Consider the following 92,248-nt stretch of genomic DNA (forward strand, 5'->3'; position numbering starts at 1 on the left):
CGGCATGGATTCTATGGTCTGCGCGCGTCGCTTCGCTCCTTGCTCCGCCATAGAATGACGAGGTTGGGGCGGCTTCAGTCCCCGGCGTTTGCGCTGATCTCACGCAAATGAACGGAAATCTTGCACCAAGACAAACCGAAACCTTTCAAAAATCCCTTTGTCAGGGTGCTAACTGCCGCACTGCCGAATCTGCGCGGCGTAATCGCGCGCCATCTGATCGGTGGCGCGTGCGTAGCCTTGAACGCCGGCGTCGCCCCGGTTGCCGCGGCCGTAGGCGGTCCAGCCGAGATAATAGGCCAGGTAGAGATTGTAGGTGTCGTTGCGGGCGACGCCGAACGTATCGGCCGTTTTTGAGTGATACCAGCCGACGAAATCGATGGCGTCGGCAAAGCGCGTGCGGCGCGCTGTCCAGTTTCCGGTCTCGCTTTGATATTGCGACCATGTACCGTCGAGCGCCTGCGAGTAGCCGGTGGCGCTCGAGACATGCGTCCACGGGATGAAGCCGAGCAGCTTGGTGCGCGGCGGGCGGGCATCGCTCTTGAAGCCGGATTCCTTGCGCACCGTCGCCATCAGCACGGGGACGGGAACGCCGTATTTCTGCTCGGTCCGTTCGGCGGCGGACTGCCAGTTGTCGAACCAGCCGTCATTCTGGTCGAAGACAGCGCAGACATTGTTGATGTGACTGGGCGCCGTCGCGCAGGCCGAAAGCGCCAGCAGCACGGAGACAGCGACAATTTTACTAAAACTCGACCTACGCATTGGAAGACGAATAGGCCGAAATCATAAAGGGAGTGTTGCGCGGTTCCTTAACGCGGGCGCGGGAAGCGCGAGGAACCGAGTATCGCTATTGCGACCATTTGTGACGCTATTCTTTTCATCGATTTTGAAAAATGCCGCCTTGGCTAAAATCACGCCGGCAAATGGCGAATTCCTGACAGCCCGCATGCGATGCCGGCGCTCTGATGCGGGCATGAGCGAACCAAGACGCAAGCGCGGCGCCGAGCGCACCAGCAACCGGGGACCAGCCGCCATCCCGCAACTGCCGGCGCGGCGGGTGGAGAATCCCTATCCGCCCATGGCGCTGCTGTCGGCCGACCAGATCGAAGCCATCCACCAGGCATCGATGCACATACTGGAGAATTTCGGCATCGAAGTGATGAGCGCACGCGCCCTGTCGCTGTTCGAGCGCGCCGGCGCTAAGGTCGACCACGGCTCGATGAACGTGCGCGTCGATCGCGGCATGGTCGAGGAGGCGCTGAAGTCGACGCGCTCGGCCTATACGCTGACGCCCCGAAGACCAGACCACGCCATTCATCTTGGCGGCAGCACCATCAACTTTACGCTCGTCGCCGGCCCGCCCAATGTGCACGACATGGAGCGCGGCCGTCGCGCCGGCAATCTTGCGGATTATTCAGACCTTGTGCGGCTGGCGCAGCATTTCAACTGCATCCACATGCTGGGCAACCAGGTCTGCGCGCCGATCGAGCTGCCGGCGAATACCAGGCATATGGACACCTATTTCGCCAATCTGACGCTGACCGACAAATGTTTCCACGTCTCGGCGATCGGGCGGGGCAGGGCGCTCGACGGCATCGAGATGATGGCGATCGCGCGCGGGCTGACGCTTGAGCAGATGGGAGAGGATCCCGGCGTCACCACCATCATTTCGGTCAACTCGCCGCGCCGCTTCGACGAGATGATGGCCGAAGGGCTGATGACCATGGCCGAATACGGGCAGTCGGTGGCGGTGACGCCGTTCACGCTGATGGGCGCGATGAGCCCGGTGACGCTGGCCGGTGCGCTGGCGCAGCAGAACGCCGAGGCGCTGTTCGGCATCGTGCTGACGCAGCTGGTGCGTCCGGGCGCACCGGTGATGTATGGCGCCTTCACCTCCAATGTCGACATGAAGTCGGGCGCGCCGGCCTTCGGCACGCCGGAAAACACCAAAGCCAACATCGCTTCGGGACAGCTGGCGCGGCGCTACAGATTGCCTTATCGCACGACGCCGGGCTCCGCCTCCAATGCCGCCGATGCGCAGGGCGCCTACGAGACGCTGATGGCTCTGTGGGGCGCCGTGCTCGGCCACGGCAATCTCGTCTACCACGCCGCCGGCTGGCAGGAGGGCGGGCTGACGGCGTCGTTCGAAAAGCTCATCATCGATGTCGAAATGATCCAGCACATGATGGAGTTCCTGCGGCCGATCGTGGTCGACGAGGCGGAGCTTGCGGTCGAGGCGCTTGGCGCGGTGCCGACCGGCGGCCATTTCTTCGGCGAACCGCACACGCTGGAGCGCTACGCCACCGCCTTCTACCAGCCGATGCTTTCCAACTGGCAGAATTACGAGGCATGGCAGGAGGCGGGCGCGCTCGACGCAACGGCGCGCGCGACGCGGCTGTGGAAGAAAGCGCTGGAGGAGTATGTCCAGCCGGCGATGGATCCCGCTGTGCGCGAAGCGCTCGAAGCCTATATGGCGCGCCGCAAGGAAGCGATCGGACAGGGCGAGCCGTGACTTTGACGTCAGCGCGAGGCACCCCCCTTTGCCCTGCCGGGCATCTCCCCCTCAAGGGGGGAGATTGGCCGTCACATCTGCCTTCGCCAATCGCCGACCTGGATCAATCGGCGGCGAGGTCCCCACTGCTGATCTCCCCCCTTGAGGGGGAGATGGCCGGCAGGCCAGAGGGGGGTGCCTCGCGCTGCCTTTCTGATTCAGTTCATCTCCCCAACTCCCTGATGTCAGAGAAAAACCCATGAAGTCGCATGCAAAGGTCGTGGTCATCGGCGGCGGTGTTGTCGGATGCTCGGTGCTGTTCCATCTTGCCCGCCATGGCTGGACAGATGTCGTGCTTTTGGAGCGCGACGAGCTGACTTCCGGTTCGACCTGGCATGCGGCCGGCGGCATGCACACCATCAACGGCGACCCCAACGTTGCCAAGCTGCAGAAATACACGATCTCGCTCTACAAGGAGATCGAGGAACTGTCGGGGCAGGCCACCGGCGTGCACCTCACGGGCGGCGTGCTACTAGCGGCGACCGAAGCGCGGCTCGACTGGCTGCGCGGCGTGGTGTCCAAGGGCCGCTATCTCGGCATCGACCTCGAAGTGATCTCGGCCAAGGAAGCGGCGGAATTGATGCCGCTCATCGATCCCAGCCAGTTTGTCGGCGCCGTGCGCAACAAGGAGGACGGTCACCTCGACCCGTCCGGCGTGACGCATGCCTATGCCAAGGCGGCGCGGAAACTGGGGGCCGAGGTGGAGCGCTTCACCAAGGTCGAGGACATCGTGCGCCGTCCGGACGGCTTATGGCGCGTCATCACCAACAAGGGCGATATCATTGCCGAGCACGTCGTCAATGCCGGCGGTCTGTGGGCGCGCGAGGTCGGCCGCATGGTCGGCCTGGAGCTGCCGGTGCTGGCCATGGAGCACATGTACCTGATCACCGAGGACATGCCGGAGGTTGCAGACTGGAACAACAAGACCGGCACCGAGATCATCCACGCGGTCGACTTCGACGGCGAGCTCTATCTGCGCCAAGAGCGCGGCGGCATGCTGATGGGCACTTACGAGAAGGCCAACAAGGTCTGGTCGGAATTTTCCACACCCTGGAATTTCGGCCATGAGCTTTTGGAGCCGGACATCGACCGCATCGCGACGTCGCTCGAAGTCGGCTTCCGCCATTTCCCGGCCTTCCAGAAGACCGGCATCAAGCAGATCATCAACGGCCCCTTCACCTTCGCCCCCGACGGCAATCCGCTGGTCGGTCCGGTGCGCGGCCTGCCCGGCTTCTGGGTCGCCTGCGGTGTCATGGCCGGTTTCAGCCAGGGCGGCGGCGTGGGGCTCGCGCTCTCCAACTGGATGATCGAGGGGGATCCGGGCGCCGACATCTGGGCTATGGACGTGGCGCGCTACGGCGACTGGGCGACTATGGCCTATACCAACGCCAAGGTGCGCGAGAATTATTCGCGTCGTTTCTCGATCCGCTTCCCGAATGAGGAACTGCCGGCCGGGCGGCCGCTGAAGACGACGCCGGTCTATGACACGCTGTCGGCCAAGGGCGCGCAATGGGGCGTGTCCTATGGGCTCGAAGTGCCGCTCTGGTATGCGCCGGAAGGCGTCAAGGACGAGTTTTCCTGGCGGCGCTCGACCGACTTCGACCATGTTGCAAAGGAAGTCGCGGCGGTACGCGACGGCGTCGGCCTGTCGGAGATCTCGAACTTCGCCAAATACAAGGTGACGGGCGAGGGCGCGGCCGCTTGGCTCGACCGCATGCTTGCCTGCAGGCTGCCAAAGCGCGGCCGCATGACCCTGGCTCCGATGCTGAAGGAAGACGGCAAGCTGATCGGCGATTTCACTTTAGCCAACATCGACGACGGCGAATGGTTCATCGCCGGCTCCGGCATCGCCGAGCAGTACCACATGCGCTGGTTCGAGGCGCATCTGCCGAAGGACGGCTCGGTGCAAATCGAGGCGCTGGGCCAAAAGCTCGCGGGTCTCGCCATCGCCGGGCCGAAGGCGAGGGAGGTGCTCGACAAAGTGACCCGCGCCGACGTTTCCAGCGAGGCGTTCCCTTTCATGGCGGTTGCGCGGATGGATATCGGCATGGCGCCGTGTCTGGTCGGACGCGTCAGCTACACCGGCGATCTCGGCTACGAGATTTGGGTGGCGCCCGAATATCAGCGCGCCGCATACCAGGCGCTGCTGGCCGCGGGCGAAGCGTCAGGCATCGGCCTGTTCGGCTCGCGCGCGCTCAATGCGCTGAGGCTCGAGAAGAACTATGGCTCATGGGCGCGCGAGTACCGGCCGATCTATGGGCCGCTTGAGGCCGGGCTCGACCGCTTCGTCGCCTATAGCAAGGACGCCGATTTCATCGGCAAGGAAGCAGCACTTGCCGAGCGCAAAGAGGACGGCAAGCTCAGGCTGTGCGCCTTCATCGTCGAGGCCACCGATGCCGATGTGATCGGCGACGAGGCGATCTGGCATGGCGGCGTCGTGCGCGGCTGGGTCACCTCGGGCGGCTATGCGCATCACTCGAAGAAGTCGGTCGCGATGGGCTATGTGCCCAAGGAGATCGCCGACAGACCGGACGGATTCGAGATCGACATCCTTGGCAAGCGCCATGCGGCGCGCATCCAGGCGGCGCCGCTGTTCGACGCCAATTTCGAGCGGATGCGCGGCTAGAGCAATTCCAGGAAAAGTGCGAAGCGGTTTTTCGTCCGGAATTGCGTCAAAACAAAAAACCTCCAGACGCGCACCCTTCGATGCTTCAGGCGCTGCGGCGGTTATCCAGTGCGAAGGCGCCGGACCCGGCGAAGATCAGATAGAGGAAGATGAAGCAGAAGGAGATCGCCGAGTCGCCGCCGTTGTTGACGGGGAAGAAGTCGCGCGGCATGTGCGCCATGAAATAGGCGATCGCCATTTCGGCGGCCAGGAGGAATGCGACCGGGCGGGTGAAGAGGCCGAGCGCCAGCAGGATGCCGCCGGCGAATTCGAGAATGCCGGCAGCCGTCGTCAGCCCAGTGAGGACGTGCGGCTCGGCGCTGACCGGGAAGTTGAACAGTTTCTGCGAGCCGTGTTCGACGAACTGCAAGGCGGTCATGATGCGCAACACACCCAGCGCCTGCGGGCTGTACTGAGCTAGGCTTTCGAAAAGCTTCATCTAAAACTCCATTTTACCCCGCTCGGGCCTTAGATTATCGCCCGGCGACGGACCACTCACATCCCATGGCCTGCCATCAACAATCGGTGACCGGAAATGGTTTCAATCTCCATATTTCTTCTCTCTATGGTTGCATATCTATCCTTATGGTTGTATTACCAGGGGTGACGCATCAAAAACCAGGCAGGTCCCTTAACCATGAGAAAAGTCGTCATCAGCCTATTCGCAATCTTTGCGGGCACCAGCTTCGCCGCAGCCGCGGATACCGGCTGCGACGCCTTCAAATGGCCGGTTGAACGTGAGCAGGCCCTGTTTCCGGCCGCACCCGCCGCCCAATCCGGCGCCATCCTGACGGTCGGCCAAGCGGTGGATTTCTCGCTCGCGGCTGTCGACGCGGTCAGCTTTGAAGTGCCGCCTGACCGTGCACCGAAAGCCGGCACCTTCGGCGCGACGGCAAATGTGACCGTGCCGCCTGAAGGCGAGCTGCAGTTCAGCCTGTCCGACGAGGCCTGGATCGATGTCGTGCAGGATGGCAAGATCGTGAAATCGGCGGCTTTCAGCGGCGTGAAGACCTGCCCGGGCATTCGCAAGAGCTTGCGTTTCAAGCTCCAGGGCGGAGCGGCCGTCGTCCAGCTCAGCGGCGCCAGGAAGGCCGATCTGAAACTGGCGGTGCTGACGCCGGAGTGATCCAGCGCCAGCCCATCGAACGGTGCTGTTATCGCACCGGCGCCAGCAACGCGAAATGCGCGCCTTGCGGGTCCAGGCACTGGATGATCCACTGGCCGCTCGGCACGTCCATCGGACCCATGATGACTTTGCCGCCATTGTCGGTGACGCGCTTGGCGGCGGCGTCGATGGCGTCGACGTTGAAATAGAACTGCCAGACGGGAACCGGCATCTGCGGCGGCTTGTTCATGATGCCGCCGCCGGATTCGGGGCCGGCGCCGAAGGTTTTGTAGATACCCATCTCGCCCATGTCGAACTCGCCGGCGCTGGTCCAGCCGAACTGGCTGGAATAGAAGTCGAAAGCCGCTTTCCAGTCCGAGGTGTAGAGCTCATGCCAACCGACATGGCCAGACGTGGTTGCCGGCACCGGCGGCTGCTCGGCCTGATTGGGCTGCAGGAACATGAAGGAAGCCCCTTGCGGGTCCGCGACGACGGCGAAGCGGCCGACGCCCGGAATGTCGTCCGGCGCGCGATGGACGGCACCGCCGGCGTCCTTGAGCGCTTGCGTCGAGGCGTCGGCATCCTTGGTGTAGATGTAGCCCATCCAGGCTGGCGGCATGCCCATCTTGGCGGGCTCTTCCGGCATCGTCATCAGCCCGCCGACGCCGCGCATGGCGGAGTTCACGACGATGTAGCGGGGCATGCCGGGCGCTTTGTCGAAGGGCTCGGCCCGCCAGCCGACAACAGCGGTGTAGAAAGCCTCGGCGGCGTCGAGGTCGGTGGTCATCAACTCGTACCAGAAGAAAGGTTGCGGGGATTTCGGCATGATCGGTCTCCTCACGGGTTCAGGCAGCTATCGTTGTTCGATCCATCCTAAGGTATGTTGATATTCAGGTGATGCCGGCCTGCAAACGCCGGTTTCCTGCGCTTCCGGGGCTCACGTACCTAAGTACGCTCCGCTCCGGCCTTCGCCGGCCGAAGCCCTCACAAGCGTCTCCGCTCTATGAAGGCTACGGCCGGCGTAGGCCGGTTCTCGAAAACCGCCGTTTTCGGCGCGGCCTGACCTGAATCTCAACACACCTTAGGACGATCCTGACGACAGAAATCCGACATCTGGGCCAGAATTCGACGACGGCAAGCGGCTTGAAGCGCGTCGCGCTGAAACGGATTAAGGCGGCGGGCTTTAAGTCCTTGTCTCGATGCATGTCGTTGTCCCAGAACCGCTGCACACTTCTGGGCGACATGCATTGGGCCCATGATCTTGCGTATCCGGCGCTTTTCGACTTTGCTGCCCTCAAAGAGGGGGCTGTCTTCATGCGTCGAATGTCGCTCACGCCAGAACTCGTAGCCTTGTGCCATCGCGACGAGGTCGACCCTGGTCCTGATGGCAGCTGGACACAGCTAAGCGATGATGATTTCCGGACGCTCGCCATGCGCCTGTCCGGCGAAGCCGACGACGGTCCGCTGTGGGTGTTCGCCTATGGCTCGCTGATCTGGAAGCCGGCCTTCGAGTCGGTCGAGCAGCAGCGCGCGGTGGCGCATGGCTGGCACCGCTCGTTCTGCCTCGAGATAAAGCGCTGGCGCGGCAGCCGCGAGCAGCCTGGATTGATGATGGCGCTGGAACGGGGCGGGCGCTGCGACGGCGTCATCTATCGTTTGCCGGATGGCGAGAAACCAGCCCAGATCGAGAGATTGCTGCGGCGTGAAATCGACGACCACGAGTCAGTCAGCTCGGTCCGGTGGGTTCCGGTGCGCACCGTGCAGGGTCGGCTGCGGGCGCTGGGCTTCTGGGTCGGCGTGACCGGCAAGGGCACTTCGCTCGGGCAGCCGCTGGAAAGCGTAGCAAAGATACTGGCACGCGCCTGCGGCCATGTCGGCTCGGGTGCCGAATACCTGTACAATACCGTCAGCCACCTCGAGACCTTCGGCATCCATGACCGCAATCTGTGGCGGCTGCAGGAACTGGTGGCGGACGAGATATGGTCAATCCATGGCCACAGGATCACAAGCCATGACACAGCAGAGTTTACTGAGCCGGCTATAACATGACTATGTTTATCATGTTTTTGTGCAAGCAATACAGTGGCTTGGCCGAAAATTGACCAATTGATAAAAAAATAAAACGTGCTAGCCTTCCCCAAAACGACAACAAGGGGAACTGGAATGGCGACTGGTCATTTCATCGAAGGCATTGCCGGCGGCCGGCTGTCTTCCGAGCAATATGCCGACAATTTTTCCGACCTGCATCCGCCGCTCGATCATCATGAGGCGCTGGTCGAGTCCGATCGCTGCTATTTCTGCTACGACGCGCCATGCATGAATGCGTGCCCGACGTCGATCGACATCCCGCTGTTCATCCGGCAGATCGCCACGGGCAATCCGGTGGGCGCGGCCAAGACGATCTTCGACCAGAATATCCTCGGCGGCATGTGCGCCCGCGTCTGCCCGACCGAGACGCTGTGCGAGGAGGTCTGCGTGCGCGAGGTGGCCGAAGGCAAGCCGGTGCAGATCGGACGGCTGCAGCGCTACGCCACCGACGTCGCCATGAGCGAGGACAAACAGTTCTACAAGCGCGCCGAACCGACCGGGAAGAGCATCGCCGTGGTCGGCGCCGGCCCGGCGGGGCTGGCGGCGGCGCATCGGCTTGCCCGCCACGGCCATGATGTGACGATCCTCGAGGCGCGGCCGAAGGCCGGCGGGCTCAACGAATACGGCATCGCCGCCTATAAGAGCGTCGACGATTTCGCCCAGGCGGAAGTGGACTATGTCACCGCGATCGGCGGTATCGACATCCAGAACGGCAAGGCGCTCGGCCGCGACTTCCAGCTTGCGGACCTGATCCGCAACTACGATGCGGTGTTCCTCGGCATGGGACTTGGCGGCGTCAACGCGCTGCGCGCCGAAGGCGAGGACGCCGACGGCGTCGCCAATGCCGTCGAGTTCATCTCGGAATTGCGGCAGGCGAGCGATCTTTCCGGCCTGCCGGTCGGCCGGCGCGTCGTCGTCATCGGCGGTGGCATGACGGCGATCGACGCCGCGGTGCAGTCGAAGCTGCTCGGCGCCGAAGAAGTGACGATCTGCTACCGGCGCGGCCAGGAGCACATGAATGCTTCGGAGTTCGAGCAGGATCTGGCCGCCGCCAATGGCGTCACCATCCGCCACTGGCTGCAGCCGAAGCGCGTCATTGCCGAGAACGGCAAGGTGTCGGCCATCGAGCTCGAATACACCGCCCTGAGCGGCGACAAGCTTGTCGGCACCGGCGAGACCCTGCGACTTAATGCCGATCAGGTGTTCAAGGCGATCGGCCAGAGCTTCGTGCCGGCGCATCTCAACAGCAGCGCGGAACAGATCGAGCTCGAAGGCGGCCGCATCAAGGTCGACGCCGAAGGCCGCACTTCGCTGGCCAAGGTCTGGGCCGGCGGCGACTGCATTTTCGGCGGCGACGATTTGACTGTCTCGGCGGTGGCGCAGGGGCGCGACGCGGCCGAGAGCATCCACCGGGCACTGGCCTCTAACGGGAGGGCATGAGCATGGCAGACATCCGTAACAATTTCATCGGCATCAAATCGCCCAACCCGTTCTGGCTGGCCTCGGCGCCGCCGACCGACAAGGCCTACAATGTCGAGCGCGCCTTCAAGGCCGGCTGGGGCGGCGTGGTCTGGAAGACGCTGGGCGAGGAAGGCCCGCCGGTCGTCAACGTCAACGGCCCGCGCTATGGCGCGATCTGGGGCGCCGACCGCCGCCTGCTTGGCTTGAACAATATCGAGCTGATCACCGACCGCGATCTGCAGACCAATCTGCGCGAGATGAAGCAGGTGAAGATGAACTGGCCGGACCGGGCGCTGATCGCCTCGATCATGGTGCCTTGCGTGGAGGAAAGCTGGAAGGCGATCCTGCCGCTGGTCGAGGAGACCGGCGCCGACGGCATCGAGCTCAATTTCGGCTGCCCGCACGGCATGAGCGAGCGCGGCATGGGCTCGGCGGTCGGCCAGGTGCCGGAATATATCGAAATGGTCGTGCGCTGGTGCAAGCAGTACACGCGCATGCCGGTCATCACCAAGCTGACGCCCAACATCACCGACATCCGCAAGCCGGCCCGGGCGGCGCATGCCGGCGGCACCGATGCCGTGTCGCTGATCAATACCATCAACTCGATCACCGGCGTCGATCTCGACAATTTCGCGCCGCAGCCGACCATCGACGGCAAGGGCTCGCATGGCGGCTATTGCGGCCCAGCGGTGAAGCCGATCGCCATGAACATGGTGGCCGAGATCGCGCGCGATCCCGAAACCCGCGGCCTGCCGATCTCCGGCATCGGCGGCATCACCACCTGGCGCGACGCCGCCGAATTCATGGCGCTCGGCGCCGGCAATGTGCAGGTCTGCACGGCGGCGATGACCTATGGCTTCAAGATCGTACAGGAGATGATCGCGGGGCTGGAGAACTGGATGGACGAGAAGGGCCATGCGTCGCTCTCCGACATCATCGGCCGGGCCACGCCCAATGTCACCGACTGGCAGTATCTCAACCTCAACTATGTCGCCAAGGCGCATATCGACCAGGATGCCTGCATCAAATGCGGCCGCTGCCACATCGCCTGCGAGGACACCTCGCACCAGGCGATCACCAGCATGGTCGATGGTGTGAGGCATTTCGAGGTGATCGAAGCCGAATGCGTCGGCTGCAACCTCTGCGTCAATGTCTGTCCGGTGGAGGGCTGCATCACCATGCAGCCGCTGGCCGCCGGCGTGCTCGACCAGCGCACCGGCTTGCCGGTGTCGCCGATCTACGCCAACTGGACGACGCACCCCAACAATCCGATGGCCAAGGTGGCCGCGGAGTAGGCTTGGTTCTCGCCCCACGTAGTGGGCTACGCTATGCACACATCTTCTGTGACTGGCGCGACTGATCGACCTGAGGCTTGATTGCCACGTGGTTCCCCCAATCAGTCGCTGCTTCGCAGCGCCACCTTTCCCCCCTCCGGAGGGAAAGGAAGGGAGCGTTGCTGGAAGGGCGTTGACGAAAGAAAGCTTGGCGCCTTCCTCTACCCCGTCGATCGGGGGAGAGGTGGCTCGGCGAAGCCGAGACGGAGTGGGGGTCGACCAGCGCTACATAAGACAATGCATGCGCCAAGCTGCCATACACGGCATGCGCGAAGCTGCCAAGCACGCTATCGCCAAAGGCCAGCCGCTTGGAAATGTGTGCATGCCGTAGACGAAGTGGGGAGAGGTGGCCCGGCGAAGCCGGGACGGAGAGAGGCCTTCGGACCGCTGGGAATTGCCGGACGGTTCCTGACCGCCTTTCCATCCCGCTCGCGTCTCTTCCTTCATCGATTCTGACGTCGCAAAGGTCGTCTCCCCCTCTCCGTCCCGGCTTCGCCGGGCCACCTCTCCCCCGCTTTGCGGGGTGCGAGGAATCCAAGTCGTGCGAAGCGCCGCTCTCATATTGCCGTTGCGAATTGGCGGGCAATTTTGGTTTTCCATATTGCAGATAGGATTTATCCAAGATAAAGTATATCCATGATTAGGAGATCAGCACAATGAAACTGGGCGATGGCGTCGAGGCGGCCATCCATTGCGCGGCGACGCTGGCCAGCGTCGATGGCAACAGCACGATGCCCGGTGCCGCGCTCGCCGAGTGCTTCGGGTTATCGCCGAGCTATCTCCTGAAACATCTCAATCAACTGACGGCGGCGCGCATCCTGGAATCGGTGCCGGGGCCGGCGGGCGGCTACAGGCTGGCGCGGGCGGCCGAGCGCATCACGCTGCTCGACATTGTGCTTGCAGTGGAGGGCAGGGAGCCCGCCTTCCGCTGCGGCGAGATCCGCCAGCGCGGCCCGGTCAAGATCAATGCCTCCGCCTATGTGAAGCCCTGCGGCATCAATGCCGCGATGCTCAAGGCCGAGCGCGCCTATCGGGCGGCGCTCGCCGAAGTGAAGCTGTCCGACATCGTGGCGGAGTACGCGGCCGAAGGCGATCCGCGATCCTATGCCGCGAGTTGCGCCTTCGTCGAGCGTCACCAGCGGCGCCAGAAATCCGCTTCACCGAAGCAGATTTGAACCTCTAACCCACCCCAAGCCCGAAAGGAAAAGACGATGAAACCGAGACTGCAGTTCTTTGCCAAGGCGCCGGAAATCATGAAGGCGGTATCGGGGCTCAACAAGGCCGTCGACGAATGCGGGTTGGAGGTCAGCCTGCTGCACCTGATCAAGCTCAGGGCGTCGCAGATCAATGGCTGCTCATACTGCGTCGAAATGCACAGTCGCGAGGCGCGACGCGACGGCGAGACCGAAACACGTCTTTATCTCGTCGCCGCCTGGAAGGAATCGCCGCTGTTTTCCGAGCGCGAACGGGCCGCCCTCGCATGGACCGAGGCCGTGACGCTGATCGCCGACAATGGCGTATCGGACGAACTCTATGCCCGCACGCTCGAGCACTTCTCGGAAGAGGAACTGGTCAAGCTCTCGGTCGCGCTCGGCATGATCAACACCTGGAACCGGCTGTGCATTCCCTTCCACGCCATCCATCCGATACCGGCCGCCAAGGCCGCCTGATCGGACGGCCTAGCGCGCGGATGAGAGATCCGCGCGCCCTATTGTTCACGCCGCGTAGCGCAGACCGCCGTCGCAGGTCAGCACCTGGCCGGTCATGAAGCTGTTCGAGACCAGGAAGGCGATAGCTTCGGCGACGTCCTCGGCGCGGCCGATACGGCCGACCGGCGTCTTGCCGGCATATTCGGCGAACACCGCCTGCCGCTGATCGTCCGGCAAAAAGTCCCACCAGGGGGTGTCGATGACACCGGGCGCCACGACGTTGACACGCAAAGGCTTCAGCTCGACGGCGAGGATCGGCGCGACGGTAAGCAGCATGCCGTTGATGGCGCCGATGCCGGCGACGCCGGGCGCGGCAATCTGCGCCGACACGGCTGAGATGAAAGTCACCGAGCCGGCTTTGTTCAAGGTCGGCAGGGCCGCCTGCAGGCAGGAGAGTTGCGGCCGGATCTTTTCATCGACGCCGCTGCCGATATCGGCGAGGTCGAGCGTCGCGAACGGTCCCAGTCCCTTGCCGCCGCTCGCGGCGAGAACCAGATGATCGAATGGCCCGAGGCGCTCGAAGAAATTCCGGACCTCGTCCGGTTTGGTGGCGTCGAACGCTGCCTTGTCGACGGTGCCGTCGAGGCTTTTCCAGGCGCTCTTCAGCTTCTCCTCGCTGCGGCCGGTGATCGTGACTTTCATCGCAGGGCTGACCAGCTTCTTGGCCGTGGCAAGGCCGATGCCGGACGAGCCGCCGATTATGACGCAGTGTTCGGTGGTCTCGCTCATGAGTGCTTTTCCCTGGATGTTGCGGAAGATTGTCCGATCAATTCGAGGCTAAGCGCGCGCAGCCGGCGGCGGGCTTTCTCGTCATAGGCTTGCGGGTCGGCGCGCGATTCACGCTGGCCGTCGAAGTAGCGGCCGCTGCGGCCTTCGAGCGCCGGCGACGTTGCCAGGTTGAGAATGGCGTCGGCGCCGGTCTCGACCGAGCTCCATGGCGTGACGCCCGCCTGCCGGACCATGGTGGTGTCCATATAGCTTGCCGGATGCAAGGCGTTGACCGTGACGCCGGTGCCGTCGAGTTGTTCCGCCAGGTCGACGGTGAACAGGATCTGCGCCAACTTGCTCTGGCAGTAGGCGCGCACGCCGCTATAGCCATTTGTCAGCATGACGTCGTCGAAGTCGATCGCCTGCTGGCCGGCCGAGGCGACATTGACGATGCGCGCCGGCGCGCTTGCCTTGATGAGCGGCAAGAGCTCCGACGTCAGCAGAAAGCCGGCGAGATAGTTGACGGCGAAGCGCAACTCGTAGCCGTCGGCGCTGACCTGCCGGCTGGCGGCCTGGCCGCCGGTGCCGACGCCGGCATTGTTGATCAGGACGTTGAGCCGATCGGTCCTGGCGCGCACCGCTTCGGCGAGGCGACGCACCTCGGCAAGCGACGAAAGATCGGCGATGAGAAATTCGGCCTTGCCACCCTTTGCTTCGATGGCGGCGACGGTGGCTTTGCCACGGCCTTCATCGCGGCCATGCACCAGCACGCGGGCGCCGGCGGCGCCGAGCCGCTCGGCGACCACGCGGCCGACGCCGTCGGTCGAGCCGGTGACGAGAATTGTTTTTTCGTTGAGTTCCATGTCCGGAGCCTCCTTGCGCTGCTCTGAACGCAAAGATGGGACATCGCGCGGGGCGCAAACAGTTCAAACTTTATCCTGGTATCGGTACTGCTATAATAGGTGCATGGACGCCGTCATCCATTCTCCCGAAGATCACCGCCGGCGCGAGCTCGGCGCCTTCCTGCGTTCCCGTCGCGAGCGGCTTTCGCCGGATACCGCCGGCATCGCCTGCGGCGCGCGGCGGCGCACGCCGGGCCTGCGGCGCGAGGAAGTGGCGATGATCGCCGGCGTCGGCACCACTTGGTACACCTGGCTGGAGCAGGGCAGGGATGTGCGGCCTTCGGTCGAGGTGCTGTCGGCGCTCTGCCAGGCGTTGCGGCTCGACGCCGCCGAGCAGCGGCATCTGTTCACGCTCGCCGGCCGCCAGCAGCCGGAGCGGCGGCGCATCGTGCAGGGCAAGGTCGATGGACCCTTGCTGCACATGCTGCAGAGCCTGGTCCTGCAGCCCGCCTATGTCGTCGGCCCGCGCTGGGACGTGCTGGCATGGAACGACGCGGCGGTCGCCATTTTCGGCGATTACGGCCTGCTGGAGGGCGACGCCCGCAACATCATCCACGGCGTCTTCACCGATCCGCACCGGCGGCATCTGCTGGTGGATTGGGAACAGCTGGCGCGCGCGACCCTTGCCGCCTTCCGCGCCGAGAGCGCGAAATACACCGGCGATCCGGATTTCGAACGGCTGATCGAGTTGATGATGCGCTCAAGCCCCGAGTTCCGCGAATGGTGGCCGCAGCGCGATGTGGTGCATCGGCTCTCCGGCCTGAAGCATCTGCGGCATCCGATCGCCGGCGCGATGACGTTCGAGCATATGAGCCTGTCGATCGATGACGGTTCGGACATGCGATTGATCGTCTACACGCCGCTGGCGGAGCAGAACTCGGTGGTGAAGCTCAAGAAGCTGCTGGAGGGGCTTCCGATAGAGCGGCGCAGCGCGTGAGGTTGCTGGCGGCATCCCTCTTCTTCGTCATCCACGGGCGGAGCAGGGAGCGAAGCGGACGCGCAGACCCGAGGATCCATTCCGTTACCTCCGCCGTGGGATGCAGTGATGCAGAATTCTGCACCGTAGCTGCGCTCCGAGGTCACGGAATGGATCCTCGGGTCTGCGCCGCGTCGCTTCGCTCCTTGCTCCGCCCTTGGATGACGAAATGATGGGCGCCTCGGCCAATCTCCAAGGTCAGCAAAAGTTGGCCCCACACACGGGGACCACCTGCTAAGCCATCTCGTCGACGCTAACCCTTCGGCTTCAGCCCATCCAGGAACAGCTGCTCCAGGAACCGCGCTGCGTCCTCGAAGCGGCCGTCGCCGCCGCGGTCGGCGCCGAGCACGGCGCGCACCTGGACGTCGAAATCGGCATAGTGCTGCGTCGTCGCCCAGATCGAGAAGATCAGGTGCCAGGGATCGGTGCGGGCGATCTTGCCGGCGCGCATCCAGCCCTTGATGACGGCGGCCTTCTCGTCGACCAGCGTCTTCAGCTCGCCCTCCAGCATCGGCTTGATGCGCGGCGCGCCCTGCAGGATTTCATTGGCGAACAGCCGGCTTTCGCGCGGAAAATCGCGCGCCATTTCGAGCTTCCTGCGGATGTAGCTTCTGAGCTCCGTCAGCGGGTCGCCGATGTCGTCCAGCTCGCGCAGCGGCGCCAGCCAGGTGTCGAGCAGGCGCTGCATCAACGTCTCGTGAATGTCTTCCTTGCGGCGGAAGTAATAGAGAAGGTTGGGCTTCGACATGCCGGCGGCTTCGGCGATCTGGTCGATGGTCGAGCCGCGAAAACCGTTGGTGGAGAAGACCTCGAGCGCGGCTTCGAGGATCAGCTCGCGCTTTTCCTGCTGGATGCGGGTGCGGCGGGGAGCGGAGCCTTCCATCGCCGCCGTCATGCTTGCCGGCCGTCTTCGCGCGGGCTCTCTGGACCAATTGTCTGGACCAGTTTTTCCTTGGGCTGTGGAGCGCGCTTTTTATGCCGCATTTCCGCTAGTAATCCCTTGACCGCCGACAGGCGGTGCTAACGTTTGTCCAACCGGTCAAAAATTTGCGTAGCACGAAAACGCAGCGAAGACCAAGCGTTGGCCGTACCGAAACACGCTTACAAGGGGAAGTCCTGGTCATGTCCAACCGGCTGAAAGTCACGCCGAACGATCTCAGCGCATTCTGGATGCCGTTCACGGCAAACCGCCAGTTCAAGCAGGCGCCGCGCATGTTCGTGTCCGCCAAGGACATGCATTACACCACCAGCGACGGCCGCAAGGTGCTCGACGGCACCGCGGGCCTGTGGTGCGTGAACGCCGGCCACTGCCGGCCGAAGATCACCGAGGCGATCCAGAACCAGGCTGCCGAGCTCGACTACGCGCCGGCTTTCCAGATGGGCCATCCGATCGTATTCGAGCTGGCGAACCGCCTGGTCGATATCGCGCCCAAGGGCATGGACCATGTCTTCTTCACCAATTCCGGATCGGAATCGGTGGACACCGCGCTGAAGATGGCGATCGCCTATCACCGCGTTCGCGGCGAGGGCTCGCGCACCCGCCTGATCGGCCGCGAGCGCGGCTATCACGGCGTCAATTTCGGCGGCATCTCGGTCGGCGGCATCGTCTCCAACCGCAAGATGTTCGGCACGCTGCTCGGCGGCGTCGACCATCTGCCGCACACGCATCTGCCGGAGAAGAACGCCTTCTCGAAGGGCGTGCCGGAGCATGGCGCCGAGCTCGCCAATGAGCTGGAGCGTCTCGTCACCTTGCATGACGCCTCGACCATCGCTGCCGTCATCGTCGAGCCGGTCGCCGGCTCCACCGGCGTCATCCTGCCGCCGAAGGGCTATCTGCAGAAACTTCGGGAAATCTGCACGAAGCACGGCATATTGTTGATTTTCGATGAAGTGATCACCGGATTCGGCCGCCTCGGCGCGCCGTTCGCGGCAGACTATTTCGGGGTCACGCCGGACATCATGACGACGGCCAAGGGCGTCTCCAACGGCGTCATTCCGATGGGCGCGGTGTTCGTCAAGAAGGAGATCCACGACGCCTTCATGACCGGCCCTGAGCACATGATCGAGTTCTTCCACGGCTACACCTATTCGGGCAATCCGATCGCCTGCGCCGCGGCGCTCGGCACGCTCGATACCTACAAGGAAGAGGGCCTGCTGACCCGCGGCGAGGAGCTGGCGCCTTACTGGGAAGACGCGCTGCATTCGCTGAAGGGTGAGCCGCATGTCATCGACATCCGCAACATCGGCCTGATCGGTGCGATCGAGCTGGCGCCGATCGCCGGTAGCCCGACCAAGCGGGCGTTCTCGGCCTTCGTCAAAGCGTTCGAACGCGGCGCGCTGATCCGCACCACCGGCGACATCATCGCGCTGTCGCCGCCGCTGATCATCACCAAGGGCCAGATCAACGAACTGATCGACCATGTGCGTGAGGTGCTGAGGTCGATCGACTGACAAGCCGGAGCGGGCACTCTGCCGTGGAGGGCAGGGCAATCGCATATAGCTTTGGCAGTTCGGACATGTCTGGGCGTCATCCTCGGGCTTGTCCCGAGGATCTACCGGCCCCTGATCTTGTCGCGCTATATCCGCGTGCGACGGCGGATCCTCGGGTCAAGCCCGAGGATGACGGCCTCGTGTTGGCCTTCGCCGATAAGCCTCGTATGCGATTGCCCTATCGCGTGGAAGGGAGGGTGTCCGCGAAGCCGCTGGCTGAGGTCGACGCCGCAGCGCCGACATTCGGTGAGATTCAGGCCGGCTGCGCGCCGATGCCGGTCAGAATCACCCGCTTGATGTTTTCCTTGGCTTCCCGCCATTGCCGGTCCGAGAGCGACTTGCCGCCGTTCAGCGTCTCGATTTGGTGGCCGAAATCGGCGTAATGCTGGGTCGTGGCCCAGAGCATGTAAAGCAGATGACGCGGGTCGACCGGGTCCATCTTGCCCTCCTCGATCCAGCGCCTGATGATCTCGACGCGGCCGTCGGTCCATTCGCGCAGCGTCGATTCCATATAGTCCTGAAGCACCGGCGCGCCGTGCATCACCTCCGAGGCCCAGACCTTCGACCCGTCCGGGTGGCGGCGCGATATTTCCATCTTGGCGTCGATATAGGCGCTGATGCCGTCAACCGGGCCGCGCGCGGCGTCGAAGCAATTGGCCGCCTGCAGCCAGATCTCGAAGATGTTCTGGACGACGGACCGGTAGAGCTCTTCCTTGGTGGCGAAATAATAGTGGAGATTTGCCTTCGGCAGCCCCGCCAGATCGGCGATCAGCTGCATCGTGGCGCCGCCGAACCCGGCTTCCGCGAACACCTTCTCGGCAGCGAGCAGAATTGCTTTTTCATTCTCCCGCCTTATGTCCTGTCGCCGCATGGGACGGGTAGATTCGCTCATGTCTCCCCCAAGATTCTCGTTGACCGCTTGGTCAGCTTGTGTAGTCTGAAAGCTGACCATACGGTCAGGATGCAAACCACTCAAGGGGCGACAAGACCCCCGGTGAAAATGGGAACGCAAATGGCCGCACCCGGCGAAAACCTGCGCGTTAATTCAGACCGCTTGTGGGACTCCATCATGGAGATGGCGAAGATCGGCCCCGGCATTGCCGGCGGCAACAATCGCCAGACCGTTACCGACGAGGACGGCGAGGGCCGCCATCTGTTCAAGCGCTGGTGCGAGGCCGCGGGGCTCGAAATGAGCCTCGACGAGATGGGCACGATGTTTGCCCGCCGCGAGGGCACCGATCCCAGCCTGCCGCCCGTCTATGTCGGCAGCCACCTCGACACGCAGCCGACCGGCGGCAAGTATGACGGCGTGCTCGGCGTGCTGGGCGGTTTGGAAGTCGTGCGCTCGCTCAACGATCTCGGCATCAAGACGAGGCATCCGATCGTCGTCACCAATTGGACCAATGAGGAAGGCGCGCGCTTCGCGCCGGCGATGATGGCGTCCGGCGTGTTCGCCGGCGTGCTCGACCAGGCCGATGTCTACCAGCATGTCGACAAGGACGGCAAAAAGTTCGGCGAGGAGCTTGAGCGCATTGGCTGGAAGGGCGCCGAGAAGGTCGGCGACCGCAAGATCCATGCCTTCTTCGAACTGCATATCGAGCAAGGGCCGATCCTCGAGGACGAGGGTATCGATATCGGCGTCGTGACCCACGGCCAGGGCCTGAAATGGCTGCAGGTGACGCTGACCGGCAAGGAAGCGCACACCGGCTCGACGCCGATGCCGAAGCGCCGCAATGCCGGGCTCGGCATGGCGCGCGTGATCGAATTGGTGCACGAGATCGCCATGGACTACCAGCCGGACGCCGTCGGCGCGGTCGGCCACATGCAGGCCTATCCAAACTCGCGCAACATCATCGCCGGCCGCACGGTCTTCACGATCGACATCCGCTCGCCCGAGAAGGAAGTGCTCGACGCCATGGACGGCCGCATACGCGAAGGCATCGACACGATCTGCGACGCGCTCGACATCAAATACGAGATCGAGCAGGTCGGACATTTCGACCCGGTCACCTTCGACAAGAATTGCGTCAAGGCTGTGCGGGATGCGGCAGACCGCTTGGGTTATTCCCATCGCAATATCGTCTCCGGCGCCGGCCACGATGCCTGCTGGATCAACCGCGTCGCGCCGACCGCGATGGTGATGTGCCCCTGCGTCGACGGGCTCAGCCACAACGAGGCCGAGGAGATTACCAAGGAATGGGCGGCGGCGGGCGCCGATGTGCTGTTCCATGCGGTGGTCGAGACGGCTGGAATCGTTGAATGACCGATAGAGCATCTCACCATTTCACGGAAACGGTGAGATGCTCTATCTCTTTGTTTTAACGCAATTTCGGACGGAAAACCGCTTCACACTTTTCCTGAAATTGCTCTAGACCAGTCACCTCGCAACGCCGCTCGCAAAGAAGCGCGAAAGAACAGGGGAACAGAGAATGACCAAAGTCATCCGGAACGGCACCATCGTGACCGCCGACCGCACCTGGAAGGCCGACGTGCTTATGCAGCACGGCAAGATCGTCGCCATCGGCTCCAATCTGCACGGCGACCATGAGTTCGACGCCACGGGCTGCTATGTCATGCCGGGTGGCATCGATCCGCACACCCATCTCGAAATGCCCTTCATGGGCACTTATTCGGCCGACGATTTCGAATCCGGCACGCGCGCGGCGCTCTCCGGCGGCACGACGATGGTGGTCGATTTCTGCCTGCCGGCGCCGCAGCAATCGCTGCTGGAAGCGCTGCAGATGTGGGACAACAAGACCTCGAAGGCGTCCTGCGACTATTCCTTCCACATGGCGATCACCTGGTGGGGCAAGCAGGTGTTCGACGAGATGGCTCAAGTCGTCGACCGGGGCATCACCTCGTTCAAGCATTTCATGGCCTATAAGGGCGCGCTGATGGTGGATGACGACGAGATGTATTCGTCGTTTCAGCGCTGCGCCGATCTCGGCGCGCTGCCGCTGGTCCATGCCGAGAATGGCGACGTGGTTGCGGCACTGTCGCAAAAGCTTTTAGCCGCCGGCAACAACGGCCCGGAAGGCCATGCCTATTCGCGGCCGCCGGAAGTGGAGGGGGAAGCCACCAATCGCGCGATCATGATCGCCGACATGGCCGGCGTGCCGCTCTATGTCGTGCATGTCTCCTGCGAGCAGAGCCACGAGGCGATCCGCCGCGCCCGCCAGAAGGGCATGCGGGTGTTCGGCGAGCCGCTGATCCAGCACCTGACGCTCGACGAGACCGAATATTTCAACAAGGACTGGGACCATGCGGCGCGCCGGGTGATGAGCCCGCCTTTCCGCAGCAAGTGGCACCAGGATTCGCTGTGGGCCGGCCTGCAGGCCGGCTCGCTGCAGGTCGTGGCGACCGATCACTGCTCCTTCACCACCAGCCAAAAGCGCAACGGCGTCGGCGACTTCACCAAGATCCCGAACGGCACCGGCGGGCTCGAGGACCGCTTGCCGGTGCTGTGGACGAGAGGCGTCAACACCGGGCGTCTGACGATGAACGAGTTCGTCGCGGTGACCTCGACCAACACCGCCAAGATCCTCAACATGTATCCGAAGAAGGGCGCGATCGTCGAAGGCGCCGACGCCGACATCGTCGTGTGGGATCCGAAGCGCAAGAAGACGATCTCGGCCAAGAACCAGCAGTCGGTGATTGACTACAACGTCTTCGAAGGCGTCGAGGTGACCGGCCTGCCGCGCTTCGTCTTCTCGCGCGGCGAGCTGTCGATCGAGGAGGCGGACGTCAAAGCCAAGGCCGGCCATGGCGAGTTCGTCGCCCGCGAGCCGAACGCTGCGGTCAACCGGGCGCTGTCGACCTGGAAGGAGATTTCAGCGCCGCGCAAGGTCGAGCGTACGGGCATTCCGGCAACCGGGGTCTGACCATGCGGGTTCTTCATCTTGCGATCGCGGCGGCCGCGATGCTTGCCGCCGGCCAGGCGCTCGCCGCCGGCATAGACCTCAGCAAGCCCTATGGCGACAAATATGGCTGCATCAACCGGAACGGCCAGCAAGTGGCCGCCGACAAGATGCTGCTTCTAACCGACAAGGAACTGATCACGGCGGCCAGCGCCTGCACCTTCAGCAACCACCAAGCGCAGGCCGATGGATCGCTGGTGGTGACGGAAAAATGCGAGGCTGAAGGCGAAGAGGGACAGCCGACCAAGTTCACCATCAAGCGCAGCGCGAAGGATGCGAAGAAGCTGGTCGTGGTCGACGAGGACGGCAATGTGATGGGCGAAGTCGCGCGATGCCGATGATCGCCGAGGTCGGCGCTGCCCCTCATCCGCCTGCCGGCACCTTCTCCCCGTATAGTGACGGGGGGGAGGGGTATGAATGCCGCCTCGACGATCCCTCCGGCAACGTTGGGGATTGGCGAAATCTTTCGAGGCGGCGTCCTTCTCCCCGTCACTATGCCAGGGCAATCGCATATTGCTTTGGGAGTTCGGACGACCCGGCATGTCTTGGCGTCATCCTCGGGCTTGTCCCGAGGATCTACCGGCCCCTGAACCGGTCGCGCTATAGCCGCGTGCGACGGCGGATCCTCGGGACAAGCCCGAGGATGACGGCCTTGTGTTGGCCTTCGCCGATAAACCCCATATGCGATTGTCCTGGTCACCATACCGGGAGAAGTGCCCGGCAGGGCGATGAGGGGCAGCGCAAACCTGAGGCGGTTGCGCGAATTGCCAGTCCTATGCTGATCTCAGGCGACGAGGCCATCCAGTTCCGGCAGCAGGACGACGCTTTCCTGCTCGTTGGGATCGGTGCGGGCGATGACCGCGGAGGAGGGGGCGCCGCTCAGATTGGCGGGCAGATGCGGCACGCCCGCCGGAATGTAGAACAGGTCGCCGGCCTTGACGACGATGTGGTGCTCGAGCCTGTCGCCGTACCAGGTGTGGAGAGCGACATCGGCAAGGCTCCGGGCGGCGTCGATCGGGTGGGACAGGACGAGTGGAAAGCAACGCTATCATAAAATCAACCGGATTGCGGACAGCGCGGCAGCGGCTGCGAAAGGCAGGCTGCAGCCAATGACCGAACAGCCGCCAGCCGTCGTCTCGGCAAGCAAGCTCGGCCTCACCTTCCAGACCAATGACGGTCCGGTGCAGGCGCTGTCCAATGTCGATCTGACCATCGGCAAGGGCGAATTCGTCTCCTTCATCGGCCCGTCCGGCTGCGGCAAGACCACCTTGCTGCGCGTCATCGCCGATCTGGAGAAGGCGACCGCCGGGGCGATCTCCGTCAACGGCATGACGCCGGAGCAGGCGCGCGAGAAACGCGCCTATGGCTATGTCTTCCAGGCGGCGGCCTTGTTCCCGTGGCGCACGATCGAGCGCAACGTGGCGCTGCCGCTGGAAATCATCGGCCTCAGCCAGGCCGAGCAGGCCGAGCGCATCAAGCGCACGATGGAGTTGGTCAACCTTTCCGGCTTCGAGAAGAAATACCCCTGGCAACTTTCCGGCGGCATGCAGCAGCGCGCGTCGATCGCACGCGCTTTAGCCTTCGATGCGGACCTGCTTTTGATGGACGAGCCGTTCGGCGCGCTGGACGAGATCGTGCGCGACCATCTGAACGAGCAGCTTTTGGAGTTGTGGAAGCGGACCGACAAGACGATATGCTTCGTCACTCATTCGATTCCCGAAGCGGTGTACCTGTCGACGCGCATCGTGGTGATGTCGCCGCGGCCCGGCCGCGTCACCGACATCATCGAATCGACGCTGCCGAGGGAGCGGCCGCTCGACATCCGCGAGACGCCGGAGTTTTTGGCGATCGCCGCGCGCGTGCGGGATGGGCTGAGGGCAGGGCACAGCTATGATGATTGAGGCGGACGGGCCTCCTCCTCTCCCCACCGGGGAGAGGGTGGCCGCGCAGCGGCCGGGTGAGGGGGCGTCTACTCGCGCCTTCGTCATCCTAGGGCGGAGCAGGCGCGCCACCCCGCGTGTTAAGGAAGCCGGCCATCGCGATTTCGTCATCCTAGGGCGTAGCGACGCGAAGCGGAGCGCAGACCCTAGGATCCATTCCGTGACGCTGGTCGAAGGGCGTAAGCCGCTCAGAATACCGGACGAGCAGAGCGCGGCGCAGGGAGCTGTATTCTGGAACGTTGCGGAGCTCAGAAGTAACGGAATGGATCCTAGGGTCTGCGCCGCGTCGCTTTGCTCCTTGCTCCGCCCTAGGATGACGAAAAATACCAGCGCCGCAGCACTCCAGTCGAACGTGCCCGGCCTTCGCTTCGCTCCGGCCGCCCTCTCCCCGATGGGGAGAGGAGGAGAGCCGCGCTGATGGACACCTTCCGCTCCAAGATCGTCCCCGTCACCAGCATCCTCGCCGGCGTGGTCGTGCTCTGGTACGTCTTCGCCGTCATCCTCAACGCGCCGTTCCAGCGCGATCTCGACCGCCGTGCCAATGAGACGCCGGGTATCGTCGACTTCATCGGCAAGACGCTGGCGCAGCCGAAGCCGACGCTGCCGGCACCGCACCAGGTGGCGGTGAATTTCTTCGAAAATACCTTCCTGCGGTCCGTCACCTCGAACCGCAGCCTGGTCTACAACGCCTGGGTGACGCTGTCCTCGACGCTGCTCGGCTTCGCCTTCGGCACCGCTCTCGGCATCCTTATCGCGGTGGGTATCGTGCATGTGGCGACGCTCGACCGCAGCTTGATGCCGTGGATCATTGCTTCGCAGACCATTCCGATCCTCGCGGTCGCGCCGATGATCATCGTGGTGCTGGCGGCGATCGGCATCACCGGCCTGATTCCCAAGGCGCTGATCTCGACCTATCTGTCGTTCTTCCCGGTCGCCGTCGGCATGGTGAAGGGCCTGCGCTCGCCCGAGCTCATGCATCTCGACCTGATGCATACCTACAATGCCAGCGCCTCGCAGACCTTCTGGAAGCTGAGGGTGCCAGCCTCGGTGCCGTTCCTGTTCACCTCGATGAAGGTTGCGGTGGCGGCAAGCCTCGTCGGCGCCATCGTCGGCGAATTGCCGACAGGCGCGGTCGCCGGCATCGGCGCGAAGCTGCTGGCGGGTGCCTATTACAGCCAGACCATCGATATCTGGTCGGCGCTGGTCGCTGGTTCCGTGGTCGCGGCGCTGCTGGTGATGGTAGTGGGTATCGCCGGACGCCTGGTCGACCGCGCGATGGGCGGGAGGCCGGCATGAACTGGTTGAAGCCATCCTGGCAAGCAGTGCTGGCAATCCTGCTTTGTCTCATCGTTTTTGCGCTTGGCGCAATGACGAAGCCGGAGGCAGCCGCGCTGGCGGAGCCGGCCGCAACGCTGGCCTATCCCTATATGGGCGCGAAGGGGCTGATCATCGGGCTGGTGCTCATTGCGGCACTGGTCTCGACCTTAAGGCTGACGCCGGTCGTTGAGGCCATCGCGCTCTTCGTCGGCGCACATGCCGCAGCCTGGCTCTTGATCAAGGGCATAGCCGGTTTCGAAGGCACGGCGCTGGCGCCATATTTCCTGCTGCTTGCCGCTGCCTGGCTGCTTGCCTGGCGCTGCGTTGCCTTGCTCTCGTCGCTGCGTCTAAACGAGAGCGTCGCAAGGAACGCGCTGCGTCTGATCATCCCGGCGATCTTCGGCGCCTGGATCCTGATCATCTGGGAGGCGGTGACGCGCGGCGCCGGGATCCCCTTCATTCTTTTGCCGCCGCCCAGCGTCATCGGCGCGCGCTTCGCCAACTCGCTGCCGATCCTGGGGTCGGATGTGCGGCAGACGATCTTCAAGGCGGTGCTGATCGGCTATGTCGTCGGCAATCTCGCCGGCTTCGCCGTCGCTATCCTGGCCGACCGCGTGCCGTTCCTGCGGCGCGGCCTGCTGCCGATCGGCAATATGGTTTCGGCGCTGCCGATCATCGGCGTGGCGCCCATCATGGTCATGTGGTTCGGCTTCGACTGGCCGTCCAAGGCCGCGGTCGTCATCATCATGACCTTCTTCCCGATGCTGGTGAACACGGTCGCGGGGCTTGCCGCATCCGGGCATATGGAGCGCGACCTGATGCGCACTTATGCATCGGCCTATTGGCCGACCTTGCTCAAGCTAAGGCTGCCGGCGGCCATGCCGTTCATCTTCAACGCGCTGAAGATCAACTCGACGCTGGCGCTGATCGGCGCCATCGTCGCGGAGTTCTTCGGAACGCCGGTGGTCGGCATGGGATTTCGCATCTCGACGGAAGTCGGGCGGATGAACATCGACATGGTGTGGGCCGAAATCGCAGTTGCAGCACTGGCGGGTTCGGTCTTTTATGGCGTGGTCGCTCTCATCGAGAGAGCCGTCACGTTTTGGCATCCCTCTGTCCGAGGTGGATAGGGGCGGTGGGTTTGGGTGCTAACTTCAGAGGGTAAAAACATGAAAAGACTGCTGATTTCTGCTCTGGCCGGCGCCATGTCGCTGGCCGCCTTCCAGGCGATGGCCGCCGACAAGGTGACATTGCAATTGAAATGGGTCACGCAGGCCCAGTTTGCCGGCTACTATGTCGCCAAGGCCAAAGGTTTCTATGACGCCGAAGGCCTCGACGTCGACATCAAGCCGGGCGGCCCGGACATCGCGCCCGAGCAGGTGATCGCCGGCGGCGGTGCCGACGTCATCGTCGACTGGATGGGCGGAGCGCTCGCGGCCCGCGACAAGGGCGTGGGGCTCGTCAACATCGCCCAGCCGTTCAAGAAGGCGGGCATGGAACTGGTCTGCCCCAAGGACGGACCGATCAAGACGGAAGCCGACTTCAAGGGCCATACGCTCGGCGTCTGGTTCTTCGGCAACGAATATCCGTTCTACGCCTGGATGAACAAGATCGGCCTCAAGACCGATGGCGGCCCGGACGGCGTGACCGTGCTCAAGCAGAGTTTTGACGTGCAGCCGCTGATCCAGAAGCAGGCCGACTGCATCTCGGTGATGACCTATAACGAATATGGTCAGGTGCTGGACGCCGGCTACAAGCCGGAAGACCTGGTCGTGTTCAATTATTCCGCCATGGGCAACGACCTTCTGGAGGACGGGCTCTACACGCTCGAGGACAAGCTCAAGGACCCGGCCTTCGAGGACAAGATGGTGCGCTTCGTGCGCGCCTCGATGAAGGGCTGGAAATACGCCACGGAGAACACCGACGAGGCGGCCGGGATCGTCGTGGACGCCGGCGGCCAGGACGAGAACCACCAGAAGTTCATGATGAAGGAAGTGGCCAAGCTGGTCGACAATGCCGACGGCAAGCTGATCCCGGCCGCTTATGAGCGCACCGCCAAGGCGCTGCTCGACCAGAAGATCATCAGCAAGGAAGCCAGCGGCGCCTACACGACCGCGATCACCGACAAGGCGATCAAGTAAGCTCCGCTCTCAGCGCGGGTGGAAAGGGGCGGGCGACCGCCCCTTTTTGCTGGTTGAGGTAAAATAATTGTGCGCACAGGGATACATCCGGCCGTCCAGCCGTTGATTGGTGCATCCGCGCGCCGGGGAGCCGCGAAGGATGCTGCAATCAACGGAGGTTCTTCATGCGCATCCTATCCCTGCCGATGCTTTCGGCCTTGGCCGTTTCGACCGCCTTCCTTCTTGCATCGCCGGCCATGGCCGAGATGGTGAAGTACAAGGCGACGCTCGACGGCAGTCAGCAGAGCCCGCCCGTCACCACCAAGGGCAAGGGAACCGCCACACTCACCTTCGACACCACAAGCAAGAAACTCAGCTGGAACGTCAAATATTCCGGCCTCAGCGGGCCTGCCGTGGCCGGCCACATCCACGGTCCGGCGGACATGGGGGCGAATGCGGACCCGGTCATCCCGTTCAAGAAGCTGAAGAGCCCGATCAAGGGATCGGAGACATTGACCGACGCGCAGGCGGCCGACCTCGAGGCAGGCAAGTATTACGTCAACATCCACACCGCCAAGAACAAGGACGGTGAAATCCGCGGCCAGATCGAGAAGGCGATGTAGGGTTCGGAAGGGTTGCGGTCACTTTGGAAGCCGGCGGGACAGCGCCCCCCTCTGTCCTGCCGGACATCTCCCCCACAAGGGGGTAGATCAGATAGTCACGCCGGCTTTCGCCAATCACCAGCGTTGCAGGAATGGCGAGGCGATGGAACTGGTAATCTCCCCCCTCGTGGGGGAGATGGCCGGCAGGCCAGAGGGGGGCGCGAAGGAACTCGGCCTATCCCTTCACCGGCGCTCAGCTCTTGTCGCGGATCTGCGTCAGCGTGCGGGTCGGGGTAATCGCTTCGGGATCGAGCTTGATTTCGACGATGGCCGGCTTGCCGCTGGCGCGCGCGCGTTCGAAGGCCGGCGCGAAGTCGGCGGTTTTTTCCACCGTCTCGCCATGGCCGCCATAGGCGCGGGCCAGCGCCGCGAAGTCCGGGTTCTTGAGGGTTGTGGCGACGACGCGGCTTGGATATTCCCGCTCCTGATGCATGCGGATCGTGCCGTAAATGCCATTGTTGACGACGATCACGACGATCGGCAGGTCATACTGGACAGCCGTCGCGAACTCCTGGCCGTTCATCAGGAAGCAGCCGTCGCCGGCGAAAGCGACCACGGTGCGATCCGGGAACAGCGACTTGGCGGCGACCGCGGCCGGCGTGCCGTAGCCCATCGAGCCGGAGGTGGGCGCCGCCTGTGTGCCGAAGCGGCGCGAGCGGTAGAAGCGATGCACCCAGGTGGCGTAGTTGCCGGCGCCGTTGGTGAGGATGGCATTCTCCGGCAGGACCTTTCCGAGATAGTCCATGATCGGGCCCATCTGGACGGCGCCCGGGCCGGTCTGGGGCGGCGTCGACCATTCGAGATAGGCGGCGTGCGCCTTTTCCGCCTCGCCCGCCCAGGCGGGCTTGGCCATTGGCTTGCGCTTGGCGAAGGTCTCGACGAAGGCGGCGGGCGAAGCATTGATGGCCAGCGTCGGCCGGTAGACGCGACCGAGCTCGCCGGCATCGGCATGAACATGCACCAGCGCCTGATCGGGGTAGGGGCTCTTCAGCAGCGTGTAGTCGGAAGACGGCATCTCGCCCAGGCGGCCGCCGATCAAAAGCACCACGTCGGCCTGCTTGATCCGCTCCGCCAGCTTCGGATTGATGCCGATGCCGACATCGCCGGCATAATTCGGATGCAGATGGTCGAACAGCATCTGCCGCCGGAAGGAGCAGCCGACCGGCAGCGACCAGGTCTCGGCGATCTGGCGCATATGCGCCACCGCTTCCTCGTTCCAGCGCGTGCCGCCGAGGATGACGAACGGCCGCCTGGCGTTGGCGAGCAACATCTCCAGCGCGTCGAGCTCGGCTTCGCCCGGGCGCGTCTCGACCGGCGTGTGCGGCAGCGCTTCCGGAGCCTCGACCTCGCTGGTCAGCATGTCTTCCGGCAGCGAGATGACCACCGGGCCGGGGCGGCCGGAGGTCGCGACGGCGAAGGCGCGGGTGACGAATTCCGGAATGCGCGCAGCGTCGTCGATCTCGACCACCCATTTGGCGATGTCGCCGAAGAAGCGCTTGTAGTCGACCTCCTGGAAGGCCTCGCGCTCCTTGGCGTGGCTGGCGACCTGGCCGATGAAGAGGATCATCGGCACCGAATCCTGCATGGCGATATGGACGCCGGCCGAAGCGTTGGTGGCGCCGGGGCCGCGGGTGACGAAGCAGATGCCGGGCTTGCCGGTCAGCCGACCCTGGCAATCGGCCATCATCGCAGCACCGCCTTCCTGGCGGCAGACGATGGTGCGGATCGAAGAGTCATGCAGCGCGTCGAGCACCGCGAGATAGGATTCGCCCGGGACGCAGAAGATGCGGTCGGTGCCGTTCGCTTCGAGCGCCTCGACGATCAGTTGTCCGCCGGTTTTCATTTTGCTGCTCTCTCCAGTTCGGCAAGGATTTCTTGCGTGTGCTCGCCAAGGCGCGGCGAGGGGCGCTCATAGACGAGCGGCGTGCCCGACATCACCATCGGCGCGCGCACCGAAGGCAGGCGATTGCCGTGGCCGTCGTCAAGATCGAGCCGCATGCCGCGCGCGATGGTCTGTGGGTCGTCGAACATCTGGCCAATGGTGTTGATCGGGCTTGCCGGCACGCCTGCCGCCTCGAGCTTCGCCAACAGCGGATCGCGATCCCAGGTGCTCAGCGCCTCGATAATCGTCTCGCGCAGTTTTGAGCGGTTGGCGACGCGGGCGGGGTTGGTGGCGAAATCCGGATTGGCGGGCAGATCGGCCAGCCCGACCGCCGCGCAGAACTTGCCGAACTGGCCGTCATTTCCGACCGCCACGATGATGTGGCCGTCCCTGACCGGCAGCACCTCGTACGGGGCGATGTTCATATGCGCATTGCCCATCTGCACCGGCGACTTGCCGGAGACGAGATAGTTGAGGTTCTGGTTGCCGAGCGCCGAGATCTGGCTGTCGTAGAGCGCCATGTCGATATGCTGGCCTTCGCCGGTCTTTTCGGCATGGCGAAGCGCCGCCTGGATGGCGATCACCGAATAGAGGCCGGTAAAGAGATCCGAGATGGCGACGCCGGCCTTCTGCGGCTCGCGGCCGGGCTCGCCGGTGATCGACATCATGCCGGCCATAGCCTGGATGATGAAATCGTAGCCGGCGCGCGGCGCGTAGGGACCGTCCTGGCCAAAGCCGGTGATCGAGCAATAGACGAGGCGCGGATTGATCGCCTTCAGGCTTTCGTAGTCGAGGCCGTATTTCTTCAGGCCGCCGAGCTTGAAGTTCTCGATCAGCACGTCGGCGGTGGCGACCAGCTTGCGCAGCGTCTCGGCACCCTCCGGTTTGGAGAAGTCGACGGCAATGGAACGCTTGCCGCGATTGCAGGAATGGTAATAGGCGGCCGAAAGGTTCTCGCCGTCATGGCTCATGACGAAGGGCGGACCCCATTTGCGGGTGTCGTCACCGCCATCGGGGCTCTCGACCTTGATGACATCGGCGCCGAGATCGGCGAGCAACTGCCCCGCCCAGGGGCCGGCCAGGATGCGGGCGAGCTCGATAACGCGGATGTCTTTCAGCGGAGGTTCGGCCATGGATCACCGTGGTTAAACAAAGCGCAGCCTCTAGCAACCCGCACCGGCCGTGTCACGACCCATACGATGGGCCACGCCGCTCAGGACTTCAGCACGCTGTCGGCCCAGGCGGCAAAATCGTTCATGACGGTGTCGCGGTTGATCTCGTTCAGGCTTTCATGGCGGGTTTGCGGGTAAACCTTTGAAACCAGATTCGAAAAGCCCATTGCCTGCATGCGCGTTGCCAGGTGATGGACCGCCTTGCCGTAGTCCGACGCAGGGTCCTTCTCGCCGCCGATGAGATTGAAAGGAAGGTCGCGGCGGACGCCGGTGAAGCTGGAATCCTTGCCGGCGTGAAGCGCCATTTCGACCACATCGCGCCACATCGAGACCGACGCATCCCAGCCGCAGAGCGGGTCCGCGATATATTTGTCGACCTCGACCGGGTCGCGCGACAGCCAGTCGAACAGGGTCCGGTGATTGGGCACCGCCTTGCCCCAAGCCTGGAAGGTGAGCTTGGGCAGAAGCCGCGACGGCACGTCGGAGCCGAGCCGCATCCGCTCCCAGCCTAGAATGCCAAGCGCCAGTTGCCCGAGCCGGCCTTGCGAGAAATTGCCGTTCCAGATCGCGGCGGCATGGATGCGCCCGGAATGGCGCAGGACAAAGTTCAGCGCCACCGAGGCGCCCAGCGAATGTCCAAAGGCGATCACCGGCAAGCCGGGATGCTCGGCCGCGACCAGGTCGTGAACGGCGTCGACATCGGCGATCACCTTGGCGATGCCGTCGCTGTCGGCGAATTTGCCGAGCGGCGCGTCGGGCGCCTTCGTCGCGCCATGGCCGCGATGATCATGGGCATAGATGTGGAATCCGCGCCCGCTCAGGAAATCGGCAAAGCGTGCGTAACGCGCAGCATGCTCGGCCAGGCCATGGTTGATCTGGACCACGGCGCGTGGCTTCGCCTCGGCGTGTTTCACATAGAGGTTGAGGTCGGCCCCGGTCGGTGAGGCCAGCCTGGTCTTTCTGTCGAATGCCATGTGTCGCTCCCTCGGCGACTGTTGGGCGAGCGTTCTGCCGGCGTCAAGAGGATGAACGCGCTTGCGAACACGCCGACGGAAGCGCTCAGCTGGGGATTGTTTTTTCGAGCGGCGAAAAAGATCGCAATTCTGACACGTCGGCTGTTCTAGTGTGACGTATCCAATACAGTTCAATGATCGCCGGGAGAGCGGGATGCGGGTTTGGGCATTGTGGGGTTCGATGGTGCTGGCTCTGGCCGGTGCCGGCGTGGCGCATGCCGACGTGAAGATGAGCGGCACGTTCGTCGCCGACAGCGCCTGCCCGGCGACGCAGGCCATCAAGAGCGGCAAGAACCCCGGTGATATCTCGACCGAAGCCGGCAAGAGCTACGACCTTCTTGCCGGCAACAAGGACGAGCCCACGCACTACCTTATCCAGGTGCCGGGCGCCGACCCGGAGCGGCGCTGGGTGAAGATCAGCTGCGGCCACGTCACCGGCGGCAGTGCTGCGACCACGCCGGCGCCTGCCGGTCAGGGCAAACCGTCGCCGTCAGCCTCCGGAAAACCCGAATATGTCTTTGCGCTGAGCTGGCAGCCGGCTTTCTGCGAGACCAAGGGGAGCAAGCCCGAATGCAAGGCACAGAGCCCCGGCGAGTTCGATGCCTCGCACTTCACGCTGCATGGGCTGTGGCCGCAGCCGAACGGCAATTTCTATTGCCAGGTCTCGGCGAACGACAAGGCCAATGACAATCCGGCGCATTGGGGAGACCTGCCGCCGGTCGATCTCGACGCAAAGACGCGTGCCGAGCTCGACCAGGTGATGCCAGGCACGGCGTCCAGGCTCGAGCGCCACGAATGGATCAAGCACGGCACCTGCTACGGCAAGAACCAGCAGGACTATTTCTCAGATGCGCTGAACCTGATGCGGGCGGTGAACGCCTCGGCGGTGCGCGATCTGTTCAACAAGAACATCGGCAAGCAGCTGACGTCGGATGCGATCCGCGGCGCCTTCAACCAGGCTTTCGGTCCCGGCGCCGGGGATCGCGTGCGCGTGTCCTGCCTTGTCGACCCGTCGAGCGGCCGGCGTATGATCGGCGAGATCACGCTCGGCCTGTCCGGTCCGATCGGCCCGGACAGCAAGCTCGCCGATCTCCTGATGGCGTCGGCACCGACAGCCAAGGCCGGCTGCCCGAAGGGCACGGTCGACGCGATCGGTTTTCAGTAGGCGGCAATTCCTTAGTCAGGCCGTCTTTTGTCGGCCCGACCCTGTCAGGTCGACCTCGGGGCCGCCTGCAGGATGATCGGCTCGCTGCCGAGCTCGCCGATCACGCGGTCGCGGCCGCTCGACGGGCGGAATAGGGAGCGCAACCCGGCGAATCCGCGCGGATTGGCCATCTCGCGCCGAAAGCGATTGCCGTTCGGCGCTTCATCGCCTACATAGCGCGCAACCCCCATTCACCTTGACACTCCATCCAGGGAAAGCGCGCGTGGCTCGCCAGTTCATTTATCACATGTCCGGCCTGTCGAAGGCCTATGGCACCAAGAAGGTGCTCGATAACGTTCACCTGTCCTTCTATCCGGACGCCAAGATTGGCATCCTCGGCCCCAACGGCTCGGGCAAGTCGACGATCCTGCGCATCATGGCCGGGCTCGACAAGGAGTTCCAGGGTGAAGCCTGGCTGGCCGAAGGCGCAACCGTCGGCTATCTCCCTCAGGAGCCGCAACTCGATCCAAACAAGACCGTGATGGAAAACGTCATGGAAGGCGTCGCCAGGAAGACGGCCATCATCGAGCGCTACAACGAGCTGATGATGAATTATTCCGACGAGACGGCTGACGAGTCGGCCAAGCTCCAGGACGAGATGGATCGCCTAAACCTGTGGGACCTCGAGCAGCAGGTCGAGATGGCGATGGACGCGCTGCAGTGCCCGCCAGGCGATTCCGAAGTGACGAACCTTTCAGGCGGCGAGCGCCGCCGCGTCGCGCTTTGCCAGCTTCTGTTGCGCCAGCCGGATCTGCTGCTGCTCGATGAACCGACCAACCATCTCGACGCCGAGACCACGGCGTGGCTGGAAAAGCATCTGCGCGACTATCCGGGCTCGGTGCTGATCATCACCCACGACCGCTACTTCCTCGACAACGTCACCGGCTGGATCCTCGAGCTCGATCGCGGCCGCGGCATCCCCTACGAGGGCAACTACACCAAATATCTCGATGCCAAGGCCAAGCGCCTGATCCAGGAAGGCCGCGAGGACGATGCCCGCCAGAAGTCGATCTGGCGCGAGCGCGAGTGGATCCAGTCTTCGCCCAAGGCGCGCCAGACCAAGTCCAAGGCGCGTATCAAGGCCTATGAGGAACTTGTCGAGCAGTCGCAGAACCGCAAGCCGACCGACACGCAGATCGTCATCCCGTCGAGCGAGCGCCTCGGCAACCTCGTCATCGAGGTCGAAGGCCTCAACAAGGGTTTCGGCGACGAGCTGCTGATCGAGAACCTGTCGTTCAAGCTGCCGCCGGGCGGCATCGTCGGCGTCATCGGCCCGAACGGCGCCGGCAAGACGACGCTGTTCAAGATGATCACCGGCCAGGAAACGCCGGATGCCGGCTCGATCCGCAAGGGCGAGACGGTGCGGCTCGGCTATGTCGACCAGAGCCGCGACGCGCTCGAGCCGAACAAGACCGTGTGGGAAGAGATTTCCGGCGGCGCCGAGGTCATCAAGCTCGGCAAGCACGAGGTCAACAGCCGTGCCTATTGCTCGTCGTTCAATTTCCGCGGCGGCGACCAGCAGCAGAAGGTCGGCAACCTGTCGGGCGGCCAGCGAAACCGCGTCCACCTGGCCAAGATGCTGAAGGGCGGCGGCAACGTGCTTCTGCTCGACGAACCGACCAACGACCTCGACACCGAAACGCTGAGCGCGCTGGAAGACGCGCTGGAAGCCTATGCCGGTTGCGCCGTCATCATCAGCCACGACCGCATGTTCCTCGACCGCATGGCCACCCACATGCTCGCCTTCGAAGGTGACGCGCATGTCGAATGGTTCGAAGGCAATTTCGAGGAATATGAAAAGGACAAGCTGCGCCGCCTGGGCGCCGAAGCGGCAGCTCCGCACCGCATGACGCACAAGCGGCTGACGCGGTAAGAAACTCGGCGCTTGAACGGAGCGACCAAGCACGTGGCGCTTTTGAGCATCTATGTAGAGACAACAGTAGCTGTCATCTGTCAGCAGGCGTAGAACACGTTGGGGGCGACACCGTTAGGTGTTGCTCCCTTCTCGATCATCAACATACATCCTCGGCGTCATCGCGAACACCAGTACTGGACATCCACCAGCGCCGCCGCCGAGGATCCGCGGCTCCAGTTTGTCGAAATGTGTGGTGGACGAGCCGTAGGTGCCCTGCGCTTTGGCGAAATCGGCGTACCCCTGCCTCATCCAGTGCATTAGTTCGGTCGATCGCGTGACTACCACCCCGACATCGACAACCCGAAGCTCATAGAGCAGTCGAAAATTGTTCAGATCACGATCGTAAAATGGATCCTTATTATTCCACTCTACCTCAAGTGCGATCTTTCCCTTGAAACAATCGACCTTGTGCGTTGGGCTTTCGCTCTCGATCCCGTCGACAACTATCTTTGTTTCGAATTTTTTCTCGACCCAGCCGCGCGCATAAAGCTGAGAATCGAACGAAGTGGCCGTTGTTGTCTTATTGCCGCCCTTTGTTGCCAATTCTGAGTGCAGCAAGCGAGCCGCGCTTAGTACTTCGATAATGTCCGACCACTCGCTGGCGTGGCTGTACTGCAAGATTGTCCGAGCATTGCGCCAATCATAGCAATCCCAACCTGGCAACAGGTCGACTTTTGGCAGTTTGCTCACTCTGCCGCGTCCGCCGCCGAGTTGTAGGCATATGTCTTCCAAGTCGGCTTGTAGTCCTCGTCCGCTTGGTTGCCCCAATAGGTCCACTTCGGCCTGGTGCCGCGGGCAAAAAGCTCAAGATACGGTCCTTTCGAGCAGCTCTCAATCAATTCGTACTGCTCGTCGGGTTTCCGTGAATGCTCGCGCTTGCGCGATGAGAGATAATTGACCTGGCTGCGTCCAGGGGCTTCCGTGCGCGCGTTTTTTCCGCGCACGCCGAACAGCAATAGCTCCGTCACGTTGCGGAAGTAGAAGCCGACACCACGACCGTCGGAGCCGCCATCTTTGCGCACCTTGTGCCAAACGATGTTCGATTTGTATTCGAATCCCCAACTGCGCATGACTGCTAGGCCATCCGGCAAAAGCGCGTTGGGGACCCAAAGATAGAGGTGCGCAGGTTGCAAAGTCAGCTCTGCCACGGGAAGGGCGCATATGTCGTCGGTTGTCATTGTCTCGTAGCGAGACAACCGACGATGCTCAGGAGCAACTTTTCCAGTGCGGTTTGTGAAACGCCATGGCGGATCGGCCAGCACGGTGTGAAAGCGCTTGCCGGCTGTCCTTTTTGCCAAATCGATGGCTGCATTCATCGCTTCGGCGTTCACCGTGGCCCCCTGGGAAATGCTATAGAACAAAAGAGGAACTTTTCCCTTCTGTCAAGACTGACACGATTCGTGTCGATATGTCTGGCACATTGTGCAGTTTTCGACATATGTGTTTCCGCCGATGTGCGGAGGCAACGAAGAGGGTTCAACATGTCCAAGACGGACTGGTCCGCCGCCCAATATCTCAAATTCGAGGATGAGCGCACGCGGCCCGCGCGGGACCTGGTGGCGCAGGTGCCGGTCGATTTTCCGCGTCGCGTCGTCGATATCGGCTGCGGTCCGGGCAACTCGACTGCGCTTCTGGTCGAGCGCTGGCCGGATGCTCAGGTGAGCGGCTTCGACACCTCGCCGGACATGATCGAGAAGGCGCGGGCGCGGCTGCCGAATGTCAATTTCGAGCTGGCGGATGCCGCCGGATGGCAGCCCGAGCATGCCGTCGACGTCATCTTCGCCAACGCCGTCTTCCAATGGCTGCCGGAGCATCCGGCGGTGTTCCAGCGACTGATGGGGCTTCTGGCACCGGGCGGCGCGCTGGCCGTCCAGATGCCGGACAATCTCGGCGAGCCGTCGCACAGACTGATGCGCGATACGGCGGCCGAGATGCCGTTCTCAGCGAAGCTCGAGGGCGCGGCGCGCGGACCGCTGCCGCCGGTGTCCTTCTACTACGATCTGTTGTCGCCGCTCGCCGACCGGCTCGACATCTGGCACACCATCTACAACCATCCGCTCGCCGATGCCGAGGCGATTGTCGAATGGGTCAAGGCGACCGGCCTGAAGCCTTTCCTCGATCCGCTCGACGCGGACGAGAAGAAGGTGTTTCTCTCCAGCTACACCGCCAAGATCGCCAAGGCCTACCCAAAGACGGCGAACGGCAAGGTGCTGCTGCGCTTCCCGCGCATCTTCATCGTCGCCAAGCGAGCTTGAGCATCCACCACCTGAATGCCAGCGGTGGTTGTCGAATTAAGCTGGAATAAACCGGGCAAATGCGACAAGTGTAGCGCCTCGCCTCGGCACAACTTGCCGCCCCCTCGGACGGATTGGACATGCATCGCGTCATCATCAGCGGCATCGGCGCCGAAATCCCTGAACCCGTCATCACCAATGAAGAACTGGTCGCAAGCTTCAACAGCTGGGTCGACACCGAGAATGCGCGCCGCGCCGACACCGGCGAGCCGCTTTTGCAAAAGTCGGATAGCGACTTCATCGTGCATGCCTCCGGCGTGAGAAGCCGCCATGTGATCGAGCGCGAGGGCATCCTTGACCCGACCCGCATGTCGCCGCGCATTCCGGCGCGGCCGGACGACGCGCTGTCGCTGGAGGCGGAGTTCGGCCTCGCCTCGGCCAGGAAGGCGCTTGCCCATGCCGGGGTCGATGGATCGGACATCGACCTGGTGATCTGCTCGGCCTCGCATCATCAGCGGCCCTATCCGGCGATCGCCATAGAGATGCAGGAGGCGCTGGGAACCAAGGGCGCCGGCTTCGATATGGGGCTTGGCTGCTCTTCCGCCGCGGCGGCGCTGCATGTCGCGGTCAACCTGGTGAGGGCAGGGGCGCACAAGCGCATCCTGGTGTCGACGCCGGAGATCATCACCGGCCATCTCAACTTCCGCGACCGGCAGACGCATTTCATCTTCGGCGACGCCTCAGTCGCCATGGTCGTCGAGGGACTGGCGCAGGGCGAGAAGCGGCCGGGGCGTTTCGAGGTGCTCGACACGCGCACCTGGACGCAGATGTCGAACAACATCCGCACCAATCTCGGCTATTACACGCGCACCGCCCAGGACGATCCTTACATGATCGACCTGGGGGGCAATCTCATCAAGCAGGTCGGCAACAAGGTGTTCAAGGAAGTCACGGTCGCCGGCCAGAAATTCATCGTCGAGTTCCTGGCCGAGCACGGGCTGACGCCGGCAGGCATCCGCCGCTTCTGGCTGCATCAGGCCAATGCGCGCATGAATGCCATGATCCTGAAATTGTCCTTCGGCCACGACGTCGACCATGACCGCGCGCCGATGGTGCTGGAGCGGCTCGGCAACACCGCCGGGGCCGGCGCGATCGTGGCGCTGTCGGAGAACCATGCCGACATGAAGGCCGGCGATTTCGGGCTGATCTGCGCCTTCGGCGCCGGCTATTCGATCGGCGGCGCGCTGCTCAGGATGCTTTAAGCCGGCGCGAGGGGCACCAGCATCGGCACGCGCCTGGCGTAGTCGTCATAGGCCGGGCCGAGCTCGCCGCGCAGGAAGCTCTCTTCCAGCCGCGCCTTGACGACGACGCCGACGAGCAGCAGGCCGGCGCCGGCAACACCCCATAGGGTGCCCTTGACCGCCATGGTCGCCAGGATGGACAGCAGCAGTCCCGTGTAAATCGGATGGCGGACCAGGCCGTAGGGGCCGGTATCGACGACGCGATGATCAGCCTTGGCGGTGACGTTTGCCGACCACAGGCGGCCGAGATGCAGGCGCGCCCACCAGGCGAAAGCGATGCCGATGGCGATCAGGGCAACGCATATCCACGCTTCGGCAAGCGTCGGCGTCCACAGCCGCAGCCGGCCGGCATAGCCGTGCGCCGGCACGAACAGCAACACGGTGCCGGCGAGCCAAAGGACCCGATAGCGCGCCTCCGACTTGAGATCGGCGCGCTTTTGCGCTGGATCTGCCCAGGCAGCGGCAAGGAGCCAGGATACCACCCAGAACAGCCAAAGCGCCGCTACAGCGTGTCCAACCTGCATGATCGAGCCTCTCGTCTGCCACGCGTTTAAGTCCGCGCGGCAGGCGAAAGAAGGTCGAAGTCGGTAAGAATGTCGTGATCAAACCGGTGCCGTCACGCTGCGGCCATCGCCGCCGCGACAAGCGCCTCGCCCGAATATTGCCGGCCGCCGATACCCCAACCCCCGTCGGGAGCGTTGAGGATGTTAATCCAGGTGTTCTCGGGCTTGTGGCCCGGCACGCAACATTCGTCGACGATCCTGGCGGCTGCGGCGATGAAGGCCTCGCGCGCCTCGTTGGTCGCAAGGCCGATATTCGGCAACTTCAATTCCACCATGACGACAGGACGATTGGCGCCGCCAGCATAGATGCGATCGATCGGCAGGATATGAACCGTTCCGCCGACGATTGCGGTGAAGAATGAATTCCCGGTGGCTCCGGAGGCCTCGATGAGCGCGGCGCTGAGGCGAGGCAGGATTTCGCGCTCGCCCGCTGCGCTCAGCACGCCCTCGGGCGCGGTCACGGTAATCGGCATGTTGGTTCTCCTTCGTGCTGCGGATGGTTCCGCTTGTCAGGTTACGTATTGATTGTTACGTTATCCAAAAGAGTCGAGTCAACAGGTTTCGTATCGATCACTATGGAAAATTCTGAGAAGTCTCGCGGCGGCAGGCCGCGGGCGTTCGACCCGGAGGCCGCGCTCGACGCGGCCATGCATCTGTTCTGGGAGCATGGCTATGAGGCGACCTCGCTTGCCATGCTGCGCAAGGCCATGGGCCTGACGCCGCCGCAGATCTACAATGCCTTCACCGACAAGGAGACGCTGTTTCGTCGGGCGCTAGCGCGCTACCACGAAAGGGAGGTCGGGTTTGCGCTCGACGCGCTTGGCGCGCCGGTACCGGTCAAGGAGGCGATCCGCTTGCTGCTGATGGGCGCGGCTGAGGCCTACACCCGGCCGGGCAAGCCCGGCGGCTGCCTTTTCATCAGCGGTGCGCTGGCGACCTCGCCGCAGGCGCAAGCCATCGCGGACGAGCTCAAGACATATCGCAAGGCGACCGAAGCGGCGATCGCAGCGCGGCTGGGCAAGGGCCAAGAGGCCGGCGAATTGCCGGCGAATCTGTCCGTCGAGCGATTGGCCAAATACCTGACCGGAGTCATGCACGGAATGTCGATCCAGGCGCGTGACGGCGCTTCGGCAGAGGACCTCAGGGCTTTGGCCGGGATCGCTCTTGCCGCCTGGGCAGCCGAAATGCGAAAAGCGGCCGACTCAAATGGCGAAACCGATGCCAGACCTGTTCTCCACGATTGAAACGCCCGTCGAGATCGTGCCGGGCCGCAAGCTGACGGCAAGGGCAGCGGCGCTCTATGCCGCTCCGCATGACCATTTCGAGACGAGGGCGGTCGAGGAACTGCAGCTTGGCTTCGACGGGATCGCCGGCGACTTCCATGGCGGAACAACGCGGCGTTCGGGCGGGCGCGAGCCATGGTATCCGCGCGGCACCGAGATGCGCAACGAGCGGCAATTGTCGCTTGTCGCGGCGGACGAGCTCGCCATCGTCGCGCAACGCATGGGGCTCGAGGAGATCAAGCCGGAGTGGATCGGCGCCAATCTTGCGGTCGAGGGCGTGCCGCATCTTTCGATGCTGCCGGCCGGCTCGCTGATGTTCTTCAAGGGCGGCGTGACGCTCAAGGTCGACGGCCAGAACAAGCCGTGCCGCATTGCCGGACAGTCGATCGCCGAGCATGTCGGCGCCGTGGACCACGACGCCACGGCGCTGCTCTTCCCAAAGGAGGCGAAACGGCTGCGCGGCCTTGTCGCCTGGGTCGAGAAGCCGGGCGTCATCAGGGCCGGCGAGGAAATTTCCATCCGGGTGCCGGAGCAGTGGATTTATCAGGCCTGAGGCCACGCCGCTGAAGCAGCGTGGCCGGCGTTTTTGATTAGGCTTTGCGGTTCTTGTTGGCGCCCTGCGCCATTACCGACACATGGTCCCACTTTTCCCAGGTGGCGATGCGGTTGGCATATTCCTGCCGGATCATCGGCAGGCCGCCGTCGCCGAAGAAGACCCTGAGCGGCGGCTCGGCTGCATCGACGATCGCCAGCATCGCCGGGCCGGTCGCTTGCGGATCGCCGGCCACGGAACGGCCGCGACGCTCGGCCATCGCCGCGCGGACGGGCTCATAGACATCCAACGGCTTGGAAACCTTCGCCGACGGTCCGGCCCAGTCCGTGGAAAAGCCGCCCGGCTCGACAAGGGTGACGTGGATGCCGAAGCCGGCGACCTCCAGACTGAGCGACTGGCTGAAGGCTTCCAGCGCCCATTTCGAGGCGTGATAAAGGCCGAGCGAGGCAAAGGCGTTGACGCCGCCGATCGAGGAGATCTGGATGATGTGGCCGGAGCGTTGCGCCCGCATGACGGGCAGCGCGGCCTGGGTAACCCAAAGCGCTCCGAAGACGTTGGTCTCGATCTGGTCGCGCGCTTCCTGCTCGGTGACCTCCTCGATGGCGCCGAAATGGCCGTAGCCGGCATTGTTGACGACCACGTCAAGCCGGCCGAAACGCCCGTGCGCCTCGGCAACAGCGGCGTCGACGGCTTGCTTGTCGGTGACATCGAGCTTCATGGCAGCGACCTTGTCGCCATATTTCTCGACGAGATCGGCAAGCGTGCCGGCATTGCGCGCAGTTGCGGCGACGCGATCGCCGCGGGCGAGCGCGGCCTCGGCCCAGACGCGGCCAAAGCCCTTCGACGATCCGGTGATGAACCAAACCTTGTCAGTCATGATCTGTGATCCTTGCCCAGAGGGCGATGAATTCGGAGGGATAAACGGAGGAATCTCCGTTTATCCCATGTACGGCGCCGCCGCCGTTTTTCCAGAGGCGGCACCCGAATTAATTGGCGGGATGCGGCATAGAGGACGCAGGCGTCTATTCGTCCTCCTCGTCTTCCTCGAGCAACCGTGTCGCCCGCCAACGGGTGAGCACCTCATTGGTCCGCCTGATGACGAAGAAGCGCGCCGAATCCCGGTCGTAGCCTTCGGCCAGCAGCTTTTCGTAATCGGTGTGGACGTGGCGGACATGGGCGATGGTGGCCAGCCACACCGCGATTGTCGGCGGCAAGCTCTTCATGTGCACCGAGCCGGCTTCGGCGCGGATTTTCTCCATGTCGGCATAAGGCGCGAGCGGCAGCAGCGCGGTCAGCGCCTTGGCGATGGCGCGGCGGCGACCGGTTGGGGCGCTCATTTCTCGTCGCGCCCGGCGATCGTCGCTTCGGGGAAGGCATCCGTGGAAGCGTAGTAGGGCTTGATGTCGATGACCGGCGTGCCGTCGAGCACGTCGATGGCGTCGATCTCGATCCGGCCGGCCGCGATGTCGAGCGCGACGAGCTTCGCCACATGCAGGCCGACAGGATTCGGCCGGGCAGGGGAGCGCAGCGAGAAAACGCCTTTCGCTTCAGCCGCATGGCGCGGTTTCTGCACAATCAGATTCCGCGGCGCGTGATGGAGCCAGGACAGGATGACGAGGTGGCTGGCGCGTTCCAGGTTTTGCAGCCCCGGGCGATAGGGCTCGTCGATCAGGATTGTCACGGGTCGCCCGGTTTCCCGGGCGGCGCGCATGTTCTTGGGGCAATCCTCGCGACTGACCCAGGGTGAGACGATGCGGCCGATGAAGACGACATGGCCGTCCGGCCGCAACTGTGCCGGGTCGGCCGCAAGAAGCATTTCACCTTCGCGCGTCTCAAACATCCTGTTCATCCCGCGGAGAAACCGCCTGCCGGCGCGGATCACGGCTGCGCCATTTTCTTGTCCGGAAGCGACATAGCACTTGCCACGGTTTCAAAATCGACATAAACATATCTTTATATCTTTCAACGAGAAACTCGCGCATGCATGTCTCACTCGACACGATGGTAGATACATTGAAGGCGGCGGCCGAATCCAGCCGGCTGCGCATCCTGGTGCTGCTTTCGCGCGGGGATCTCACCGTCTCCGATCTCACGGAGATCCTCGGCCAGTCGCAACCGCGCGTCTCGCGGCATCTGAAGCTGCTGCTCGATGCCGGGCTGATCGGCCGCTACCAGGAAGGGTCCTGGGCCTTCTTCAGGCTGACCGATACGGATAATTCGCGCGATTTCGTCCAGCGTCTGGTCTCGGCCATAAGCGAGGCCGATCCGCAGGTGGTGCGCGATCTCGAGCGGCTGGCGGCGGTGAAGCGCAAGCGGCAGGACCGGGCGGCCGAATATTTTTCCGAGAATGCCGCGAGCTGGGATCACATCCGCTCGCTGCATGTGCCGGACCGGGCGGTGGAAGCGGCACTCATCAAGCTCGTCGGCAAGCGACCGTTCCAGTCCATGCTCGATCTTGGCACCGGTACGGGCAGGCTGCTCGAAATCTTTGCGCCGCTCTACCGGCGCGGCGTCGGCATCGACATGTCGCGCGAGATGCTGAGCGTGGCGCGCGCCAATCTCGACAAGGCCGGCATCGCCAATGCGCAGGTACGCCAGGGCGACATCTTCTCGCCGCCGGTCGAGCGCAACGCCTTCGATCTCGTCACAATCCACCAGGTGCTGCACTATCTCGACGATCCCGCGCGCGCCATCGCCGAGGCGGCGCGGCTGCTCAGGCCATCAGGCCGGCTGATCGTCGTCGACTTCGCGCCGCATAACCTCGAATTCCTGCGCGACCAGCACGCGCACATGCGGCTCGGCTTTTCCGACCGGCAGATGTCCGACTGGTTCGCCGACGCCGGCCTCGATCTCGAGGACAGCCAGGAATTCGAGCCGCGTGGCGGCAACGAGGCAAGGCTTACGGTGAAGCTCTGGCTCGGCCGCGATCAGCGACTGCTGATCGCCGATCCATCCAATGACCCGCTGCCTGCCAAGGCATATCCAATGGGGGAAACAGCCTGATGAACCAGTTCCGCTTTTCCCGCCGCCCCGACATCGGCGACAAGGTCCGGGTCTCGTTCGAATTCTTCCCGCCGAAGACCGACGAGATGGAAGTGAGGCTCTGGGACACGGTCACCCGGCTGGAACCGCTCAAGCCGAAATTCGTCTCGGTGACCTACGGCGCCGGCGGCTCGACCCGCGAGCGCACGGCGCGCACGGTCAAGCGCATCTTGAACGAGACGACGCTGACGCCTGCGGCGCACATGACTTGCGTCGATGCCGCGCGCGATCAGGTCGACACGGTCATTCGCGAATTCGCGGATATGGGCGTCAAACGTTTCGTCGCGTTGCGCGGCGATCCGGCGGCCGGTGTCGGCGCAAGTTACCACCCGCATCCCGATGGCTATGCCAATGGCGCCGAACTGGTCGGGGCGCTGAAGAACGCCGGCGATTTCGATATCTCGGTCTCCGCCTATCCGGAAAAGCATCCGGAAAGCCCGGATTTCGCCACCGACATCGATATGCTGAAACGCAAGGCCGACAATGGCGCGACGCGGGCGATCACTCAGTTCTTCTTCGACAACGACCTTTACGAGCGCTATGTCGAGCGGGCGCGCCGCGCCGGCATCTACATCCCGATCGTGCCGGGCATCCTCCCGGTGCATAATTTCACCCAGGTCGCCAATTTCTCGTCGCGCTGCGGGGCGCTGGTGCCGGCCTGGCTGGCCGAGCGCTTCGAGGGGCTAGAGAACGACCCGCAGACGCATGCCCTCGTGGCCTCCGCCGTGGCCGCCGAGCAGGTGCTCGACCTTGTCGAGCGCGGCGTCGGCGACTTCCATTTCTACACGATGAACCGCGCCGACCTCGTCTTTGCCGTCTGCCACATGATCGGCATCCGCTCGCATGAGACGGAGGCGGCGGGTTCGGCCGCCGCCTAGGGCAGGCTGCAACGGAAAAGGCCGGGTAGAACCCGGCCTTTTCGAACTGTTTGGACTATATCTCGGTACTGGTCTTCCCGGCTTTGGCGGGTCAGGGAAGAACACCTATGATAAGGGCACCGATGAATGCGAATGCGGCACAAATCATCAACGCGTTGATCGGCCTCGTCAGTCCCATGCCATAGCCTCCTCTTCAGAGCTATGGCCGGAATCTAGAGTCATTTGGGTTACAGGCAAGCGGAAAACGTGCTGCAATGCGACATGATTGTGGGATTTGCGACTTCCGATTTATCGTTAGCCGTTGAAACTCTTCGGCAAAAGCCGCCTCAAGCGTTGTGAATAAATTGTGGCGGAGCCGTGGCATGACACCGCTACCATCGGCCCAACAGGCGACCGTCTATGGTGACCAGGCCGAGTCCGATCAGCGTCATGCCGCCGATTTCGAACAGCGCCAGGCGCTCGCCGAGGAACAGGAAGCCGAGCAGCACCGCGCTCACCGGCACGACCAGGGTGACCAGCGAGGCATTGGTGGCGCCGGCCGAAGCGACGAGGTTGAAATAGAGGATGTAAGCAAAGGCGGTTGAAAGCAGCGCCAGGCCCAGAACCGCGGCCCAAACGGGCGGCGAGACCGAGAAAAGCCCCGCAGGGCCATACGCAATCAGCACGAGCGGGATCATGATGATGGTCGATGCGGTCAGCTGTCCGGTGGCGATGACGGGCGACGGCACGCCCTTGAAGCGGCGCGCGATCATCAGGGCGACGGCGTAGGAGATCGAAGCGCCGATCAGTGCGAACTTGGCCCACACCGGTCCGCCAAGCCCGGCAAGCAGGCCAGGTCCGATCATCACCGCGGTGCCGGCGACACCGAGCGCGATGCCGGCGAACTTGTTCCAGGACAGCTTCTCGTCGGTGGTGAGCGCATTGGCCAGGATCAGCGTCCAGAACGGCGTCGTGGCGTTGAGCACCGAAGCGACGCCGGCGCCGAGCTGCGTCTGGCCGGCGAAGATCAGCGAGAAGGGCACGACATTGTTGGTGAGCGCCAGCAAGAAGAACAGGCCGGCATGCGGGAAGGCGAGCCGGAACGAAGGGCCGCGGGCTGCCAGATAGAGGTGAAGTGCCGCCGCGGCGATGGCGACGCGGAACAGCACCAGCGCCAGCGGATGTATCTCGGAAACGGCGATGCGGGCAAAGAAGAACGAACCGCCCCAGATCGCGCCGAGCAGGAGAAGCTGCGCCCAATCCTTGAGCGTCATCGCTCCGCGCGTCGGCGCGGCGCCGGCCGTAATCGACATGTCCTGTTCCTCCCCGGGGCCGATCGCAACCTCGGCCCGTCAAATACCCCAAGAACCGATATCCGCAGGCAAGGGCCACCCGAAACATGACCAATGGTTTAGCGTCGCCAAAATGTGCAACAGGCCGCTCCGGATCGCCAAGACACAGAACTGTTTTCTTTGGCGGCTAGCTAGGATTAATTGTGCGCGCTCCAGACCTGAGGATTCGTCCATGCAGCGATTCGAAAATGCCCGTGAGGCGGCACTGGCGCTTCGTCCCGACGACCCGGTCTACTGTTTCCGCCCGCAGGTGCTGAAAGCGGACGCCTTGCAGTTCATGGGCATGTTTCCCGGCAAGACCGCTTATGCGGTCAAGACCAATGGCGAGCAGATCGTTCTGAAGACGCTGGTGGAAACCGGCGTCAGCGCCTTCGACGTCGCCTCGCCCGGCGAGTTCGCCGCCGTGCGCGCCGTCTCGCCCGACGCCGAGATGCTCTACATGCATCCGGTCAAGGCGCAGTCGGACATCAAGCTGGCGCTTGAAAAATACGGCATCCGGGTGATCTCGCTCGACCATGAGGACGAGATCGCGAAGCTGACGCGTGTGGTGCGGGCGCTCGATATCGATCCCGGCGCTCTCACCGTCTTCGTGCGCATCCAGACCAAGGGCCATGCGGCTTACGAACTGTCGAAGAAATTCGGCGCCGGGCCCGCCAACGCGGTGGAGCTTGCCGAGCGGCTGAACCGCACCGGCTATAAGGTCGGCCTCTGCTTCCACGTCGGCAGCCAGATCGAGGATCCGGATACCTATGAACGCGCTCTCGCCTCGGCGGACTGGGTGCGCAACCGCCTGACCTTCGACATCGCCGGGCTCGATGTCGGCGGCGGCTTTCCCGCCGAATACGGCCATGATCCCAATCGCAGGCACATCGAGATGCCGTCGCTCGGGCAGTTGATGTCGCGGCTGGCCGGCGACCTTAAAGAATATCAGTTCGACCAGATGCCCTTGGTGGCCGAGCCCGGACGCGTGATCGTGGCGCGGTGCCTGTCGCTGATCGTGCGCGTGCTATTGCGCAAGGGCAAGCGGCTCTACATCAATGACGGCATCTGGGCGTCGCTGTCGGATTCATGGACGGGCAAGATCACGCTGCCGGCGCGCTTCATTCCAGATCCCGCGATCCGTACCCGCAACGGCAACGAGAACACGATCGTGCCGTTCAAGGTCTGCGGCGCGACCTGCGATTCCGTCGATATTCTGTCCCGGCCGTTCTGGCTGCCGGAAACGGTCGACACCGGCGACTGGATCGAGATCGGCCATATCGGCGCCTACTCGCTGTCGCTCAGGACACGCTTCAACGGCTTCTACCCCGATACGTTCGTCGAAGTGACGACACCGTTCGACGAGGGCGATGCACCGCAGGGCTTTGCGAGCTTGGAGACGATGGCGGATTGAGTTCCCCCTTCTCCCCTTGTGGGAGAAGGTGTCGCCGAAGGCGACGGATGAGGGGTGCTCCAGGGAAAGCCAACGTCTCACCCCGCTGGAACACCCCTCATCCGTCTCGGCGCTGCGCGCCGATCCACCTTCTCCCACAAGGGGAGAAGGGAAAGGGCGCTACAGCTTCGCCAAAAGCTCGGGCGTCGGCCAACCGTCGACCGGCAGGCCAAGCCGCATCTGCTCCTTGCGGACCGCCTCGCGCGTGTTGGTGCCGAGGATGCCGTCGACGGTGCCGACGTCGTAACCCTTGGCCTCGAGCTTGGTCTGCAGCGCCTTCATCTGGTCGCCGCTCAGGCCTTGCTCGGGCGTGCGCGGATCGAATTGCGGCGCGCCGGCAAGGCGGGTCGCAAGCACTGCCGCCGTCAGCGCGTAGGTGAAGGACTGGTTCCATTCCAGATAGACGTCGAAGTTGTCATAGGTCAGGAAGGCGGGACCCTTGCGGCCCATCGGCAGCGCCAAGCCAGCCTTGAGACCATTGTCGATGAGCGGGTTGCCGTTGGGTTCGGTGACGCCCCATTGCGCCCATTGCGACAGCGGCAGCTTGTTGGTGCGGCCGGTCTGGTCCCATGGCATCTCGTCGGGGACGCGCACTTCCTGGACCCAAGGCTGGTCGCGCTTCCAGCCGCGCGACATGATCTTGTCGGCCGTGGTCATGATGACGTCCGGCACGCTGTTCCTCAGATCGACCTTGCCGTCTCCGTCGCCGTCGACACCTCGCGCCAGATAGTCGGTCGGCAGGATCTGCGTTTGGCCGATCTCACCAGCCCAGGCGCCTTTGACGTCGGCCGGCAGCACGCCGCGGTCGATCAAGGTAAGCAGCGGCACCAATTGCTGCCGAAACAGCTGAGGACGGCGGCAATCATGCGAAAGCGTCACCAGCGCATCGAGGGTGTGGAAGTCGCCCTGGACGGCGCCGAAGTCGGTTTCCAACCCCCAGAAAGCCGCGATGATCGCCGGCTGTACGCCGAACTCCTTGTCGGCGCGGTCGAAGGTTTCGGCATATTTCTTCAGATTGGCCGCACCCTGCTTCAGGCGGTAGGCCGAAATCATGCGGTTGGCGAATTCGGTGAAAGTCTGGGTGAAGACGCCCTGGGCGCGGTCGCGCGCCAATGCCCGCTGGTCGATGGCGGCGTCCTCCAGCGCGTCGAGCCCGACGGCGCCGACGCCGGCTGCCTTGGCTTCTGCCGCGACACCCTGTTTCCAGGCCTCGAAATCGCCGCCGCATTCCTGCGCCGCCGCGGGCAGCGCAAGCGCGCCGACGAAGAGCGCCGCCAGGATTTCAACGCGCAATCGCATCGCTTTCCTTTCGAGACCGGCGCATGACCCGATCGCGACCCCGGACGGGATCGGACGGGCGCATGCGAGGATTTCAAAGCTCAGGAGTCTTGCCAGGCACTCGCACGAGTACGCCGCTCCAGATTACCAGCGGTTGCATGTTTCGCCGCCCGCCGTGTCGAAAAGCAGGCGCGGCGGCCGATGTCAACGGGTGTTCTGCCGCAGCCACTTCTTCCAGGCGGCTTCCGAGCCGTTGAAGACGTTGATGTCGGATTTGCCGGTCATGCCGGGCACGATACCGGTGCCGGTGTACTGCCAGAAGGTGAAGGGGTGGCTGCCGTATTTCTCGCGCGGGTGGCCGGCGACCGAGCGCAGCCAATAGGGATAGCCGCGGAAGGTCGCCAGCTGGTTGTCGTCGAAGAAGTCGAGCGAGGTGTAGATGATCGGCTTCTTGCCATAATAGCGCTCGACCATTTGCAGGAAGACGGTCATCTCGCTGCGCACCGTGGTGGGGTCGGGGCGCAGCCTGCAGGTCGGCGAGTTCGGGTTCCATTCCATGTCGAGCACCGGCGGCATTGCCGACGGGTCTCTCGGGACATTGGCGATGAACCAGCGCGCCTGGGTTTCGGCCGGCGTGCAGAAGTAGAAGAAATGATAGGCCGCGCGCGGGACGCCGGCCGCTCTTGTACGCGCCCAGTGCTCGTTGAAATAGTCGTCGAAACGATCGCCGCCCTCCGTCGCCTTGATGAAGGCAAAGGAGATGCCGCTGGCCCTGGCCGTCGGCCAGTCGATCGAGCTCTGGTATTTGGAGACGTCCGTGCCGTGGATGGCGTAGGTCCATGGCGCGCCGCTGTCCCACTCATGCGGCTTGGAGTCCTCGAATTTGGGCGCGCGCACGGCAACCGCCGGCGACGACGGCGACAATGGTGAGAGGTCCTCCACGGTCGAGCAGGCGCCCAGCAGCGTAAGCATCAGGATGGCCGCAAGACGGCGCATGATCTTCCCCGAGCCGGGATCAGCCGGCCGCTGATGGGTCCTTCATTGATGGTGGTCGCTTTCGCAGGCCCCCCTCCGGACGATCGCCCCACAGGACCGTCCCGATTTATTCCGTCTTCCAAATCGTTGTCCCAAAACCGCTGCGCACTTTTGGGCGACATGGAATCATTTGATCGCCGAACATGGTTGATAATCCATTGACGGCGCTCGACGATGCCGGCGATTTTGCGGAAGCAATGGCGGCAAATCGATGACATAAATCGAGCCGGCGAATCCAAAAGGCGGGGAAAGATGCGGGCTGTCGTGAAGTTCATCAAATGGCTGGTTGGGCTTGTGATCCTGGCGGTGGTCGCGCTCTTCGCGTGGCTCTATTTCGCGCCGCCGGAGTTGATCCGCGTCGGCTCCGGCTACTCGGCCAAGATCGTCTGCTCGAATGTCTTCATCGCCGGCCGCGACGCCAAAGAGGTCTTGGCCGTCGATGTGCAGGCACCAGGCCATCCGCTGCTCAAGCTGATGAAGGTCTCCGTCGACAAGGAGCGGGGGCTGGTTTCGGCCGGCCTGCTTTGGGTTTTCGGCAAGAGTGTCGCGGTCGAGCGCGACGGCGTCGGCTGCGCGTCGGTTGCCGACGGCGACACCGGCAAGGCAAGGCAGACGTCGCTGCGCGCCGCGCCGCCGGCCGCGGCGCAACCCGACGCGCTCTGGCCCGATGGCGAGCGGGTCGATGCTTCGCAGAATCCCGAGGTCGCGAAGATCGTCGACGATGCCGCGATGGCCGGCACCGGCATGCGCGCCATCGTGGTGGTGAAGAACGGCCGGGTCGTCGCGGAGCGCTATGGCGAGGGCTTTTCGGCCAAGACGCCGCTGCTCGGCTGGTCGATGACCAAGACGGTGAATGCCGCGATCGTCGGCACGCTGGTCAAGGACGGCAAGCTGGCGCTCGATAACAAGGGCTTGTTCAAGCCGTGGAAGGCCGACGGCCGCGCCGCCATCAGCCTTGCCGACATGATGGCGATGTCGAGCGGGCTGGCGTTCAACGAAGATTATGGCGACGTCGCCGACGTGACGCGCATGCTTTATCTCGAGCCGGACATGGCAGGCTTCGCCGAGGCCCAACCTCTGACCGGCGAGGTGGGAAAAGTGTTTTCCTATTCGAGCGGCACGGCGGTGATGCTGTCGCGGCTATGGCAAGATGCGATCGGCGACAAGGCGAAGGCGCTGGCATGGCCGCGCACGGCGCTGTTCGAGCCGCTCGGCATGCATAGCGCGGTGCTCGAGACCGACGAGCAAGGTACCTTCGTCGGCTCGTCCTATCTCTACGCCACGGCGCATGACTGGGCGCGCTTCGGCCAGTTCCTTCTGCAGGGCGGCGCCTGGAACGGAAACCAGATCCTGCCTGCCGGTTTCGTCGACTGGATGCGCGAGGCCGCACCGGCCTCAAAGGTGTATGGCAAAGGCCAGGTCTGGATCGAGGGGCCGGGCGATGAGGAAAATGCCGGCGCAGGCGTCGCTGCAGGCCTGCCCAAGGACACCTATTGGATGGAGGGCCATGACGGACAGACGGCTGCAATCATTCCGTCCGAGCAGTTGGTGGTGGTGCGGCTTGGATTGACGCCGGCCAAGCTTGGTTATCGTCCACAAGCGATGGTCAGCGCGCTGGTGAAGGCGCTCCATTAGAGGCGTGGCGGTCAATCGCCGGCCTCTATGCGGCGGTCGGCAAAGGCTTGGCGCGATCCACGCGCGCCCGCTCGTCAGGCGAGTTCATGACTTGCCAAAGATCGCTGCGGCGCTGGACGTTCAGCCAGAAATCCGGGCTGTTGCCGAACACCCGCGCCAATATGAGCGCGGTCGCCGCGGTAATGCTGCGGCGATCGTTGCACAATTCGTTCACATGCTTGCGCGGGACGCCCATTGCCTCGGCCAGAGCGGCTTGCGTCAAGCCAAGCGGGTGCATGAACTCCTCCGCGAGGATTTCGCCAACCGTTGCGGGCTTGCGTGCGGTCATCAACATGTCTCACCTCACTTGTAGCTGTGGTCGTCCAAGTAGATGTCCGATGCCTCACCCCGACCGCCATCCCAGCGGAAAACCAATCGCCATTGCTTGTTGACCCGTATGGAATGAAAGCCTTCGAGATTTCCGCGTAACTTTTCGAAGTGGTTGCTGGGCGGCACTCGCAAATCCTGGTCGGCGGCAGCGTCGTCGATCATCTGGAGCTTGCGAAACAAGCGGCTTTCGAGATCGGACGGAATGTTACGGGAGTGATCGTCGTTCACGAAGAAGGCCCGCAGCCATTCATCTCTAAATCCGACGATCATCACATGTTTCCAAGCAGGGTCAATGTACCACCCTTTGGGTCATGGCGCAATTGTTGATTGCGTTCGCTACGGCCACAGGCGTCAAATTGCAAAATTCAGTGGGCGATCTTGACTATGGCCAGCCAGGCGTATCCGCGATAAAGCGTTCTGAAACGGAAGGTTGCGCCGGTGCGCTGCGATTCCGATTCAAGCACGTCGCGAAGCGAGGCGCGCGGCGCGACATGGAATTTCCGCAGCCAGCCACGCAGCAGGGCGCGGAACCAGCGCGGCAGGCCTTCCTGCTGGCCGAAGTCGACGACATGCAACGAGCCGCCGGGCGCAAGCGCGGCGAGCGCGGCCGAAACCGTCTTTTCCCAGCTGGGGATCATCGACAGGGAATAGGACACGAACACGCGGTCGAACTGCGCGATGCCGAAGAGCGCCCTGGCATCGAAGTCGGTTGCGTCGCCACGCGCCAGGCTGACCTTGGCGGCGAGGCCTTCGCGAGCAATGGCCGCGCTAGCCGTCTCCAGCATCTCGGCCGAGATGTCCAAACCGAAGAAGCGCGCATCCGGATAGCGGCGGGCGGCAAGCGCGATGTTGCGGCCGGTGCCGCAGCCGAGCTCCAGCACGGTGCCGCCTTGCGGCACGTCCAATCCGTCGATCAGCCGGTCGCGGCCGAGCAGGTAATATTTGCGGGTCAGATCATAGATATGGCGCTGCCAGCGGTAGACGCCGTCCATCAGTTCGGCATGGCCGGCCGGCAGCTCCGTCGTGCTCATGCTGCCCGCTTCACATAGAGATGGAAGCCGCCATAGATCGCCGAGCGGTCTTTTGCCGCGAATTCGCGCGAGGCGTCGGCCTCGTAGGTCCACTGGTCGAGCAGCGAGCTGGAGACACGGCCGGGCAGGAGGCTCGGTTCGGCCGCGGTGCGGAAGATGACGCGGGCGCCGGCCGAGGCCGTGCGGGTGATCTCGGTCCACAGCGCATTGAGCAGGTCGTCGGTCATCCAGTCCTGCGCGTCGAGCAGGACGAAGCGGTCGACGGTGCCGGCGTCCTTGGCGCCCAGGAACTTGATCAGGTTGGCGTGGTGGATGGCGACGCGATCGATGTGGTCGCGGATCGTCTTGTAGTTGTTCTGTTCCAGATAGGCAGGCAGCGCCGCCTCGCCGGGCTGCGGATAGCGGCGGGCAAAGGCCTGCCAGGCGAAGTAGTTGTTCTTCAGCGGGAAATCGCAGGCGAGCTTTTCCAGCCGTGCCTTCAAGACGCTCGCCATCGAGCCGTCGCCGGATGTGATCAGCGAGTCATACTGTGCCGGCGGGATGCCGAGGCCGAACAGCGAAGCCTTGCGCGAGGTCGCCCAGCGCAGCAGCTTCTTGTCGAACACCGGCGCCAACTCCTCATTGAAGAAGCGGCGCTGCTCGCCAATGTTCTCCGCCTTCATGATGCCGGCCGGATCGACACCAAACAGCTTGCCGACGCGATGGCCCATGGCGATGAAGAGGCCGAGCAGGCCGGTCTGGTAGAAGTTGCGGTCGAAAACCGAGATGCGGCGGCGGCCGCGCCAGTTGCGGCGCTCCCAGTAATGGCGGCTCACTGGATCGAGATGCGGCGCGATGAAGCGATCATAGGCATCCGAATTGTGTCTGGTGCCGGCGGCGCCGAAGAAACGGAACAGGTCGCCCTGCGACGGCAGGTGGCGCACCGCTTCCAGCTTCATGCGGTTCAGCGCGACATGCGCGGCATTGAGATCGACGGCCTCGATCCGGGCCGGCGTGCGGGTCAGGTAAGCCAGGATGTTGCAGCCGCCCGAGGCGATCGTGACGACGCGATGGCCGGCGCCGAGCTGCATGGCCTCCATGTCGACATCGGGATCTTCCCAGATCTGCGGATAGACGAGGCCGGAGAACAGGAAGGCGAAGAGCCGCTCGGAAATGCCGTCCTTCGACAATGCCCGGTTCTGGTAGACGGCCTTTCCGACTTCCTTGCCTCGACGATAAACGAGTTCTCCGGATACGTCCGACATCGAAAGGTGATTCCCCGTTTGCTTTGGCGCAAGCGGGTAGCGCAGCGGCATGACAGGCAGGTGACAGCCTGTTGACGGCAGGTTGGCGCCAATTGCTACGCTTTGCCGAACGCTCCCGGCGTCGGCGTGGTGACGATGACGGCCTCGCCGGCATCGAGCGTGGTCTGGTCGCAGGCCTTCAAGACGTTGACCGAGCCGTCATTGCGCCTGACCTTGGTCGAGCCCGCCTCGCCGTCACCGCCGCCGTCGAGGCCCTGGGGCGGGCGATTGCGGTGCGAGGACAGGATCGCGCATTCCATCTTTTCGAGGAAGCGGATCGTACGCCTGGTGCCGTCGCCGGCATTCCACTTGCCCTTGCCGCCGGAGCCCTCGCGGATATGGAAGTCTTCCAACACGACGGGGAAGCGCAGTTCCAGCACCTCAGGGTCGGTAAGGCGCGAATTGGTCATATGGGTGTGGACGCCGGACGTGCCGGCGAAGCCGCGCCCGGAATTCATCCGGCCGGCCGGCGAGCCGGAGCAGATCGTCTCGTAATACTGGTATTTCTTGTTGCCGAAGGTGAGGTTGTTCATCGTGCCCTGGGCGTTGGCCATCGCGCCCATCGCGCCGAACAGCGCGTTGGTGACATGCTGCGAGGTCTCGACATTGCCGGCGACGACGGCAGCAGGATAGGACGGTTTGAGCATGCAACCATCCGGAATAACGATGTTGATCGGCCTCAGGCAGCCGGCATTCATCGGGATCATGTCCTCGACCATGACGCGGAACGCATAAAGCACGGCGGCGCGGGCGACGGGCTCCGGCGCGTTGAAGTTGTTCTTCATGACAGGCGACGTGCCGGTGAAATCGACGGTCGACTCGCGCTTTTGCCGATCGACGGTGATCTTCACCCTGATCACCTGGCCGGTGTCGGTGCGATATTCGTAAGCCGCGCTGTCGGGAAGTCGCTCGATCACGCGGCGCACGCTTTCGGCGGCATTGTCCTGCACGTGGCCCATATAGGCCTCGACCACGTCGAGCCCGAAATGCACGATCATCTTGCGCAGCTCCGCCACACCCTTTTCGTTGGCGGCGATCTGCGCCTTCAAGTCGGCGATGTTCTGGACGGGATTGCGGGCCGGATGAGGATGGTCGGTCAGCAGCGTCTCCAGCTCCTTCTCGCGGAAGCGGCCGCGATCGACGATGCGGAAATTGTCGAACAGCACGCCTTCCTCGTCGACCGTTGTCGCAAGCGGCGTCATCGAGCCCGGCGCGGTGCCGCCGACATCGGCGTGATGGCCGCGCGAGGCCGCCCAGAACAGGATTTCCTTGCGGGCGTCGTCAAACACCGGCGTCACCACGGTGATGTCGGGCAAATGCGTGCCGCCATTATAGGGCGCGTTGAGCGCGAAGACGTCGCCGGGATGGATATCGCCGGAGTTCAGGCGGATGATTGTCTCCACCGAACGGTCCATTGAACCCAGATGCACCGGCATATGCGGCGCGTTGGCGACCAGCGCGCCATGGCGGTCGAACACGGCGCAGGAGAAGTCGAGCCGTTCCTTGATGTTGACCGAATAGGCGGTGTTCTGCAGCGTCACGCCCATCTGTTCGGCGATCGACATGAAGAGGTTGTTGAAGACCTCCAGCATCACCGGATCGGCCTCGGTGCCGAGTGCCGCGGCACGCGCCTTTCTTTCTGTCCGGCGTATCACAACGTGATTGAGATCGGTGATTTCGGCGCGCCAGCCCGGCTCGACGACGATGGTCTGGTTCGGCTCGATGATAAGCGCGGGCCCGGCGACCGTGTGGGACGGCCGCAGGCCTGCGCGACGATAGACGCCGGCCTCGTGCCAGCGGCCTTCGGTGTAGATGCGCCGGCTTTCCAAAGGTTTGGCGTCAATTCCTGCCGGTCCGGCGGGCGCTGGGGCTTCAGCCTTGTCCTGTCTGGCGGCTTCCATGCCTTCGACGGCGACGGTCTCGACGACGATCGGCTTATCGTCATAGACGAAGCCGAACTGCGCCTTGTGCGCGGCCTCGAAATCGCTTCTGGCGCGGAAGATCGAGCCATGCTCGAAATTCACCGGCAGCGCCGTATCGGTGCCGTCATAGCGGATATGCAGGACAGGCCTCGTTGAAACCTCGTCCCCGGCAATGCCTTGCTCGCCGAGCTCGGCAATGACATCGCCGCGCAGCGCCGCGATGAGCGCCTCGATCGCCGCGCGGGATTCTTCGGCAAGCGGCTGCAGCAGACCCTGTTGGCGCGAGGCGAAGACCGACGAGAGGCCGATGCCGTAAGCCGAGAGAAGGCCGGAGAAGGGATGGATGAGCACCGCTTCCATGCCGAGCGCATCGGCGACCAGGCAGGCGTGCTGGCCGCCGGCACCGCCAAAACAGTTCAGGAGATATTCGGTGACGTCATAGCCGCGCTGCACCGAGATCTTCTTGATGGCGTTGGCCACGTTCTCGACGGCGATGGTGACAAAGCCTTCGGCGACCGCCTCGGGCGTCCGGCCGTCGCCGATTTCGGCGGCAAGCGCCGCGAATTTTTCGCCAACCGTGCCGATGTCGAGCGTTTGGTCTTGGTCCGCGCCGAAAATCGCCGGAAAGAAATCGGGCTGCAATTTGCCGAGCATGACATTGGCATCGGTGACGGCGAGCGGGCCGCCGCGGCGGTAGGCGGCAGGCCCGGGATTGGCGCCGGCGGAATCCGGGCCGACGCGGAAGCGGCCCGCCTCATAGTGCAGGATCGAGCCGCCGCCGGCGGCGACGGTGTGGATGCGCATCATCGGCGCGCGGATGCGCACGCCGGCGACCTCGGTGTCAAAGGCGCGCTCATATTCGCCGTCATAGTGGGCGACGTCGGTCGAGGTGCCACCCATATCGAAGCCGATGACCTTTTCGAAGCCGGCGAGCTTCGCCGTCTCGACCATGCCGACGACGCCACCCGCCGGTCCCGAAAGCAGCGCGTCCTTGCCCTGGAACATGTCGGCGGCGGTGAGGCCGCCCGACGACATCATGAACATCAGGCGCGGGCCGGCGCCCAACTCCCCGGCCACCCGCTGCACATAGCGCGACAGGATCGGCGACAGATAGGCGTCGACCACGGTGGTGTCGCCGCGGCCGACCAGCTTGATGAGCGGAGAGACCTCGTGAGACACCGAGATCTGGCTGAAGCCGATCTTGCGGCAGACTTTCGCCACGGCCTTTTCGTGGTCCGGGTATTTCCAGGCGTGCATGAAGACAATGGCGACCGCGTCGATGCCGTCGGCTTTCGCCTGCTCGATCGCCGAGCGGCAGGCCGCGATGTCGAGCAGGCGCTCGACGCAGCCGTCGGCGCGCACGCGTTCATTGACCTCGATCACCCGCTCGTAGAGCTGCTCCGGCAGGATGATCTCCTTGGCGAAGATATCCGGCCTTGCCTGATAGGCGATGCGCAAAGCGTCGCGGAACCCCTTGGTGATGAGCAGCAGCACACGGTCGCCCTTGCGCTCGAGCAGCGCATTGGTGGCAACGGTCGTGCCCATTTTGACGTCGCCGATCGCATCGGCGGAGATGGCGGCGCCCGTTTTCAGGTCCAACAGGTCGCGGATGCCTTGGATAGCAGCGTCCGAATAGGCCTCGGGATTTTCGGACAGAAGTTTTCGGGGGTGCAGCCGGCCTCGCGGATCACGGCCGATGATGTCGGTGAAAGTGCCGCCGCGGTCGATCCAAAAGTCCCATTTCCCAGTCCCCACGGCTGCCGGCATTCTGCTTATCCATAATCTCTTTGGCATATGTTGTGTTAGTTCGGGATTTCGGCGCCAGCAATCGCAAGTTGATGTTACACGTGGAAATGCAACGTTACGAAACCGGCAGCTGGCTGATGCATTTCCCCTGCGACCGCTCACCGAAATGTGAGCGTCTGTTGAAGGAGAGATAGCATGAAGAAGCTCATTCTGGCGTCTGTTTCGGCGCTCGCCCTGCTGGGGGTCGCGGCTTGCAGCAACAGTGGCACCGGCACTGACAACACCACCACCCAGAGCACCAATCCGCCGGCCAACGAACAGCCGATGAAACCGGCTTCGCCCGACGCTTCGAAGCCTGCTGAACCGGCTCCGGCAACAAAACCGGCTCCTACCGCGCCTGCGCAGTAAGGGGCCGTCCCGCAATATCGAAGAAGGCCGGCACTGCCGGCCTTCTTTTTTGCGCCGTCGATCCCACGCATCGCCGGTCAACTGCGGCATCGTCCCGGCTTGATAGAACCGCCCGGTTCGCACTATGAAGCCGATATGTCGATTTGGGACCGCCTTGGCGACTTCATCGCTCGTGTTTCGTCGTCGGCGTCCACGGGCGTCGCGGACGTCGTTGAAGCCGTGCGCACCGTGTTTTCCGGCGATCCGGACTTGCGCCGGCGCGTTGCCTTTTCGGTGGCGATGATCGCGCTCTCGGCCAAGATGGCCAAGGCCGACGGCATCGTCACGCAGGACGAGGTGCGCGCTTTCCAGGAAATCTTCGAGGTGCCGCCGAGCGAGACGCGCAACGTGGCGCGGCTTTACGACATCGCCAAGCAGGACGTCGCCGGGTTCGAGACCTACGCCCGGCGCATGGCGCAACTCTGCGGTTCCGGCCATGCCAACTGCATGATGCTGGAAGATATACTCGACGGCCTATTCCATATCGCCAAGGCTGACGGCCTGATCCATGAGCGGGAAGGGCAGTTCCTGCATCGGATCGCGGAGATTTTCCGGATCGATGAGGCGCATTACGAGACGATCCTGTCGCGGCACGTCAATCTCGGCGCCGCCGATCCTTACGTCGTACTGGGCATCGAGCGCGGCAAGCCATTCGAGGAAATCAGGAAGCGCTACCGCAAGCTGATCTCGGACAATCACCCCGACAGGTTGATCGCACGCGGCTTGCCGCAAGAATTCATCAAGATCGCCACGACCAGGGTCGCGGCGATCAATGCCGCTTATGAGATGATCGAGCGGGGCCTCAGGCACGCATGAGCGGTTTCCTGCCCGACCAGCCAGGTGCCGAGGTCCGGGTGTCGCCGAATTTCGGTCCGCGCCGCGAGACGCTGCGGCCCGACATGATCGTGCTGCACTATACCGGCATGGCAACCGGCGCCGGCGCCGAGGCGTGGCTGTGCGATCCGGCAAGCGAAGTGTCCTCGCATTATCTTGTCCATGAGGACGGCCGCGTCGTCCAGATGGTGCGCGAGAGCGATCGCGCCTGGCATGCCGGCAAGAGCTCCTGGCTCGGGCGCACCGACATCAACTCCTGCTCGGTCGGCATCGAGATCGTCAATCCCGGGCATTCACTGGGCTACAAGCCCTTCCCGAGGCGGCAGATCGATGCCGTGATCGATTTGTGCGCGGGCATCGTGGGCCGTTATTCCATCCCCGCGACGAGGGTGCTTGCCCATTCCGACGTGGCACCGGGCCGCAAGGTCGACCCGGGCGAAAAATTTCCGTGGAAGGCGCTGTTCGCGGCCGGTATCGGTCACCTCGTACCGGCGGCGCCGATAAAACCGGGCACCGCGTTGAAGGCCGGCGACACCGGCTCCGATGTCGAGGCGCTGCAATCGATGCTGGCGCTCTATGGCTATGGTATTGAGATATCGGGTATTTACGACCGGCAGACGGAAATGGCGGTAGCGGCGTTCCAGCGGCATTTCCGGCGGCGGCTGGTGGATGGCGTGGCCGACAATTCGACGATCCGCACGCTGCAGAGGCTCCTGACTTCCGTCACGGCAGCCTCTGCCAATAATCGCGATAAGGTCATTTAAATTACAACCTGTTATTTAAAGTGAATTGCGCCGCCTTCATTGCCGCCAATTCCGCCGCCAAATGCCTCTCCCGCAAGTTGTTGGACGTCTAGCCTCTCTGATGCTCCGATGTTGAATTGACACAACTGCGTGAAGTTCTTCGCGCGGTTCTAACAGAACAGGATTACATGCAGAAATTGACCGTTGTAGCGGCAGCCGTTGCTGCCGGAGTAATAAGCTTTGCCTTCAGTCCGGCAAACAGCGCCCCCTTAAGCCTCAGGGCAGACAATGGCCTCCCCGTCGTCCCAACGACCAAGGCTGCCCCAGCGAGCAAAGCGCCAAAGATCAAGAGAGCTCCGGCTAAGGTGCAGAAGGCCGCCGCGACCAGGGCGGCGAAATCGACGGCCAAGCGCGCCAAGCGCGGCAAAAAGACGATCGATCTCACCACGACAGCCTCGATCCCCACGGGCCAGATCGCTCTGGCGACACCCGCCGCACCCGGCGGCGGCCAGTATTCGTCGATCATCGCCCGCTATGCCGCGAGCTACGGCGTGCCGGTGTCCCTGGCCAAGGCCGTCATCAAGATCGAAAGCAACTACCGGCCGAACCTGGTCGGCAGCGCCGGCGAGATCGGCCTGATGCAGATCAAGCCGGCCACGGCGCGCATGATGGGTTACACCGGTTCGGCCAAGGGGCTGTTCGATCCCGACACCAATATCAAATACGGCATGAAGTACCTCGCCATGGCGCAGGGTCTCGGCGGTGGCACCACCTGCGGCACGATCCTGAAATACAATGCCGGTCACGGCGCGACGCGGATGAATCCGATTTCGGCCGCCTATTGCAGCAAGGTGAAGGTGCAGATGGCAGCGCTGGGTTCGCCGGCCTAAGCTCGTCCGCCGAAGTGGATCTGGGCGACGCGGGTCTGTTTCAGCACGTCGTTGTCCCAAACCGCTGCGCATTTGAGCGATGGCAACAGCTTTTTCGTTTGCGTTTTCAGGCGGGAATCCCTTTATACGCCCTTGTCAGCTGGCCGGGCGGCCGCGCCCGCGCGTGCCGAAAGGTTGCGGGTGAGGAAAGTCCGGGCTCCATGGAGACACGGTGCCGGCTAACGGCCGGCGGGGGCGACCCCAGGGAAAGTGCCACAGAAAGCAAACCGCCGCGGCTTCGGCCACGGCAAGGGTGAAAGGGTGGGGTAAGAGCCCACCGCGCGACTGGCAACAGAAGCGGCAGGGCAAACCCCACCGGGAGCAAAACCGAATAGGGGCGGTACGAGGGGAAACCTTCGAGGGCTGTTTCCGGCCCGCCGTCCGGGTAGGTTGCGTGAGGCGCGTGGCAACATGCGCCCAAGATGAATGGCCGCCACGTTCTCGCCGCGAGGCGAGGGCCATACAGAACCCGGCTTACAGGCCAGCTGGCATTTTTCTCGTAGCGACAGCTGAACGGGATCAGGAAGTTACGCCGACAGGCGTATCTTCCGATTCAAGCATTCTGCAAGACAGCTTCCGCGGTGGTCAAACCTGTTTCTTGAAGCTGGTGCGATTAAATCGTACTATCGAGGGAAAAGCAGGAGCCTGTCATGGGTCAGGTCGATAAACGCAGCATCACACTTTCGCCGGAACTGGCGGCCGCGGTCGACGACGTCGTCGCGGCGGGCGAATACGCCTCGGCCAGCGAGGTGATCCGCGATGCGCTCAGGCAATGGAAGGAGCGACGCGACTTGCTTGGCTACAGCGTCGAAGAGCTGCGGAAACTGGTGCAGGAGGGGATCGACAGCGGGCCGGCCCTCGACGGCCCGTCTGTCATTGAACGAGCGCGTGCCAAATATCGTAAGATGGCTGAAGCGAAGGGCTTCGAAGAGTGAAATATCGGCTGCTTCCTCAAGCGGCGGCCGATCTCGAAGACATCGGCGACTACATCGCCAGCCATAGTCCCAATGCCGCGGTCCGGTTCGTAGACGACATGGAGAGGAGGTGGAGCTTGCTCAGCCTGCATCCCTTTTCAGGTGCTCCGCGCGACGATATCGCGCCCGGTATCCGCCATCTGGTGGTTGGCGAATACCTTACCTTGTACCGGGTTGGTCACGATGCGGTCGAGATCGTCCGCGTATTACACGGTCGGCGCAAGATCGAAGCGGATGATGTGAATCCGTGACAGGTCTGCTCAGCTTGCAATCTTGTCCAGGGACGCCTCGATCGACTGCCAGAGTTCCTCGACCGGCTCGCAGCCGATCGCGAGACGAACGAAGCCCGGCGGAACGGCGTCGCCGCGTTTCGAGCGCCGCTCGGCCGATGTGTGCACGCCGCCGAAGGACGTTGCCGCTTCGATCAGCGCGCAACCGTCGATGAACGCCTCTGCCTGTTCTTCGGAGGCCAGTTCGAACGAAATCAGGAAGCCGAAGCGCTCCATCTGGGCGCGCGCCAGATTGTGCGAGGCATCGCCCTCGAGCCCGGGAAAGCGCACGCCGCTGACGGAGCGGTGACCCTTCAGCCGCCGCGCGATGGTTTCAGCCGACGAGCACATGCGATCGAAGCGCACTTCCAGCGTTTCGAGGCCGCGATGCACCAGCCATGCTTCGAACGGACCGGGGATGCCGCCGGCCGTCTCGCGCCAATCCTTCACCTTGGCGACAATATCGGGATCGCGGCAGGCGACATGGCCGAAGAGAACGTCCGAATGGCCATTGATCGCCTTGGTGTCGGCCGAGACCACGATGTCGGCGCCAAGATCGAGCGGGCGCTGGCCGAAGGGCGTCATCGTCGTGTTGTCGACGATCAGGATTCCGCCTTGCGTATGGACCGCCTTGGCGACGGCGGCGATGTCGCAAATGTCCAGTTGCGGGTTGGACGGACTTTCGACGAAAACCGCCCGGTAGCCGGCGAAGCCGCCGTCGAGCATGCTTGCCGTCGGCCGCACATCATAGGCGACGCCGAGCGGTTTCAGGAAACGCTCGGCCAGCGCGCGCGTCGTGTGATAGCCGTCCGACGGCAAGAGGATGCGGTCGCCCGATTTGACGAGCGCGAACAAAGCCGCGGAAATCGCCGCCATTCCCGACGGAAAAATAATGCTTTGCGCCTCTTCCAGGTGGCCGAGCGCATGCTCGACGGCATGCCAGGTCGGATTGCTGAAGCGGCCGTATTGATCGAAACCCGTCGCGTCGCCCGGCGCGTGGAAGATCGAGGCCATGGTCAGCGGCAAGGGGATGGGATCGCCCTTGGCAAAATCGGCGCTACGCAAATGGGCAAGTGTCGCGGCGCGTGACTTCGCAGTGTCGGACATTGGCTCGATCCTTTGGGCAGAAAACTTCAACCGACGCTATGCGCGCCGGCTGTGCGCGGCAAGCTGCGTCTTTTTGGGCCAGAGGGCTCTAAACGCTTCGTTAGGCTTAATAGACGATAAAGACGAGACGTGCCTTCAGCTTACGCTTTCTGGTTGTGGTGCGCGTGTTTGTGAATGCCTGTTCCCGTTGACGCCCATAGTGCCCCATGATATCCCATTCAGATCAAGCTTTCGTTCCGCGTCAGGGTGAAGCGTACGCCAATCGGGCAGCCGCGGCGGCTGCGCGTTTGTCGGTTTTCGCCCCGGTGAATGAAGCGATTTGCTGCAAATGCGGCAGGGGCGCGGAGAACAACATGAGGGGTGCAGCGGCAACGGCGGCTGTAGCGTTTATTGGACCGGTTTCTGTCAAACACGGTGAGCAGGATCGATGCGAAGGGGCGGGTGTCCGTTCCGGCGCATTTTCGTGCCGTGGTGCAAAAACGCGGCTATGCGGAACTCTATGCGCTGCGCTGCCTGGATCTGCCGGCCATGGACGTCGGCGGGCTCGACCTACTCGACCGCTACGAGCAGCGGATCGGGCTGGAGGATCCCTTTCTGCAGACGGCGGACGACATGTCGTTCTTTTGCCATGGCGACGGGACATTTCTGAAGCTCGACCAGGACGGCCGCATCACCATGACCGATTTCATCCGCGAGCATACGGGCATCTCGAACGAGGTGGCCTTTGTCGGCCGCGGCAATTTCTTTCAGGTCTGGGAGCCGGGACGGCTTGCCGCCTATGGGGCGCAGGCGCGGGCCCGGCTTTTGCAGCTTCGGCAGGGGACGAAGCCCGGGGAGCGATCGGAATGATGGCTGGCCACGGCGATGACCCTCACGCCGTTGGCGGACCGGCCCGTCACATTCCGGTCCTCCTTGCCGAGGTGCTCGACGCGCTTGCGCCAAAGGCCGGCGAGACGATCGTCGACGGGACATTCGGCGCCGGCGGCTACACCAGCGCCATCCTCGATCGCGGCGCCTCCGTCGTCGCCATCGACCGCGACCCGGACGCAATCGCGGCGGGCAGGGCGCTCGAACGACAGGCCGGCGGCAGGCTGAGGCTTGTCCAGGCGCCGTTCTCGACGTTGGACGAGCATATCGAGGGCGCCGACGGCGTGGTGCTCGACATCGGCGTTTCCTCCATGCAACTCGACCAGGCGGAGCGGGGTTTCTCCTTTCGCGCCGACGGGCCGCTCGACATGCGCATGGCGCAGGCGGGTCTGTCCGCTGCCGACGTCGTCAACACCTTCAAGGCGGGCGACCTTGCCCGCATCTTCGGCTTTCTCGGCGAGGAACGCCATGCCGGCCGCATCGCGCGCATGATCGAGAGCCGTCGCGAGAAGAAGCCCTTCGAACGCACGCTCGATCTCGCCGACGCCATCGAAACCCATATCGGAAGAGGTCCGAAGGACAAGATCCACCCGGCGACACGCGTCTTCCAGGCGCTGCGCATCTTCGTCAATGATGAACTTGGCGAGCTTGCAAGGGCGCTGCTGTCCGCCGAGCGGGCGCTGAAGCCCGGCGGGCGCCTTGCCGTGGTGACATTCCATTCGCTGGAAGACCGCATCGTCAAGCGCTTCATCGCCGACCGCTCCGAAGCGGCCAGCGGCTCGCGGCATTTACCCGATGCGCCCCTGCGCGTCGCGACTTTCCGTAAGGCTGGCGGCGGCGTGACGGCGGGAGAGGCCGAGCTCGACGCCAATCCGCGGGCGCGCTCGGCCAGGCTGCGCGCGGCGATCCGCACCGAGGCGCCTGCGCGCGCCGGCGATTTTTCGATTTTCGGTCTTCCAAAGCTTCCCGCCGTCGAGCGGCCGGGGGAGAGGTGAGCACGTGTTTCGTACCAGCGACATAGTCCTGATCGCCGTCATGGTCTCGGCCGCCGCGCTGACCTACAAGACGAAGCGCGAAGCCGAAGAGCAACAGGCGGCGGTGCAGAAGATCCAGGCGCAGATCCACTACGAGGAAGAGACCATCGATCTCCTCAAGGCGGACTGGAGCCTGCTTACACAGCCGTCGCGGCTGCAGAAGCTTGCCGATGTCTATAAGAGCCAGCTCGGGCTCGAACCGGTCAACGCGCACCAGATCGGCGGGCTCGAGGACATACCCGTGAAACCCGTGACGATCGAAGACCTCTCCTCGCAGCGGCTTGGCGGCATGGCCGACAATTCGGGCAAGGAGCCCTCGGACGGCAAGGATCCGGTGGTCACCGGGAGCACCGTTCAATGATCGGTCTTCCAAGGATCGGCGGCCTGCTGACGCGCCGGAAGAGGCAGGCGGAGGACGGCTCGATCGTCGTCGATGCGGCCCGCAAGGCGACTGGCGGCAAGGCAAAGACGCGCATCGTCATGACGATGGCGGTGTTCTTCACCATCTATTCGACCATCGCCGGCAGGCTCGTCTATCTCGGGCTGCAGAATCCCGATCTTTCGGGCGGCCCGGAGAACCGGGTCACTGCATCGCGTCCGGATATCGTCGACCGCAACGGCGAGGTGCTGGCGACCGACATCAAGACGGCGTCGCTGTTTGCCGAGCCGCGCCGAATCGTCGATGCCGACGAAGCGATCGAGAGATTGTCGACCGTGCTGCCGGAGATCGACTACGAGCAGACCTATCGCAAGCTCAAGAGCGGCGCCGGGTTTGTCTGGCTGCAGCGCCAGCTGACGCCGAAGCAGCAGGCCGACATCCTGGCGCTAGGCGTCCCCGGCCTCGGCTTCCGCACCGAAAAGCGGCGCTTCTATCCGAGCGGCGAGACCTCGTCCTATATCGTCGGCCTCACCAACATCGACAACCAGGGCATCTCCGGCATGGAGAAGTATATCGACGAGCAGGGGCTGAGCGATCTGCAGGCGTCGGGGCTCGCCGTGGCCAAGGATCTCAAGCCGGTCAAGCTTTCGATCGATCTGCGCGTCCAGCATGTGGTGCGCGACGAGATCGCCGCCGGGCTGGAGCGCTATCGCGCCATCGGCGCCGGCGCCGTTGTGCTGAACATCAAGACCGGCGAAGTGGTCGCCATGGCCTCGGTGCCGGATTTCGATCCGAACAATCCGTATAATGCGCAGGAAAAGGATCGCCTAAACCGCATGTCGGCCGGGCTCTACGAGATGGGCTCGACCTTCAAGAGCTTCACCTCGGCCATGGCGCTCGATTCCGGCAAGGCGACGATGGCGAGCCGCTTCGACGCGTCGCATCCGATCCGGGTCGGCCATCAGGCCATCCACGATTTCCACGGCAAGAACCGCGTGCTGTCGCTGCCGGAAGTGTTCCTCTTTTCGTCCAACATCGGGTCGGCCAGGGAGGCTGAGCTGGTCGGCATCGAGGGGCATCGCGAATTCCTGCACCGCCTCGGCATTCTGGACAGGATGCAGACCGAACTGCCGGAAGTCGCGCGCCCGACCGAACCCAAGGTCTGGAAACAGGTCAACTCGTTCACCATCGCCTTCGGTCACGGCGTGTCGACGACGCCCCTGCAGGCCGCCGTCGGCTGCGCGGCGCTGATGCAGGGCTATCTGATCGAGCCGACATTCCTGGTGCGCAGCGAGCAGGAGGCAATGGCGGTGGCCAAGAAAGTGGTCGGCGACAAGACGGTCGCAGGCATGCGCTACCTCTATACGCTCAACGCCGAGAAGGGCTCGGCCAGAAACGCCCGGGTTCCCGGCTACCGCGTTGGCGGCAAGACCGGAACGGCCGAGAAGGTCATCAACGGCCGCTACTCCAAGGACTTGAATTTCAACACCTTCGTCGCCGCCTTCCCGATGGACGATCCGCAATATCTGGTGTTCACGATCGCCGACGCCCCGCATCCTGAAAAGCCCGGGATGACCGACGTCGCCGCCAACAATGCGGGGGTCATGGCCGGCAACATCATCAGACGCGCGGCCGCCATGCTTGGCGTGAAGCCAGATTTCAGCCATGAAAATGGTGCAACGCTGGTTTCCTATCAGTGATTCTTGCGGCGCGCCGGCAACTGCGCGCTATTTTGTTGCGGTGAACGGGACTCAATGCATCTAAAAGATCTAGCCGGCATCCTGCCTGTCGAGGGAACAGCTTCCCCCGACCTGGAGGTGACCGGACTTTCCTCCGATTCCCGCGCGGTCAAGACCGGCGTCGTCTTCTTCGCGCTTGCCGGCAGCAAGGCCGATGGCTCGACCTATGCCGCCGATGCCGCGGCCCGCGGCGCGGCTGCGATCGTCACCGGCAAGGGCGTGAGCGTCTCCAGCCTGTCGATCCCGGTCCTTGCCGTCGATGATCCGCGCCTGGCGCTGGCGCTCAGCGCGGCGCGCTTCTTCGGACGCCAGCCGCAGACCATGGTCGCCGTCACCGGCACCGCCGGCAAGACATCCGTCGCCGCCTTCACCCGCCAGATCTGGGAGCAGGCGGGTTTTGCCGCCGCCTCGATCGGCACGACCGGCGTCGTGGCGCCCGGCCGCAACGAATATGGCTCGCTGACGACGCCCGATCCGGTGGCGTTGCACCGATTGCTCAAGGAGCTGGCGGATGCGGGCGTCACCCACGCCTCGATGGAAGCCTCAAGCCACGGTCTCGACCAGCGCCGCCTCGACGGGGTGAAGCTGGCGGCCGGCGCTTTCACCAATCTCGGCCGCGACCACATGGATTACCATCCAACGGTCGAGGATTATCACCGCGCCAAGCTGCGCCTGTTCGACACGTTGCTGCCGAAGGGCGCGCCCGCGATCGTCTTTGCCGACGACCCATGGTCGGAGCCGACCATCAAAGCCGCGAAAGCGGCGGGGCTGGAAGTGCTGACCGTCGGCCGCCATGGCGATTTCCTGACGCTGAAGCGGGTCGAGCATGAGCGGCATCGCCAGCGCGCCGAAATCGTGGCCGACGGCGTGCTGCACGAGGTCGACCTGCCTTTGGCCGGCGATTTCCAGATCGCCAACGCGCTGGTCTCGGCCGGACTTGCCATCGCAACTGGAACACCCGCGGGCAAGGCTTTGGCGGCATTGGAGAAATTGAAGGGCGCGCCGGGCCGGCTCGACCTCGTCGGCGCCACCGCGGCCGGCGCTCCCGTTTATGTCGACTATGCCCATAAGCCCGATGCGCTGGAGAATGTGCTGACCTCGGTCCGGCCTTTCACCACGGGTCGCGTCGTCGTGGTGTTCGGTTGCGGCGGCGACCGCGACCGGGGAAAAAGGCCGATCATGGGCGAGATCGCGACCCGGCTCGCCGATGTCGTCATCGTCACCGACGACAATCCGCGCACCGAAGTGCCCGAGACCATCCGCGCAGCGATCCTCGCCGCCGCGCCCGGCGCCATCGAGATCGGCGATCGCCGCAAGGCGATCCACGAGGCGGTGGCGATGCTTCGCGCCGGCGACACCCTCATCGTCGCCGGCAAGGGACATGAGGAAGGCCAGACCGTCGGCACCGAAACCTTCCACTTCTCCGACCATGAGGAAGTGCGTGAGGCGCTCAAGGAGCGCGCCGCATGAACCTGCTGTGGACGTCGGAAGCGCTCGTCGAAGCCATGGGCGGCAGGCCGATCGGCTCGCTGCCGGAAGGCATCACCGGCATTTCGATCGACAGCCGCAGCCTGGACCCGGGAAACGCGTTCTTCGCCATCAAGGGCGAAGCGATGGACGGGCATGATTTCGCGACCGCGGCGGTCAAGGCCGGAGCGGCGGTGCTGGTCGTCGCCGAGGGCAAGCTGCCGTCGCTCGGCCGGCTGACGGCACCGATGATCGTCGTTCAGGACGTGCTCGCGGCCCTCGAGAAGCTCGGCGTCGCGGCCCGCGCCCGCTCGAAGGCCAGGATCATCGCGGTCACCGGATCGGCCGGCAAGACGACCACCAAGGAAGCGTTGCGGCATGTGCTGTCGGCGGTCGGCAAGGTGCACGCCTCGGCGCAGTCGTTCAACAACCATTGGGGCGTGCCGCTGACGCTGGCGCGCATGCCGCAGGACTGCGACTATGCCGTCTTCGAGATCGGCATGAATCATCCGGGCGAGATCCGGCCGCTGGTCAAGATGGTAAGGCCGCATGTCGCCATCGTGACGATCATTGCCGCCGCTCATCTCGGCTTCTTCAGGAATCTCGACGAGATTGCCGTGGCCAAGGCCGAGGTTTTCGAGGGGATCGAGCCAGGTGGCGCAGCGCTGCTCAACCGCGACGATCCGCGCTGGAAGCTGCTCGGCAAAATGGCGAAAGAGGCGGGCGTCGAGCATGTCTTCGGCTTCGGCGAAAATGTCCGCTCGGCCTTCCGCCTTGTCGGCTGCGAGCTTCATGCCGACCATTCCGACATCGCCGTCAAGATCGGCAAGAGGGACCTGAGCGCCCGTGTCGGGGCGCCTGGTCGCCATATCGTGCAGAACGTTCTGGCCGTGCTTGGCGCCGCGCAGCTGGTCGGCGCCGATGTCGACAAGGTCGCGGCGGCACTGGCAGATCTTTCGGCCGAGCGCGGGCGGGGCCGGCGCCATATCCTGCATCATCCCAACGGGCCGCTCACGCTGATCGACGAGAGCTACAACGCCAATCCGGCGTCGATGGCGGCGGCCATGGCGCTGCTCAACGCCACGCCGGTCTCAGGCGAGGGCCGGCGTATCGCGGTGCTCGGCGACATGCTGGAGCTCGGCAGCCATTCGGCAGATCTCCACGCGGCGCTTGCCAAGCTGATCGTCGGCACGGGCACACGCAACGTCTTTCTCGGCGGGCCGGAAATGCGGGCGCTGGCCGAGGTTTTGCCGTCAGACATTGCAACCGAGTATCGATCGGGAGCGGAAGAACTGAAGCCGATCGTGATCGCCGCGCTCAGGCCGGGCGACGTGGTGATGGTCAAGTCGTCGAAGGGCATCGGGTTTTCAAAGCTGGTCGAGGCGTTGCTCGGCAAATTTCCGGCGGAAGCCACAAACATTAATCCGGCCTAGATCGGGCTCCGGGGGACGGAAGGACCATGTTCACACTGCTCGTCGATTTCGCGGACAAGATCTCGTTCTTCAACGTCTTCCGCTACATCACTTTTCGCACAGGCGGCGCGCTGATCACGTCTGCGCTGATCGTCTTCATCTTTGGGCCGACGATCATCAATTCGCTGCGCCTGCGGCAAGGCAAGGGCCAGCCGATCCGCGCCGACGGCCCGCAGACGCATTTCAAGAAGGCCGGAACGCCGACCATGGGCGGGCTGATGATCCTGTCCGGCATCATCGGTTCGTCGCTCTTATGGGCGAACCTGTCCAGCATCTATGTCTGGGTGGTGCTCTTGGTCACCGTCGGCTTCGGCTCGATCGGCTTCTACGACGACTATCTCAAGGTGACCAAGCAGTCGCATCTGGGCTTCTCCGGCAAGGCCCGCCTGGCGATCGAGTTCATCATCGCCGCCATCGCGGCCTGGGTGATCATGCATAACGGCCAGGCGCCGTTCTCGTCGTCGCTGACCTTTCCCTTCGCCAAGGAATTCCTGATCAATCTCGGCTGGTTCTTCGTGCCGTTCTCCTGCTTCGTTATCGTCGGCGCCGGCAATGCGGTGAACCTGACCGACGGCCTCGACGGCCTGGCGATCGTGCCGATCATGATCGCGGCGGCGTCCTTCGGCGTCATCGCCTATCTGTCGGGCAACGCGGTGTTCGCCGAATATCTGCAGATCCATTTCGTTCCCGGCACCGGCGAGCTCGCCGTCGTGCTCGGCGCGGTAATCGGCGCAGGCCTCGGCTTCCTTTGGTTCAACGCGCCGCCGGCCGCCATCTTCATGGGCGACACCGGCTCGCTGGCGATGGGCGGGCTGATCGGCACCATCGCGGTCGCCACCAAGCACGAGATCGTGCTGGTCATCGTCGGCGGCTTGTTCGTGGTCGAGATCCTGTCGGTCATCATCCAGGTCGGCTATTTCAAGATGACCGGCAAGCGCGTCTTCCTGATGGCGCCGATCCATCACCATTTCGAAAAGCTCGGCTGGACCGAAAGCCAGGTGGTGATACGCTTCTGGATCATTGCCGTCATCCTGGCGCTGGTCGGCCTTTCGACCCTCAAGCTCAGATAGGACTCGCTGCTTGATCCCCGCCGCTTCCTTCTCAGGCAAACGCATTTCGCTCTTCGGGCTTGGCGGCTCGGGCATCGCCACCGCGCATGCGCTGATCGCAGGCGGCGCCGAGGTGCTGGCCTGGGACGACAATCCGGACAGCGTCGCCAAGGCAGCGGCCGCGGGGATTACGACCGGGGATCTGCGCTTGGCCGACTGGCCGCGTTTCGCCGCCTTCGTGCTGTCGCCAGGGGTGCCGCTGACGCATCCCAAGCCGCATTGGACGGTGGAGCTGGCGCGCGGCGCCGGCGTCGAGGTGATCGGCGACATCGAGCTGTTCTGCCGCGAGCGCAACAGCCATGCGCCGGCAGCACCCTTCATCGCGATTACCGGCACCAACGGCAAGTCCACGACGACGGCGCTGACGGCGCATATCGTGAAGTCGGCAGGCCGCGACACGCAGATGGGCGGCAATATCGGCCGTGCCGTCATGACGCTCGATCCGCCCGAGCCGACGCGGCACTATGTGGTCGAGTGCTCGTCCTACCAGATCGATCTCGCTCCCTCCATCAATCCGACCGCCGGCATCCTGCTCAACCTGACGCCAGACCATCTCGACCGGCACGGCACGATGGCGCATTACGCCTCGATCAAGGAGCGGCTGGTCGCCGGCAGCGATACCGCGATCGTCGGCGTCGACGATTCCTGGTGCGCCCAGATCGCCGACCGGCTGGAACGGGCCGGCCGGCCGGTCATCCGCATTTCCAAGCGCCTGCCGTTGACCGACGGCTATTTCGCCGACGGCACCAACCTGATGGAAGCCGTGCATGGCCGCTACAGCCGCGTCGCCTTCCTCGAAGGCATCGGGTCGCTGCGCGGCCAGCACAACGCGCAGAATGCGCTGGCGGCGGTCGCCGCGTGCCTGAGGATCGGGCTCGATCTCGGCGAGATCCAGGCCGGGCTCGAAAGCTTCCCCGGGCTGGCGCATCGCATGGAGCAGGTCGGCCGCAAGGACCATGTGCTGTTCGTCAACGATTCCAAGGCGACCAATGCCGATGCGGCCGCACCGGCGCTATCGAGCTTCAACCGCGTCTACTGGATCGCCGGCGGCCTGCCCAAGGAAGGCGGCATCGAGCCGCTGCGCGGCTTCTTCCCGCGCATCGCCAAGGCCTATCTGATCGGTGAGGCGGCGCCCGCCTTCTCGGCGACGCTCGGCGAGGCGGTGCCTTACGAAATATCCGGAACGCTGGCGGCGGCGGTCGAGCATGCCGCCAACGACGCGGCAAAGGACACCGGTGGCGAGGCCGTGGTGCTGCTTTCGCCGGCCTGCGCCAGTTTCGACCAGTTCAAGAATTTCGAAGTTCGCGGCGAAGCCTTCAGGCAAGCTGCGACTGCTATTGATGGGGTGAAATCCATCGGAGGGCCACGTTGATGCAAAGCCGTCTCGACAAAAGTCCTGTCGCCACCTGGTGGTGGACGATCGATCGCTGGTTCCTGGCGGCATTCCTGTCGCTGATGGGACTGGGCATCGTGCTGTCTTTCGCCGCAAGTCCGGCTGTGGCCGAGCGCATCGGTCTCGACAGCTTCCACTTCGCCACGCGCCAGATCATCTTCACCATCCCGGCGCTTATCGTGATGCTGGCGGTCTCTTTCCTGGAGGCGCGGCAGATAAGGCGCATGTCGCTGGTGATGATCTGCATCATGCTGGTGCTGATGGTGGCGGTGCTCTACATCGGCGTCGAGGTGAAGGGGGCGCGGCGCTGGGTGTCGCTTGCAGGCCTTTCCATTCAGCCGTCCGAGTTCCTGAAACCGGCCTTCGTCGTCATCTGCGCCTGGCTGTTTGCGGAGCACAGGCGCCAGCCCGACATTCCCGGCAACCTGTTCGCCATGCTTTTGCTGGCGCTGGTCATCTCGCTTCTGGTGGCCCAGCCCGATCTCGGCCAGACGATGCTGGTGCTGGGCACCTGGGGCGTGATGTTCTTCATGGCCGGCCTGCCCTGGTTCTGGATCGTCGCGCTGGGGGCTGCCGGGGTCGGCGGCGTGTTCGCTGCCTATACGGTGTTTCCGCACGTCGCCGCGCGCATCGACAAGTTCATGACCGGCGAAGGCGACACCTTCCAGGTCGATATGGGCCGCGAGGCGCTGATCAATGGCGGCTGGTTCGGCGTCGGCCCGGGCGAGGGCACGGTAAAGCGGGTCATCCCCGACAGCCACGCCGATTTCGTCTTCTCGGTCGCCGGCGAGGAGTTCGGCCTCATAATGTGCTTCTTCATCATGTCGATCTTCGCCTTCATCGTGCTGCGCGGCCTAAGCATCGCGCTCAAGGAGCAGGACGATTTCACCCGCTATGCGGTCGGCGGCCTGGTCACCGTCTTCGGCCTGCAATCGGCCATCAACATGTGCGTGAACCTGCAGCTGATGCCGGCCAAGGGCATGACGCTGCCCTTCATCTCCTATGGCGGCTCCTCGCAGATCGCCATCGCCGTCTCGATGGGCATGGTGCTCGCCTTGACGCGCAAGCGTCCGGAAAAGCGCAAGCAGATGGGCTTCGTCCTTTCGCAGCGCGCAATGCCGGCGGAATGAGGCAGGATGGCGAAGGGTGTCATCCTGCTTGCGGCCGGCGGAACGGGCGGACATCTGTTTCCGGCCGAGGCGCTGGCGCATGAGCTGATCGACCGCGGCTGGAAGGTGCATCTTGCCACCGACAATCGCGCCGAGCGCTATTCCCGCCATTTCCCGGCAGCCGACATTCACACCATCCCCTCGGCCACGCTGGGTTCGAAGAACCCGGTCGCCATGCTCTCGGCCTTCTGGAAGATCTGGCAGGGCGTGCGGGAGGCCGGCCGTGTAATCGCCAGGATCAAGCCGGAGGCTGTCGTCGGCTTCGGCGGCTATCCGACGCTGCCGCCGCTCTATGCCGCGACAAGGCGAAAAGTGCCGACGCTGATCCATGAGCAGAACGCCGTCATGGGCCGCGCCAACAAGGCGCTTGCCGGCCGCGTGGATGCGATTGCCGGCGGTTTCCTGCCGGAGGGCGCAAGCGCTGACGGCGTAAAGACGGTGACCACCGGCAATCCGGTCAGGCCGCAGGTCCTCGATGCGGCGAAAACGCCTTACGTGGTATCGAATGAGGGCGAACCGTTCCGCTTCCTGGTGTTCGGCGGCAGTCAGGGCGCGCAGTTCTTTTCCGATGCCGTGCCTGCGGCGATCGCGCTGCTGCCGCAAGACCTGCGCAAGCGGCTGGCGATCACGCAGCAGGCGCGCGCCGAGGATGTGGTGCGGGTGAAGGCCGCCTATGCCGATCTCGGCGTCGACGTCCAGGTCTCGCCCTTCTTCACCGACATGGCGGCGCGCATGGCGGCGGCGCATCTGGTGATGTCGCGCTCCGGAGCCTCGACGGTTTCGGAAATCGCCGTCATCGGCCGGCCGGCGCTGCTGGTGCCTTATCCGCATGCGCTCGACCACGACCAGGCTGCGAATGCCGCGGCGCTTGCCGCCGCCGGCGGGGCCGAGCTTCATCCGCAGTCGACGCTGTCGGCGGAGCGGATCGCCGAACTGGTCGGCGGGCTGATCAAGGATCCGAACCGGCTGGCGACCATGGCCGCCGCCGCCCGCTCGGCCGGGAAACCGAACGCGGCGCGGTTGCTCGCCGATCTGACAGAGGCTATTGCGTCCGGCAAAACGGTTTCGGACTACAGGAGGACGCGCGTATGAAGATGCCGCAGACCATCGGCCTTGTGCATTTCATCGGCATCGGCGGCATCGGCATGAGCGGCATCGCGGAAGTGCTGCACAATCTCGGCTACAAGGTGCAGGGGTCCGACCAGGCCGACGGCGCCAATGTGCAGCGGCTGCGCGACAAGGGCATCGAATGCTTCGTCGGCCACAAGGCCGAGAATCTCGGCGACGCCGAAGTGGTGGTCGTTTCGACCGCGATCAAGAAATCCAACCCGGAGCTCAAGGCCGCGCGGGAGAAGTTGCTCCCCATTGTCCGCCGCGCCGAGATGCTGGCCGAGCTGATGCGGTTCCGCCAGGCGGTCGCCATCGGCGGCACGCATGGCAAGACGACGACGACTTCGATGGTGGCGACCTTGCTCGAGGCCGGCGGGCTCGACCCGACCGTCATCAATGGCGGCATCATCAACGCCTACGGCACCAATGCGCGCATGGGCGATGGCGAGTGGATGGTGGTCGAAGCCGACGAGAGCGACGGAACGTTCCTGAAGCTGCCGGCCGATATCGCCGTCGTCACCAACATCGATCCCGAGCATCTCGACCACTATGGCAGCTTCGACAAGGTGCGCGAGGCGTTCCGCCAGTTCGTCGAAAACGTGCCGTTCTATGGCTTCGGCGTGATGTGCACCGACCACCCGGAAGTCCAGGCGCTGGTCGGACGGATCGAGGACCGGCGCGTCATCACCTATGGCGAGAACGCGCAGGCCGATGTGCGCTTCAGCAACCACCGCATGCAGGGCGCGATCTCCGAATTCGATGTCGTGATCCGCGATCGCAAGGGGCGGGGCACGACCTCGATAAAGGACCTGCGCCTGCCGATGCCTGGCCGCCACAACGTCTCCAACGCGACGGCGGCGATCGCGGTCGCGCATGAGCTTGGCCTCTCGGCCGAGGCGATCAAGAAGGGCCTGTCGTCCTTCGCCGGCGTCAGGCGGCGCTTCACCCGTACCGGCTCGTGGGACGGCGTCGAGGTGTTCGACGACTACGGCCACCATCCGGTCGAGATCGCGGCGGTGCTGAAGGCCGCGCGCAGCGCGACCGATGGCAGGGTGATCGCCATCGCGCAGCCGCATCGCTTCACCCGGCTGCACGATCTCTTCGATGAGTTCTCGGTCTGCTTCAACGACGCCGACACGGTGATGGTGGCGCCGGTCTATGCGGCAGGCGAGGAACCCATCGAAGGCGCGACCTCCGACGCGCTGGTGTCGCGCATCCGTTCCGGCGGCCACCGCGACGCGCGCTATATCGAGGGTCAGGCGGCGATCGCGCCAGCCATTCGCGAGCTTGCCAAGCCCGGCGATTTCGTCATCTTCCTCGGCGCCGGCAACATCACGCAATGGGCTTACGCGCTGCCCAAGGAACTTGGTGGGACGCCCTCATGATGCACGGCCAGGACCTGATCCTTAAGCTCAGCGACAAGCTTGCCGGCCTGCGCGGCCGTATCACGCCGAACGCCGAGATGGACAAGATCACCTGGTTCCGGGCCGGCGGCCTCGCCGAGGCGTTGTTCCAGCCGGCCGACGAGGAAGATCTTGCGGCTTTCCTTCGGGCTGTGCCGGAAGAGGTGCCGATCACGGTGGTCGGCGTCGGCTCGAACCTTCTGGTGCGCGACGGCGGCGTTCCGGGTTTTGTCGTCAGGCTCTCGGCCAAGGGTTTCGGCGAGGCCGAGACCACCGGGCCGACCACGATCAAAGCCGGCGCGGCGACGCCGGACAAGCGTCTCGCAGCGGTGGCCTACGAGGCCGGCATCGGCGGCTTCCATTTCTATCACGGCATTCCTGGCGCCGTCGGCGGCGCGCTCAGGATGAATGCCGGCGCCAACGGCGTCGAGACCCGCGAACGGCTCGTCGAGGTGAGGGCGCTGGACCGCAAGGGCAATCTCCATACGCTGAGCAACGCCGATATGGGCTATGCCTATCGCCATTCGTCCGCGCCTGCCGGCCTGATCTTCACCTCAGCCATTTTCGAAGGGTTTCCGGAGGACAAGGCGGCGATTAAGGCGGCGATGGATGCCGTTCAGAACCACCGCGAGACGGTGCAGCCGATCAGGGAGAAGACCGGCGGCTCGACCTTCCAGAATCCGGAAGGCACCTCGGCCTGGAAGGAGATCGACAAGGCCGGCTGCCGCGGGCTGATGATCGGCGGTGCGCAGATGTCGCCGATGCACTGCAACTTCATGATCAACACCGGCACGGCCACCGGCTACGACCTCGAATATCTCGGCGAGACGGTGCGGGCGCGCGTGCTCGAGAATTCGGGCATCCGGCTGCACTGGGAGATCAAGCGCCTCGGCAATTTCAGGCCGGGTCATGCGGTGCAGGAGTTTCTCGGGCAGCTTCTTTAGCTTAGGCTTAAGTTCATGTGATGCTTGAACTTCCAGCGATCTGAAACAGCCGTAGAACCGTTGCCTCAAAGACTCACAATTCACTTTTTGCGGCTGTTTTCGCGGAAAGTGAATCTCTCGGAATCGTAGGTACTTGCCAGCGAATCAACTCTCTGATTCTCTGCCCTAAAGCGTTTCCTGATTTGAGTCGTTCGACGCGTTAAGCCGCGTTTTCCGTCTGGGGGGCAACCTGCCGGAGGGCTCGGACTCAATGTTTGGAAATGCGGTGCGGGAATATCGGTTGCAGGCCCGGCGTGAGAGGGGATGACGGGATGAAGAAGAAGCATGTGGCTGTCCTCCTGGGTGGATTCTCCTCGGAGCGGCCCGTGTCTCTGTCCTCGGGGAAGGCGTGTGCGGATGCGCTCGAGAATGAAGGCTATCAAGTCACCCGGGTCGACGTTTCGCGCGATGTCGGGCCTGTGCTTGCCGAGCTCAAGCCTGACGTCGCCTTCAACGCGCTGCACGGTCCGTTCGGCGAGGACGGCACCATCCAGGGAATTCTCGAATATCTCGCAATTCCCTACACCCATTCGGGTGTGCTCGCTTCGGCCTTGGCCATGAACAAGGAGCAGGCCAAGAAAATCGCCAAGGCGTCCGGCATTCCGGTCGCGGAGTCGAAGGTGGTCAACCGCTTCGCCGTTCAGAACAAGCATCCGATGAAGCCGCCTTATGTGGTCAAGCCGGTCAATGAGGGGTCGAGCTTCGGCGTGGTCATCGTGCTTGAGGGGCAGTCGCATCCGCCGCAGGTGATCGGCTCCACCGAATGGCAATATGGCGAGACCGTGATGGTCGAGCGCTACATCCACGGACGCGAATTGACCTGCGCGGTGATGGGCAATGTGGCGCTCGGCGTCTGCGAGATCATCCCGACCGGGCATTCCTTCTACGATTACGATTCAAAATACGTTCCTGGCGGATCAAAACACGAAATCCCTGCTAAAATTTCACCGAATATTTACCAAAAAATACAGACACTGGCCCTCAAGGCTCATCTTGCCATTGGTTGCCGGGGCGTCTCCCGATCGGACTTCCGTTACGACGATCGCCACTCCGAAAACGGCGAGGTTGTCTGGCTCGAGGTCAACACTCAGCCGGGCATGACGCCGACGTCTCTGGTGCCTGAAATCGCCGCGCAAGCGGGACATTCGTTCGGCGATTTGTTGAGTTGGATGGTGGAGGACGCTTCGTGTCTGCGTTGAGGTTGGGGCAGGGTAATGGCGTCGGCGCGGCTGGGCTCGCGCTGTTCGGTATGTCGCTGTCATTCGACCGTTTCGTGCTGCCGCGTCAGCTTCGCCGGCCGATGCGCGTACTGGCGCGTCTGTGCGGCGGCGAGTATGAGGCGCCGCGCTTTTCGGCGGCGATCCTTTCCGCTGCGCTGATCGCGTCCAGCAGCGCCTATGGCGCCTATCTTGGCGGCTACGCCGACAGCATCGTGCAGGGCGTGACGGCGCGCACCGGCTTCGCCGTCGACCAGATCAAGGTGGTCGGCAACCGCCAGACCTCCGAGATCGATGTGCTCGACCGGCTCGGCCTCGACGGCTGGACCTCGCTGATCGGCTTCGATGCCGAGGCCGCGCGCGAGCGCATCGCGACGCTGCCGTGGGTCGAGGGAGCCGCCGTGCGCAAGATATACCCGCATACGCTGGAAGTGCGCATCGAGGAGCGCCAACCCTTCGCGCTTTGGCAGCAGGGCACCTCGGTCTCGGTCATCGAGCGGTCAGGCGAGATGATCGCGCCGTTCTCGGGCGGCAAGCAGGCGCTGCTGCCGCTGATCATCGGCACCGGCGCGCCGGCCATGGCGCCGGCCTTCCTCGCCAAGATCGAGCGCTATCCCGAGCTTGCGGCGCGGGTCAAAGGCTACATCCGGGTCGGCGAGCGGCGCTGGGACCTGAGGCTTGAAAACGGCATCACGATCAAGCTGCCGGAAGACGGCGAGGACCAGGCGATCGCCGAGCTCGTGAAGATCGATCATGACAACGGATTGCTGACCCGCGACATCGCCGCCGTCGACATGCGACTTTCCGACCGGCTGGTCGTGGAGCTGTCGCCGGAAGCGGCGACACAGCGCGAAGCAGCGCTCAGCGACAAGCCGAAGTCCCTGGCCAAGCGCAAGGTGGAGAGAAAGATATGAGCTGGCTTGGCGGCAGCAGCGACGCTTCTTCGCGCCGGTCGGGCACGCTCACGGTGCTCGATGTCGGCTCCAGCAAGGTTTGCTGCGTCGTGGCGAAGCTGAAGCCGAACGAGGACGGCAAGCTGCTGCGCGGACGTTCGCATCGCATCCAGGTGATCGGCATCGGCCACCAGAAATCGCAAGGCGTGAAGTCCGGCGTGGTGGTCGATCTCGATCGCGCCGAGCATGCCATCCGGCTTGCCGTCGATGCGGCCGAGCGCATGGCCGGGCTCACCGTCGATTCCCTCATCGTCAACATGACGGCCGGCCGGCTGAAGAGCGAAGCCTTCTCGGCGACCATCAATCTCGGCGGCCATCAGGTCGAGGAAGTCGACATCAAGCGCGTGCTCGCCGCCGGCGCCAAGCAGGCGCTCAGGGCCGAGCGCGAGGTGATCCATTCGCTGCCCGTCGGTTTCTCGCTCGACGGCGAGCGCGGCATGCGCGACCCGCGCGGCATGGTGGGCGATGCGCTTGGCGTCGACATGCATGTGCTGACGGGCGACGCGGCGCCGATGCGAAATCTGGAGCTTTGCATCAACCGCTCGCATCTGTCGGTCGAGCGCATGGTGGCGACGCCCTATGCCAGCGGGCTTGCCTCGCTGGTCGACGACGAGCTCGAAATGGGCGCAGCCTGCATCGACATGGGCGGCGGCACGACGACCATCTCGGTCTTCTCGGAGGGCAAGTTCGTCCATGGCGACGCGATCGCCATCGGCGGCAACCATGTGACGCTGGATATGGCCAAGGGCCTGTCGACCTCCCTCGATGCCGCGGAGCGGCTGAAGGTGATGCATGGCTCGGCGCTGCCCGGCAGCGCCGACGACCGCGACCTGGTCTCGATCCAGCCGATCGGCGAGGACGGCGATATACCGCTGCAGATCCCGCGCTCGGTAATGACGCGCATCATCCGCGCCCGCATCGACGAGACGCTGGAGCTTCTGCGCGACCGGCTGAACAAGTCCGGCTACGGCAACGCCGTCGGCAAGCGGGTCGTGCTCACCGGCGGCGCAAGCCAGCTCGCCGGCCTGCCGGAAGCGGCGCGCCGCATTCTCGGGCGCAATGTGCGCATCGGCCGGCCGCTCGGCGTCGCAGGCCTGCCGGAGGCGGCCAAGGGACCGGCGTTCTCGACCCCGGTCGGACTGATGATCTATCCGCAGATGGCGAGCTTCGAGAGCCATTCAGCGAAAGGACTTTCCGGTTTCAGGATGACCGGAACGGGCGGAAAACTGCATCGCATGAGTCAGTGGTTGAGAGACAGTTTTTAATTTGACGGGGACAGCCCCATAGGCGGCCGCAGCGGCGAGGCGGCGGGAAAGGCAAAGGACGGAGACAATGACCATCAATCTGCAGAAGCCGGACATCACCGAGCTCAAGCCACGCATCACCGTGTTCGGTGTCGGCGGCGGCGGCGGCAATGCCGTGAACAACATGATCACAGCCGGCCTGCGCGGCGTCGAGTTCGTGGTGGCCAACACCGACGCGCAGGCGTTGACGATGTCGAAAGCCGAGCGGCTGATCCAGCTCGGCGCGCATGTCACCGAAGGCCTCGGCGCCGGCTCGCAGCCGGAAGTCGGCCGCGCGGCGGCGGAAGAGTGCATCGACGAGATCATCGATCACCTCTCCAACACCCATATGTGCTTCGTCACTGCCGGCATGGGCGGCGGTACCGGCACGGGCGCTGCTCCGGTCGTTGCCCGCGCGGCGCGCGAGAAGGGCATCCTCACCGTCGGCGTCGTCACCAAGCCGTTCCATTTCGAGGGCCAGCGCCGCATGAAGACGGCCGACATGGGCATCGAGGAACTGCAGAAATGCGTCGATACGCTCATCGTCATCCCCAACCAGAACCTGTTCCGGCTGGCCAATGACAAGACCACCTTCGCCGATGCCTTCGCAATGGCCGACCAGGTGCTCTATTCGGGCGTCGCCTGCATCACCGACCTGATGGTCAAGGAAGGCCTGATCAATCTCGACTTCGCCGACGTCCGCTCGGTGATGCGCGAGATGGGCAAGGCGATGATGGGCACGGGCGAGGCTTCGGGCGAGGGCCGCGCGATGGCCGCAGCCGAAGCCGCCATCGCCAACCCGCTGCTCGACGAAACCTCGATGAAGGGCGCCAAGGGCCTGCTGATCTCGATCACCGGCGGCCGCGATCTCACCCTGTTCGAGGTGGACGAGGCGGCGACCCGCATCCGCGAGGAAGTCGACCAGGACGCCAACATCATCCTGGGCGCCACCTTCGACGAGGAGCTGGAAGGCGTGATCCGTGTGTCGGTCGTCGCCACCGGCATCGACAAGTCGGCGGCCGAAATCGCGGCTGCGCCGATCTCGATTCGCGCGCCGCAGAAGCCGGCCGCCCGCCCGGCGGCGGCTCCGGTGGCCGAAATCCGCCCCGCTCCGGTTCAGCCGCAGGCCTATGAGCCGCGCGCGGCCGATCCGGTCGCGGAGGCGATCCAGCTTGCCGAGGCGAACGCCGCCGCCATGGCGCAGCCGCGCGCCTTGCCGGTCGACGACTTCCGGCCGCAGAGCAAGATCTTCCAAGCCCCGCCTGCGCAGCCGCAGCCGGTGGTGCCGCAGCAGGTCATGCAGCAGCCCGCGCCGCAGCGCGAGATGCCGCAGCCGGTGACCGCGGCGCCGCAGCGCATGCCTCGCGTGGAAGATTTTCCGCCGGTGGTAAGGGCCGAAGTCGAAGCCAAGAGCCGGCCGGCGGACCATGAAAACAGCGGTCCGATGGGGCTGATCAAGCGGCTGACCAACGGCCTTACCCGCCGCGAGGAAGAGCCGGCCCGGCTTCAGCCGGCGCAGCCGCGCGAGCCGAAGCTGCGTCAGGCCGCGCCTGAGATGCGCCGTCTCGCTAGCCAGGATCCTGCGCTCTATGCGCCGCGCCGCGGCCAGCTCGACGACCAGGGCCGGCTGACGCCGCAGGCCCGCACAGTCCAGGAAGACGACCAGCTGGAAATCCCGGCCTTCCTGCGTCGCCAGGCCAACTGATCGGTACGGCGGCCGCCGATCATCGAGACGGCGCGGACCGTCGATCGTCGATACAGCGTAGCGCTGATCGTTAACGATGTATAACGGTTGTTAACAGGCAGACGAGAAATCGTCTGCCTGTTGCTTTTACAAAACGCATTGAAAACAATGGCTTAAGAGCTATTTCTGACACATTTCCGTGGTTACACGGGGTAAGAAACCGTGATTTGGAGTCTCCAGGGCGGGCCATTATCTTCGCCACGGACTAAAGTCGGTTTGCCGGGATTCGGGGAGTAGCCCTGCCTGCCGATTATACAGAGCCGCATGCTCTTGCTTATTTTGCCGCCTTTGCGCGAGCGCCAGACCATCAGACTGGCTGCAAGATACCCAGGGCCAGTGGAGCGGACGCAGGCATTTTGGGCGTATGGGGTTACTCTTGCACGACTATCAGACGACAGTGAAATCGCGCGCGACGCTGGCTGGCATCGGCGTCCATAGCGGCAAGACCGTCACCGTTCATTTCCTGCCGGCCGACGCCGATACCGGCATCGTCTTTCATCTTTCGAATGGCGGCGAAGCCCGCGAGCTCCGCGCCCTGGTCGCGGAAGTCGGCGCCACCGATCTCTGCACCATGCTTGGCGATCCGGCAGGCGATCATATCGGCACCGTCGAGCATCTGATGGCCACGGTGTTCGGTCTCGGCATAGACAACCTCATCATCGAGATCGACGGTTCGGAAGTCCCCATTCTCGACGGCAGCGCCATGGCCTTCGTCGAAGCCATCGACCAGGCCGGCATCGAGACGCTGGCGGTGAGGCGTCGCTACATCCGTGTCGTCAAGCCGGTGCGCGTGGAAGCCGGCGCGTCCTGGGCGGAGTTCCGCCCCTATGACGGCACGCGGTTCGAGGTCGAGATCGATTTCGAGAGCCCGGCGATCGGCCGCCAGCAATTCGCCTCCGACATCAATCCCGACATCTTCCGCCGCGACATCGCGCGCGCTCGCACATTCGGCTTCATGAAGGACGTCGAGAGGCTTTGGGCCGCCGGCTACGCGCTCGGCTCGTCGCTCGAAAACTCGCTTGTCATCGGCGACGACAACCGCGTCATCAATGTCGGCGGGCTGCGCTATCCCAACGAATTCGCCCGCCACAAGACGCTCGATGCGATGGGCGATCTGGCACTGGCCGGCGCGCGCTTCATCGGCTGCTTCCGCTCCTATCGCGGCGGCCACCGGATGAATGCCTCGGCATTGCGCCGGCTGCTTTCCGACCGGACGGCCTTCGAGATCGTCGAGACGAGACGTCGCGAGCGTGGCCGCGTCGCCGAGATGATCGCCGTCAGCGGGCCGGTCTACGCGCCCTGGGTGATCTGATTTTTTAACCGTTTTCTGGCTTTGTGGTCAGGCTTGTGTTGCATGGCTGCATCACAGGGCCGCCAAAACGCGCGGCTTTGATCATCGCGTCGGCCTGCCACAAAAATGTGCGATTGGCCGGACATAGCGTTGCCGGGCAAGGGGATAATGGTTTATGGCTTCGGCCCGGGACCGAAACGACGCCGAAGGGGCGGAATCCAAACATGTTTTTTTCGCGAGTTGGTCAATCGGTAACGCCGCGTCGGGGTGTTTTGCTGGCGCTGTCGGTGGTTGCTCCCGCGCTCGTGCTGTCGGCCTGCATGTCCTCCGAGAAGGATGTCAACCTGGCGACCTATGTCGACCAGACCGAGCCGGCCGACGTTCTCTACAACCAGGGCCTGGCCAACATGAATGCCGGCCGCCTCGATGAGGCGAGCAAGAAGTTCGACGCGGTCGACCGCCAGCATCCCTATTCGGAATTCGCACGCAAATCGATGGTGATGGGCGCTTTCGCCGACTACCGCGCCGGCAACTACGACGAGGCGATCGGTTCGGCCAAGCGCTACCTGACCCTCTATCCCTCGACAGACGACGCGGCTTACGCGCAGTACATCATCGGCCTCTCCTACTATCGGCAGATCAAGGACGTCACCCAGGACCAGAAGGAGGCGCGCCAGACCATCCAGACCATGCAGGATCTGGTGACGCGCTGGCCGAACTCCGAATATGTCGGCGACGCCAAGGACAAGATCCGCTTCGCCAGCGACCAGCTCGCCGGCAAGGAGATGCAGGTCGGGCGCTACTATCTCGAACGCCGCGAATACATCGCCGCCGTGAAGCGTTTCCGCACCGTGGTCGAGAACTATTCCAACACCCGCCATGTCGAGGAGGCGCTCGCGCGCCTGACCGAGTCCTACTATGCGATGGGCCTGACCTCGGAAGCGCAGACGGCAGCGGCGGTGCTTGGTCACAATTATCCGGACAGCCCGTGGTACAAGGATTCCTACAAGCTCCTGCAGAGCAACGGGCTTGAACCCCGCGAAAATGCCGGATCGTGGATTTCCAAGGCCGGGAAGCTGATCACCGGCGCCTGAAGCTTGCGATGCTGTCCAGACTGTCGATCCGCGATATCGTCCTGATCGAGAAGCTGGACATCGACTTCCTGCCTGGGCTTTCGGTGCTGACCGGCGAAACCGGCGCCGGCAAATCCATCCTGCTCGATGCGTTGTCGCTGGCGCTTGGCGCGCGCGGCGATGCCTCGCTCGTCCGCCATGGCGCCGCGCAGGGTCAGGTCATTGCCGTGTTCGACGTGCCGCGCAACCATCCGGCACGCGCGTTGCTCGCCGGAAACGACATCGAGGACGATGGCGACATCATCCTGCGCCGCGTGCAGACCGCCGATGGCCGAACCCGCGTCTTCGTCAACGACCAGCCCTCCAGCGTCACCCTGATGCGCGATGTCGGCCGCGCCCTGGTCGAGATCCATGGCCAGCATGACGAGCGGGCGCTGGTCGATCCCGGCGCGCATCGCGAATTGCTGGACAGTTTCGGCGGCCATCTGGGCGCCGTGCGCGGCACAGGCGAAGCCTGGCGGTACTGGCGAAACTGCGAGCAGGAGCTTTCCCGGCATCGTGCCAAGGTCGAGGCGGCGGCGCGCGAAGCCGATTATCTGCGCGCTTCCGTGGCTGAGCTCGCAAGACTCGACCCGCAGCCGGGCGAGGAAACGGAGCTTGCGGAGTTGCGCGCGACGATGATGCGCGTCGAAAAGATCGCCGCCGAAATCCATGATGCGCAGGATGTGCTGTCGGGGCCGTCCTCGCCCTTGCCGCAGCTCGCCAGCCTGTTGCGACGGCTGCAGCGCAAGTCCAGCGAAGCGCCCGGCCTGCTCGACGACGTGGTGAAATCGCTCGACGAAGCGATGATCTCGCTCGACGCCGCGCAGTCCGGCGTGGAAGCAGCGCTTCGCGCCACCGAATATGATCCGCAGCGTCTGGAGAAGGCGGAAGAGCGTCTGTTTGCGCTGCGCGCCGCCTCTCGCAAGCACAGTGTCGCGGTCGACGATCTGGCGCAGCTGCGCGACACGATGGTGGCCGATCTTGCCGACCTCGATGCCGGCGAGGAGCGGCTGCACGCGCTGGCCAAGCAGGCCGCCGCGGCGCGCGAGGCCTACGATATTTCCGCGGCGCAGCTGTCGTCGCTGCGCCATGCGGCGGCGGCGGGCCTGACCAAGGCTGTCATGGCGGAACTGCCGGCGCTCAAGCTCGAACGGGCCGAGTTCATCGTCGAGATGGGAAGCGATGCCGAAAGCCGCATGGAAGAAGGCATCGACCAGGTCGAATTCTGGGTGCGCACCAATCCGGGCACCAGGCCGGGACCGATGATGAAGGTCGCTTCCGGCGGTGAGCTCTCGCGCTTCCTTTTGGCGCTGAAGGTGGCGCTGGCCGATCGCGGCTCGGCGCCGACCCTCGTGTTCGACGAGATCGACACCGGCGTCGGCGGCGCGGTGGCCGACGCCATCGGCCAGCGGTTGGCGCGGTTGTCGAAGCGGGTGCAAGTGCTTTCGGTCACGCATGCGCCGCAGGTCGCTGCGCGCGCCGCCACGCATTTCCTGATCTCGAAATCCGGCGGCAAGGACCGCGTCGCCACCGGCATTGCCGAAATGGACCGCGCGGCGCGCCAGGAGGAAATCGCGCGGATGCTGGCCGGCGCCACCATCACCGACGAAGCGCGCGCGGCCGCGGAGCGGTTGCTGCGCGAGAACACGGCGGCGGCTTAGAAGGTCGGGCCTCTTCGGTTCCAATCCGAGTCAGCAGATGGCTGCATCGTGCTGTTCAGCAATGATTTTCGCGCAAGCCCACTCCCTGCCGTCAAATCCTGATTTATAGTGGCGCGCCACAATCCAAGGACTGATGCATGTCGGAAAAACCCGTCGATTCGTTGAGCGAAGGCGAAGCCGCGGATGAGCTGAAGCAACTGGCGGCGGAGATCGCCGAGCATGACCGGCGTTATCACGCCGAGGACGCGCCGACGATCACCGATGCCGAGTATGATGCGCTGCGCCGGCGCAACCTCGCCATCGAAGAGCGCTTCCCCGATCTCGTGCGCGAGGATTCGCCGACGCGGCGGGTGGGCGCCCCGCCCGCGGAGGGCTTTACCAAGGTGCGGCACGCGGTGCCGATGCTGAGCCTCGCCAAGGCCTATACCGACCAGGACGTCGCCGATTTCATCGAGCGCGGAAGGCGCTTCTTCGACCGCGACAAGGACCTCGACATCGCCTTCACCGCCGAACCGAAGATCGACGGGCTGTCGGCCTCGCTGCGCTACGAGAGCGGCGTGTTCGTGCAGGGCGCGACGCGTGGCGACGGCACGGTCGGCGAGGACATCACCGCCAATTTGAAAACGATCGCCGATATCCCGAAGAAGCTGCAGGGTTCGGGCTGGCCGGAAATCATCGAGATCCGCGGCGAGGTCTACATGACCTATGCCGAATTCGAAGCTTTGAAGCAGCGTTCAGCGGCGGTCGGCGGCCAGGATTACGTCAATCCGCGCAACACGGCTGCAGGATCGCTGCGCCAGAAGGATCCATTGGTCACCGCCAGCCGCAATCTGAAATTCTTTGCCTATGCCTGGGGCTATACGACAGCGGACCCCGCGCCGACGCAGTTCGATTCCGTACAGAAGTTCAAGGAATGGGGCTTCAAGGTCAGCCCGCTGATGGTGCGGGCGAAGTCGATCGACGACCTGATCGCGCATTACCACCGCATCGAGGAGCAGCGCTCCTCGCTCGGCTACGACATAGACGGCGTCGTCTACAAGGTTGACCAGCTCGAGCTGCAGCGCCGCTGGGGTTTCGTCACCGGCGAGCCGCGCTGGGCGGTCGCCCACAAATTCCCGGCCGAGCAGGCGATGACGACCGTCGAGAAGATCGACATCCAGGTCGGCCGTACCGGCACGCTGGCGCCGGTGGCGCGGCTAGCGCCGGTAACGGTCGGCGGCGTGGTGGTCGAGAATGTCACGCTGCACAACGAAGACTACATCAAAGGCTTCGACAGCAACGGCCAGCCGATCCGCGACTGCATCGACGTGCGCATCGGCGACACGGTGGTCATCCAGCGGGCAGGGGATGTCATCCCGCAGATCGTCAGCGTCGTCGTCGACAAGCGGCCGGCCGGCGCGGTGCCTTATGAATTCCCGCATACCTGCCCGGTCTGCGGCTCGCCGGCGACGCGCGAGATCAACGAGAAGACAGGCAAGGAGGATTCGCGCCGGCGCTGCACCGGCGAGATGATCTGCGCCGCGCAGGCGGTCGAAAGGCTGCGCCACTTCGTGTCGCGCGGCGCGCTCGACATCGAAGGCCTCGGTGCCGAAAACATCGACCTGTTCTTCAATTCGGGGCTGGTGAAGACCGCCGCCGATATCTTCACGCTGAAGGACCGAAGGCCTGCTGTCACCAGGGCGCTGGCCGAGCGACGGGAGGAGCAGGCGAGGCTGCGCGAGGAAGCCTCGGGCAAGGCGCGCAAGAACGTGCGCAGCGTCGAGGAGCGCAATTATGAAGGTCTCGACAAGCTGTTTTCGGCCATCGACGCACGCCGCGAGCCGGAGCTCGACCGTTTCATCTTCGCGCTCGGCATCCGCCATATCGGCGAGACGACGGCGGCCGTGCTTGCCCGCCAATTCTCAACCATCGAGGAACTGATCCGTGTCGGCAAGGAGACGGCGAAAGCGGAGGATCCGCACAGCGTCTTCCCATCGATCAACGGCATCGGCGACACGGTGATCAACGCGTTGCGCGACTTCTTCGGCAATGAGCGCAATGACGATGTGCTGGACGCCTTGCTGGCGCAGGTTCATCCGAAACCCTATGTCGTGGAAATCTCGGCCGGCAGCGAAGTCTCGGGCAAGACGGTGGTGTTCACCGGCTCGCTGGAAAAGATGACGCGTTCGGAAGCCAAGGCGATGGCGGAACGGCTCGGCGCCAAGGTCGCGGGCTCGGTTTCGGCCAAGACCGACCTTGTGGTGGCGGGCCCTGGCGCCGGCTCGAAGCTGAAAGTTGCGAGCGACCTCGGCATCGAGGTGATCGACGAGGATACCTGGCTGCAGCGCATCGGCAGGGGCGGCTGATGACTGGCGCGTTCAAGGGTTTTTGGGCCGAAGGCCATTCCGTTCCTGAAGGCGCTCGACTTCCACCAGAGTCGTGAGTGGTTCCAGGAAAACCGCGACCTTTACGACAGCGAGCTGCACGGGCCGTTCTGCGATCTGGTCGAGACGCTCACAGAGCGCTTCGAGGCGGCCAAGCTCGGCTTACGCGGCGACCGCAAGAAATCGCTGTTCCGCATCAATCGCGACGTGCGCTTTTCGAAAGACAAGCGGCCCTACAACCGGCATCTCTCGGCGATCCTCTCGCCTGACGGCACCAAGATGGAGCAGGGCGTCTTCTATGTGCATATCGGTCTGGAGCGCTGCTTTGCTGGTGTGGCCTGGTGGCAGCCGGCGCCTGAATTGCTGCAGGCGATGCGCAAGGCGATCGTCACCAAGCCGGCCGCGTTCCGCGGCATGGTCGCATCGCTCAGGAAAGCCGGCCTGGCGCTCGATGCGGAAGACCGCCTGAAGCGGGCGCCGCGCGGTTTCGAGGAAGTCGGCGACGAGGATCTCGCCCAGGCGGTGCGCAACCGGCATTTCGTGGTCCGGCACGACATCGATCCAGCGACGATCCATTCGCCGGCGCTGGTCGACGATCTCGTCGGCTTCACGCTTGGCGCCAAGCCGCTGCTTGACTGGGGCAGGGCGATCCAGGGGACAGCCGTGGCGGCCTGACGCTCCGGCGGTCGCCAGGGGTTTACATCCGCATCAAGAGGCCGCCGTCGACGGCAAGCTCGATGCCGGTGATGTAGCTTGCGGCGTCCGAGAGCAGGAAGAGCGCGGCGTTTGCCATGTCCTGCGGCGTGCCGATGCGGCCGAGCGGCGTATAATCCGCCACGGCAGCGCGCTTTTCTTCGGTGTCCCAGCGCGCCTGCAGCGGCGTCAGCGCCATGCCGGGGCAGATCGCGTTGGAGCGGATGCCGTCGCCGGCAAGCTGCATGGCGAGCGACTTCGACAACGCGCAGACGCCTGCCTTCGAGGCCTGATAGGCATCCTGAGGCTTCGGGTCGCCGCGATACCATTGAATGGTGGAGAAATGCACCATGGCGCCGCCGCGGCCGCCGGCGCGCATCTGCGGAACGACCGCGCGTGCGGTGTGCACAAAGGACTTCAAATTGATGTTGAAGACCTGATCCCAAACATCGAGGTCCATTTCGAGCGCCGATTTGTCGCGACCGAACCACAATACGCCGGCGACATTGGCGAGATAATCGATGCCGCCGCGCTCGCGGCCCGCCGCGCCGATGGTCCGCTCGACAAAGGCCGCGTCGGTCAAATCGCCCTGGGCGAAGGTGAGCCGGTCGGCGTACGAGGCGAGGGAGGTCGGACGCGGCTTGATGTCGATGGCGGTGACGGAGGCGCCGGCATCGAGCAGCGCCCGCGCGATCGCTTCGCCCATCCCGCCGCCAGCTCCGGTGACGACCGCATGCCGGCCCGTGAAATCATAGACGACCATTCATTTCCCCTCGGTTCTTGCTGCAAGGCGCGACGCTATCTCTGCGCCAGGGCGCGATGGTTCGACAATAGGGGCCGGCAAAAAATCCCATCCGACGCCGGGCAGGCGTCGCACATCAGGGACTTCGAACGGCAGCGCTATTTCGTCAGCTGAGCAGTGGAGAACTTCCAACGCTTTGCAACGCCGGCGATCAGTTCCGCTGATCATTGGGTCAGGCGAATTGGTGTGACATTGAAAGCGACGCTCCCTAAATGAAACCGCTCTTAAAGCGCGTCGCGCTGAACGAATCCAGGCGACGCGCTTTAAGTCTTTTTGTTGATGCATGTCGTTGTCCCAGAACCGCTGCGCACTTCTGGGCGACATGCACGAGGAGCGGTGCATGGCAGCGGAAGCAATCTCTGAGGGCAGAACGGGCAGCGATTTCTGGGACGGCGTGCGGCTTTCAATGCCGGTGGTCGTTGCGTCGGCGCCGTTCGCGGTGCTGTTCGGCACGCTTGCGGTCGACAATGGGTTTTCCGTCCTCGAAGCCTTCCTGATGAGCGCGATGATCTATGGCGGCGCCAGCCAGATGGTCGGCATCGAGCTGTTCGGCCAGCATGTCGCGCCATGGTTGATCGTGCTGTCGATCTTCGCGGTGAACTTTCGCCACGTGCTCTATTCGGCCGGCATCGGCAGGCGCATCGCACACTGGCCGCTTCTGCAGCAGGCGCTCGGCTATTTCATCCTGACCGACCCGCAATTCGCCATCGCCGAGGCGAGGGCCGAGTCCGGCCGTCCCGTTGGCTTCGTCTGGTATCTGGGGCTAGGCCTGCCGGTCTATGTGTTCTGGGTGGTCGAAAGCGGATTGGGCGCGGTGTTCGGCAAGCTGATCCCCGACACGCATGCGCTGGGCATCGATTTCCTTTTGCCGATCTATTTCCTCGGCCTGGTGCTCGGCTTCCGCAGGCGGCCGCTTTGGGCGCCCGTCGTCGCCGCCAGCGCCGTCGCCTCGATCGTTGCTTATCGAACCGTGGGCTCGCCCTGGCATGTCTCGGTCGGTGCGGTCGCAGGCATCCTCCTGGCGGTGATCCTGCCGCCGCATCACAGCGGCGTGGGCAAGCGGCCATGAGCACGACCTTCTGGATCATCCTGGCCGGCGCCGTCGCCACCTATCTGACCCGTGTCGGCGGCCACCTCGTCATCTCGCGTTTCGAGACCATCCATCCGCGCGTCGAAGCCGGGCTCAACGCCGTGCCGGCCGCGGTGCTGACGACCTTGGTGGCGCCCGAGCTATTGCATGCCGGGCCCGCTGAGTGGGCGGCGCTGATCGTCACCGTGCTGGTGTCGCTGCGCGGCGGCCTGATGGCGATGTTCTTGGCCGGTGCGGCGGCACTGATAATCGCGCGCCAATTTGTGGGGTAAGAGCTTTGCCGGCGCGATCGTTTCGGATCGTCTGCGCTGCCCCTCATTGCCCTGATGGCATTCTCCCGTAACGGGCTACGGCATCGACACATTTCGAAGCGGCTGGTCTTTGGCGATAGCGTGTATGGCAGCTTGGCGCATGCATTGTCCAATGTAGCGCTGGTCGACCCCCCACTCCGTCTCGGCTTCGCCGAGCCACCTCTCCCCCGATCGACGCTAGGGCATATACACATCTCGCAAGGCCCAACCGTCGGCACAGGCACGGAAGTATGCGAGGCCGTTGTAGAAGGTG

85 protein-coding genes, 1 other RNA gene and 1 pseudogene are annotated in these 92,248 nt (G+C 64.0%); 58 read left to right on the plus strand and 29 right to left on the minus strand.

Features of this window, described 5'->3' with window-relative positions:
• Positions 1-168 precede the first annotated feature (168 nt).
• Entirely contained in the window at positions 169-759 is a 591-nt protein-coding gene (locus FJ425_RS25100) for a transglycosylase SLT domain-containing protein (protein ID WP_140726749.1), read from the minus strand.
• A gap of 211 nt (positions 760-970) precedes the next feature.
• On the opposite strand from FJ425_RS25100, the gene FJ425_RS25105 reads away from it, so the two are divergent.
• Positions 971-2,509, plus strand: a complete 1,539-nt coding sequence (locus FJ425_RS25105) for a trimethylamine methyltransferase family protein (protein WP_140726752.1) — start codon at positions 971-973, stop codon at positions 2,507-2,509.
• Between the two features lie 238 nt (positions 2,510-2,747).
• Positions 2,748-5,174: an FAD-dependent oxidoreductase gene (locus FJ425_RS25115; protein ID WP_140726754.1), complete on the plus strand. Its 2,427-nt coding sequence runs from the start codon at positions 2,748-2,750 to the stop codon at positions 5,172-5,174.
• Between the two features lie 85 nt (positions 5,175-5,259).
• Here the strand turns inward: FJ425_RS25115 and FJ425_RS25120 are convergent, their stop codons facing one another.
• The gene (locus tag FJ425_RS25120; RefSeq protein WP_140726756.1) at positions 5,260-5,652 is read right to left on the minus strand and encodes a DoxX family protein; all 393 of its coding nucleotides are present in this window, start codon (positions 5,650-5,652) and stop codon (positions 5,260-5,262) included.
• 198 nt (positions 5,653-5,850) lie between these two features.
• Here FJ425_RS25120 and FJ425_RS25125 point away from each other — a divergent pair, with 198 nt between their 5' ends.
• Entirely contained in the window at positions 5,851-6,339 is a 489-nt protein-coding gene (locus tag FJ425_RS25125) for a hypothetical protein (RefSeq protein ID WP_140726759.1), read from the plus strand.
• Positions 6,340-6,367: 28 nt separating this feature from the next.
• On the opposite strand, the gene FJ425_RS25130 is transcribed toward FJ425_RS25125, so the two are convergent.
• Positions 6,368-7,144: a VOC family protein gene (locus FJ425_RS25130; protein ID WP_140726762.1), complete on the minus strand. Its 777-nt coding sequence runs from the start codon at positions 7,142-7,144 to the stop codon at positions 6,368-6,370.
• Between the two features lie 488 nt (positions 7,145-7,632).
• Between FJ425_RS25130 and FJ425_RS25140 the strand changes: the two genes are divergently transcribed.
• From FJ425_RS25140 to FJ425_RS25160, 5 genes are all read left to right on the plus strand, one after another.
• Positions 7,633-8,367 carry a gamma-glutamylcyclotransferase gene (locus FJ425_RS25140; protein ID WP_140726844.1) on the plus strand — a complete coding sequence of 245 codons (735 nt, stop codon included), beginning with the start codon at positions 7,633-7,635 and terminating at the stop codon, positions 8,365-8,367.
• Positions 8,368-8,481: 114 nt separating this feature from the next.
• Positions 8,482-9,846 (plus strand): NAD(P)-dependent oxidoreductase, encoded by a 1,365-nt coding sequence (locus tag FJ425_RS25145; RefSeq protein ID WP_140726767.1) that lies wholly within the window; start codon positions 8,482-8,484, stop codon positions 9,844-9,846.
• A gap of 2 nt (positions 9,847-9,848) precedes the next feature.
• A complete protein-coding gene (gene preA / locus FJ425_RS25150) occupies positions 9,849-11,162 on the plus strand; it encodes an NAD-dependent dihydropyrimidine dehydrogenase subunit PreA (RefSeq protein WP_140726769.1) in 1,314 nt (437 codons plus the stop codon).
• 695 nt (positions 11,163-11,857) lie between these two features.
• On the plus strand, positions 11,858-12,376 hold the full coding sequence (locus FJ425_RS25155; RefSeq protein ID WP_140546688.1) for an Rrf2 family transcriptional regulator: 519 nt from the start codon (positions 11,858-11,860) through the stop codon (positions 12,374-12,376).
• A 36-nt stretch (positions 12,377-12,412) separates the two neighbouring features.
• Positions 12,413-12,871: a carboxymuconolactone decarboxylase family protein gene (locus FJ425_RS25160; RefSeq protein ID WP_140546687.1), complete on the plus strand. Its 459-nt coding sequence runs from the start codon at positions 12,413-12,415 to the stop codon at positions 12,869-12,871.
• A gap of 45 nt (positions 12,872-12,916) precedes the next feature.
• Here FJ425_RS25160 and FJ425_RS25165 read toward each other — a convergent pair whose 3' ends face one another.
• Together FJ425_RS25165 and FJ425_RS25170 are read right to left on the minus strand one after the other, a co-directional pair.
• Complete coding sequence (locus FJ425_RS25165) at positions 12,917-13,639, minus strand: SDR family oxidoreductase (RefSeq protein WP_140546686.1); 723 nt, start codon at positions 13,637-13,639, stop codon at positions 12,917-12,919.
• A complete protein-coding gene (locus tag FJ425_RS25170) occupies positions 13,636-14,481 on the minus strand; it encodes an SDR family oxidoreductase (RefSeq protein WP_140630799.1) in 846 nt (281 codons plus the stop codon). Before FJ425_RS25170 ends, FJ425_RS25165 begins: the two co-directional genes overlap by 4 nt.
• A gap of 103 nt (positions 14,482-14,584) precedes the next feature.
• Here FJ425_RS25170 and FJ425_RS25175 point away from each other — a divergent pair, with 103 nt between their 5' ends.
• Positions 14,585-15,457, plus strand: coding sequence for a helix-turn-helix transcriptional regulator (locus FJ425_RS25175; protein WP_140630802.1), 873 nt, complete (start codon positions 14,585-14,587; stop codon positions 15,455-15,457).
• Positions 15,458-15,749: 292 nt separating this feature from the next.
• On the opposite strand, the gene FJ425_RS25180 is transcribed toward FJ425_RS25175, so the two are convergent.
• A complete protein-coding gene (locus FJ425_RS25180; protein ID WP_135872613.1) occupies positions 15,750-16,379 on the minus strand; it encodes a TetR family transcriptional regulator C-terminal domain-containing protein in 630 nt (209 codons plus the stop codon).
• A gap of 239 nt (positions 16,380-16,618) precedes the next feature.
• Here FJ425_RS25180 and FJ425_RS25185 point away from each other — a divergent pair, with 239 nt between their 5' ends.
• On the plus strand, positions 16,619-17,947 hold the full coding sequence (locus FJ425_RS25185) for an aspartate aminotransferase family protein (protein WP_140546683.1): 1,329 nt from the start codon (positions 16,619-16,621) through the stop codon (positions 17,945-17,947).
• Between the two features lie 292 nt (positions 17,948-18,239).
• Here the strand turns inward: FJ425_RS25185 and FJ425_RS25190 are convergent, their stop codons facing one another.
• Positions 18,240-18,878 (minus strand): TetR/AcrR family transcriptional regulator, encoded by a 639-nt coding sequence (locus tag FJ425_RS25190; protein WP_095768951.1) that lies wholly within the window; start codon positions 18,876-18,878, stop codon positions 18,240-18,242.
• A 120-nt stretch (positions 18,879-18,998) separates the two neighbouring features.
• On the opposite strand from FJ425_RS25190, the gene FJ425_RS25195 reads away from it, so the two are divergent.
• From FJ425_RS25195 to FJ425_RS25205, 3 genes are all read left to right on the plus strand, one after another.
• Positions 18,999-20,249, plus strand: a complete 1,251-nt coding sequence (locus FJ425_RS25195; RefSeq protein WP_140630804.1) for a Zn-dependent hydrolase — start codon at positions 18,999-19,001, stop codon at positions 20,247-20,249.
• Positions 20,250-20,415: 166 nt separating this feature from the next.
• Positions 20,416-21,867, plus strand: coding sequence for a dihydropyrimidinase (gene hydA, locus FJ425_RS25200; RefSeq protein ID WP_140630807.1), 1,452 nt, complete (start codon positions 20,416-20,418; stop codon positions 21,865-21,867).
• 2 nt (positions 21,868-21,869) lie between these two features.
• Positions 21,870-22,244, plus strand: coding sequence for a hypothetical protein (locus FJ425_RS25205; protein WP_140630810.1), 375 nt, complete (start codon positions 21,870-21,872; stop codon positions 22,242-22,244).
• A 443-nt stretch (positions 22,245-22,687) separates the two neighbouring features.
• Here FJ425_RS25205 and FJ425_RS32500 read toward each other — a convergent pair.
• Positions 22,688-23,116: pseudogene (locus FJ425_RS32500) on the minus strand (cupin domain-containing protein).
• Here FJ425_RS32500 and FJ425_RS25215 point away from each other — a divergent pair.
• The 5 genes from FJ425_RS25215 (at position 23,013) to FJ425_RS25240 (ending at position 27,903) form a co-directional block, all read left to right on the plus strand.
• The gene (locus tag FJ425_RS25215) at positions 23,013-23,804 is read left to right on the plus strand and encodes an ABC transporter ATP-binding protein (protein WP_140546677.1); all 792 of its coding nucleotides are present in this window, start codon (positions 23,013-23,015) and stop codon (positions 23,802-23,804) included. The pseudogene FJ425_RS32500 and the gene FJ425_RS25215 sit on opposite strands and share 104 nt — an antisense overlap.
• Before the next feature lie 456 nt (positions 23,805-24,260).
• Positions 24,261-25,139: an ABC transporter permease gene (locus tag FJ425_RS25225; RefSeq protein WP_140630815.1), complete on the plus strand. Its 879-nt coding sequence runs from the start codon at positions 24,261-24,263 to the stop codon at positions 25,137-25,139.
• Positions 25,136-26,290: an ABC transporter permease gene (locus FJ425_RS25230; protein ID WP_140630818.1), complete on the plus strand. Its 1,155-nt coding sequence runs from the start codon at positions 25,136-25,138 to the stop codon at positions 26,288-26,290. The genes FJ425_RS25225 and FJ425_RS25230 overlap by 4 nt, the downstream gene beginning before the upstream one ends.
• A 39-nt stretch (positions 26,291-26,329) precedes the next feature.
• The gene (locus FJ425_RS25235) at positions 26,330-27,301 is read left to right on the plus strand and encodes an ABC transporter substrate-binding protein (RefSeq protein WP_140630820.1); all 972 of its coding nucleotides are present in this window, start codon (positions 26,330-26,332) and stop codon (positions 27,299-27,301) included.
• Positions 27,302-27,465: 164 nt separating this feature from the next.
• A complete protein-coding gene (locus FJ425_RS25240; protein WP_140726772.1) occupies positions 27,466-27,903 on the plus strand; it encodes a CHRD domain-containing protein in 438 nt (145 codons plus the stop codon).
• Positions 27,904-28,135: 232 nt separating this feature from the next.
• Here the strand turns inward: FJ425_RS25240 and FJ425_RS25245 are convergent, their stop codons facing one another.
• The 3 genes from FJ425_RS25245 to FJ425_RS25255 form a co-directional block, all read right to left on the minus strand.
• Positions 28,136-29,785: a thiamine pyrophosphate-binding protein gene (locus FJ425_RS25245; RefSeq protein ID WP_140630822.1), complete on the minus strand. Its 1,650-nt coding sequence runs from the start codon at positions 29,783-29,785 to the stop codon at positions 28,136-28,138.
• Entirely contained in the window at positions 29,782-30,957 is a 1,176-nt protein-coding gene (locus FJ425_RS25250; RefSeq protein ID WP_140726775.1) for a CaiB/BaiF CoA-transferase family protein, read from the minus strand. Before FJ425_RS25250 ends, FJ425_RS25245 begins: the two co-directional genes overlap by 4 nt.
• Positions 30,958-31,037: 80 nt before the next feature.
• Complete coding sequence (locus FJ425_RS25255; RefSeq protein ID WP_140726778.1) at positions 31,038-31,970, minus strand: alpha/beta hydrolase; 933 nt, start codon at positions 31,968-31,970, stop codon at positions 31,038-31,040.
• Positions 31,971-32,163: 193 nt separating this feature from the next.
• Here FJ425_RS25255 and FJ425_RS25260 point away from each other — a divergent pair, with 193 nt between their 5' ends.
• Entirely contained in the window at positions 32,164-33,174 is a 1,011-nt protein-coding gene (locus tag FJ425_RS25260) for a ribonuclease (protein ID WP_140726781.1), read from the plus strand.
• Between the two features lie 44 nt (positions 33,175-33,218).
• Here FJ425_RS25260 and FJ425_RS25265 read toward each other — a convergent pair whose 3' ends face one another.
• Positions 33,219-33,404: a hypothetical protein gene (locus tag FJ425_RS25265; RefSeq protein ID WP_140545735.1), complete on the minus strand. Its 186-nt coding sequence runs from the start codon at positions 33,402-33,404 to the stop codon at positions 33,219-33,221.
• Positions 33,405-33,436: 32 nt separating this feature from the next.
• Between FJ425_RS25265 and ettA the strand changes: the two genes are divergently transcribed.
• Positions 33,437-35,086, plus strand: a complete 1,650-nt coding sequence (gene ettA / locus FJ425_RS25270; RefSeq protein WP_140545734.1) for an energy-dependent translational throttle protein EttA — start codon at positions 33,437-33,439, stop codon at positions 35,084-35,086.
• Between the two features lie 114 nt (positions 35,087-35,200).
• On the opposite strand, the gene FJ425_RS25275 is transcribed toward ettA, so the two are convergent.
• The gene (locus tag FJ425_RS25275; protein ID WP_140726784.1) at positions 35,201-35,818 is read right to left on the minus strand and encodes a BglII/BstYI family type II restriction endonuclease; all 618 of its coding nucleotides are present in this window, start codon (positions 35,816-35,818) and stop codon (positions 35,201-35,203) included.
• Positions 35,815-36,459, minus strand: coding sequence for an MT-A70 family methyltransferase (locus tag FJ425_RS25280; RefSeq protein WP_246678000.1), 645 nt, complete (start codon positions 36,457-36,459; stop codon positions 35,815-35,817). The genes FJ425_RS25275 and FJ425_RS25280 overlap by 4 nt, the downstream gene beginning before the upstream one ends.
• Positions 36,460-36,609: 150 nt before the next feature.
• On the opposite strand from FJ425_RS25280, the gene tam reads away from it, so the two are divergent.
• Positions 36,610-37,383: a trans-aconitate 2-methyltransferase gene (gene tam, locus FJ425_RS25285; RefSeq protein WP_140726787.1), complete on the plus strand. Its 774-nt coding sequence runs from the start codon at positions 36,610-36,612 to the stop codon at positions 37,381-37,383.
• A gap of 119 nt (positions 37,384-37,502) precedes the next feature.
• Complete coding sequence (locus FJ425_RS25290) at positions 37,503-38,624, plus strand: beta-ketoacyl-ACP synthase III (RefSeq protein ID WP_140726790.1); 1,122 nt, start codon at positions 37,503-37,505, stop codon at positions 38,622-38,624.
• Here FJ425_RS25290 and FJ425_RS25295 read toward each other — a convergent pair.
• Both FJ425_RS25295 and FJ425_RS25300 read right to left on the minus strand, forming a co-directional pair.
• Positions 38,621-39,187, minus strand: coding sequence for an isoprenylcysteine carboxylmethyltransferase family protein (locus FJ425_RS25295; protein ID WP_140700618.1), 567 nt, complete (start codon positions 39,185-39,187; stop codon positions 38,621-38,623). The two genes, FJ425_RS25290 and FJ425_RS25295, sit on opposite strands and share 4 nt — an antisense overlap.
• Before the next feature lie 92 nt (positions 39,188-39,279).
• Entirely contained in the window at positions 39,280-39,699 is a 420-nt protein-coding gene (locus FJ425_RS25300) for a hypothetical protein (RefSeq protein WP_140630849.1), read from the minus strand.
• 102 nt (positions 39,700-39,801) lie between these two features.
• On the opposite strand from FJ425_RS25300, the gene FJ425_RS25305 reads away from it, so the two are divergent.
• Positions 39,802-40,470 carry a TetR/AcrR family transcriptional regulator gene (locus tag FJ425_RS25305; protein WP_140726793.1) on the plus strand — a complete coding sequence of 223 codons (669 nt, stop codon included), beginning with the start codon at positions 39,802-39,804 and terminating at the stop codon, positions 40,468-40,470.
• Complete coding sequence (locus FJ425_RS25310) at positions 40,445-41,062, plus strand: MOSC domain-containing protein (RefSeq protein WP_140726796.1); 618 nt, start codon at positions 40,445-40,447, stop codon at positions 41,060-41,062. The genes FJ425_RS25305 and FJ425_RS25310 overlap by 26 nt, the downstream gene beginning before the upstream one ends.
• Before the next feature lie 37 nt (positions 41,063-41,099).
• Here FJ425_RS25310 and FJ425_RS25315 read toward each other — a convergent pair whose 3' ends face one another.
• From FJ425_RS25315 to tsaA, 3 genes are all read right to left on the minus strand, one after another.
• Complete coding sequence (locus tag FJ425_RS25315) at positions 41,100-41,939, minus strand: SDR family oxidoreductase (protein ID WP_140726800.1); 840 nt, start codon at positions 41,937-41,939, stop codon at positions 41,100-41,102.
• 145 nt (positions 41,940-42,084) lie between these two features.
• Positions 42,085-42,399, minus strand: coding sequence for a DUF2293 domain-containing protein (locus FJ425_RS25320; RefSeq protein ID WP_140545726.1), 315 nt, complete (start codon positions 42,397-42,399; stop codon positions 42,085-42,087).
• Positions 42,396-42,902 carry a tRNA (N6-threonylcarbamoyladenosine(37)-N6)-methyltransferase TrmO gene (gene tsaA, locus FJ425_RS25325; protein ID WP_140726847.1) on the minus strand — a complete coding sequence of 169 codons (507 nt, stop codon included), beginning with the start codon at positions 42,900-42,902 and terminating at the stop codon, positions 42,396-42,398. Before tsaA ends, FJ425_RS25320 begins: the two co-directional genes overlap by 4 nt.
• 140 nt (positions 42,903-43,042) lie before the next feature.
• Between tsaA and FJ425_RS25330 the strand changes: the two genes are divergently transcribed.
• Together FJ425_RS25330 and metF are read left to right on the plus strand one after the other, a co-directional pair.
• Positions 43,043-44,065, plus strand: coding sequence for a metalloregulator ArsR/SmtB family transcription factor (locus tag FJ425_RS25330; protein ID WP_140726803.1), 1,023 nt, complete (start codon positions 43,043-43,045; stop codon positions 44,063-44,065).
• On the plus strand, positions 44,065-44,982 hold the full coding sequence (metF, locus tag FJ425_RS25335; RefSeq protein ID WP_140545724.1) for a methylenetetrahydrofolate reductase [NAD(P)H]: 918 nt from the start codon (positions 44,065-44,067) through the stop codon (positions 44,980-44,982). Before FJ425_RS25330 ends, metF begins: the two co-directional genes overlap by 1 nt.
• Positions 44,983-45,353: 371 nt before the next feature.
• On the opposite strand, the gene FJ425_RS25340 is transcribed toward metF, so the two are convergent.
• Positions 45,354-46,274: a DMT family transporter gene (locus FJ425_RS25340; protein WP_140700610.1), complete on the minus strand. Its 921-nt coding sequence runs from the start codon at positions 46,272-46,274 to the stop codon at positions 45,354-45,356.
• 211 nt (positions 46,275-46,485) lie between these two features.
• Here FJ425_RS25340 and FJ425_RS25345 point away from each other — a divergent pair, with 211 nt between their 5' ends.
• A complete protein-coding gene (locus FJ425_RS25345; RefSeq protein WP_140726806.1) occupies positions 46,486-47,706 on the plus strand; it encodes an alanine racemase in 1,221 nt (406 codons plus the stop codon).
• 159 nt (positions 47,707-47,865) lie between these two features.
• Here FJ425_RS25345 and FJ425_RS25355 read toward each other — a convergent pair whose 3' ends face one another.
• On the minus strand, positions 47,866-49,044 hold the full coding sequence (locus FJ425_RS25355; protein WP_140700607.1) for a lytic murein transglycosylase: 1,179 nt from the start codon (positions 49,042-49,044) through the stop codon (positions 47,866-47,868).
• Between the two features lie 183 nt (positions 49,045-49,227).
• The gene (locus FJ425_RS25360; protein WP_140544494.1) at positions 49,228-50,019 is read right to left on the minus strand and encodes a GH25 family lysozyme; all 792 of its coding nucleotides are present in this window, start codon (positions 50,017-50,019) and stop codon (positions 49,228-49,230) included.
• 291 nt (positions 50,020-50,310) lie between these two features.
• Here FJ425_RS25360 and FJ425_RS25365 point away from each other — a divergent pair, with 291 nt between their 5' ends.
• Positions 50,311-51,693: a serine hydrolase gene (locus FJ425_RS25365; protein WP_140630874.1), complete on the plus strand. Its 1,383-nt coding sequence runs from the start codon at positions 50,311-50,313 to the stop codon at positions 51,691-51,693.
• A 25-nt stretch (positions 51,694-51,718) separates the two neighbouring features.
• Here the strand turns inward: FJ425_RS25365 and FJ425_RS25370 are convergent, their stop codons facing one another.
• From FJ425_RS25370 to FJ425_RS25390, 5 genes are all read right to left on the minus strand, one after another.
• Positions 51,719-52,027 (minus strand): HigA family addiction module antitoxin, encoded by a 309-nt coding sequence (locus FJ425_RS25370; RefSeq protein WP_140630878.1) that lies wholly within the window; start codon positions 52,025-52,027, stop codon positions 51,719-51,721.
• 8 nt (positions 52,028-52,035) lie between these two features.
• Positions 52,036-52,332 carry a type II toxin-antitoxin system RelE/ParE family toxin gene (locus FJ425_RS25375; RefSeq protein ID WP_140630880.1) on the minus strand — a complete coding sequence of 99 codons (297 nt, stop codon included), beginning with the start codon at positions 52,330-52,332 and terminating at the stop codon, positions 52,036-52,038.
• A 95-nt stretch (positions 52,333-52,427) separates the two neighbouring features.
• Positions 52,428-53,093 (minus strand): class I SAM-dependent methyltransferase, encoded by a 666-nt coding sequence (locus FJ425_RS25380; protein WP_140544488.1) that lies wholly within the window; start codon positions 53,091-53,093, stop codon positions 52,428-52,430.
• Positions 53,090-54,388 carry a DUF3419 family protein gene (locus FJ425_RS25385; protein ID WP_140630882.1) on the minus strand — a complete coding sequence of 433 codons (1,299 nt, stop codon included), beginning with the start codon at positions 54,386-54,388 and terminating at the stop codon, positions 53,090-53,092. The genes FJ425_RS25380 and FJ425_RS25385 overlap by 4 nt, the downstream gene beginning before the upstream one ends.
• A 44-nt stretch (positions 54,389-54,432) precedes the next feature.
• Positions 54,433-58,065 carry a hydantoinase B/oxoprolinase family protein gene (locus FJ425_RS25390; protein ID WP_140630885.1) on the minus strand — a complete coding sequence of 1,211 codons (3,633 nt, stop codon included), beginning with the start codon at positions 58,063-58,065 and terminating at the stop codon, positions 54,433-54,435.
• Positions 58,066-58,239: 174 nt separating this feature from the next.
• Between FJ425_RS25390 and FJ425_RS25395 the strand changes: the two genes are divergently transcribed.
• The 7 genes from FJ425_RS25395 (at position 58,240) to FJ425_RS25425 (ending at position 62,222) form a co-directional block, all read left to right on the plus strand.
• Complete coding sequence (locus tag FJ425_RS25395) at positions 58,240-58,452, plus strand: hypothetical protein (protein ID WP_140544482.1); 213 nt, start codon at positions 58,240-58,242, stop codon at positions 58,450-58,452.
• A gap of 135 nt (positions 58,453-58,587) precedes the next feature.
• Complete coding sequence (locus FJ425_RS25400; protein ID WP_140544480.1) at positions 58,588-59,307, plus strand: DnaJ family molecular chaperone; 720 nt, start codon at positions 58,588-58,590, stop codon at positions 59,305-59,307.
• Positions 59,304-60,089, plus strand: coding sequence for an N-acetylmuramoyl-L-alanine amidase (locus FJ425_RS25405; protein ID WP_140630890.1), 786 nt, complete (start codon positions 59,304-59,306; stop codon positions 60,087-60,089). Before FJ425_RS25400 ends, FJ425_RS25405 begins: the two co-directional genes overlap by 4 nt.
• 167 nt (positions 60,090-60,256) lie before the next feature.
• Complete coding sequence (locus FJ425_RS25410) at positions 60,257-60,958, plus strand: lytic transglycosylase domain-containing protein (protein ID WP_140630893.1); 702 nt, start codon at positions 60,257-60,259, stop codon at positions 60,956-60,958.
• A gap of 135 nt (positions 60,959-61,093) precedes the next feature.
• An RNA gene (gene rnpB / locus FJ425_RS25415) (RNase P RNA component class A) lies at positions 61,094-61,490 on the plus strand.
• A 157-nt stretch (positions 61,491-61,647) separates the two neighbouring features.
• Positions 61,648-61,932 carry a type II toxin-antitoxin system ParD family antitoxin gene (locus tag FJ425_RS25420; protein ID WP_140630896.1) on the plus strand — a complete coding sequence of 95 codons (285 nt, stop codon included), beginning with the start codon at positions 61,648-61,650 and terminating at the stop codon, positions 61,930-61,932.
• The gene (locus FJ425_RS25425; protein ID WP_140630899.1) at positions 61,929-62,222 is read left to right on the plus strand and encodes a type II toxin-antitoxin system RelE/ParE family toxin; all 294 of its coding nucleotides are present in this window, start codon (positions 61,929-61,931) and stop codon (positions 62,220-62,222) included. Before FJ425_RS25420 ends, FJ425_RS25425 begins: the two co-directional genes overlap by 4 nt.
• Before the next feature lie 9 nt (positions 62,223-62,231).
• On the opposite strand, the gene FJ425_RS25430 is transcribed toward FJ425_RS25425, so the two are convergent.
• A complete protein-coding gene (locus FJ425_RS25430; protein ID WP_140630901.1) occupies positions 62,232-63,347 on the minus strand; it encodes a cystathionine gamma-lyase in 1,116 nt (371 codons plus the stop codon).
• 390 nt (positions 63,348-63,737) lie between these two features.
• Between FJ425_RS25430 and mraZ the strand changes: the two genes are divergently transcribed.
• The 21 genes from mraZ to FJ425_RS25535 all read left to right on the plus strand — a co-directional run bounded on the left by mraZ (position 63,738) and on the right by FJ425_RS25535 (position 89,774).
• A complete protein-coding gene (mraZ, locus tag FJ425_RS25435) occupies positions 63,738-64,196 on the plus strand; it encodes a division/cell wall cluster transcriptional repressor MraZ (protein WP_140630904.1) in 459 nt (152 codons plus the stop codon).
• Positions 64,193-65,209, plus strand: a complete 1,017-nt coding sequence (rsmH, locus tag FJ425_RS25440; protein ID WP_140630906.1) for a 16S rRNA (cytosine(1402)-N(4))-methyltransferase RsmH — start codon at positions 64,193-64,195, stop codon at positions 65,207-65,209. Before mraZ ends, rsmH begins: the two co-directional genes overlap by 4 nt.
• A gap of 4 nt (positions 65,210-65,213) precedes the next feature.
• Positions 65,214-65,609, plus strand: coding sequence for a hypothetical protein (locus tag FJ425_RS25445; RefSeq protein WP_140630909.1), 396 nt, complete (start codon positions 65,214-65,216; stop codon positions 65,607-65,609).
• Positions 65,606-67,327 carry a penicillin-binding protein 2 gene (locus tag FJ425_RS25450; RefSeq protein ID WP_140630912.1) on the plus strand — a complete coding sequence of 574 codons (1,722 nt, stop codon included), beginning with the start codon at positions 65,606-65,608 and terminating at the stop codon, positions 67,325-67,327. The genes FJ425_RS25445 and FJ425_RS25450 overlap by 4 nt, the downstream gene beginning before the upstream one ends.
• Positions 67,328-67,381: 54 nt before the next feature.
• Positions 67,382-68,836 carry a UDP-N-acetylmuramoyl-L-alanyl-D-glutamate--2,6-diaminopimelate ligase gene (locus tag FJ425_RS25455; protein ID WP_140630914.1) on the plus strand — a complete coding sequence of 485 codons (1,455 nt, stop codon included), beginning with the start codon at positions 67,382-67,384 and terminating at the stop codon, positions 68,834-68,836.
• A complete protein-coding gene (locus FJ425_RS25460) occupies positions 68,833-70,266 on the plus strand; it encodes a UDP-N-acetylmuramoylalanyl-D-glutamyl-2,6-diaminopimelate--D-alanyl-D-alanine ligase (RefSeq protein WP_140630916.1) in 1,434 nt (477 codons plus the stop codon). The genes FJ425_RS25455 and FJ425_RS25460 overlap by 4 nt, the downstream gene beginning before the upstream one ends.
• A 26-nt stretch (positions 70,267-70,292) precedes the next feature.
• Positions 70,293-71,375: a phospho-N-acetylmuramoyl-pentapeptide-transferase gene (gene mraY, locus FJ425_RS25465; RefSeq protein ID WP_140544456.1), complete on the plus strand. Its 1,083-nt coding sequence runs from the start codon at positions 70,293-70,295 to the stop codon at positions 71,373-71,375.
• Positions 71,376-71,385: 10 nt separating this feature from the next.
• Positions 71,386-72,786, plus strand: a complete 1,401-nt coding sequence (gene murD / locus FJ425_RS25470; RefSeq protein ID WP_140630919.1) for a UDP-N-acetylmuramoyl-L-alanine--D-glutamate ligase — start codon at positions 71,386-71,388, stop codon at positions 72,784-72,786.
• Positions 72,786-73,937, plus strand: coding sequence for a putative lipid II flippase FtsW (gene ftsW, locus FJ425_RS25475; protein WP_095768993.1), 1,152 nt, complete (start codon positions 72,786-72,788; stop codon positions 73,935-73,937). Before murD ends, ftsW begins: the two co-directional genes overlap by 1 nt.
• Positions 73,938-73,943: 6 nt before the next feature.
• Positions 73,944-75,068: an undecaprenyldiphospho-muramoylpentapeptide beta-N-acetylglucosaminyltransferase gene (gene murG, locus FJ425_RS25480; RefSeq protein WP_140544452.1), complete on the plus strand. Its 1,125-nt coding sequence runs from the start codon at positions 73,944-73,946 to the stop codon at positions 75,066-75,068.
• Positions 75,065-76,471, plus strand: coding sequence for a UDP-N-acetylmuramate--L-alanine ligase (gene murC / locus FJ425_RS25485; RefSeq protein WP_140544450.1), 1,407 nt, complete (start codon positions 75,065-75,067; stop codon positions 76,469-76,471). Before murG ends, murC begins: the two co-directional genes overlap by 4 nt.
• Positions 76,468-77,433 carry a UDP-N-acetylmuramate dehydrogenase gene (murB, locus tag FJ425_RS25490; RefSeq protein WP_140726809.1) on the plus strand — a complete coding sequence of 322 codons (966 nt, stop codon included), beginning with the start codon at positions 76,468-76,470 and terminating at the stop codon, positions 77,431-77,433. The genes murC and murB overlap by 4 nt, the downstream gene beginning before the upstream one ends.
• A gap of 311 nt (positions 77,434-77,744) precedes the next feature.
• Complete coding sequence (locus FJ425_RS25495) at positions 77,745-78,671, plus strand: D-alanine--D-alanine ligase (protein WP_140726812.1); 927 nt, start codon at positions 77,745-77,747, stop codon at positions 78,669-78,671.
• Positions 78,659-79,603 carry a cell division protein FtsQ/DivIB gene (locus tag FJ425_RS25500; protein ID WP_140726814.1) on the plus strand — a complete coding sequence of 315 codons (945 nt, stop codon included), beginning with the start codon at positions 78,659-78,661 and terminating at the stop codon, positions 79,601-79,603. Before FJ425_RS25495 ends, FJ425_RS25500 begins: the two co-directional genes overlap by 13 nt.
• Entirely contained in the window at positions 79,600-80,907 is a 1,308-nt protein-coding gene (gene ftsA, locus FJ425_RS25505) for a cell division protein FtsA (RefSeq protein ID WP_140726817.1), read from the plus strand. The genes FJ425_RS25500 and ftsA overlap by 4 nt, the downstream gene beginning before the upstream one ends.
• A 67-nt stretch (positions 80,908-80,974) precedes the next feature.
• Complete coding sequence (ftsZ, locus tag FJ425_RS25510; protein ID WP_140726820.1) at positions 80,975-82,630, plus strand: cell division protein FtsZ; 1,656 nt, start codon at positions 80,975-80,977, stop codon at positions 82,628-82,630.
• A 403-nt stretch (positions 82,631-83,033) separates the two neighbouring features.
• Positions 83,034-83,981, plus strand: a complete 948-nt coding sequence (lpxC, locus tag FJ425_RS25515) for a UDP-3-O-acyl-N-acetylglucosamine deacetylase (protein WP_140726822.1) — start codon at positions 83,034-83,036, stop codon at positions 83,979-83,981.
• Positions 83,982-84,184: 203 nt separating this feature from the next.
• Positions 84,185-85,054: an outer membrane protein assembly factor BamD gene (locus tag FJ425_RS25520; RefSeq protein ID WP_095769002.1), complete on the plus strand. Its 870-nt coding sequence runs from the start codon at positions 84,185-84,187 to the stop codon at positions 85,052-85,054.
• An 8-nt stretch (positions 85,055-85,062) separates the two neighbouring features.
• Positions 85,063-86,736, plus strand: a complete 1,674-nt coding sequence (gene recN / locus FJ425_RS25525; protein WP_140726825.1) for a DNA repair protein RecN — start codon at positions 85,063-85,065, stop codon at positions 86,734-86,736.
• 137 nt (positions 86,737-86,873) lie between these two features.
• The gene (gene ligA, locus FJ425_RS25530) at positions 86,874-89,081 is read left to right on the plus strand and encodes an NAD-dependent DNA ligase LigA (protein WP_140726828.1); all 2,208 of its coding nucleotides are present in this window, start codon (positions 86,874-86,876) and stop codon (positions 89,079-89,081) included.
• A 3-nt stretch (positions 89,082-89,084) separates the two neighbouring features.
• The gene (locus FJ425_RS25535) at positions 89,085-89,774 is read left to right on the plus strand and encodes a TIGR02453 family protein (RefSeq protein WP_140726831.1); all 690 of its coding nucleotides are present in this window, start codon (positions 89,085-89,087) and stop codon (positions 89,772-89,774) included.
• A 22-nt stretch (positions 89,775-89,796) separates the two neighbouring features.
• Here the strand turns inward: FJ425_RS25535 and FJ425_RS25540 are convergent, their stop codons facing one another.
• Positions 89,797-90,555 carry an SDR family oxidoreductase gene (locus FJ425_RS25540; RefSeq protein WP_140726834.1) on the minus strand — a complete coding sequence of 253 codons (759 nt, stop codon included), beginning with the start codon at positions 90,553-90,555 and terminating at the stop codon, positions 89,797-89,799.
• Between the two features lie 379 nt (positions 90,556-90,934).
• Here FJ425_RS25540 and FJ425_RS25550 point away from each other — a divergent pair, with 379 nt between their 5' ends.
• Together FJ425_RS25550 and FJ425_RS25555 are read left to right on the plus strand one after the other, a co-directional pair.
• A complete protein-coding gene (locus FJ425_RS25550) occupies positions 90,935-91,663 on the plus strand; it encodes an AzlC family ABC transporter permease (protein ID WP_140726840.1) in 729 nt (242 codons plus the stop codon).
• Positions 91,660-91,956, plus strand: a complete 297-nt coding sequence (locus FJ425_RS25555) for an AzlD family protein (RefSeq protein WP_140543309.1) — start codon at positions 91,660-91,662, stop codon at positions 91,954-91,956. Before FJ425_RS25550 ends, FJ425_RS25555 begins: the two co-directional genes overlap by 4 nt.
• Positions 91,957-92,248 lie beyond the last annotated feature (292 nt).

The sequence above is a fragment of the Mesorhizobium sp. B2-7-2 genome, from assembly GCF_006440775.1.
Taxonomy (GTDB): Bacteria; Pseudomonadota; Alphaproteobacteria; order Rhizobiales; family Rhizobiaceae; genus Mesorhizobium.

Excerpts from the sequence above, each read along its gene's own strand:
- FJ425_RS25390 (WP_140630885.1), bottom strand. The coding sequence starts at position 58,065 with ATGCCGGCAGCCGTGGGGACTGGGAAATGGGACTTTTGGATCGACCGC.
- FJ425_RS25310 (WP_140726796.1), top strand. The coding sequence starts at position 40,445 with ATGCCAGACCTGTTCTCCACGATTGAAACGCCCGTCGAGATCGTGCCG.
- ligA (WP_140726828.1), top strand. The coding sequence starts at position 86,874 with ATGTCGGAAAAACCCGTCGATTCGTTGAGCGAAGGCGAAGCCGCGGAT.
- ftsW (WP_095768993.1), top strand. The coding sequence starts at position 72,786 with ATGCAAAGCCGTCTCGACAAAAGTCCTGTCGCCACCTGGTGGTGGACG.
- FJ425_RS25240 (WP_140726772.1), top strand. The coding sequence starts at position 27,466 with ATGCGCATCCTATCCCTGCCGATGCTTTCGGCCTTGGCCGTTTCGACC.
- FJ425_RS25395 (WP_140544482.1), top strand. The coding sequence starts at position 58,240 with ATGAAGAAGCTCATTCTGGCGTCTGTTTCGGCGCTCGCCCTGCTGGGG.
- hydA (WP_140630807.1), top strand. The coding sequence starts at position 20,416 with ATGACCAAAGTCATCCGGAACGGCACCATCGTGACCGCCGACCGCACC.
- FJ425_RS25305 (WP_140726793.1), top strand. The coding sequence starts at position 39,802 with ATGGAAAATTCTGAGAAGTCTCGCGGCGGCAGGCCGCGGGCGTTCGAC.
- FJ425_RS25165 (WP_140546686.1), bottom strand. The coding sequence starts at position 13,639 with ATGAGCGAGACCACCGAACACTGCGTCATAATCGGCGGCTCGTCCGGC.
- FJ425_RS25540 (WP_140726834.1), bottom strand. The coding sequence starts at position 90,555 with ATGGTCGTCTATGATTTCACGGGCCGGCATGCGGTCGTCACCGGAGCT.
- FJ425_RS25160 (WP_140546687.1), top strand. The coding sequence starts at position 12,413 with ATGAAACCGAGACTGCAGTTCTTTGCCAAGGCGCCGGAAATCATGAAG.
- FJ425_RS25105 (WP_140726752.1), top strand. The coding sequence starts at position 971 with ATGAGCGAACCAAGACGCAAGCGCGGCGCCGAGCGCACCAGCAACCGG.
- FJ425_RS25380 (WP_140544488.1), bottom strand. The coding sequence starts at position 53,093 with ATGAGCACGACGGAGCTGCCGGCCGGCCATGCCGAACTGATGGACGGC.
- FJ425_RS25365 (WP_140630874.1), top strand. The coding sequence starts at position 50,311 with ATGCGGGCTGTCGTGAAGTTCATCAAATGGCTGGTTGGGCTTGTGATC.
- FJ425_RS25520 (WP_095769002.1), top strand. The coding sequence starts at position 84,185 with ATGTTTTTTTCGCGAGTTGGTCAATCGGTAACGCCGCGTCGGGGTGTT.
- FJ425_RS25430 (WP_140630901.1), bottom strand. The coding sequence starts at position 63,347 with ATGTCCGACACTGCGAAGTCACGCGCCGCGACACTTGCCCATTTGCGT.
- recN (WP_140726825.1), top strand. The coding sequence starts at position 85,063 with ATGCTGTCCAGACTGTCGATCCGCGATATCGTCCTGATCGAGAAGCTG.
- FJ425_RS25255 (WP_140726778.1), bottom strand. The coding sequence starts at position 31,970 with ATGGCATTCGACAGAAAGACCAGGCTGGCCTCACCGACCGGGGCCGAC.
- FJ425_RS25290 (WP_140726790.1), top strand. The coding sequence starts at position 37,503 with ATGCATCGCGTCATCATCAGCGGCATCGGCGCCGAAATCCCTGAACCC.
- FJ425_RS25400 (WP_140544480.1), top strand. The coding sequence starts at position 58,588 with ATGTCGATTTGGGACCGCCTTGGCGACTTCATCGCTCGTGTTTCGTCG.
- FJ425_RS25420 (WP_140630896.1), top strand. The coding sequence starts at position 61,648 with ATGGGTCAGGTCGATAAACGCAGCATCACACTTTCGCCGGAACTGGCG.
- FJ425_RS25180 (WP_135872613.1), bottom strand. The coding sequence starts at position 16,379 with ATGGAAGGCTCCGCTCCCCGCCGCACCCGCATCCAGCAGGAAAAGCGC.
- FJ425_RS25330 (WP_140726803.1), top strand. The coding sequence starts at position 43,043 with ATGCATGTCTCACTCGACACGATGGTAGATACATTGAAGGCGGCGGCC.
- FJ425_RS25115 (WP_140726754.1), top strand. The coding sequence starts at position 2,748 with ATGAAGTCGCATGCAAAGGTCGTGGTCATCGGCGGCGGTGTTGTCGGA.
- FJ425_RS25320 (WP_140545726.1), bottom strand. The coding sequence starts at position 42,399 with ATGAGCGCCCCAACCGGTCGCCGCCGCGCCATCGCCAAGGCGCTGACC.
- FJ425_RS25250 (WP_140726775.1), bottom strand. The coding sequence starts at position 30,957 with ATGGCCGAACCTCCGCTGAAAGACATCCGCGTTATCGAGCTCGCCCGC.
- ftsZ (WP_140726820.1), top strand. The coding sequence starts at position 80,975 with ATGACCATCAATCTGCAGAAGCCGGACATCACCGAGCTCAAGCCACGC.
- FJ425_RS25265 (WP_140545735.1), bottom strand. The coding sequence starts at position 33,404 with ATGGGGGTTGCGCGCTATGTAGGCGATGAAGCGCCGAACGGCAATCGC.
- FJ425_RS25195 (WP_140630804.1), top strand. The coding sequence starts at position 18,999 with ATGGCCGCACCCGGCGAAAACCTGCGCGTTAATTCAGACCGCTTGTGG.
- FJ425_RS25130 (WP_140726762.1), bottom strand. The coding sequence starts at position 7,144 with ATGCCGAAATCCCCGCAACCTTTCTTCTGGTACGAGTTGATGACCACC.
- FJ425_RS25455 (WP_140630914.1), top strand. The coding sequence starts at position 67,382 with ATGCATCTAAAAGATCTAGCCGGCATCCTGCCTGTCGAGGGAACAGCT.
- rsmH (WP_140630906.1), top strand. The coding sequence starts at position 64,193 with ATGATGGCTGGCCACGGCGATGACCCTCACGCCGTTGGCGGACCGGCC.
- FJ425_RS25410 (WP_140630893.1), top strand. The coding sequence starts at position 60,257 with ATGCAGAAATTGACCGTTGTAGCGGCAGCCGTTGCTGCCGGAGTAATA.
- FJ425_RS25245 (WP_140630822.1), bottom strand. The coding sequence starts at position 29,785 with ATGAAAACCGGCGGACAACTGATCGTCGAGGCGCTCGAAGCGAACGGC.
- tsaA (WP_140726847.1), bottom strand. The coding sequence starts at position 42,902 with ATGTTTGAGACGCGCGAAGGTGAAATGCTTCTTGCGGCCGACCCGGCA.
- murG (WP_140544452.1), top strand. The coding sequence starts at position 73,944 with ATGGCGAAGGGTGTCATCCTGCTTGCGGCCGGCGGAACGGGCGGACAT.
- murC (WP_140544450.1), top strand. The coding sequence starts at position 75,065 with ATGAAGATGCCGCAGACCATCGGCCTTGTGCATTTCATCGGCATCGGC.
- FJ425_RS25230 (WP_140630818.1), top strand. The coding sequence starts at position 25,136 with ATGAACTGGTTGAAGCCATCCTGGCAAGCAGTGCTGGCAATCCTGCTT.
- lpxC (WP_140726822.1), top strand. The coding sequence starts at position 83,034 with ATGGGGTTACTCTTGCACGACTATCAGACGACAGTGAAATCGCGCGCG.
- FJ425_RS25495 (WP_140726812.1), top strand. The coding sequence starts at position 77,745 with ATGAAGAAGAAGCATGTGGCTGTCCTCCTGGGTGGATTCTCCTCGGAG.
- FJ425_RS25555 (WP_140543309.1), top strand. The coding sequence starts at position 91,660 with ATGAGCACGACCTTCTGGATCATCCTGGCCGGCGCCGTCGCCACCTAT.
- FJ425_RS25295 (WP_140700618.1), bottom strand. The coding sequence starts at position 39,187 with ATGCAGGTTGGACACGCTGTAGCGGCGCTTTGGCTGTTCTGGGTGGTA.
- FJ425_RS25340 (WP_140700610.1), bottom strand. The coding sequence starts at position 46,274 with ATGTCGATTACGGCCGGCGCCGCGCCGACGCGCGGAGCGATGACGCTC.
- FJ425_RS25225 (WP_140630815.1), top strand. The coding sequence starts at position 24,261 with ATGGACACCTTCCGCTCCAAGATCGTCCCCGTCACCAGCATCCTCGCC.
- FJ425_RS25100 (WP_140726749.1), bottom strand. The coding sequence starts at position 759 with ATGCGTAGGTCGAGTTTTAGTAAAATTGTCGCTGTCTCCGTGCTGCTG.
- mraY (WP_140544456.1), top strand. The coding sequence starts at position 70,293 with ATGTTCACACTGCTCGTCGATTTCGCGGACAAGATCTCGTTCTTCAAC.
- FJ425_RS25185 (WP_140546683.1), top strand. The coding sequence starts at position 16,619 with ATGTCCAACCGGCTGAAAGTCACGCCGAACGATCTCAGCGCATTCTGG.
- FJ425_RS25550 (WP_140726840.1), top strand. The coding sequence starts at position 90,935 with ATGGCAGCGGAAGCAATCTCTGAGGGCAGAACGGGCAGCGATTTCTGG.
- FJ425_RS25215 (WP_140546677.1), top strand. The coding sequence starts at position 23,013 with ATGACCGAACAGCCGCCAGCCGTCGTCTCGGCAAGCAAGCTCGGCCTC.
- FJ425_RS25170 (WP_140630799.1), bottom strand. The coding sequence starts at position 14,481 with ATGGAACTCAACGAAAAAACAATTCTCGTCACCGGCTCGACCGACGGC.
- FJ425_RS25345 (WP_140726806.1), top strand. The coding sequence starts at position 46,486 with ATGCAGCGATTCGAAAATGCCCGTGAGGCGGCACTGGCGCTTCGTCCC.
- FJ425_RS25175 (WP_140630802.1), top strand. The coding sequence starts at position 14,585 with ATGGACGCCGTCATCCATTCTCCCGAAGATCACCGCCGGCGCGAGCTC.
- FJ425_RS25450 (WP_140630912.1), top strand. The coding sequence starts at position 65,606 with ATGATCGGTCTTCCAAGGATCGGCGGCCTGCTGACGCGCCGGAAGAGG.
- tam (WP_140726787.1), top strand. The coding sequence starts at position 36,610 with ATGTCCAAGACGGACTGGTCCGCCGCCCAATATCTCAAATTCGAGGAT.
- FJ425_RS25385 (WP_140630882.1), bottom strand. The coding sequence starts at position 54,388 with ATGCCGCTGCGCTACCCGCTTGCGCCAAAGCAAACGGGGAATCACCTT.
- ftsA (WP_140726817.1), top strand. The coding sequence starts at position 79,600 with ATGAGCTGGCTTGGCGGCAGCAGCGACGCTTCTTCGCGCCGGTCGGGC.
- FJ425_RS25145 (WP_140726767.1), top strand. The coding sequence starts at position 8,482 with ATGGCGACTGGTCATTTCATCGAAGGCATTGCCGGCGGCCGGCTGTCT.
- preA (WP_140726769.1), top strand. The coding sequence starts at position 9,849 with ATGGCAGACATCCGTAACAATTTCATCGGCATCAAATCGCCCAACCCG.
- FJ425_RS25260 (WP_140726781.1), top strand. The coding sequence starts at position 32,164 with ATGCGGGTTTGGGCATTGTGGGGTTCGATGGTGCTGGCTCTGGCCGGT.
- FJ425_RS25360 (WP_140544494.1), bottom strand. The coding sequence starts at position 50,019 with ATGCGCCGTCTTGCGGCCATCCTGATGCTTACGCTGCTGGGCGCCTGC.
- FJ425_RS25315 (WP_140726800.1), bottom strand. The coding sequence starts at position 41,939 with ATGACTGACAAGGTTTGGTTCATCACCGGATCGTCGAAGGGCTTTGGC.
- FJ425_RS25405 (WP_140630890.1), top strand. The coding sequence starts at position 59,304 with ATGAGCGGTTTCCTGCCCGACCAGCCAGGTGCCGAGGTCCGGGTGTCG.
- FJ425_RS25370 (WP_140630878.1), bottom strand. The coding sequence starts at position 52,027 with ATGTTGATGACCGCACGCAAGCCCGCAACGGTTGGCGAAATCCTCGCG.
- murB (WP_140726809.1), top strand. The coding sequence starts at position 76,468 with ATGATGCACGGCCAGGACCTGATCCTTAAGCTCAGCGACAAGCTTGCC.
- FJ425_RS25125 (WP_140726759.1), top strand. The coding sequence starts at position 5,851 with ATGAGAAAAGTCGTCATCAGCCTATTCGCAATCTTTGCGGGCACCAGC.
- FJ425_RS25375 (WP_140630880.1), bottom strand. The coding sequence starts at position 52,332 with ATGATCGTCGGATTTAGAGATGAATGGCTGCGGGCCTTCTTCGTGAAC.
- FJ425_RS25235 (WP_140630820.1), top strand. The coding sequence starts at position 26,330 with ATGAAAAGACTGCTGATTTCTGCTCTGGCCGGCGCCATGTCGCTGGCC.
- FJ425_RS25205 (WP_140630810.1), top strand. The coding sequence starts at position 21,870 with ATGCGGGTTCTTCATCTTGCGATCGCGGCGGCCGCGATGCTTGCCGCC.
- metF (WP_140545724.1), top strand. The coding sequence starts at position 44,065 with ATGAACCAGTTCCGCTTTTCCCGCCGCCCCGACATCGGCGACAAGGTC.
- FJ425_RS25155 (WP_140546688.1), top strand. The coding sequence starts at position 11,858 with ATGAAACTGGGCGATGGCGTCGAGGCGGCCATCCATTGCGCGGCGACG.
- FJ425_RS25140 (WP_140726844.1), top strand. The coding sequence starts at position 7,633 with ATGCGTCGAATGTCGCTCACGCCAGAACTCGTAGCCTTGTGCCATCGC.
- FJ425_RS25300 (WP_140630849.1), bottom strand. The coding sequence starts at position 39,699 with ATGCCGATTACCGTGACCGCGCCCGAGGGCGTGCTGAGCGCAGCGGGC.
- FJ425_RS25190 (WP_095768951.1), bottom strand. The coding sequence starts at position 18,878 with ATGAGCGAATCTACCCGTCCCATGCGGCGACAGGACATAAGGCGGGAG.
- FJ425_RS25355 (WP_140700607.1), bottom strand. The coding sequence starts at position 49,044 with ATGCGATTGCGCGTTGAAATCCTGGCGGCGCTCTTCGTCGGCGCGCTT.
- FJ425_RS25120 (WP_140726756.1), bottom strand. The coding sequence starts at position 5,652 with ATGAAGCTTTTCGAAAGCCTAGCTCAGTACAGCCCGCAGGCGCTGGGT.
- FJ425_RS25460 (WP_140630916.1), top strand. The coding sequence starts at position 68,833 with ATGAACCTGCTGTGGACGTCGGAAGCGCTCGTCGAAGCCATGGGCGGC.